Origin of the sequence: Escherichia sp. E2562, from assembly GCF_005781075.1 — a bacterium.
Taxonomy (GTDB): domain Bacteria; phylum Pseudomonadota; class Gammaproteobacteria; order Enterobacterales; family Enterobacteriaceae; genus Escherichia.
In genome coordinates this window covers 1-115,343 of record NZ_VATM01000015.1, presented here as the reverse complement: position 1 = coordinate 115,343, position 115,343 = coordinate 1, and the positions used below count along the sequence as shown (strand labels likewise).

114 protein-coding genes, 4 tRNA genes, 1 other RNA gene, 2 pseudogenes and 1 other annotated feature (1 of these 122 running past the window's edge) are annotated in these 115,343 nt (G+C 50.6%); of the genes and pseudogenes, 39 read left to right on the top strand and 82 right to left on the bottom strand.

Annotated features, from left to right (window positions below; translation table 11 throughout):
* Positions 1-1,799, top strand: the 3' portion of a protein-coding gene (locus FEK43_RS18485) for an FUSC family protein (protein WP_130208182.1). It extends 214 nt beyond the left edge of the window; the window shows 1,799 of its 2,013 coding nt (coding positions 215-2,013); the start codon falls outside the window, past its left edge; the stop codon is at positions 1,797-1,799.
* On the opposite strand, the gene sodC is transcribed toward FEK43_RS18485, so the two are convergent.
* The 3 genes from sodC to FEK43_RS18470 form a co-directional block, all read right to left on the bottom strand.
* Complete coding sequence (gene sodC / locus FEK43_RS18480; protein WP_130260584.1) at positions 1,800-2,321, bottom strand: superoxide dismutase [Cu-Zn] SodC; 522 nt, start codon at positions 2,319-2,321, stop codon at positions 1,800-1,802.
* Positions 2,322-2,400: 79 nt separating this feature from the next.
* On the bottom strand, positions 2,401-3,297 hold the full coding sequence (locus FEK43_RS18475; RefSeq protein WP_130208186.1) for an aldo/keto reductase family oxidoreductase: 897 nt from the start codon (positions 3,295-3,297) through the stop codon (positions 2,401-2,403).
* A 48-nt stretch (positions 3,298-3,345) separates the two neighbouring features.
* Positions 3,346-3,585: a DUF1289 domain-containing protein gene (locus tag FEK43_RS18470; RefSeq protein ID WP_024258169.1), complete on the bottom strand. Its 240-nt coding sequence runs from the start codon at positions 3,583-3,585 to the stop codon at positions 3,346-3,348.
* A gap of 130 nt (positions 3,586-3,715) precedes the next feature.
* Between FEK43_RS18470 and FEK43_RS18465 the strand changes: the two genes are divergently transcribed.
* The 5 genes from FEK43_RS18465 (at position 3,716) to FEK43_RS18445 (ending at position 11,399) form a co-directional block, all read left to right on the top strand.
* On the top strand, positions 3,716-4,315 hold the full coding sequence (locus FEK43_RS18465) for a TetR/AcrR family transcriptional regulator (protein WP_130208188.1): 600 nt from the start codon (positions 3,716-3,718) through the stop codon (positions 4,313-4,315).
* A gap of 51 nt (positions 4,316-4,366) precedes the next feature.
* Complete coding sequence (locus FEK43_RS18460) at positions 4,367-5,464, top strand: alkene reductase (protein ID WP_135406785.1); 1,098 nt, start codon at positions 4,367-4,369, stop codon at positions 5,462-5,464.
* Positions 5,465-5,544: 80 nt separating this feature from the next.
* Complete coding sequence (gloA, locus tag FEK43_RS18455; protein WP_001237796.1) at positions 5,545-5,952, top strand: lactoylglutathione lyase; 408 nt, start codon at positions 5,545-5,547, stop codon at positions 5,950-5,952.
* Between the two features lie 102 nt (positions 5,953-6,054).
* Positions 6,055-6,702: a ribonuclease T gene (gene rnt / locus FEK43_RS18450; protein ID WP_001282281.1), complete on the top strand. Its 648-nt coding sequence runs from the start codon at positions 6,055-6,057 to the stop codon at positions 6,700-6,702.
* A 92-nt stretch (positions 6,703-6,794) separates the two neighbouring features.
* Positions 6,795-11,399, top strand: coding sequence for an ATP-dependent helicase (locus tag FEK43_RS18445; RefSeq protein WP_135406788.1), 4,605 nt, complete (start codon positions 6,795-6,797; stop codon positions 11,397-11,399).
* A gap of 48 nt (positions 11,400-11,447) precedes the next feature.
* Here the strand turns inward: FEK43_RS18445 and grxD are convergent, their stop codons facing one another.
* Positions 11,448-11,795: a monothiol glutaredoxin 4 gene (gene grxD / locus FEK43_RS18440; protein WP_000108172.1), complete on the bottom strand. Its 348-nt coding sequence runs from the start codon at positions 11,793-11,795 to the stop codon at positions 11,448-11,450.
* Positions 11,796-12,129: 334 nt separating this feature from the next.
* Here grxD and mepH point away from each other — a divergent pair, with 334 nt between their 5' ends.
* Positions 12,130-12,960 (top strand): peptidoglycan DD-endopeptidase MepH, encoded by an 831-nt coding sequence (gene mepH, locus FEK43_RS18435; protein WP_130208194.1) that lies wholly within the window; start codon positions 12,130-12,132, stop codon positions 12,958-12,960.
* A 127-nt stretch (positions 12,961-13,087) separates the two neighbouring features.
* Positions 13,088-13,669 carry a superoxide dismutase [Fe] gene (gene sodB, locus FEK43_RS18430; protein ID WP_130208196.1) on the top strand — a complete coding sequence of 194 codons (582 nt, stop codon included), beginning with the start codon at positions 13,088-13,090 and terminating at the stop codon, positions 13,667-13,669.
* A gap of 145 nt (positions 13,670-13,814) precedes the next feature.
* Here the strand turns inward: sodB and FEK43_RS18425 are convergent, their stop codons facing one another.
* On the bottom strand, positions 13,815-14,984 hold the full coding sequence (locus tag FEK43_RS18425; RefSeq protein WP_130208198.1) for an MFS transporter: 1,170 nt from the start codon (positions 14,982-14,984) through the stop codon (positions 13,815-13,817).
* A gap of 165 nt (positions 14,985-15,149) precedes the next feature.
* Positions 15,150-15,239, bottom strand: a complete 90-nt coding sequence (cydH, locus tag FEK43_RS18420) for a cytochrome bd-I accessory subunit CydH (RefSeq protein ID WP_000102278.1) — start codon at positions 15,237-15,239, stop codon at positions 15,150-15,152.
* 298 nt (positions 15,240-15,537) lie between these two features.
* Between cydH and purR the strand changes: the two genes are divergently transcribed.
* Positions 15,538-16,563, top strand: a complete 1,026-nt coding sequence (gene purR / locus FEK43_RS18415) for an HTH-type transcriptional repressor PurR (RefSeq protein ID WP_000190978.1) — start codon at positions 15,538-15,540, stop codon at positions 16,561-16,563.
* Here purR and punR read toward each other — a convergent pair.
* A complete protein-coding gene (gene punR / locus FEK43_RS18410) occupies positions 16,560-17,492 on the bottom strand; it encodes a DNA-binding transcriptional activator PunR (protein ID WP_130208200.1) in 933 nt (310 codons plus the stop codon). The two genes, purR and punR, sit on opposite strands and share 4 nt — an antisense overlap.
* Before the next feature lie 112 nt (positions 17,493-17,604).
* On the opposite strand from punR, the gene punC reads away from it, so the two are divergent.
* Positions 17,605-18,816, top strand: coding sequence for a purine nucleoside transporter PunC (gene punC / locus FEK43_RS18405; RefSeq protein ID WP_130208202.1), 1,212 nt, complete (start codon positions 17,605-17,607; stop codon positions 18,814-18,816).
* 288 nt (positions 18,817-19,104) lie between these two features.
* On the top strand, positions 19,105-20,253 hold the full coding sequence (cfa, locus tag FEK43_RS18400; RefSeq protein WP_130208204.1) for a cyclopropane fatty acyl phospholipid synthase: 1,149 nt from the start codon (positions 19,105-19,107) through the stop codon (positions 20,251-20,253).
* A 51-nt stretch (positions 20,254-20,304) separates the two neighbouring features.
* Here cfa and FEK43_RS18395 read toward each other — a convergent pair whose 3' ends face one another.
* Positions 20,305-20,922: a riboflavin synthase gene (locus FEK43_RS18395; protein ID WP_064530047.1), complete on the bottom strand. Its 618-nt coding sequence runs from the start codon at positions 20,920-20,922 to the stop codon at positions 20,305-20,307.
* 215 nt (positions 20,923-21,137) lie between these two features.
* On the opposite strand from FEK43_RS18395, the gene mdtK reads away from it, so the two are divergent.
* Positions 21,138-22,511 (top strand): multidrug efflux MATE transporter MdtK, encoded by a 1,374-nt coding sequence (gene mdtK / locus FEK43_RS18390; RefSeq protein ID WP_131161196.1) that lies wholly within the window; start codon positions 21,138-21,140, stop codon positions 22,509-22,511.
* A 38-nt stretch (positions 22,512-22,549) separates the two neighbouring features.
* On the opposite strand, the gene FEK43_RS18385 is transcribed toward mdtK, so the two are convergent.
* A complete protein-coding gene (locus FEK43_RS18385; RefSeq protein ID WP_131161195.1) occupies positions 22,550-23,806 on the bottom strand; it encodes an AIDA repeat-containing protein in 1,257 nt (418 codons plus the stop codon).
* Positions 23,807-24,114: 308 nt separating this feature from the next.
* On the opposite strand from FEK43_RS18385, the gene FEK43_RS18380 reads away from it, so the two are divergent.
* The 4 genes from FEK43_RS18380 (at position 24,115) to FEK43_RS18365 (ending at position 26,421) form a co-directional block, all read left to right on the top strand.
* Positions 24,115-24,191, top strand: a tRNA-Val gene (locus FEK43_RS18380).
* Positions 24,192-24,195: 4 nt separating this feature from the next.
* Positions 24,196-24,272, top strand: a tRNA-Val gene (locus FEK43_RS18375).
* 113 nt (positions 24,273-24,385) lie between these two features.
* Entirely contained in the window at positions 24,386-24,691 is a 306-nt protein-coding gene (locus FEK43_RS18370; protein ID WP_130208210.1) for a monooxygenase, read from the top strand.
* A gap of 125 nt (positions 24,692-24,816) precedes the next feature.
* On the top strand, positions 24,817-26,421 hold the full coding sequence (locus FEK43_RS18365; protein ID WP_138158685.1) for an FAD-NAD(P)-binding protein: 1,605 nt from the start codon (positions 24,817-24,819) through the stop codon (positions 26,419-26,421).
* 10 nt (positions 26,422-26,431) lie between these two features.
* Here the strand turns inward: FEK43_RS18365 and ydhT are convergent, their stop codons facing one another.
* From ydhT to fumD, 7 genes are all read right to left on the bottom strand, one after another.
* Positions 26,432-27,244, bottom strand: coding sequence for a protein YdhT (ydhT, locus tag FEK43_RS18360; protein ID WP_135406792.1), 813 nt, complete (start codon positions 27,242-27,244; stop codon positions 26,432-26,434).
* A gap of 3 nt (positions 27,245-27,247) precedes the next feature.
* On the bottom strand, positions 27,248-28,033 hold the full coding sequence (phsC, locus tag FEK43_RS18355) for a thiosulfate reductase cytochrome B subunit (protein ID WP_131161192.1): 786 nt from the start codon (positions 28,031-28,033) through the stop codon (positions 27,248-27,250).
* Positions 28,030-28,698: a 4Fe-4S dicluster domain-containing protein gene (locus FEK43_RS18350; protein WP_130208218.1), complete on the bottom strand. Its 669-nt coding sequence runs from the start codon at positions 28,696-28,698 to the stop codon at positions 28,030-28,032. Before FEK43_RS18350 ends, phsC begins: the two co-directional genes overlap by 4 nt.
* 63 nt (positions 28,699-28,761) lie before the next feature.
* A complete protein-coding gene (locus FEK43_RS18345) occupies positions 28,762-29,412 on the bottom strand; it encodes a YdhW family putative oxidoreductase system protein (protein ID WP_130259827.1) in 651 nt (216 codons plus the stop codon).
* A 12-nt stretch (positions 29,413-29,424) separates the two neighbouring features.
* A complete protein-coding gene (locus FEK43_RS18340; protein WP_135406795.1) occupies positions 29,425-31,527 on the bottom strand; it encodes an aldehyde ferredoxin oxidoreductase in 2,103 nt (700 codons plus the stop codon).
* A 20-nt stretch (positions 31,528-31,547) separates the two neighbouring features.
* On the bottom strand, positions 31,548-32,174 hold the full coding sequence (locus FEK43_RS18335) for a ferredoxin-like protein (RefSeq protein ID WP_130208224.1): 627 nt from the start codon (positions 32,172-32,174) through the stop codon (positions 31,548-31,550).
* A 459-nt stretch (positions 32,175-32,633) separates the two neighbouring features.
* Positions 32,634-32,843, bottom strand: a complete 210-nt coding sequence (fumD, locus tag FEK43_RS18330; protein ID WP_000528337.1) for a fumarate hydratase FumD — start codon at positions 32,841-32,843, stop codon at positions 32,634-32,636.
* A gap of 350 nt (positions 32,844-33,193) precedes the next feature.
* Between fumD and FEK43_RS23360 the strand changes: the two are divergent.
* From FEK43_RS23360 to lpp, 3 genes and pseudogenes are all read left to right on the top strand, one after another.
* A pseudogene (locus tag FEK43_RS23360) lies at positions 33,194-33,387 on the top strand (hypothetical protein).
* A 7-nt stretch (positions 33,388-33,394) separates the two neighbouring features.
* A complete protein-coding gene (pykF, locus tag FEK43_RS18325; RefSeq protein WP_135406800.1) occupies positions 33,395-34,807 on the top strand; it encodes a pyruvate kinase PykF in 1,413 nt (470 codons plus the stop codon).
* A 310-nt stretch (positions 34,808-35,117) separates the two neighbouring features.
* Complete coding sequence (gene lpp / locus FEK43_RS18320; RefSeq protein ID WP_000648420.1) at positions 35,118-35,354, top strand: murein lipoprotein Lpp; 237 nt, start codon at positions 35,118-35,120, stop codon at positions 35,352-35,354.
* A gap of 63 nt (positions 35,355-35,417) precedes the next feature.
* Here lpp and ldtE read toward each other — a convergent pair whose 3' ends face one another.
* The 10 genes from ldtE to FEK43_RS18270 all read right to left on the bottom strand — a co-directional run bounded on the left by ldtE (position 35,418) and on the right by FEK43_RS18270 (position 46,387).
* Positions 35,418-36,422: a L,D-transpeptidase LdtE gene (gene ldtE, locus FEK43_RS18315; RefSeq protein WP_135406803.1), complete on the bottom strand. Its 1,005-nt coding sequence runs from the start codon at positions 36,420-36,422 to the stop codon at positions 35,418-35,420.
* Positions 36,423-36,570: 148 nt separating this feature from the next.
* Positions 36,571-36,987 (bottom strand): cysteine desulfuration protein SufE, encoded by a 417-nt coding sequence (gene sufE / locus FEK43_RS18310; RefSeq protein WP_130208228.1) that lies wholly within the window; start codon positions 36,985-36,987, stop codon positions 36,571-36,573.
* A gap of 12 nt (positions 36,988-36,999) precedes the next feature.
* Positions 37,000-38,220 carry a cysteine desulfurase SufS gene (gene sufS, locus FEK43_RS18305; RefSeq protein ID WP_130208230.1) on the bottom strand — a complete coding sequence of 407 codons (1,221 nt, stop codon included), beginning with the start codon at positions 38,218-38,220 and terminating at the stop codon, positions 37,000-37,002.
* Entirely contained in the window at positions 38,217-39,488 is a 1,272-nt protein-coding gene (sufD, locus tag FEK43_RS18300) for a Fe-S cluster assembly protein SufD (protein WP_135406806.1), read from the bottom strand. Before sufD ends, sufS begins: the two co-directional genes overlap by 4 nt.
* Entirely contained in the window at positions 39,463-40,209 is a 747-nt protein-coding gene (gene sufC, locus FEK43_RS18295; RefSeq protein WP_000948872.1) for a Fe-S cluster assembly ATPase SufC, read from the bottom strand. The genes sufD and sufC overlap by 26 nt, the downstream gene beginning before the upstream one ends.
* A gap of 9 nt (positions 40,210-40,218) precedes the next feature.
* Positions 40,219-41,706 (bottom strand): Fe-S cluster assembly protein SufB, encoded by a 1,488-nt coding sequence (gene sufB, locus FEK43_RS18290; protein ID WP_135406809.1) that lies wholly within the window; start codon positions 41,704-41,706, stop codon positions 40,219-40,221.
* An 8-nt stretch (positions 41,707-41,714) separates the two neighbouring features.
* On the bottom strand, positions 41,715-42,083 hold the full coding sequence (sufA, locus tag FEK43_RS18285; RefSeq protein WP_130208234.1) for a Fe-S cluster assembly scaffold SufA: 369 nt from the start codon (positions 42,081-42,083) through the stop codon (positions 41,715-41,717).
* 553 nt (positions 42,084-42,636) lie between these two features.
* Positions 42,637-42,825: a YdiH family protein gene (locus tag FEK43_RS18280; protein ID WP_088376204.1), complete on the bottom strand. Its 189-nt coding sequence runs from the start codon at positions 42,823-42,825 to the stop codon at positions 42,637-42,639.
* A 98-nt stretch (positions 42,826-42,923) separates the two neighbouring features.
* Complete coding sequence (gene menI, locus FEK43_RS18275) at positions 42,924-43,334, bottom strand: 1,4-dihydroxy-2-naphthoyl-CoA hydrolase (RefSeq protein ID WP_135406812.1); 411 nt, start codon at positions 43,332-43,334, stop codon at positions 42,924-42,926.
* A complete protein-coding gene (locus FEK43_RS18270) occupies positions 43,331-46,387 on the bottom strand; it encodes an FAD-binding and (Fe-S)-binding domain-containing protein (RefSeq protein ID WP_135406815.1) in 3,057 nt (1,018 codons plus the stop codon). Before FEK43_RS18270 ends, menI begins: the two co-directional genes overlap by 4 nt.
* Positions 46,388-46,775: 388 nt before the next feature.
* Here FEK43_RS18270 and ydiK point away from each other — a divergent pair, with 388 nt between their 5' ends.
* The 9 genes and pseudogenes from ydiK (at position 46,776) to FEK43_RS18225 (ending at position 56,051) form a co-directional block, all read left to right on the top strand.
* Positions 46,776-47,888, top strand: a complete 1,113-nt coding sequence (ydiK, locus tag FEK43_RS18265) for an AI-2E family transporter YdiK (protein WP_000248636.1) — start codon at positions 46,776-46,778, stop codon at positions 47,886-47,888.
* Between the two features lie 186 nt (positions 47,889-48,074).
* Positions 48,075-48,182: antisense sRNA RprA (gene rprA, locus FEK43_RS18260), an RNA gene on the top strand.
* A gap of 134 nt (positions 48,183-48,316) precedes the next feature.
* Entirely contained in the window at positions 48,317-48,673 is a 357-nt protein-coding gene (locus FEK43_RS18255) for a YdiL family protein (protein WP_130208240.1), read from the top strand.
* Positions 48,674-48,770: 97 nt separating this feature from the next.
* A complete protein-coding gene (locus FEK43_RS18250) occupies positions 48,771-49,985 on the top strand; it encodes an MFS transporter (protein ID WP_135406818.1) in 1,215 nt (404 codons plus the stop codon).
* 226 nt (positions 49,986-50,211) lie between these two features.
* Positions 50,212-51,478, top strand: a pseudogene (locus FEK43_RS18245) (MFS transporter).
* Between the two features lie 11 nt (positions 51,479-51,489).
* A complete protein-coding gene (gene ydiB, locus FEK43_RS18240) occupies positions 51,490-52,356 on the top strand; it encodes a quinate/shikimate dehydrogenase (RefSeq protein ID WP_130208246.1) in 867 nt (288 codons plus the stop codon).
* 30 nt (positions 52,357-52,386) lie between these two features.
* Entirely contained in the window at positions 52,387-53,145 is a 759-nt protein-coding gene (gene aroD, locus FEK43_RS18235; RefSeq protein ID WP_135406821.1) for a type I 3-dehydroquinate dehydratase, read from the top strand.
* 145 nt (positions 53,146-53,290) lie between these two features.
* Positions 53,291-54,886 (top strand): acyl CoA:acetate/3-ketoacid CoA transferase, encoded by a 1,596-nt coding sequence (locus FEK43_RS18230; RefSeq protein ID WP_135406824.1) that lies wholly within the window; start codon positions 53,291-53,293, stop codon positions 54,884-54,886.
* Between the two features lie 13 nt (positions 54,887-54,899).
* Positions 54,900-56,051, top strand: coding sequence for an acyl-CoA dehydrogenase (locus tag FEK43_RS18225; protein ID WP_000347861.1), 1,152 nt, complete (start codon positions 54,900-54,902; stop codon positions 56,049-56,051).
* 43 nt (positions 56,052-56,094) lie between these two features.
* On the opposite strand, the gene FEK43_RS18220 is transcribed toward FEK43_RS18225, so the two are convergent.
* Entirely contained in the window at positions 56,095-57,006 is a 912-nt protein-coding gene (locus FEK43_RS18220) for an AraC family transcriptional regulator (protein ID WP_130208252.1), read from the bottom strand.
* 315 nt (positions 57,007-57,321) lie between these two features.
* Between FEK43_RS18220 and FEK43_RS18215 the strand changes: the two genes are divergently transcribed.
* The 5 genes from FEK43_RS18215 to fadK are packed head-to-tail and all read left to right on the top strand — an operon-like array spanning position 57,322 to position 62,375.
* Positions 57,322-58,086, top strand: coding sequence for an electron transfer flavoprotein (locus tag FEK43_RS18215; protein ID WP_135406828.1), 765 nt, complete (start codon positions 57,322-57,324; stop codon positions 58,084-58,086).
* A 19-nt stretch (positions 58,087-58,105) separates the two neighbouring features.
* The gene (locus FEK43_RS18210; protein ID WP_135406832.1) at positions 58,106-59,044 is read left to right on the top strand and encodes an electron transfer flavoprotein subunit alpha; all 939 of its coding nucleotides are present in this window, start codon (positions 58,106-58,108) and stop codon (positions 59,042-59,044) included.
* Positions 59,045-59,098: 54 nt separating this feature from the next.
* Positions 59,099-60,388 (top strand): FAD-dependent oxidoreductase, encoded by a 1,290-nt coding sequence (locus FEK43_RS18205; protein ID WP_135406836.1) that lies wholly within the window; start codon positions 59,099-59,101, stop codon positions 60,386-60,388.
* Positions 60,385-60,678 (top strand): ferredoxin family protein, encoded by a 294-nt coding sequence (locus tag FEK43_RS18200; RefSeq protein ID WP_000081086.1) that lies wholly within the window; start codon positions 60,385-60,387, stop codon positions 60,676-60,678. Before FEK43_RS18205 ends, FEK43_RS18200 begins: the two co-directional genes overlap by 4 nt.
* Positions 60,679-60,734: 56 nt before the next feature.
* On the top strand, positions 60,735-62,375 hold the full coding sequence (gene fadK, locus FEK43_RS18195) for a medium-chain fatty-acid--CoA ligase (RefSeq protein WP_138158684.1): 1,641 nt from the start codon (positions 60,735-60,737) through the stop codon (positions 62,373-62,375).
* A gap of 50 nt (positions 62,376-62,425) precedes the next feature.
* Here the strand turns inward: fadK and FEK43_RS18190 are convergent, their stop codons facing one another.
* The 5 genes from FEK43_RS18190 to ppsA form a co-directional block, all read right to left on the bottom strand.
* Positions 62,426-63,169, bottom strand: a complete 744-nt coding sequence (locus FEK43_RS18190) for an SDR family oxidoreductase (protein WP_130218913.1) — start codon at positions 63,167-63,169, stop codon at positions 62,426-62,428.
* Between the two features lie 12 nt (positions 63,170-63,181).
* A complete protein-coding gene (locus tag FEK43_RS18185; protein ID WP_130218911.1) occupies positions 63,182-63,661 on the bottom strand; it encodes a YhcH/YjgK/YiaL family protein in 480 nt (159 codons plus the stop codon).
* Between the two features lie 10 nt (positions 63,662-63,671).
* Positions 63,672-64,631 carry a 2-hydroxyacid dehydrogenase gene (locus tag FEK43_RS18180; protein WP_135406839.1) on the bottom strand — a complete coding sequence of 320 codons (960 nt, stop codon included), beginning with the start codon at positions 64,629-64,631 and terminating at the stop codon, positions 63,672-63,674.
* A gap of 35 nt (positions 64,632-64,666) precedes the next feature.
* A complete protein-coding gene (locus tag FEK43_RS18175) occupies positions 64,667-66,067 on the bottom strand; it encodes an anion permease (RefSeq protein ID WP_001278076.1) in 1,401 nt (466 codons plus the stop codon).
* A 489-nt stretch (positions 66,068-66,556) separates the two neighbouring features.
* Positions 66,557-68,935, bottom strand: a complete 2,379-nt coding sequence (ppsA, locus tag FEK43_RS18170; RefSeq protein ID WP_135406842.1) for a phosphoenolpyruvate synthase — start codon at positions 68,933-68,935, stop codon at positions 66,557-66,559.
* A 332-nt stretch (positions 68,936-69,267) separates the two neighbouring features.
* Between ppsA and ppsR the strand changes: the two genes are divergently transcribed.
* The 3 genes from ppsR (at position 69,268) to hemP (ending at position 71,627) form a co-directional block, all read left to right on the top strand.
* Positions 69,268-70,101, top strand: coding sequence for a posphoenolpyruvate synthetase regulatory kinase/phosphorylase PpsR (ppsR, locus tag FEK43_RS18165; protein ID WP_000368046.1), 834 nt, complete (start codon positions 69,268-69,270; stop codon positions 70,099-70,101).
* Positions 70,102-70,257: 156 nt separating this feature from the next.
* Positions 70,258-71,304 (top strand): 3-deoxy-7-phosphoheptulonate synthase AroH, encoded by a 1,047-nt coding sequence (gene aroH, locus FEK43_RS18160; RefSeq protein ID WP_131161178.1) that lies wholly within the window; start codon positions 70,258-70,260, stop codon positions 71,302-71,304.
* Between the two features lie 131 nt (positions 71,305-71,435).
* On the top strand, positions 71,436-71,627 hold the full coding sequence (gene hemP, locus FEK43_RS18155) for a hemin uptake protein HemP (RefSeq protein ID WP_001270810.1): 192 nt from the start codon (positions 71,436-71,438) through the stop codon (positions 71,625-71,627).
* A gap of 3 nt (positions 71,628-71,630) precedes the next feature.
* Here hemP and selO read toward each other — a convergent pair whose 3' ends face one another.
* From selO to thrS, 14 genes are all read right to left on the bottom strand, one after another.
* Positions 71,631-73,067: a protein adenylyltransferase SelO gene (gene selO, locus FEK43_RS18150; protein WP_135406845.1), complete on the bottom strand. Its 1,437-nt coding sequence runs from the start codon at positions 73,065-73,067 to the stop codon at positions 71,631-71,633.
* 62 nt (positions 73,068-73,129) lie between these two features.
* Positions 73,130-73,843 carry an EAL domain-containing protein gene (locus tag FEK43_RS18145; protein ID WP_135407252.1) on the bottom strand — a complete coding sequence of 238 codons (714 nt, stop codon included), beginning with the start codon at positions 73,841-73,843 and terminating at the stop codon, positions 73,130-73,132.
* A gap of 246 nt (positions 73,844-74,089) precedes the next feature.
* Positions 74,090-74,554 (bottom strand): NlpC/P60 family protein, encoded by a 465-nt coding sequence (locus tag FEK43_RS18140; protein WP_130208276.1) that lies wholly within the window; start codon positions 74,552-74,554, stop codon positions 74,090-74,092.
* A 77-nt stretch (positions 74,555-74,631) separates the two neighbouring features.
* A complete protein-coding gene (btuD, locus tag FEK43_RS18135) occupies positions 74,632-75,381 on the bottom strand; it encodes a vitamin B12 ABC transporter ATP-binding protein BtuD (protein ID WP_130208278.1) in 750 nt (249 codons plus the stop codon).
* A complete protein-coding gene (gene btuE, locus FEK43_RS18130) occupies positions 75,381-75,932 on the bottom strand; it encodes a bifunctional thioredoxin/glutathione peroxidase (RefSeq protein ID WP_130208280.1) in 552 nt (183 codons plus the stop codon). The genes btuD and btuE overlap by 1 nt, the downstream gene beginning before the upstream one ends.
* Positions 75,933-75,995: 63 nt before the next feature.
* Entirely contained in the window at positions 75,996-76,976 is a 981-nt protein-coding gene (btuC, locus tag FEK43_RS18125) for a vitamin B12 ABC transporter permease BtuC (protein WP_135406851.1), read from the bottom strand.
* 100 nt (positions 76,977-77,076) lie between these two features.
* Positions 77,077-77,376: an integration host factor subunit alpha gene (gene ihfA, locus FEK43_RS18120; protein WP_002440155.1), complete on the bottom strand. Its 300-nt coding sequence runs from the start codon at positions 77,374-77,376 to the stop codon at positions 77,077-77,079.
* A gap of 4 nt (positions 77,377-77,380) precedes the next feature.
* Positions 77,381-79,768 carry a phenylalanine--tRNA ligase subunit beta gene (gene pheT, locus FEK43_RS18115; protein ID WP_130259846.1) on the bottom strand — a complete coding sequence of 796 codons (2,388 nt, stop codon included), beginning with the start codon at positions 79,766-79,768 and terminating at the stop codon, positions 77,381-77,383.
* Between the two features lie 14 nt (positions 79,769-79,782).
* A complete protein-coding gene (gene pheS, locus FEK43_RS18110; protein WP_000018588.1) occupies positions 79,783-80,766 on the bottom strand; it encodes a phenylalanine--tRNA ligase subunit alpha in 984 nt (327 codons plus the stop codon).
* A 209-nt stretch (positions 80,767-80,975) separates the two neighbouring features.
* Positions 80,976-81,100, bottom strand: a sequence feature (Phe leader region).
* On the bottom strand, positions 81,050-81,094 hold the full coding sequence (gene pheM / locus FEK43_RS22870) for a pheST operon leader peptide PheM (RefSeq protein ID WP_001386830.1): 45 nt from the start codon (positions 81,092-81,094) through the stop codon (positions 81,050-81,052). It overlaps the preceding feature by 45 nt.
* Before the next feature lie 116 nt (positions 81,101-81,216).
* A complete protein-coding gene (rplT, locus tag FEK43_RS18100; protein ID WP_000124850.1) occupies positions 81,217-81,573 on the bottom strand; it encodes a 50S ribosomal protein L20 in 357 nt (118 codons plus the stop codon).
* A 53-nt stretch (positions 81,574-81,626) separates the two neighbouring features.
* Entirely contained in the window at positions 81,627-81,824 is a 198-nt protein-coding gene (rpmI, locus tag FEK43_RS18095; protein WP_001124225.1) for a 50S ribosomal protein L35, read from the bottom strand.
* A 92-nt stretch (positions 81,825-81,916) separates the two neighbouring features.
* Positions 81,917-82,459, bottom strand: a complete 543-nt coding sequence (infC, locus tag FEK43_RS18090) for a translation initiation factor IF-3 (protein ID WP_001700733.1) — start codon at positions 82,457-82,459, stop codon at positions 81,917-81,919.
* A 3-nt stretch (positions 82,460-82,462) separates the two neighbouring features.
* A complete protein-coding gene (gene thrS, locus FEK43_RS18085) occupies positions 82,463-84,391 on the bottom strand; it encodes a threonine--tRNA ligase (protein ID WP_130208286.1) in 1,929 nt (642 codons plus the stop codon).
* A gap of 738 nt (positions 84,392-85,129) precedes the next feature.
* On the opposite strand from thrS, the gene FEK43_RS18080 reads away from it, so the two are divergent.
* On the top strand, positions 85,130-86,872 hold the full coding sequence (locus tag FEK43_RS18080) for a P-loop NTPase fold protein (RefSeq protein WP_138158680.1): 1,743 nt from the start codon (positions 85,130-85,132) through the stop codon (positions 86,870-86,872).
* A 481-nt stretch (positions 86,873-87,353) separates the two neighbouring features.
* Here FEK43_RS18080 and FEK43_RS18075 read toward each other — a convergent pair whose 3' ends face one another.
* From FEK43_RS18075 to FEK43_RS17955, 25 genes are all read right to left on the bottom strand, one after another.
* The gene (locus tag FEK43_RS18075; RefSeq protein WP_135406855.1) at positions 87,354-87,647 is read right to left on the bottom strand and encodes a hypothetical protein; all 294 of its coding nucleotides are present in this window, start codon (positions 87,645-87,647) and stop codon (positions 87,354-87,356) included.
* Positions 87,648-87,660: 13 nt separating this feature from the next.
* Positions 87,661-88,362 (bottom strand): tail fiber domain-containing protein, encoded by a 702-nt coding sequence (locus FEK43_RS18070; RefSeq protein ID WP_135406858.1) that lies wholly within the window; start codon positions 88,360-88,362, stop codon positions 87,661-87,663.
* Positions 88,363-88,371: 9 nt separating this feature from the next.
* Complete coding sequence (locus tag FEK43_RS18065; protein ID WP_135406861.1) at positions 88,372-88,653, bottom strand: hypothetical protein; 282 nt, start codon at positions 88,651-88,653, stop codon at positions 88,372-88,374.
* Positions 88,653-91,031 carry a prophage tail fiber N-terminal domain-containing protein gene (locus FEK43_RS18060; RefSeq protein ID WP_138158678.1) on the bottom strand — a complete coding sequence of 793 codons (2,379 nt, stop codon included), beginning with the start codon at positions 91,029-91,031 and terminating at the stop codon, positions 88,653-88,655. The genes FEK43_RS18065 and FEK43_RS18060 overlap by 1 nt, the downstream gene beginning before the upstream one ends.
* 64 nt (positions 91,032-91,095) lie before the next feature.
* The gene (locus FEK43_RS18055) at positions 91,096-91,695 is read right to left on the bottom strand and encodes an Ail/Lom family outer membrane beta-barrel protein (protein ID WP_135406864.1); all 600 of its coding nucleotides are present in this window, start codon (positions 91,693-91,695) and stop codon (positions 91,096-91,098) included.
* Between the two features lie 67 nt (positions 91,696-91,762).
* Positions 91,763-95,161, bottom strand: a complete 3,399-nt coding sequence (locus FEK43_RS18050) for a host specificity protein J (protein WP_138158676.1) — start codon at positions 95,159-95,161, stop codon at positions 91,763-91,765.
* A 60-nt stretch (positions 95,162-95,221) separates the two neighbouring features.
* The gene (locus tag FEK43_RS18045) at positions 95,222-95,869 is read right to left on the bottom strand and encodes a tail assembly protein (protein ID WP_135406868.1); all 648 of its coding nucleotides are present in this window, start codon (positions 95,867-95,869) and stop codon (positions 95,222-95,224) included.
* The gene (locus FEK43_RS18040; RefSeq protein ID WP_135406871.1) at positions 95,767-96,510 is read right to left on the bottom strand and encodes a C40 family peptidase; all 744 of its coding nucleotides are present in this window, start codon (positions 96,508-96,510) and stop codon (positions 95,767-95,769) included. Before FEK43_RS18040 ends, FEK43_RS18045 begins: the two co-directional genes overlap by 103 nt.
* Positions 96,511-96,515: 5 nt before the next feature.
* Positions 96,516-97,214, bottom strand: a complete 699-nt coding sequence (locus FEK43_RS18035) for a phage minor tail protein L (RefSeq protein WP_135406875.1) — start codon at positions 97,212-97,214, stop codon at positions 96,516-96,518.
* The gene (locus tag FEK43_RS18030) at positions 97,214-97,543 is read right to left on the bottom strand and encodes a phage tail protein (protein ID WP_130216524.1); all 330 of its coding nucleotides are present in this window, start codon (positions 97,541-97,543) and stop codon (positions 97,214-97,216) included. Before FEK43_RS18030 ends, FEK43_RS18035 begins: the two co-directional genes overlap by 1 nt.
* A complete protein-coding gene (locus FEK43_RS18025; RefSeq protein ID WP_135406879.1) occupies positions 97,540-100,119 on the bottom strand; it encodes a phage tail tape measure protein in 2,580 nt (859 codons plus the stop codon). Before FEK43_RS18025 ends, FEK43_RS18030 begins: the two co-directional genes overlap by 4 nt.
* Positions 100,112-100,546: a phage tail assembly protein T gene (locus FEK43_RS18020; protein ID WP_000459449.1), complete on the bottom strand. Its 435-nt coding sequence runs from the start codon at positions 100,544-100,546 to the stop codon at positions 100,112-100,114. The genes FEK43_RS18025 and FEK43_RS18020 overlap by 8 nt, the downstream gene beginning before the upstream one ends.
* Positions 100,528-100,941: a phage minor tail protein G gene (locus FEK43_RS18015; RefSeq protein WP_000479201.1), complete on the bottom strand. Its 414-nt coding sequence runs from the start codon at positions 100,939-100,941 to the stop codon at positions 100,528-100,530. The genes FEK43_RS18020 and FEK43_RS18015 overlap by 19 nt, the downstream gene beginning before the upstream one ends.
* A gap of 15 nt (positions 100,942-100,956) precedes the next feature.
* The gene (locus FEK43_RS18010) at positions 100,957-101,697 is read right to left on the bottom strand and encodes a phage tail protein (protein WP_135406881.1); all 741 of its coding nucleotides are present in this window, start codon (positions 101,695-101,697) and stop codon (positions 100,957-100,959) included.
* 7 nt (positions 101,698-101,704) lie between these two features.
* Complete coding sequence (locus FEK43_RS18005; RefSeq protein WP_000683145.1) at positions 101,705-102,100, bottom strand: phage minor tail U family protein; 396 nt, start codon at positions 102,098-102,100, stop codon at positions 101,705-101,707.
* Positions 102,097-102,675 carry a phage tail protein gene (locus tag FEK43_RS18000; protein WP_000975070.1) on the bottom strand — a complete coding sequence of 193 codons (579 nt, stop codon included), beginning with the start codon at positions 102,673-102,675 and terminating at the stop codon, positions 102,097-102,099. The genes FEK43_RS18005 and FEK43_RS18000 overlap by 4 nt, the downstream gene beginning before the upstream one ends.
* A gap of 11 nt (positions 102,676-102,686) precedes the next feature.
* A complete protein-coding gene (locus FEK43_RS17995) occupies positions 102,687-103,040 on the bottom strand; it encodes a head-tail joining protein (protein ID WP_000752979.1) in 354 nt (117 codons plus the stop codon).
* 11 nt (positions 103,041-103,051) lie between these two features.
* A complete protein-coding gene (locus FEK43_RS17990; protein ID WP_135406884.1) occupies positions 103,052-103,450 on the bottom strand; it encodes a DNA-packaging protein FI in 399 nt (132 codons plus the stop codon).
* A gap of 41 nt (positions 103,451-103,491) precedes the next feature.
* Positions 103,492-104,517: a major capsid protein gene (locus tag FEK43_RS17985; protein ID WP_135406887.1), complete on the bottom strand. Its 1,026-nt coding sequence runs from the start codon at positions 104,515-104,517 to the stop codon at positions 103,492-103,494.
* A gap of 55 nt (positions 104,518-104,572) precedes the next feature.
* Complete coding sequence (locus FEK43_RS17980) at positions 104,573-104,905, bottom strand: head decoration protein (protein ID WP_001345004.1); 333 nt, start codon at positions 104,903-104,905, stop codon at positions 104,573-104,575.
* A gap of 9 nt (positions 104,906-104,914) precedes the next feature.
* Positions 104,915-106,234: a S49 family peptidase gene (locus FEK43_RS17975; protein ID WP_135406891.1), complete on the bottom strand. Its 1,320-nt coding sequence runs from the start codon at positions 106,232-106,234 to the stop codon at positions 104,915-104,917.
* Positions 106,215-107,816, bottom strand: a complete 1,602-nt coding sequence (locus FEK43_RS17970; protein ID WP_089622465.1) for a phage portal protein — start codon at positions 107,814-107,816, stop codon at positions 106,215-106,217. Before FEK43_RS17970 ends, FEK43_RS17975 begins: the two co-directional genes overlap by 20 nt.
* Entirely contained in the window at positions 107,813-108,019 is a 207-nt protein-coding gene (locus FEK43_RS17965) for a gpW family protein (protein WP_000198153.1), read from the bottom strand. Before FEK43_RS17965 ends, FEK43_RS17970 begins: the two co-directional genes overlap by 4 nt.
* A complete protein-coding gene (locus FEK43_RS17960) occupies positions 108,016-109,941 on the bottom strand; it encodes a phage terminase large subunit family protein (RefSeq protein ID WP_039022778.1) in 1,926 nt (641 codons plus the stop codon). Before FEK43_RS17960 ends, FEK43_RS17965 begins: the two co-directional genes overlap by 4 nt.
* A complete protein-coding gene (locus tag FEK43_RS17955; RefSeq protein ID WP_000453592.1) occupies positions 109,916-110,461 on the bottom strand; it encodes a DNA-packaging protein in 546 nt (181 codons plus the stop codon). The genes FEK43_RS17960 and FEK43_RS17955 overlap by 26 nt, the downstream gene beginning before the upstream one ends.
* A 388-nt stretch (positions 110,462-110,849) precedes the next feature.
* Between FEK43_RS17955 and FEK43_RS17950 the strand changes: the two genes are divergently transcribed.
* A complete protein-coding gene (locus FEK43_RS17950) occupies positions 110,850-111,044 on the top strand; it encodes a YlcI/YnfO family protein (RefSeq protein ID WP_001415975.1) in 195 nt (64 codons plus the stop codon).
* A 359-nt stretch (positions 111,045-111,403) separates the two neighbouring features.
* A complete protein-coding gene (gene iss, locus FEK43_RS17945) occupies positions 111,404-111,697 on the top strand; it encodes an increased serum survival lipoprotein Iss (protein WP_000738423.1) in 294 nt (97 codons plus the stop codon).
* Positions 111,698-111,787: 90 nt separating this feature from the next.
* Here the strand turns inward: iss and rzoD are convergent, their stop codons facing one another.
* The 11 genes from rzoD to FEK43_RS17885 form a co-directional block, all read right to left on the bottom strand.
* On the bottom strand, positions 111,788-111,970 hold the full coding sequence (rzoD, locus tag FEK43_RS17940; protein ID WP_001228695.1) for a prophage lysis lipoprotein RzoD: 183 nt from the start codon (positions 111,968-111,970) through the stop codon (positions 111,788-111,790).
* A gap of 216 nt (positions 111,971-112,186) precedes the next feature.
* Positions 112,187-112,684 carry a lysozyme RrrD gene (gene rrrD, locus FEK43_RS17935; protein WP_097294341.1) on the bottom strand — a complete coding sequence of 166 codons (498 nt, stop codon included), beginning with the start codon at positions 112,682-112,684 and terminating at the stop codon, positions 112,187-112,189.
* On the bottom strand, positions 112,684-112,899 hold the full coding sequence (locus FEK43_RS17930) for a class II holin family protein (RefSeq protein WP_000839574.1): 216 nt from the start codon (positions 112,897-112,899) through the stop codon (positions 112,684-112,686). Before FEK43_RS17930 ends, rrrD begins: the two co-directional genes overlap by 1 nt.
* Before the next feature lie 118 nt (positions 112,900-113,017).
* Positions 113,018-113,093 (bottom strand) — tRNA-Thr (locus tag FEK43_RS17925).
* A gap of 5 nt (positions 113,094-113,098) precedes the next feature.
* Positions 113,099-113,173 (bottom strand) — tRNA-Asn (locus tag FEK43_RS17920).
* Positions 113,174-113,446: 273 nt separating this feature from the next.
* A complete protein-coding gene (locus FEK43_RS17910; RefSeq protein ID WP_096252404.1) occupies positions 113,447-114,070 on the bottom strand; it encodes an antitermination protein in 624 nt (207 codons plus the stop codon).
* Complete coding sequence (locus FEK43_RS17905) at positions 114,067-114,255, bottom strand: protein ninH (RefSeq protein ID WP_135406893.1); 189 nt, start codon at positions 114,253-114,255, stop codon at positions 114,067-114,069. The genes FEK43_RS17910 and FEK43_RS17905 overlap by 4 nt, the downstream gene beginning before the upstream one ends.
* Positions 114,252-114,614 carry a RusA family crossover junction endodeoxyribonuclease gene (locus FEK43_RS17900; protein WP_001008180.1) on the bottom strand — a complete coding sequence of 121 codons (363 nt, stop codon included), beginning with the start codon at positions 114,612-114,614 and terminating at the stop codon, positions 114,252-114,254. The genes FEK43_RS17905 and FEK43_RS17900 overlap by 4 nt, the downstream gene beginning before the upstream one ends.
* On the bottom strand, positions 114,611-114,901 hold the full coding sequence (locus FEK43_RS17895) for a DUF1364 domain-containing protein (RefSeq protein WP_000002243.1): 291 nt from the start codon (positions 114,899-114,901) through the stop codon (positions 114,611-114,613). Before FEK43_RS17895 ends, FEK43_RS17900 begins: the two co-directional genes overlap by 4 nt.
* Positions 114,901-115,170: a hypothetical protein gene (locus FEK43_RS17890; RefSeq protein WP_001279421.1), complete on the bottom strand. Its 270-nt coding sequence runs from the start codon at positions 115,168-115,170 to the stop codon at positions 114,901-114,903. Before FEK43_RS17890 ends, FEK43_RS17895 begins: the two co-directional genes overlap by 1 nt.
* Positions 115,163-115,333, bottom strand: a complete 171-nt coding sequence (locus FEK43_RS17885) for a protein NinF (RefSeq protein ID WP_000567005.1) — start codon at positions 115,331-115,333, stop codon at positions 115,163-115,165. Before FEK43_RS17885 ends, FEK43_RS17890 begins: the two co-directional genes overlap by 8 nt.
* Between the last annotated feature and the right edge of the window lie 10 nt (positions 115,334-115,343).

Genomic DNA, 115,343 nt, shown 5'->3' with positions numbered 1-115,343 from the left:
TCGCTGGCAGTTTGCTGGGGGCTATCGCGGCGCTAATCCTTGCCGGGCATACTCTTAACGAACCGTGGTTCTTCCTGTTGAGCATGTCGGCATGGCTTGGTTTTTGTACCTGGGCCTGCGCGCATTTCACGAATAACGTGGCCTATGCGTTTCAACTGGCGGGTTACACAGCTGCGATTATCGCCTTCCCGATGGTCAATATCACTGAAGCAAGCCAGTTGTGGGACATCGCCCAGGCGCGCGTTTGCGAAGTGATCGTCGGTATTCTCTGCGGTGGGATGATGATGATGATTCTGCCGAGCACTTCCGATGCCACTGCCCTTTTAACCGCATTGAAAAACATGCACGCCCGTTTACTGGAACATGCCAGTTTACTCTGGCAGCCTGAAACAACCGATGCCATTCGTACCGCACATGAAGGGGTGATTGGGCAGATACTGACCATGAATTTGCTGCGTATCCAGGCTTTCTGGAGCCACTATCGCTTCCGCCAGCAAAACGCGCGCCTCAATGCGTTACTCCACCAGCAGTTACGCATGACCAGCGTCATTTCGAGCTTGCGGCGTATGTTGCTCAACTGGCCATCACCCCCTGGTGCTATACGGGAAATTCTTGAACAGTTGCTAACGGCCCTCGCCAGCGGGCAAACGGATTTTTACACCGTCGCACGCATTATTGCCCCGTTACGCCCGACGAACTCAGCTGACTACCGGCACGTCGCCTTCTGGCAGCGACTACGTTATTTTTGCCGCCTTTATCTGCAAAGTAGTCAGGAATTACATCGTCTGCAAAGCGGCGTAGATGATCAAACCAGACTCCCTCGCGCGTCCGGGCTGGCACGTCATACCGATAATGCAGAAGCCATGTGGAGCGGGCTGCGGACATTTTGTACGTTGATGTTGATTGGTGCGTGGAGTATTGCCTCGCAATGGGATGCCGGAGCCAATGCCTTAACCCTGGCTGCGATTAGCTGCGTCCTTTATTCCGCCGTTGCAGCGCCGTTTAAGTCATTGACGCTGCTGATGCGCACACTGGTATTGCTGTCGTTCTTTAGCTTTGTGGTTAAATTTGGCCTGATGGTTCAAATTAGCGAGCTGTGGCAATTTTTGCTGTTTCTTTTCCCCCTGCTGGCAACGATGCAGCTACTCAAGATACAAATACCAAAACATGCCGCATTATGGGGGCAACTGATTGTTTTTATGGGCTCGTTTATCGCCGTTACCAACCCGCCGGTGTATGATTTTGCCGATTTTCTCAATGATAATCTGGCGAAAATCGTTGGCGTGGCGTTGGCGTGGTTAGCGTTTGCCATTCTGCGACCTGGGTCGGATGCCCGCAAAAGCCGTCGCCATATTCGCGCCCTGCGCCGGGATTTTGTCGATCAACTCAGCCGTCGCCCGATACATAGCGAGAACGAATTTGAATCTCTCACATATCATCACGTCAGTCAGTTGAGCAACAGCCAGGATGCGCTGGCGCGCCGCTGGTTATTACGTTGGGGGGTGGTGCTACTGAACTGTTCGCATGTTGTCTGGCAATTACGCGAGTGGGAGTCACGTTCTGATCCGTTATCACAAGTGCGGGATAACTGTATTTCGCTGTTGCGGGGAGTGATGAGTGAGCGTGGCGTTCAGCAAAAATCGCTGGCAGCCACGCTTGAAGAATTACAGCGGATTTGTGACAGCCTTGCCCGGCATCATCAGCCTGCCGCCCGTGAGCTGGCAGCGATTGTCTGGCGACTATACTGCTCGCTTTCGCAACTTGAGCAAGCACCGCCGCAAGGTACGCTGGCCTCTTAACTACTTAATAACACCACAGGCATAGCGTTCACCGCCACCGCCCAGCGGTTTAGGTTGATCGGACATATTATCGCCGCCAACGTGGATCATCAGCGCCTTGTCTTTGATTTCATCGAGTGATTTCAGACGAGGCGCAATAACGGCATCGGTCGCCTTGCCGTCATTATTGACCACCAGCGCAGGCAGATCGCCTAAATGTCCCGCACCTTCCGGCCCTTCATGCTTGTTGGTTTTTTGTGGATCAAGATGCCCGCCTGCAGATTCTGCCGCAGCCGCTTTGCCATCTTTCGTTGCTGGTTGACAGCTTCCGTTGGCATGAATATGAAAGCCATGTTCACCGGGGGGTAATGCTTTCAGATCGGGTGAAAACTCCAGACCTTTATCGGTTTCAGTAATAGTTACGCTACCTATTGACTGCCCAACCCCTTGCGACGTAACGAGGTTCATCTCGACTTTTTCACTGGCGGCTTGTGCGCCGGTCGCAACAACCAGCGCCAGGATAGCCAGACTAAAACGCTTCATAGGACCTCCGTTCATTGTGCATACCCGTTAAGTGTAAACCAGTGACACATATTTGAACGGCGGCTAATCCTAAAAGTGCTTACGGTACGTCGTAACCTAATGCAGCTTTACGGATACGGAACCACTGCTGACGCGTCATTTTCAGGGCTTCTGCCTCTACAGCAGCCCGTACGCGCTCAATTTTACCAGAGCCAATGATCGGCAACGGTTGCGACGGCAGACGTAATATCCAGGCATAAACAACCTGCTCAATCGTGGCGGCGTTTAATTCCTGGGCTATCACAGCAAGTTCATCCCGCAGCGGCTGGAAATAATCATCATTGAACAGACGCCCACCACCAAGGCACGACCACGCCATTGGACGAATACGCAGTTGTTGTAGCTGATCGAGCGTACCATCCAGCAGCAACGGCTGATGCACCGGGGATATTTCCACCTGATTGGTCGCAAGAGTAAACGGCAGGCGTGATTGCAACAGGGCAAATTGCGCAGGCGTGAAGTTGGATACGCCAAAATGGCGCACTTTGCCGCTCTGATGCAGATGTTTAAACGCATCCGCCACTTCATCGGCATCCATCAACGGGTCGGGACGGTGGATTAACAGCAAATCCAGATGATCGGTCGCGAGATTAATCAGCGACTGTTCGGCGCTTTTAATAATATGGTCGCGGTCAGTGATGTAATGACCAATGACATTTTCTTCACGAGCAGTCGTCGCGATGCCACATTTACTGACGATTTCCATCCGTTCACGCAGATGCGGCGCCAGCTTCAGCGCCTCGCCAAACGCCGCTTCGCACTGATAGCCGCCATATATATCAGCATGGTCCACGGTGGTAATGCCGAGATCCAGATGCTCCTCAATAAAGCTAACCAACTGACGGGCAGACATATTCCAGTCCATTAGTCGCCAGTAGCCCATCACAAAACGGGAAAACTCCGGGCCTTGCGGCGCAATAGTAATACGCTGAACCATAATCGCTTCCTCTTATCAGATATGAGAGGAGTATACGCAAGATTATGCTCAAAAGAGTGATGGTTGCTCCGGTTCATCTGATGACGTTGGTTTATTCGCGCGTAATTTGCGCATCAGCCGCTGCCGACAAAGGCGCAGCACCTCTTGTTTTTCGCCATCGCTCATATTATTCCAGTTAAAACGTTCATCCCGGCTTCGAAAACAGCCGCGACAAAATCCGCGTTCGTCAGACTGGCAAATTCCCCGGCACGGGCTCTGGACGGGAAAGAACTCTAATTGCTCCGCCACGCTAGTCTCCTGTCATTTCACTTCTGTTCATTGAAGACGTTAATGATTCACATCGCAACCTTTGTCCCGAAACGGATCTCAGATAAAAAGCGATTGCATTAGACCGACTGGTCTATTAGATTAACTCGCCATGAGCAAACATACTGAACACAATACCCGCGAACATATTCTGGCAACCGGTGAGGCACTCTGCTTACAGCGCGGTTTTGTTGGGATGGGACTTAGCGAACTGTTAAAAACGGCGGAAGTTCCGAAAGGTTCCTTCTACCACTATTTTCGGTCCAAAGAAGCCTTTGGCGTTGCGATGCTTGAACGCTATTTTGCGAATCATCTTCAGCGTCTGGAACAACATTTTAGTGCTGCTGAGGGCAGTTGCCGCGACCATTTACTGGCTTATTACCAGCAAACTATTAACCAGTTTTCTTTGCAGGGTAAAATCAGTGATTGTTTGACTGTAAAGTTATCGGCTGAAGTGTGTGATTTATCGGAAGATATGCGTATCGCAATGGACAAAGGCACACGCCAGGTTGTCACACTGCTGGCGGACACACTGGAGAGCGGTCGCCGTCAGGGCTGTATGTCGTTTGAAGGTGACGCACAAACACTGGCGGAAGTTTTGCATTCTCTTTGGTTGGGTGCAAGGCTCCAGGCCAAGATTTCCCGAAGTTCATCACCGCTGGAAAGCGCGATGGCTCACGCAAAAATTATGATCACAACGCCCGGACAATAGGGCGTTATTTTTTACTCAAATGCTAGACGACCGGTCTACTCAGGAGTCACCATGTCGTATGACAAGCTGTATACCCCGCTTAAAGTGGGCGCAATCACGGTAGCAAACCGTATCTTTATGGCCCCACTGACGCGTTTGCGCAATATAGAACCGGGTGACATCCCTACTCCGTTGATGGCGGAATACTATCGCCAGCGCGCCAGTGCGGGTTTGATCATCAGTGAAGCAACGCAAATTTCCGCCCAGGCAAAAGGCTATGCGGGTGCGCCGGGGCTCTACAGTGCCGAACAAATTGCCGCATGGCAAAAAATCACCTCGGGTGTTCATGCACAAGGCGGTCATATGGCCGTGCAATTCTGGCATACCGGGCGTGTATCACACAGCAGTTTGCAGCCTGGTGGTCAGGCTCCGGTAGCTCCATCAGCCATTAGTGCAGGGACCCGGACATCACTGCGTGATGAAAATGGTCGAGCGATTCGTGTCGAAACCTCCATGCCTCGTGCGCTGACACTGGAAGAAATCCCTGGCATCGTTAACGATTTTCGTCAGGCCATCGCCAATGACCGCGAAGCAGGTTTTGATCTGGTCGAACTGCATGGCGCACATGGTTATCTGCTACATCAGTTCCTCTCCCCCTCCTCTAACCATCGTACCGATCAGTATGGCGGCAGCGTGGAAAATCGCGCGCGATTGGTGCTGGAAGTGGTCGATGCCGGGATCAAAGAATGGGGAGCCGATCGCATTGGTATCCGTCTCTCACCGATCGGTACTTTTGCCAATCTCGACAATGGTCCAGATGAAGAAGCCGATGCGCTGTATCTGATTGAACAACTGGGTAAACGTGGTATTGCTTATCTGCATTTGTCCGAACCGGACTGGGCTGGCGGTGAACCGTATACCGATGCCTTCCGCGAAAAAGTGCGTTCCCGTTTCCACGGTCCGATTGTCGGTGCCGGGGCTTATTCAGCAGAAAAAGCAGAGATGCTCATCGAAAAAGGGTTAATTGACGCTGTGGCATTTGGTCGTAACTGGATTGCGAATCCAGACCTGGTCACTCGCTTGCAACGTAAAGCCGAACTTAATCCACCACGTCCTGAAAGTTTCTACGGTGGCGGCGCGGAAGGCTATACCGATTACCCTACGCTATAATCCAACATTGCGAGCGGCGTAAAGCCGCCGCTATACTAAAACAACATTTTGAATCTGTTAGCCATTTTGAGGATATAAAGATGCGTCTTCTTCATACCATGCTGCGCGTTGGCGATCTGCAACGCTCCATCGATTTTTATACCAAAGTGCTGGGCATGAAACTGCTGCGCACCAGCGAAAACCCGGAATACAAATACTCACTGGCGTTTGTTGGCTACGGCCCGGAAACCGAAGAAGCGGTAATTGAACTGACCTACAACTGGGGCGTGGATAAATACGAACTCGGCACTGCTTATGGTCATATCGCGCTTAGCGTTGATAACGCCGCTGAAGCGTGCGAAAAAATCCGTCAAAACGGGGGTAACGTGACCCGTGAAGCGGGTCCGGTAAAAGGCGGTACTACGGTTATCGCGTTTGTGGAAGATCCGGACGGTTACAAAATTGAATTAATCGAAGAGAAAGACGCCGGTCGCGGTCTGGGCAACTAATCTCCTGCCGGGCGCGAACTCATCGCGCCCGCATCTTTACTGCATCGACAAGTAATATTTGTCATAATGCGCGCTGCAATTTATCCGTATTAAGAGAATCAGATGTCCGATAACGCTCAACTTACCGGTCTGTGCGACCGTTTTCGTGGTTTTTATCCTGTTGTGATCGATGTTGAAACAGCCGGATTTAACGCCAAAACCGATGCGCTGCTTGAGATTGCCGCCATCACACTGAAAATGGATGAACAAGGCTGGCTGATGCCGGACACCACATTACATTTCCACGTCGAACCATTTGTCGGCGCAAATTTGCAGCCAGAGGCCCTCGCCTTCAACGGCATTGACCCGAACGATCCCGATCGCGGCGCGGTCAGCGAATACGAGGCGCTGCACGAAATTTTTAAAGTTGTACGTAAAGGCATTAAAGCGAGCGGCTGTAACCGGGCCATTATGGTGGCGCACAACGCCAATTTTGATCACAGCTTTATGATGGCCGCCGCAGAACGCGCCTCACTGAAACGTAACCCATTCCACCCTTTCGCCACTTTTGACACCGCGGCACTGGCCGGGCTGGCACTCGGACAAACCGTATTATCAAAAGCCTGCCAGACCGCGGGTATGGACTTCGACAGCACCCAGGCGCACTCCGCGCTGTACGACACCGAACGCACTGCTGTGCTGTTTTGTGAAATCGTCAATCGCTGGAAACGTCTGGGAGGCTGGCCGCTGCCTGCCGCCGAAGAGGTGTAATCGAGTCGATGCCTGATGACATGCAATGATTCAGGCATCTATAGTGAGGCTATTCCACGCATCATGCATGATATTCACGGGGAATAGCGTTAATGGCAGATAACCCAAACTCTTCATCGCCCCTGCCGGACGTGTTTTCACCGGCGACCCGCGACTGGTTTCTTCGCGCCTTTAAACAGCCGACCGCTGTCCAGTCGCAAACCTGGCATGTGGCGGCACGAGGCGAACATGCGCTGGTGATTGCACCGACTGGCTCAGGGAAAACGCTGGCAGCATTTCTCTACGCACTGGATCAGCTCATCCGCGAAGGTGGCGAGCATGCCAGCGAGGCGCATAAACGCAAAACCTCACGCATCCTCTACATTTCACCAATTAAAGCCTTAGGCACCGACGTTCAGCACAATTTGCAGATCCCGTTACAAGGCATTGCAGAGGAACGGCGGCGGCGCGGCGAAACGGAAGTCAATCTTCGCGTGGGCATCCGTACTGGCGATACGCCCGCGCAGGAACGCAGCAAACTGACCCGCAATCCGCCGGATATTCTGATAACCACGCCCGAATCACTCTATCTGATGCTGACCTCCCGCGCGCGCGAAACGCTACGCGGCGTCGAGACGGTAATTATTGATGAAGTCCACGCGGTAGCGGGCAGCAAACGCGGTGCGCATCTGGCGTTAAGCCTGGAACGGCTCGATGCGCTGCTACACACCTCAGCACAGAGAATTGGACTTTCCGCGACTGTACGCTCAGCCAGCGATGTGGCCGCATTTCTTGGTGGCGATCGTCCGGTTACTGTAGTCAACCCGCCCGCAATGCGCCATCCGCAGATACGGATTGTCGTACCGGTCGCCAATATGGATGATATCTCGTCGGTCGCCAGCAGCACCGGGGAAGACAGCCATGCGGGCAGAGAAGGCTCAATCTGGCCGTATATTGAAAGCGGCATTCTTGATGAAGTGTTGCGCCATCGCTCAACCATCGTCTTCACCAATTCTCGCGGCCTGGCGGAAAAACTGACGGCACGGCTGAATGAGCTTTACGCCGCACGATTACAGCGCTCCCCGGCCATCGCCATAGACGCCGCTCATTTCGAGTCTACCTCCGGCGCAACCTCTAACCGCGTACAAAGTAGCGACGTTTTCATTGCCCGCTCGCACCACGGTTCCGTCTCTAAAGAACAACGGGCGATAACCGAACAAGCACTGAAATCAGGCGAATTGCGCTGTGTGGTCGCGACTTCCAGTCTCGAACTGGGGATTGACATGGGCGCGGTGGATCTGGTGATTCAGGTGGCGACGCCGCTTTCTGTCGCCAGCGGACTACAGCGCATTGGTCGCGCCGGACATCAGGTTGGCGGTGTATCTAAAGGGCTGTTTTTCCCCCGTACCCGGCGTGATTTAGTCGATTCCGCCGTCATTGTCGAGTGTATGTTTGCAGGCAGGCTGGAAAACCTGACGCCACCACATAATCCACTCGACGTCCTTGCGCAGCAAACCGTTGCCGCCGCGGCGATGGATGCATTACAGGTAGACGAATGGTACTCCCGCGTACGCCGTGCCGCACCGTGGAAAGATCTGCCAAGACGCGTTTTTGACGCCACGCTGGATATGCTTTCCGGGCGCTATCCCTCAGGCGATTTTTCTGCTTTTCGACCAAAACTGGTCTGGAACAGGGAGACGGGGATATTGACCGCCCGACCTGGCGCTCAGCTGTTGGCTGTTACCAGCGGTGGCACCATTCCGGATCGTGGCATGTACAGTGTGTTATTACCCGAAGGTGAAGAACAGACAGGCTCGCGGCGGGTGGGCGAACTGGATGAAGAGATGGTGTATGAATCGCGAGTGAATGACATCATCACTCTCGGCGCTACCTCATGGCGGATCCAACAAATCACCCGCGATCAGGTCATTGTGACACCTGCACCAGGTCGCTCTGCCCGACTTCCCTTCTGGCGTGGCGAAGGTAATGGACGCCCCGCTGAATTGGGGGAAATGATCGGCGATTTTCTCCATTTGCTGGCAGATGGCGCGTTCTTTTCCGGAAATATCCCGCCGTGGCTGGCAGAAGAAAATACTCTCGCCAATATTCAGGGGCTGATTGACGAACAGCGTAACGCTACGGGCGTTGTCCCTGGAAGCCGCCACCTGGTTCTCGAACGCTGCCGTGATGAAATTGGCGACTGGCGCATTATTTTACACTCTCCCTATGGAAGACGAGTGCATGAACCGTGGGCGCTGGCGATTGCCGGACGACTGCATGCGCTATGGGGCGCTGATGCCTCGGTAGTCGCCAGCGATGACGGTATTGTCGCCCGCATTCCAGATACCGACGGCAAATTGCCTGACGCCGCGATATTTTTGTTTGAACCGGAAAAGTTGCTGCAAATTGTCCGCGAGGCGGTGGGCAACTCAGCACTTTTCGCCGCCCGTTTTCGCGAATGCGCCGCGCGGGCATTATTAATGCCTGGCCGAACACTGGGCCATCGCACCCCGCTCTGGCAACAACGGCTGCGTGCCAGCCAGTTACTGGAAATCGCCCAGGGATATCCGGATTTTCCTGTCATTCTCGAAACTCTGCGTGAATGCCTGCAGGATGTGTATGACCTTCCCGCGCTGGAACGTTTGATGCGTCGCCTGAACGGTGGCGAAATTCAAATATCCGATGTAACGACCGCTACGCCCTCGCCTTTCGCCGCCAGTTTATTGTTCGGTTATGTGGCGGAATTTATGTATCAGAGCGACGCCCCGCTGGCAGAACGGCGAGCTTCAGTGCTGTCTCTGGACAGCGAATTGTTGCGCAATCTACTCGGTCAGGTTGATCCTGGTGAGTTACTCGACCCGCAGGTCATTCGTCAGGTGGAAGAAGAGTTACAGCGACTGGCCCCTGGCAGAAAAGCGAAAGGTGAAGAAGGTCTTTTCGACCTGTTGCGCGAACTGGGGCCAATGACCGTTGAGGATCTGGCGCAACGGCATACAGGCCGCCGTGAAGAGATTGAGACATATGTAGAAAATCTTCTGGCGGAAAAAAGAATCTTTCCGGTGATCATGGCAGCTCAGGAGCGTCTGGCCTGTATGGACGACGCTGCTAAATTACGCGATGCTCTCGGAGTGCAACTGCCGGACTCGCTGCCTGATATTTACTTGCACCGTGTCAATTACCCGCTTCGCGATCTCTTTCTGCGCTATCTCCGGGCTCATGCTCTGGTCACGGCTGAACAACTGGCTCATGAGTTTAGCCTCGGTATTGCCATTGTCGAAGAGCAACTTCATCAATTGCGCGAACAGGGGCTGGTGATGAATTTGCAACAAGACATCTGGGTGAGCGATGAAGTTTTTCGTCGTTTGCGTTTACGTTCCCTGCAGGCTGCCAGAGAAGCTACGCGTCCGGTACCCGCCATTGCCTATGCACGATTGCTGCTGGAACATCAGGGCGTGCTCCCCGCCACCGATGGTAGCCCGGCGCTCTTTGCCTCAACATCGCCAGGCGTTTATGAAGGCGTGGATGGCGTCATGCGAGTTATCGAACAGCTTGCTGGTGTCGGTTTACCCGCCTCACTGTGGGAAAGCCAGATCCTGCCCGCCCGCGTACGCGATTACTCGCCAGAAATGCTCGATGAACTGCTGGCAACCGGTACGGTTATCTGGTCGGGGCAAAAAAAGCTCGGTGAGGATGACGGTCTGGTGGCACTGCATTTACGGGAATTTGCCGCCGAATCGTTCATTCCCGCAGAACAGGATCAGGCGAAACGTTCAGCGCTTCAGCTGGCAATTATCGCGGTTCTGACTGACGGGGGCGCCTGGTTTGCGCAACAAATCAGCCAACGAACAGGCGAGATAATCGGCGAGCCCGTAGAGCCTTCAGCCCTGCAAGAGGCGCTTTGGGAACTGGCCTGGCAAGGCGTCATCACCTGTGATATTTGGGCACCGTTGCGCGCCCTCACCCGAAGCAGTCCGACCACTCGCCGCAGTAGCCGGGCTCGTCGTGGACGTCCGGTTTATGCACCGTCAGCTATGCCGTCGGTATCTTACAACACACCAAAGCTGGCTGGACGCTGGTCGTTATTGCAGGTGGAGCCACTAAACGATACCGAAAGGATGCTGGCGCTGGCGGAAAATATGCTCGACCGCTACGGAATCATCAGCCGTCAGGCGGTGATTGCTGAACATATTCCTGGCGGATTTCCGTCGATGCAAACGCTTTGCCGCAGTATGGAAGATTCCGGGCGAATTATGCGGGGTCGATTTGTTGAAGGTTTGGGTGGTGCACAATTTGCTGATCGCCAGACCATTGACCGTCTGCGCGACCTGGCGCCCCATGCCACGCAGACGCGACAATATATGCCCGTGGCCCTTAGTGCCAACGATCCGGCCAATTTGTGGGGGAATCTACTATCCTGGCCTGCACATCCGGCGACGCTGGTTCCGACTCGTCGGGCAGGCGCGCTGGTGGTCATTTCTGGCGGCAAATTATTGATTTATCTGGTGCAAGGTGGCAAAAAAATGCTGGTCTGGCAGGAAAAAGATGAATTATTACCACCGGAGGTTTTCCTGGCACTAACCACCGCGTTGCGGCGAGAACCACGGCTACGGTTTACGTTGACAGAAGTGAATGACCAACCGGTCCGGCAAACGCCGATGTTTACGCTGCTGCGTGAGGCGGGATTTTCAAGTTCGCCACAAGGGCTGGATTGGGGATAAAAAGCACTGACGGATGCCTGTTAGCATCCGTCAGTATTGCGAAACGGATTATTCAGCATCCGGCTCTTCAGACTTGTATTTAGCAGCAGTTTCTTTGATCAGCTGCTGCAGTTCGCCACGCTGATACATTTCAATCACGATATCACAACCGCCTACCAGCTCGCCGTCAACCCACAGTTGCGGGAAAGTCGGCCAGTTCGCATATTTCGGCAGTTCCGCACGAATGTCCGGGTTCTGCAGGATATCAACGTAGGCAAAACGTTCGCCACAAGCGGCAAGCGCCTGGACTGCCTGGGCAGAGAAACCGCAGCTCGGCAGTTTCGGTGAACCTTTCATGTATAGCAGGATCGGGTTTTCAGCAATCTGGCGTTGGATTTTTTCGATAGTGGTGCTCATTGTCTTGCTTCCTCAAACTTCTTTACGGCAGTAATCTGACATTGTAGCGGGTCAGTGCGGCATCGGAAAATAACATTTTCATCATGCTTTTGCTATTTTATCCCTTTGCTCTATTTGTTGCATTTCAAATATTTGTTTCTACTCTGCCACGCTGCAAGCTGGCGTATTTGTGACCATTTTTAGCTTTCACTGCTGCTTTTTTTTGCGCTCGCCGACGAAACGTATTTTTTAACAATAAAAGCTATTAACTTTCCCTTCTTCTATGCATTAGAATCATCAAGTTTTGTAAATCAGACGCAGGCATGATAGACCTGCCTTAACAGAGGGACGCTCAGTGGCGCGGATAAACCGTATTTCGATCACGCTCTGTGCTTTACTTTTTACCACCCTGCCTTTAATGCCTATGGCCTATGCTTCCAAGCAAGCCAGGGAGAGTTCTGCTACCACTCATATCACCAAAAAAGCAGATAAAAAGAAAAGCACGGCAACCACCAAAAAGACCAATAATAAAGCCAGTCAGAAAACCGCCAAAAAAGTCGCCAGTAAAAGTACGACCAAAAGCAAAACCGCTTCTTCCGTTAAAAAATCCTCCATTACCGCTTCTAAAAACGCTAAAACTCGCAGCAAAAATGTTGTCACTAAAACGGCGTCTGCCAGCTTTACGGAAAAGTGCACCAAACGTAAGGGCAATAAGTCACATTGCGTGAAAGTCAAAAATGCCGCCCCTGGCACTATTGCCGATGCGCACAAAGCCAAAGTTCAGAAAGCCACTAAAGTGGCGATGAATAAACTGATGCAGCAAATTGGCAAGCCATATCGTTGGGGCGGGAGTTCACCGCGTACCGGTTTTGATTGCAGTGGACTGGTTTATTACGCTTATAAAGACCTGGTTAAGATCCGTATTCCGCGCACGGCCAACGAAATGTATCACCTGCGCGATGCGGCACCTATCGATCGCAGTGAACTGAAAAACGGCGACCTGGTCTTCTTCCGCACGCAAGGGCGTGGGACTGCCGATCACGTAGGCGTGTACGTTGGCAATGGTAAATTTATTCAGTCACCGCGCAGTGGTCAGGAAATTCAAATCACGTCGTTAAGTGAAGATTACTGGCAACGTCACTATGTTGGCGCTCGTCGGGTAATGACCCCAAAAACACTTCGCTAAAACTTTACCCTGTTGTTACGACAACAGGGTAAGTTCATCTTTTGTATCACCTTTTAATTTGCTACCCTATCCGTACTCACAATAAGGCTATTGTGCGTATACCAATGAATAATAAAGGAGAGTAGCAATGTCATTCGAATTACCTGCACTACCATATGCTAAAGACGCTCTGGTTCCGCACATTTCTGCGGAAACCATTGAGTATCACTACGGCAAACATCATCAGACTTATGTCACTAACCTGAACAACCTGATTAAAGGCACCGAGTTTGAAGGTAAATCACTGGAAGAGATTATTCGCAGCTCTGAAGGTGGCGTATTCAACAACGCAGCTCAGGTCTGGAACCACACTTTCTACTGGAACTGCCTGGCACCGAACGCCGGTGGCGAACCGACTGGCAAAGTCGCTGAAGCTATCGCCGCATCTTTCGGTAGCTTTGCCGATTTCAAAGCACAGTTTACTGACGCTGCGATCAAAAACTTTGGTTCTGGCTGGACCTGGCTGGTGAAAAACAGCGATGGCAAACTGGCTATCGTTTCTACCTCTAATGCTGGTACTCCGCTGACCACCGATGCGACCCCGCTGCTGACCGTTGATGTCTGGGAACACGCTTATTACATCGACTATCGCAATGCGCGTCCTGGCTATCTGGAGCACTTCTGGGCGCTGGTGAACTGGGAATTCGTAGCGAAAAATCTCGCTGCATAATAACTGATGGCAAATGCAACATTGCCTGATGCGCTACGCTTATCGGGTCTATCCGGATGAGGCGTTAACACCGCATCCGGCAAGATAAATCGCACTTTGCCTGCAAACTGTAACGCAGAAGGTATCCCCTTCTGCGTTTCGTTTATTAACTGTTGGCAACGCAAACTGCTTCAGGTTGTTTTCTGGCTGACATAAACACCAGCAACAATGCCAGTCCTGCGACAATTGCCCCCATCACCGGCACAAAACTGTACCCCAGACCACCCGAAATCACTGCGCCACCTGCCGCGGCACCCAGAGCATTGCCCAGGTTAAAGGCACCGATATTCACTGAGGAAGACAGCCCTGGCGCTTCGCTGGCAACTCGCATCACACGCATCTGTAACGGCGGTACCACCGCAAAGGTTGCTGCGCCCCACACCACCATGCTGATAGCCGCACCAAACTCATTACGCGCCAGGAACGGGATCGCCAGCATAATCACCATCAGCAGCAACAAAAAGCCTTTCAGCGTGCCGTTGACCGAACGATCTGCTAGTTTACCGCCTAAATAGTTACCGATAGAAAACCCAACGCCAATCAGCACCAGCATGGCTGTTACGAACACCGGCGTTGCGTGGGTGATACTTTGCAGTACTGGTGAAATATAGGTGTAGAGGGTAAACATTGCGCCAGCCCCTAGTACCGTCGTCAGCAAGGCTGATAACACCTGCGGACGCATCAATACCGCCAGCTCTTTTTTCACTTCCGGTCGCGCACCTGCGCCGCCTTTCGGTAACGAGAAGAACAGGCTAACCATTGAAATCACGCCCAGCCCCGCCGTTGCCAGAAACGACATCCGCCAGCCAATAGTTTCGCCAAGCCAGGTCGCCGCAGGAACACCGCCAATATTTGCCAGAGTTAAGCCCATAAACATAGTGGCGACGGCGCTGGCCTGTTTGTGTTTAGGCACAACGCTTGCGGCCACGACTGAACCCAAACCAAAGAATGCCCCGTGATTCAGACTGGTCAAAATGCGTGAAAGCATCAGCGTCATATAATCCGGCGCGATGGCGGAAAGCACGTTGCCAAGAGTGAAAATGGCCATCAGGAAAATAAGCGCACTGCGCCTGGCGCGATGAGACAGCAGTAATGTCATCAGCGGCGCGCCAACCATCACGCCAACCGCATAGGCGCTGATTAACATGCCCGCAGCAGGAATCGAGACATCCACACCGCGCGCAATGACGGGTAACAGGCCCATTGGCGAGAACTCCGTTGTCCCGATACCAAACGCGCCAACGGCCAGCGCCAACAACGGATAGTTAATTTTCATGCCTAATCTCCACCTCTTCGCGTCATTACACGATATTCATCAAAGTGGCGAAAGCATGACAGCAATCACAAAAAATTGAAAATAACAAAAAGAGAAAACACTTTTGCCATTTTGCTAACAAAAGGGAAGAGAGAGCGAGGGAGGATGCGCTCCCTCGAAGGGAAATCAGTGCAGCGCGGCAGTCAAACCTACGGCCACGATCAAACCGAGGACAATAATGGTTGTTACCAGTGAAAATTTAAGATCGGTACTCATCAAGTTTTCTCCTTTTTTATTACCCTACAAAAAGTGATATTACGCATTTTTACACACTGTGAAGAAAAAATCTCCCGCCATTTATAATGATAAGTGTTTTTACCACTTCCCCTTTTCATCAAGATCGGCCAAAATTCCACGCTTACACTATTTGCGTACTGGCCATTGACCCCTTCCTGACGCTCTGTGTCGTTTTTCCGGCGTACCGCAACACTTTTGTTGCGCGTAAGGTGTGTAAAGGCAAACGTTTACCTTGCGATTTTGCAGGAGCTGAAGTTAGGGTCTGGAGTGAAATGGAATGGCAACAATAAAAGATGTAGCGAAGCGAGCAAACGTTTCCACTACAACTGTGTCACACGTTATAAACAAAACTCGTTTCGTCGCTGAAGAAACGCGCAACGCCGTGTGGGCAGCGATTAAAGAATTACACTACTCCCCTAGCGCGGTAGCGCGTAGCCTGAAGGTTAACCATACCAAGTCTATCGGCTTGCTGGCGACCAGCAGCGAAGCAGCCTATTTCGCGGAGATCATCGAAGCGGTTGAAAAAAATTGCTTCCAGAAAGGTTACACGCTGATCCTCGGAAACGCGTGGAACAATCTTGAGAAACAGAGAGCCTATCTGTCGATGATGGCGCAAAAACGCGTCGATGGCCTGCTGGTCATGTGTTCTGAGTATCCAGAACCGTTGCTGGCGATGCTGGAAGAGTATCGCCATATCCCGATGGTGGTAATGGACTGGGGCGAAGCAAAAGCCGACTTTACCGATGCGGTCATCGATAACGCGTTTGAAGGCGGCTACATGGCCGGACGCTATCTGATTGAACGCGGTCATCGCGAAATCGGCGTTATCCCTGGTCCTCTGGAACGTAATACCGGCGCGGGTCGTCTGGCAGGGTTTATGAAGGCGATGGAAGAAGCGATGATCAAGGTGCCGGAAAACTGGATTGTGCAGGGTGACTTTGAACCTGAATCGGGTTATCGCGCCATGCAACAAATCCTGTCGCAGCCACACCGCCCTACTGCGGTCTTCTGTGGCGGCGATATCATGGCAATGGGTGCACTTTGCGCTGCTGATGAAATGGGTCTGCGCGTACCGCAGGATGTTTCGCTGATCGGTTATGATAATGTGCGCAACGCCCGCTACTTTACCCCGGCGCTGACCACTATCCATCAGCCAAAAGATTCGCTGGGCGAAACGGCGTTCAACATGCTGTTGGACCGTATCGTCAACAAACGCGAAGAACCGCAGTCTATCGAAGTTCATCCGCGGCTTATTGAACGCCGCTCCGTAGCTGACGGTCCGTTCCGCGACTATCGTCGTTAATTATCCGTTGCGGGAGTCTCTTCCGGCTCCCGCAGCCACTCCTTATTCAGCGTCTCACTATCGCCAAGATACTCCAGCAACCAGGTTAACGCTGGCGACATATCATTCTGCTGCCATGTCAGACAACATGCCGAATCAGGGAATGGATTTTCCAGTTCTAACGCCACCCATTTTCCCTCATTAAGCCACGGTTTGGCGAAATGCGTCGGCACCATGCCAATGCATAAACCGGCCGAGATACAGGTTGCCGATGATTCCCAGTCAGGTACGACAAGCCTTTTTTGGTTATCCAGCAGCCAGGTAATTCGTTTGGGTAACGTCCGCGACGTGTCTTCGCGCACCAGCGACGGCCAGTTGCGCAACGTGTCATCGCTGAGCGGCCCATTCATCGACGCAAGCGGATGGTGGCGGGCAACAACACAACTCCAGCTCAACATCCCCATATCACGGAAGGCGTAACGGCCCCCAACCGGAATCGCTCGTGTCGCGCCAATCGCCAGTTCCACGCGCCCATCGGAAAGCGCATCCCAGACGCCGTTGAACACTTCCTGAAAAACCAGAAGTTCGACGTCATCAAAATGGCGATAGAAATCAACAATCATCTGCCGCGTGCGTTCTGGCCTGACAATATTATCTACCGCGATAGCTAATTGACCGCGCCAGCCGTTCGCTATCTGCTGACATTGTTGGCGAGTGATCTGCATTTTTTTGACAACAGAGCGCCCTTCTTTGAGAAACCACGCCCCGGCAGCGGTCAGTTCCACGTCACGATGACGCCGTTCAAAAAGCGGCACCGCCAGCCACTCTTCCAGCTGACGCACGGTATAGCTGACCGCAGAAGGAACGCGATGCAACTCCTGGGCTGCAGCGCTGAAGCTGCCATTTCGCGCCACTGCATCAACCACTTCGAGAGAATACTCAGACCACATAGTTTGCCTGCAAAATTTTTGAAACCAGTCATCAAATATTACCGTTTCACAACAGGAATTTCACTCCCTACACTTTGCGACGGTGTTTAATTGAGGAATTTAGAGAATATACATGCAACCTGGGAAAAGATTTTTAGTCTGGCTGGCGGGTTTGAGCGTACTCGGTTTTCTGGCAACCGATATGTATCTGCCCGCTTTCGCCGCCATTCAGGCCGACCTGCAAACGCCTGCGTCTGCTGTCAGTGCCAGCCTTAGTCTGTTCCTTGCCGGTTTTGCCGCTGCCCAGCTCCTGTGGGGGCCGCTCTCCGATCGTTATGGTCGTAAACCTGTGTTATTGATCGGCCTGACAATTTTTGCGCTGGGTAGTCTGGGAATGTTATGGGTGGAAAACGCTGCCACGCTGCTGGTATTGCGTTTTGTGCAAGCTGTTGGTGTCTGTGCCGCGGCCGTTATCTGGCAGGCATTGGTGACGGATTACTATCCTTCACAAAAAGTTAACCGTATTTTTGCGACCATTATGCCTTTAGTGGGGCTTTCTCCGGCGCTTGCTCCGCTGTTAGGTAGCTGGCTGCTGGTCCATTTTTCCTGGCAGGCGATTTTCGCCACTCTGTTTGCCATTGCCGTAGTGCTGATTCTGCCCATTTTCTGGCTTAAACCCACCACGAAAGCACGCAATGATAGTCAGGATGGACTGACCTTTACCGATCTGCTGCGTTCAAAAACCTATCGCGGGAATGTGCTGATTTATGCGGCCTGTTCAGCCAGTTTCTTTGCCTGGCTAACCGGTTCACCGTTTATCCTCAGCGAAATGGGCTACAGTCCGGCAGTAATCGGATTAAGTTATGTTCCGCAAACCATCGCGTTTCTTATTGGTGGTTACGGCTGTCGCGCCGCATTGCAGAAATGGCAGGGTAAGCAGTTGTTACCGTGGCTGCTGGCGCTGTTTGCCGTCAGCGTGGTAGCAACCTGGGCTGCGGGCTTCATTAGCCATGTGTCGCTGGCCGAAATTCTGATCCCATTCTGTGTAATGGCCATTGCCAACGGGGCAATCTACCCGATTGTGGTCGCCCAGGCGCTACGCCCCTTCCCGCATGCGACTGGCCGCGCTGCTGCATTGCAGAATACCCTGCAATTGGGTCTGTGCTTCCTCGCAAGCCTGGGGGTTTCCTGGCTCATCAGCGTAAGCACGCCACTGTTCACCACCACCAGCGTGATGTTATCTACCGTGGTGCTGGTTGCCATCGGCTATAAGATGCAACATCAACCTGAATCTCACTGCCAGAATCATGGCGAGACGGAAGTCGCACATAGTGAATCACATTGATCTATAGCGATATCGTTATACTTAGGCTGCTAACAAAATTTTGTTGTATGATTGAGATTAGCAGCCTATACTGAGTTCCAGTTGTTAATATTACGATAAATATTATGTTTTTACGGGGACAGGAGCGTTCCCGGGTCACTATGGATGGTCATTTCGGCAAGGGTTCCTCCTTTCCTCTGTTCTACGTCGGATTATAGACTCGCGGTTTTCCTGCGAGATTTCTCACAAAGCCCAAAAAGCGTCTACGCTGTTTTAAGGTTCTGATCACCGACCAGTGATGGAGAAACTATGAGTTCATCGTGTATAGAAGAAGTCAGCGTACCGGATGACAACTGGTACCGTATCGCCAACGAATTACTTAGCCGTGCAGGCATCGCCATTAATGGCTCTGCCCCGGCAGATATTCGAGTTAAAAACCCCGATTTTTTTAAACGCGTTCTACAGGAAGGATCGTTGGGGTTAGGCGAAAGTTATATGGATGGCTGGTGGGAATGTGACCGACTGGATATGTTTTTTAGCAAAGTCTTACGCGCTGGGCTTGAAAACCAACTCCCCCATCATTTCAAAGACACACTACGCATTGCTGGCGCACGGCTCTTCAATCTGCAAAGTAAAAAGCGTGCCTGGATAGTAGGTAAAGAGCATTACGACCTTGGTAATGACCTGTTCAGCCGTATGCTGGATCCCTTCATGCAGTATTCCTGCGCTTACTGGAAAGATGCCTATAATCTGGAATCTGCCCAACAAGCGAAGCTCAAAATGATTTGTGAAAAATTGCAGTTAAAACCGGGCATGCGGGTTCTGGATATCGGCTGCGGTTGGGGCGGGCTGGCGCATTACATGGCGTCTAATTATGACGTAAGTGTGGTTGGTGTCACGATTTCTGCCGAACAACAGAAAATGGCCCAGGAACGCTGCGCAGGTCTGGATGTCACCATTTTGCTACAGGATTACCGTGACCTGAACGACCAGTTTGACCGTATTGTTTCGGTTGGTATGTTCGAGCACGTCGGACCGAAAAATTACGATACCTATTTTGAGGTGGTGGATCGTAATCTGAAGCCAGAAGGGATTTTCCTGCTACATACTATCGGCTCGAAAAAAACCGATCTGAATGTTGACCCGTGGATTAACAAATATATTTTCCCGAATGGTTGCCTGCCTTCTGTACGCCAGATTGCGCAATCCAGTGAACCACACTTTGTGATGGAAGACTGGCATAACTTTGGCGCTGACTATGACACTACGTTGATGGCCTGGTATGAACGATTCCTCGCCGCCTGGCCGGAAATTGCCGATAACTACAGTGAACGCTTTAAACGGATGTTTACGTATTATCTGAATGCTTGCGCTGGTGCCTTCCGCGCCCGTGATATCCAGCTCTGGCAAGTGGTGTTCTCACGTGGGGTCGAAAGCGGCCTTCGCGTGGCGCGTTAAGTATTATTTCATCGCCCCCATTTTGGGGGCGATGTCATTTCAAACGCAGCTTTATTTCTTTTCCCGTGCCGCCAACACACGTTCAACAGTATCTACCACGGCCTGAGTTTGAGGATCGATTTCGATATTGACGCGTGCACCGAGTTTTTTCTTACCGAGAGTGGTACGTTCCAGCGTTTCCGGAATTAAATGCACACAAAAGCGGGTCGCTGTCACTTCACCAACCGTCAGACTGATGCCATCAATACCAATAAACCCTTTATACAGGATATATTTCATTAACTGCTCATCCTGTACTTTGAACCAGATCTGGTGGTTATTTTCTGATGTTATTATTTTCGATACTTCTGCGGTGGTCATAATATGACCTGACATTAAATGTCCGCCGATTTCATCGCTGAATTTAGCAGCTCGTTCTACGTTTACCCAATCCCCAACGTTTAAATCGCCAAGGTTTGTTATTCGTAACGTTTCTTTCATCAGATCAAAACTGATACGGTTGCCGTTAATTTCCGTTACAGTCAGGCAGCAACCGTTATGCGCGACAGAAGCGCCTGTCTCCAGACCATCCAACATGTAATCAGGTAATTCCACTACATGGGTTCGAAAATTTGCTTTCTCGTCAATCGACACCAACTTCGCGGTGCCCTGCACTATCCCCGTAAACATACTTACAACTCCTGAAATCAGTTAGGACATTCTGTTCAGCACAATAGCAGGTGGGAAACGTCCTTACCAGTAAAGGGGGTTGAGTGGTTATTTTTTCACTGGAGAATTAATAAATCCTCGCTACAATAGACTGAATTTCCCCTGCTTCTTCTTTTTGCTGCCCATTCAGGCGGTTTTTTAGTCTCTCATATAACAACAATATAAAAGGTGTTCACGTGCAGAAATACATTAGTGAAGCGCGTCTGTTATTAGCATTAGCAATCCCGGTGATTCTCGCGCAAATCGCCCAAACAGCGATGGGTTTTGTCGATACCGTCATGGCGGGCGGCTATAGCGCCACCGACATGGCGGCAGTCGCCATTGGTACTTCTATCTGGCTCCCGGCGATTCTTTTCGGTCACGGACTGCTGCTGGCAATGACGCCAGTCATCGCGCAATTGAATGGTTCCGGTCGCCGTGAACGTATTGCGCATCAGGTGCGACAAGGTTTCTGGCTGGCCGGTTTCGTCTCCGTGCTTATTATGCTGGTGCTGTGGAATGCGGGGTATATCATCCGCTCCATGCAAAATATCGATCCGGCCCTCGCCGATAAAGCAGTGGGTTATCTGCGTGCACTATTGTGGGGGGCTCCGGGCTATCTGTTCTTCCAGGTCGCTCGTAACCAGTGTGAAGGTTTGGCAAAAACCAAGCCGGGCATGGTAATGGGCTTTATTGGCCTGCTGGTGAACATTCCTGTTAACTATATCTTCATTTACGGTCACTTCGGTATGCCTGAACTCGGTGGCGTCGGCTGTGGTGTGGCGACTGCGGCGGTGTACTGGGTAATGTTCCTTGCTATGGTTTCCTATATTAAGCATGCCCGTTCTATGCGCGATATCCGCAACGAAAAAGGCACCGCTAAACCAGATCCGGCGGTAATGAAAAGACTTGTGCAACTGGGTTTACCTATCGCGCTGGCCCTGTTCTTTGAAGTAACACTGTTTGCGGTGGTTGCGCTGTTGGTATCTCCGCTCGGTATTGTCGATGTGGCAGGCCACCAGATTGCCCTGAACTTTAGTTCGCTGATGTTCGTTCTTCCGATGTCGCTGGCAGCGGCTGTGACTATCCGTGTGGGTTATCGTCTGGGTCAGGGTTCCACGCAGGATGCGCAAACTGCTGCACGAACCGGGCTTATGGTTGGCGTCTGTATGGCAACGATGACGGCAATTTTTACAATCTCGCTGCGGGAGCAGATCGCTCTTCTGTATAACGATAATCCAGAAGTTGTGACACTGGCTGCACACCTGATGTTGCTGGCGGCGGTGTATCAGATTTCTGACTCGATACAGGTAATCGGTAGCGGGATTTTGCGTGGTTATAAAGATACGCGATCTATTTTTTACATTACCTTTATCGCGTATTGGGTGTTGGGCTTACCAAGTGGCTATATTCTGGCATTGACCAATCTGGTAGTTGAGCCGATGGGGCCGGCAGGTTTCTGGATAGGCTTTATTATCGGTCTGACTTCTGCTGCCATTATGATGATGCTACGTATGCGTTTCTTGCAACGTCTACCATCGGCTATCATTTTGCAACGTGCATCTCGATAAAAAAATGAGGCGCAATCCGCAAAGATTGCGCCTTAATTTTAGGCTGGCTGGAGCGTTGCGCCAATGCCATCTTCGTCCGGCTGCAATTTAAGTGCGCTGCAAATAGGCTGCCGACTGGCATCCGTTATCTCAACGTGAATATCACCGCTGACTTCCCCTTTCACACTGATGAATTCTGGAGAAATTTCTTTCGCACTGGTTTGCAGGCAAATCGTTCCTTCTCCTCGCAGACGTTTCACCTTCAACTGCACAGACGTTGCGGTTGACGTTATCAGCCACACTTTTCCACCATCGAGATTCAGGTTGCCAACATAGAAAGTGACATTGTCACCTTTAACCGTGCTGCCATCGAGGATCAACATGCCTTCCTGCTGGACCGTAATCGTTGATTGTTTCAGATCAGCGCCATAGCCAACAATCATAGAAGCGCCGTCCTGTAATGCAACGCTCCCCGTAAGTTCAACCGGAGCACAGTCTTCTTCTACTACGAATTTTTCATCCGCACTGGTGGGAGACATCACAATCACTGTCCCACTTTGTACCACTGCATTTTCCAGCGTACCGGCATGCACTTCAGCCCGCCCACCGGTTTTAACTGTCAGGTTTTTAGTCTTACCAGAACTGTAGAGTTGCAGACCGTCTGTCCCCAGGCGATAAACGGCGCCATTCTCAACGATGGTATGAATGTCTTCGCCGCCGAGATTATTCATGGTGCCACCCGCAATCAGCGTATCACTGGCTTTACCTGCCAGCATAAAAACGCCACCGTGGTTTATCTCACCATTGATGGCTTCTCCACCAGGGTAAACCAACAGTTCACCACCTTCATCGACAACAACTGCTGATGCTGTTCCGTTGACCAACAAACCACCATCCTGATCCAGAATGATTTTTTCCGCGCGATGGCCCTCCAGTACCCGCAGATTACCGCCATTCTCCAGCAATAAACCGCAGGCATAGCCCTGATCAACGCTAAATTCACCCTCGGGATGGCGGCCATTAACAGTCGCGAGCGTTGAGAGGCTAATCGCTCCACCATCTGACTGAACAATGTCAGTGGCTATTGCGCCGTCACCGACTGATAACGTGCCATTGTTGCTGTACTGTGTACATTTGGCGATTCCACCAGTTTCAACTTTCAGCCAGCCAGCGTCTGTGACCACGGTATTTTCTGCTCTTCCGCCTGCCTCAACAATCAACTCGCCATCAGTAAGTTGAGTCGCGCCGATAACGTCTCCAGCATGAACAATTTGCACTTTCCCGTCGCTAATCAAGTTTTTTGCATCAGATCCCATGACTTATTCCTATGCTGCATCTGTGTGCCTTTATCGCTACCTAAGTGTAAAGGCTACGAAGGATTTATCCACGATAGAATTGATATGGTGGCAAAGTCTCTGTTTTACATTGTGAGTCGAGGGATAATCGGCTGTATCAAATCTAAATATGGTCTCTGGCCAAAAATCGCCCTTGCAAATCAACAAAATATCGCCAATTTGCTTAAAAGCTCTGCAAACGATAGAAATAGCGCAGAAAATTACGATTTGCCTCTTGCCACCTTCACGCTCTGCCGCTAATATTCGTCCCCGTTGTCACCTACAACGTTGCGTTCATAGCTCAGTTGGTTAGAGCACCACCTTGACATGGTGGGGGTCGTTGGTTCGAGTCCAATTGAACGCACCATCCTGCGTCCGTAGCTCAGTTGGTTAGAGCACCACCTTGACATGGTGGGGGTCGGTGGTTCGAGTCCACTCGGACGCACCAGATTTTCTTAATCTGGTCTTCTCTTCCCTTTTGTTTCTCCTGCTTCTTCTCTGTATCCAATACGTTAAAAGATTTACACTATCCTCGTATGCGTTATCAGAAGGAGAATAGCTATGGCAACTTTATTACAACTTCATTTTGCTTTTAATGGCCCCTTTGGCGACGAAATGGCTGAGCAACTTAAACCGCTTGCCGAGTCGATTAATCAGGAACCCGGTTTTCTGTGGAAGGTGTGGACAGAAAGTGAAAAGAACCATGAAGCCGGTGGGATCTACCTTTTTACCGATGAAAAAAGCGCCCTGGCTTATCTGGACAAACATACTGCCCGCCTGAAAAATCTTGGTGTCGCAGAAGTTATTGCCAAAGTTTTCGATGTCAATGAGTCACTGAGTCAAATCAATCAGGCCAAACTGGCCTGACAGAAATTAATGAAGGGCGATACGCGCCCTTTTCGTCCCCGTCTGAAATTTCTCCTTTTCTAAATATTTCCACCACACTTATCTGGTAACACCAAATTCAAAAAAATGCATACAGGTAAGTAACAATGAAAAAAATTGCCATTGTGGGTGCCGGACCAACAGGGATCTACACTTTCCTCTCGCTTTTGCAGCAACAAACGCCACTCTCCATTTCTCTCTTCGAGCAAGCCGACGAGGCGGGTGTCGGTATGCCGTACAATGATGAAGAAAACTCTAAAATGATGCTGGCAAATATTGCCAGCATTGAAATACCGCCGATTTATTGTACTTATCTGGAATGGTTGCAAGAGCAAGAGGCCAGCCATCTGCAACGTTATGGCGTTAAAAAGGAAAGCTTGCACGATCGCCAGTTTTTGCCGAGGATTTTGTTAGGAGAATATTTCCGTGATCGCTTTTTACGGTTGGTAGAACAAGCTCGGCAGCAGCAATTTGAAATCAACGTTTATGAATCTTGCCAGGTGACTGATCTGCAAGTCACAGACTCTGGCGTGCTTATCTTCACAGATCGGGATTTGCCAGTTGAGACGTTTGATTTAGCCGTAATAGCCACCGGTCACGTCTGGCCTGACGAAGAACTGGCAAGCCGAACATATTTCCCCAGCCCGTGGTCAGGGTTAATGGAAGCGAAAATTGAAGCCTGTCGCGTGGGCATTATGGGAACATCCTTGAGCGGACTGGATGCCGCAATGGCGGTTGCTATCCAGCATGGTTCCTTTATTGAAAAAGATAATCAACGCATTCTGTTTCAGCGCGATAGCGACAGTGAAAAACTCAGTATTACATTGATGTCACGCACAGGCATTTTGCCAGAAGCCGATTTCTATTGCCCTATTCCCTACGAACCTCTACGCATTGTCACTGAACATTCCCTGAACGCGGAAATTGAAAAAGGTACACAGGGTCTTCTGGACCGGGTATTTAAACTTATATTGAAAGAGATTACTGCGGCTGATCCTGACTGGAGCCAACATATTGCGATAGAGGACCTGAATGTCGATACCTTCGCGCAGGCCTGGTTTGCTGACCGTAAACAGCATGACCCATTTGCCTGGGCAGAAAAAAACTTAGCAGAAGTCGAGCGAAATAAACGTGAAAAACATACCGTTCCCTGGCGTTATGTCATTCTTCGCCTGCATGAAGCCGTACAGGAAATTGTTCCGCATCTGAATGAGCACGACCATAAACGGTTCAGTAAAGGCCTTGCCAGAGTATTTATCGACAATTATGCAGCTATCCCTTCTGAATCTATAAAGCGCTTACTGGCTTTGCGCGAGGCGGGAATTATCCATATTCTCGCTCTCGGTGAGGAATACGATATGGAAATCGACAAAACGCACACAATGCTGAAAACAGCGGACAACAGCTACTCGTTTGACGTTTTTATTGATGCTCGTGGGCAACGCTCGCTCAAAGTGAAAGACATTCCTTTCCCTGGACTACGTGCACAGCTACAGAAAACAGGCGATGAAATCCCTGATATCGGTGAAGATTATACGCTACAGCAACCGGAAGAAGTTCGTGGTCGCGTGGCGTTCGGCGCGTTGCCCTGGCTAATGCACGATCGGCCTTTCGTTCAGGGGCTTACGGCTTGTGCTGAAATTGGCGAGGCTATGGCGCAGGCCGTCGTGAAGCCAGCATCCCGCGCACGCCGACGTCTGTCGGTTGATTAAGGTAAAAGAGTCAGCATTCCACAAATTGATGCTGCTCATTCAGACGATAGCGAACTCCGGCGCGAATATTATTTTCACCTTCAACGGCTACGGCAAAGCGCACTCTTTCGCCGTCATGATAAGCCAGCGCGGCGCTGCCTCCTGGCCCGAGAATAATTGAATCCACCACGCCCGTACTCACTACCGTTGAATTTTCACCACTGGCGATGATATGAACGTTATCGCCGCTGTTTGCAATCCTGGCGTTTGTGCCAAAGCTGGCGATTTGCACCAGATCGCCATTACTGGCGACATGACACCGTTCACCCAATGTACAAACGCGTACTCGCATTCCGGTATTCGCAATACGACTGCTGTCTCCGGCGCTGCTTATCCGCGAGGAATTACCGGTTACAGCAACACGAGCACGTTCACCTGAGCTACCGATATGGCTGTTAAAGCCGACACTGCCAATCCGCACGCTATAACCCATGCTGGCAATTTGCGCAGCATACCCCACGGTAGCGATTCTGGCGTTATCCTCACAACAGCCGACGCGTGCGTGATCGTCGGCCCGGGCGAACTGACTGCAAAAGGGTATCTCTACGGGGCCTTTGGCCAGTTTTTGCATTGAGGAAACTTCCTGACGGGCGAAATTTTCGTCTGCCAGCCATTTTTTCCAGGCGTACTCAACCAGACTTTCCGCCCAGTCAGTAAATCCTTCGCCAATCAGGGCGTGGTGAATATCGGCATAAATTCCACCTTGCGGAAAACGGCGCAGAAACCAGCGGTACATAACCGCGCCTACACGCCACTCTCGCAGATCAGCTCGTGTAATGATCATTCGTTAATGCCGGTGATAGCCATCGACCATACATTTAAAAGTTTCGTGCGGAGTACGCCCCGTGGTGCAAAGATAGAGATGGCCGAAGATAAAAAAGAGGCTTATAACTGCCAGAGCAAAATGCGCCTGCAATAACCAGTATCTTACGCCAGGGAACACGTCCCCCACGGTTTGCGGGTAAAGGCATAGCAGCCCCGTCAACAATAACAGCGGCAGCAATCCATACATCACACCAACATAAGCTGCCTGCTGCAATGGATTGAATTTAGACTGTGTTGTTGCAGGAAATGGATGATCTTCCCCTTGCATAATTCCAAGCAGATAAAACCGCGTTTGTTTAGCCGCTCGCCCCAGCCAGCCCTGACGACGGATAATGTAGTGATGACCATTACCCCCAACGGCATTAATGAGAACAAAGCCAAGCCAGCATGCCAGTAGCAGGAATCCACAAACCTCATGTACGGCAACCAGACTTTTGACTGCAGCAACGCCCACCAGCGCAAAGTGATTGATTAGCCCACTAGCCAGCAACAAAACAAAGAGTAACGCATTCGACCAGTGCCATAATCTCACCGCCTTGCTGTAGAGATAAACCTTCTCGCCATGACCAGTGGTGGATTTCTTTATACCACGAGCGCGAAGCAAAGCGTGAAGCCCCAACACTAACCACATCCCGACCAGCAACAGCCCGGCAATGACCAACCACACAGGCCAAAATTCGGGAGAAAACTGCGGTACATAGTTCGCCAACTGGTTATGAAATTGTTCAGCATTTTGCGACGGGTTCATACATTTTCCTTTTTAATCAAATGTTGACCGAACCGGCGATACAGATGCGGTTTCCCGGCACCAGGCAGCTGATATTGATAGTATTTATTTTCCTGTAACCATGCCTGAATTTCTGGGCTATCTTCGCGACCAAAGATCAACGCATGTTCCGGACAGGCGCTAACGCAGATGGGCGGAAAACCTTTTGCCAGCCGTGACTCAGCACAGAAATCACATTTATCCGCCACTTTGGTCAGTGGATTAAGGTAACGAACCTGATACGGGCATGCGCCGATGCAGTAGCTACAGCCAATGCATTGTGATTTTTCTACCCGCACTATCCCCTGTTCATCACGCCACGATGCCCCTGTGGGGCAAACGTCGATGCAAGGAGCATCTTCACAGTGCTGGCATGACTGGCGAAAAAAGTGATACAGCGTTTCGTTATTGTTATCGGTGACCGGGATATGCGCGATAGACAAACGACTTCCCTGTGCCGGTACATGGTTAGTTTTACGGCATGCTCTGGCGCAAATATTACAGCCATTGCACCGTGATTCATCGTGAATCATGGCATATCGAACTTCCTTTCCTTGTCTGGTGTTCGCTAACAAAGAAGGTGCTGAACCGGTAAAAAAGATTACCGTTCCCATCCCCAGAACAAATTTGCGTCGAGTGAAGGACATCTTATTATCCTCTAATGCTGTGGCTGCGACTGTCCACCCTATCCATGATATCTCCCTGAAACTTCAGGGATTCTGAAACTGCTCAACCTCGAACCATTCACATAAGCCATAAGCTTTGCCATAGCTCATAAAACGCTCGCTAAACAGGTACAACACAGCCGTCGATGACGTCACCTGACGTATATCGGCATACTCAGGAGCGATATCCATCGCGGCGAGCGCGGCTTCAATCTGCGCTTCCTGGTAGTAATATGGCGCTTGCGTCAGCATGGCGACCTTATAAGGCCGGGGATACGTCTGGCATTCGAAGCGAACGGCATGTGCAATGGCCCGACAGATGTCCTGCTCAACAACCTGCAAAGACATAGCGGCATAGTTTTCGCTCATGGTTTGCGTTGAGTAGTAATAATCATCTTTACTGCCCGTCATACAGGCGATATCTGCGAAGTCTGAACTCTGCCGTATGCTTTCCAGCAATGCAGAAAGATCCTCTTCAGCAACCGTATATGGCGGCGACAGGAACACGGCGCGTGCAACCAGTTGACCCGCCGTCGAATGCTGGCGGATAAACTCCGCCAGAATTTCAGCCGGTTCAGGCCCTGTAACCGCATCGTTCGCAGTGTCATCGGGCTGACGCATACTGTGCAGCCATTGACGCTTAGTCACGTCAATATCAGGCGCTTCCAGTTGTGTCATTTCCTCCTGCTGGCTCATTACGCCGGTTCCTTATGCTGGTAGCAGGTTATGTGTCGCCAGATCGGCGGCAATATCTTCCAGCCCGAGTCGATGAAGCGTTTCTCGCGTTGGACAACCAAGCAGTGGGTCCCAGCCCATTTCCTTGTAGAACAGCGTGAGTGACTGGTGCATATCATCGCGGTCCATTTTGTCAGTACCTTCACTGAAGACCGGAATCTGCGGATCTTTATCAAATACCCAGGAGCAGATCAGGTCATGCTCATTACGCATATCTTTGGTTTGCATCAGTTTTACCGTGTAGGCACGGTGTAACGTAAAGATACGCTCAGCAGCTAAATCTAATTTTTCCTGCGTCATATCTTCGCCAGTGATTGCTTTAAAGAATTTGGCTTCTAGCGCAAGGTCGCCACGATAATTGCGGCTTTTCAGTGGCGAAACGGTCATTGGCCAGACCCAGTTGCACAGGGTGACGGCGTTATGCAAACAAACCCGCAACAGCGACCATTTGGCATATTTAATTTTTGCGTCATTGATCGGCGTGTAGTTTTTGGTTTCATCGTAAGCATCTTCAGAGCCAAAAAGCTCTTTTGCCACTTCACGCTGCAGTTTCAACGGCAAACCGGAGCCGATAAAGTTGATGTGCGTATGCGTCATACAGTCACGGTTGAACATGCAGTTAACAATAGAACCGACCTGCGCCGATGCTTCATTGGCATGGTGAACCGGATAACCAAACGGCGACCAGAGTTTATTTTTTGCGTAGCCCCAGTACTCTTCCCCCAAATTCCAGCGTTCAGCAATGGCATACGAGCCATCAGCCAGGTGACTCAACTCACCCACGCGGTGCGCCAGACGATAGTAAAAATCTTTAATGAAATTAACGTCGCCAGCTTCCAGTTGATCCCAACGAATTTCCGCATACTCTTCAGCAGGCAGAACGCGCTTAAACACGCCTTTGCTGTAACAATAGGTAAAGTCGCGATGCAACTGCCCGTAGTTACACCACAGCCCGTAGTCATCGAACAGATTCAGACCGACCAGATTACCAATCACCCTGCCATCATCTTTATCTTCAAAATCTTTCGGCCCGTTCGGGAAGATGGTGGTGTGGACAAAGTTAGCGACACAGGTGTTGCCACCTGTACTGGGTACGCCAAACTCTTTAACCCGAGGAATGTTCATCTGGGTCATACAACGAATTGGACATGAGTGGCAGCCACTCATTTTGACGGTGTATTTCTCTGCTGCCGGACCTAAATCAAAGACAGATTTATAGGTGCGGAAACCGACCGTGTTTTGATTGCCAGGCGGGATTTCTCCTGTTTCAATCGGGCCGCCTTCCGCTGCGCCCCAAAACAGCCCTTTACGAGCTGTCCAGCGCGACTTGGGGTCAGAGTACTCTGCCCACGATTGCGGCGTACTTGGCACGACATGATTGTTATTAGCGCCAATAAGTTCGGTCATCATATAGTCATTGAGCCGTTTCATCTCCTGGCGATCGGCAATGTTGACTCCTTTTGTCCCTTCAACCGCAATCGCTTTCAGGTTTTTGGAGCCCATTATTGCGCCAGTTCCCGCGCCGCCACTGTGGTTACGACTATTCAGCATGCCAGAGAGAGGCACAAGATTTTCACCCGCCTGACCAATAGCCGCTACACAGGTTTCAGGGCTGGTTAAACGGCAAATTTCTTCCGTGGTTGCACGCGTCCCTTTTCCCCACAAGAAATCGGCTTTCTCCAGGCTAACTTTGTCATCTTTTATATTTAGCCAGACCGGTGATTTCGCTTTACCCTCGATAATAATGACGTCGTATCCGGCGAATTTCATTTGTGCAGCAAAAAAACCGCCCATATGGGCGTCGACGACTAAATTTCCTTTGGTAAATGTGGAAAGTGATGTGATATTTACGCGAGAACTACAGGGTGCACCAGACCCTGTCAACGGCCCCGTAGCAAAAACTAATTTATTTGCTTCATCGAAAGGTTTGGTGCCTGGAGGTACTTCGTCATACATAATTTTGTAACCAAAGCCCATACCACCGACAAAATCTTTAAACTTACTGGAATCTTCGAGGGTAATATTTCCTGTCGTAAGATTGACTCTTAATATATTACCAGTCCAACCGTTAGCCATGATTTTTTCCTTTGCAAGATTCACACAGTAATATCTTTCCACTCGATAATTTTTAACGCCCCTGTCGGGCAGGCGTTTGCGCATTCACCGCACAACACACATTTCGAGGATTTTTTAGTTTCAGTATTTACGGTGGCCATCATCCACGGACACGCAGTGGTACAGGCGCTACAACCAATGCAACGTTTATGATCGACGGTTATACATCCCTCTTCCTGCTGCCAGGTAATCGCGCCAATCGGGCAGACCTTCAGGCATTGAGGATCTTTACACTGGCGGCAGGTGTCGGCGGTATAATTCAGATCGCCGTATAAGCCGCCACCGGAACCTACGCCCTTGTCGCCAAAGAAATAATTACGATGGATTTTGATGCGGGAAAAAAAAGTACCAACGGCGCCATCGTTATAGTTGGTACAGGAGATTTCACAGCGGTGGCAGCCGGTGCAACGCGCACGCTGGGTAACTAACACTCCTTTGGGCGTGTTTATCAGCCCCACCGTGCCGCTATCGACATCTTCCTGTTTACAGCCCAAAAGTGACAATAACGCAGGGGCTATTGTTAAACCAGCAAGACCTTTTCCTGATATACGCAAGAACTCTAATCGCGTTAAGCCAATATCTAATAGTGGACGTTCAACCGGGTTCATTTATTTCGCATCCTCTTCGCAAACACAGTGCTGACAATTCAGCAGCCTTCTATTAAGCATTCAACTAATACGCTGCTGACTATGCCTCCAACACCAGATATTTTTGTCCTAACCCGATAGCGTATGAGACATGATTTAACGCAAGCAAACTAATCCTTTATGGTTAGGAGAAAAAATAATGTGATTATTCCTAGCCCTTAACATTGATCGTTATCAATTAAAAATGGAAAGCAGAAGATTAAAAGTGGAGTGATATTTGTTATCATTTGAAATGAATTTCATTTACTCTACAATAATTTGTGATATACATTCCAGAATATAGAAATAGTTAATTCGCTATAAAATTAAATACATATCGCAATTAATATAGTTGGCTTACATCAATTTATAAAAATAAACTTACATGTGACAATATAATAAAACAGAGGGGATAAGGCGTTACGCGCTATCCCCGAACAATTATTTCACCAGTGCATTAATGACTGTTTCCATCGCCTGCTTTTCTAATTCGCTGCGTTGGATACGTTTATTTGCTAATGCTGTACGCAGCACACCAGCGATGACGATGTGTTTTGGCTCCTGGCCCAGGTCACGCATCTCCAACACCACTTTCCCTACCACTCTGCACATTTCGCGGTACAGCTCATCATCTTTTGTCCGGTTGCCCATTATTAACACCCATTTATCATGCCAGTTATCAGCATATATCAATCTCATTACTTAAACAAAAAACAAACAAAATCAAACAAATAACTCGATAAATTATTATATTTGCATCTGTTGTGTAACGCGGGTATGCACTCTGTTTTTACTCCAGTCATCCTTCACATTCCAGCCATCGCCTTCCCGTTGCGCAAGCAGCGATGATTTTGCGTAATCTGCTATCGAGGACGTTAAATCTTTGATAACAGTTTATTGTGTATATGCATGAATGTTTTTGAAACGGTGTTTTTGTTTTCCTTTTTGATTAAATTCAGCGTATAATCCGCGCCAATTGACTCTTGAATGGTTTCAGCACTTTGGACTGTAGAACTCAACGACTCAAAAACAGCACTCACGTTGGGCTGAGACACAAGCACACATTCCTCTGCACGCTTTTTCGATGTCACCTATCCTTAGAGCGAGGCACCATCACTTTCGTAATACCGGATTCGCTTTCCGGCAGTGCGCCCAGAAAGCAAGTTTCTCCTATCCTTCTCAACTTAAAGACTAAGACTGTCATGAAAAAGACCAAAATTGTTTGCACCATCGGCCCAAAAACCGAATCTGAAGAGATGTTAGCTAAAATGCTGGACGCGGGCATGAACGTCATGCGTCTGAACTTCTCTCATGGTGACTATGCAGAACACGGTCAGCGCATTCAGAACCTGCGCAACGTGATGAGCAAAACTGGTAAAACTGCCGCTATCCTGCTCGATACCAAAGGTCCGGAAATCCGCACCATGAAACTGGAAGGCGGTAACGACGTTTCTCTGAAAGCAGGCCAGACCTTTACTTTCACCACTGACAAATCTGTTATCGGCAACAGCGAAATGGTTGCGGTAACTTATGAAGGTTTCACTACCGACCTGGCCGTCGGCAACACCGTACTGGTTGACGATGGTCTGATCGGTATGGAAGTTACCGCTATCGAAGGTAACAAAGTTATCTGTAAAGTACTGAACAACGGTGACCTGGGCGAGAACAAAGGTGTGAACCTGCCAGGCGTTTCCATCGCCCTGCCGGCACTGGCAGAAAAAGACAAACAGGACCTGATCTTCGGTTGCGAACAAGGTGTAGACTTTGTTGCTGCTTCCTTTATCCGTAAACGTTCTGACGTTGTCGAAATCCGTGAGCACCTAAAAGCGCACGGCGGCGAAAACATCCAAATCATCTCCAAAATCGAAAACCAGGAAGGCCTCAATAACTTCGACGAAATCCTCGAGGCATCTGATGGCATCATGGTTGCACGTGGCGACCTGGGTGTAGAAATTCCGGTTGAAGAAGTTATCTTCGCCCAGAAGATGATGATCGAAAAATGTATCCGTGCACGTAAAGTCGTTATCACTGCGACCCAGATGCTGGATTCTATGATCAAAAACCCACGTCCGACTCGCGCAGAAGCTGGTGACGTAGCCAACGCCATCCTCGACGGCACCGACGCAGTAATGCTGTCTGGTGAATCCGCAAAAGGTAAATATCCGCTGGAAGCTGTTTCTATCATGGCGACCATCTGTGAACGTACCGACCGCGTGATGAACAGCCGTCTCGAGTTCAACAACGACAACCGTAAACTGCGTATCACCGAAGCGGTTTGCCGTGGCGCAGTTGAAACTGCTGAAAAACTGGATGCTCCGCTGATCGTCGTAGCGACCCAGGGCGGTAAATCTGCTCGTGCAGTACGTAAATACTTCCCGGATGCAACCATTCTGGCGCTGACCACCAACGAAAAAACAGCTCATCAGCTGGTACTGAGCAAAGGCGTTGTACCGCAGCTGGTTAAAGAAATTACCTCTACTGATGATTTCTATCGTCTGGGTAAAGAACTGGCGCTGCAGAGCGGTCTGGCGCACAAAGGCGACGTCGTAGTCATGGTTTCTGGCGCGCTGGTACCGAGCGGTACGACTAACACCGCATCTGTTCACGTCCTGTAATATTGCTTTTGTGAATTAATTTGTATATCGAAGCGCCCTGATGGGCGCTTTTTTTATTTAATCGATAACCAGAAGCAATAAAAAATCAAATCGGATTTCACTATATAATCTCACTTTATCTAAGATGAATCCGATGGAACCATCCTGTTTTCTCTCATTTTTTTTATCTAAAACCAAGCGTTCGATGTTTCTTTGAGCGAACGATCAAAAATAAGTGCCTTCCCATCAAAAAAATATTCTCAACATAAAAAACTTTGTGTAATACTTGTAACGCTACATGGAGATTAACTCAATCTAGAGGGTATTAATAATGAAAGCTACTAAACTGGTACTGGGCGCGGTAATCCTGGGTTCTACTCTGCTGGCAGGTTGCTCCAGCAACGCTAAAATCGATCAGCTGTCTTCTGACGTTCAGACTCTGAACGCTAAAGTTGACCAGCTGAGCAACGACGTGAACGCAATGCGTTCCGACGTTCAGGCTGCTAAAGATGACGCAGCTCGTGCTAACCAGCGTCTGGACAACATGGCTACTAAATACCGCAAGTAATAGTACCTGTGAAGTGAAAAATGGCGCACATTGTGCGCCATTTTTTTTGCCTGCTCATTACGCCTATTGCGTCGCGCGTAACATATTTCCTTGCTCTGGTTCACCATTCTGCGCTGACTCTACTGCAGACGCATTGCTGGCTACTGGAGTTGCTCCACGGCTTACCGCAACCGGATACCCTGCCCGACGATACAATGCTTTATCGACTAACTTCTGATCTACAGCCTTATTGTCTTTAAATTGCGTGAAGCCTGCAGGCAGTGCGTACGGCATTGTCTGAACGTTCTGCTGTTCTTCTGCCGATAGCGGTCGATGCACTTCAACATAACGCATCCCGTTCGGTTCTACGGAGTATTTTACCGGTTCGTTGATCACTCTTACCGGCGTTCCCGTTCTCACACTGGAGAACAGTGCTTTAATGTCCGGCGCGTTCATACGCATACAGCCTGAACTGACGCGCAAACCGACGCTGTCCGGCGCACTGGTGCCATGAATGAGGTATTCGCCGTTGCCGTGCGCCAGGCGCAGTGCATAGCGTCCCAGAGGGTTATTCGGCCCGGCTGGAACAACTGGCGGTAATTTGATGCCTCGCTCCAGTGAACGCTGACGAATACCTGCCGTGGGCGTCCAGGTAGGATTGGGGATTTTCTGCCCTACCCGTGTTTCCATCACTGGCGTTTCCAGCCCCTGCAAGCCAATACCTATCGGGTAGACCTGCACGATATTTTCTCCCGGCGGATAATAATAAAGACGCAGTTCCGCAAGGTTCACAATTATCCCCTGGCGCGGTGCATCAGGTAATAACAGTTGCGAAGGAATGGTTATTGTCGTGCCTGGTTTTGGCACCGGAGCAATTGTGTTATTGGCTTCAAGGATCAACATTGCCGCAGTATCAAAACGACGGGCAATAGCCTGAAGGTTTTTATCCCCCTCTTGCACCGTATAGGTTTGATTTTGCCCAACCAGTCGGCTTCCGGTTGGTGGGAGCGGGTAATCTACCGCCCAGGCTGCCTGAATGGCGCTGAAAGCGCCGATAAGAGTCAGTGTTAGTAAAGACGCGCGTTTCATTGTAAACCTCCTGTATTTGCCGGTGGCTCACGCTGAAACGACGGATGGCGCTTATGTTTACCTGAAACCGAAACACTCCTGTGCAGGCCAGTGTAAACATCGACCACCCGGCAAAGTGAGCCTACCGGATGAAAGCTGTTCCTTTAGTTTAGCTAAGTGCAGCGGCTTTGGCGCGAATTGCGCGAATCATCGCTTCCAGACCTTGTGAACGAGATGGGGTGAGATGTTGGGTGAGCGCCATTTTTTCAAACCACGGACGCACATCGAAATTGACAATATCCTGCGGCGTCATTTGATCGTAGAGAATAAAAACGACCGCAATAAGCCCTTTCACAATGGCCGCATCGCTGTCGCCCTGCAATTCAATAATTCCCTGCGCATTCTGACGCATCACAATCCACACCTGACTCTGACAGCCCTGAATGCTATTTTGCGGACTTCTTTCTTCATCGCCTAATTCCGGCAGACGCTGTCCCAGTTCAATAATGTAGAGATATTTCTCTTCCCAGTTGGTACAGCGTAAAAAGTTACGCAGCAATTTTTCTTTATCCGGCAATACAGCCATAGAGCCTCCCTTTTACCCCAGTAGACGATGAATACGTTGCAATCCAGTTACCAGACGATCCACTTCTTCATGGGTGTTGTACATTGCCAGCGACGCCCGACACATCGCGGGGACGTTGTAATAGGCCATTAATGGCATTGCGCAGTGATGTCCGGTACGCACAGCAATACCGTAGTTATCAAGAAAACTGCCGACGTCATAGGCGTGGTGTTTACCGAGATTAAAGGCAATAACGCCAAGTCTGTCCGGCGGACCATAGAGCGTAAGATCCGGCACCGCAGCCAACTGCGACAATGCGTAATGCATCAGATTTTGTTCATACTCGGCAATGTTGTTAAGCCCCAGCGCCGAAACATACTCCAGCGCCGCGCCAAGGCCAATAATACCTCCCGTATTGGGCGTACCGGCTTCAAACCGCCATGGCGCTTTAGTCCAGGTAGTGCCTTCACTCAGGCTGACGGTGGCGATCATTGAACCGCCGCCTTCCCACGGCGGCATCTCCTGCAACAAGGCTTCTTTGACATAAAGCACGCCAATGCCGGTGGGACCATACAGTTTATGCCCGGAGAAAACGTAGAAATCGCAATCCAGTGCCTGAACATCCACCGGATGATGCATCACTGCCTGAGCGCCATCCACCAGCACTTTTGCGCCATGCTGGTGCGCAAGCGTGATCATCTCCGCCAGCGGATTTTCTGTCCCAAGCACGTTGGAGACATGAGTAATTGCCAGCAAACGAGTTTTCTCATCAAACAGCGTAGGCAGCGTATCCAGTTGCAGCGTACCGTCGGGATTGAGAGGGATCACACGCAGCTCTGCGCCAACGCGCGCGCAAAGCATTTGCCAGGGAACAATATTGGCATGATGTTCCATTTGACTAATGATGATATTGTCGCCTGATCTCACGTTGCTGTTGCCCCAGCTATTGGCGACCAGATTGATTCCTTCCGTCGTGCCGCGGACGAACACCAGCTCTTCCGCCGAACGGGCGTTGATAAACAACGATGCCCGCTTGCGCACGTTCTCCATTTTCTCGGTCGCCTGGGCGCTTAACGTATGAATACCGCGATGCACCGCGGCGTAGCCGTGACGATAAAACTCGGCCTCAGCGTCAATCACCTGGCTCGGTTTCTGCGCACTGGCGGCGCTGTCGAGATAAGCCAGTGGCAGACCGTTCACTTCACGCGAAAGCACCGGAAAATCGGCCCGCACTTTGTCGACGGAAAAAGTCATCTTGCACCTCCCGGCAGTCGTTGACCGATTCGGGCCAGCACCTGCTGTTTAAGCCCTTCATCACGCAGTGCTTCCGTCAGTTCGGCGGCAAAGGCGTAAATGATCATCTGCTGGGCATCCTGTTGATTGATCCCGCGCGAACGCAGATAGAACATCTGTTCGTTATCAATACGCCCTACCGTCGCACCGTGGCTGCATTTCACATCATCAGCATAGATTTCCAGCTGTGGTTTGGTATCCACTTCCGCCAGTTTACCCATCAGCAGATTATTGTTGGTCATCTGGCCGTCAGTCTTGATGGCATGCTGCGCGACGTTGATCAAACCGTTAAACACCGCGCGACCTTTGTCGCTGACGATAGTTTTGTGCAACTGGCGGCTATTACAAAAACCTTTATTGTGTTCCAGCCAGGTACGGGTATCACACACCTCGTTTTTCACCGGCATCGCCAGGCTATTGATCCGTAGCGTACTGTTTTCGCCATTGAGTTGCGTACTGGTGTTGTGCCGTAACACAGCGCCACCCAGCAGGAAACTGTGGCTAAATGCGGTGGCATCGTCAGCCAGCAACAAATCGTTATGGGCAAAGTGGTGACTGACCGGGTTTTCAAACGCCAGCTTGATATGCTGCAAGTGGGCGTTCGCTGCAACGTTGATAGTGAACCGTGCGCCGGTAAAATGGCGAGCATCATTAAGGCTGACAAAATGTTCAATCACCGTTGCTTCGGCACCTTCAGCCAGATCCAGATGATGCCGGTAATGGGCAGTGTTCACCTCTTCACCTGTCACGCCCTGGGTAATATGCATTAACAGCAATGGCTTTGCAGGCCGTTGACCGCGCTTGACGGCAATATGCGTAACGCTTTGCGCCAGACTTTCCGTCAAATGTAAAAAGACTTCTGCCTGAATGGCATCGGGCAATCCCTGACGGTTGTCGTTAACGCTTACATCATACCCGCTGCCTTCAGTTGCATCGCTAAGCGCTGGCATGTAACGTCCATCGACAAACACCAGCCGCACGGCGTCTAACGTTAACGCTAAGGCATCGCGTTGTTGCGGGGATATCTCACCCGCAATGCTGACGAACTGGCTATTGGTCAGCCCTTCCAGCGGCGTATATTTCCAGTGCTCATGTTTACGTGTCGGCAGGCCGGTACGCAGCAATTGTTGTAAATGCTGCTGTGCTTCTGGAGAACGTTTCGCCCCTTCAGCTTCAAACAAGTGATGCCACTGTTGCAGCGCGTTACTGCTGTTCGGTAAGCCAGCCATAACCCTGCTCCTCCAGTTGTTTGACCAACGTGAAATCACCGGATTTCACAATTCGCCCCTGATACAGAACATGGACGTAATCAGGCTTGATGTAGTCAAGAATGCGTTGGTAGTGCGTAACAATGATGAATGAACGCTTGCCGTCACGCAGCGAGTTCACGCCATCGGCGACCACTTTTAATGCGTCAATATCCAGCCCGGAGTCCGACTCATCAAGAATGCATAACTCCGGTTCCAGCACCGCCATTTGCAAAATATCGTTGCGCTTTTTCTCACCACCAGAAAAACCAACGTTTACCGAACGGGTTAGTAAATCTTCCGGCATCTTCAGAAGAGCAATTTTTTCTTCCATCAAATCCTGAAAATCAAAGCGGTCGAGCGTTTCCTGGCCGCGATAGCTGCGCACCGCATTAAGTGCCGTTTGCAGGAAAAACTGGTTACTGACGCCGGGAATTTCCACCGGATACTGGAAGGCCATAAAAATGCCTTCGCCTGCACGATCTTCCGGCGACAGCGCAAGTAAATCTTTGCCTTTAAACTCAACCGTGCCGCCCGTCACTTCATAATCTTCGCGCCCGGCAAGCGTTGCCGATAAGGTACTTTTGCCAGAACCGTTTGGCCCCATAATGGCGTGAACTTCGCCAGGACGAACGTCGAGGCTTAATCCACGCAGGATAGCTTTATCTTCCACGCTGACGTGTAAATCTTTAATACTTAACATGTTTATTCCTTATCCGACGCTGTGTTCAAGGCTGATGGCGAGGAGTTTTTGTGCTTCAACGGCAAATTCCAGCGGCAGTTCTGAGAACACGTCTTTGCAGAAACCGTTAACAATCATCGAGATGGCGTCTTCTTCGCTGATCCCGCGTTGCAGGCAGTAAAACAGTTGATCTTCACCAATACGTGATGTCGTTGCCTCGTGCTCCAGTTGTGCGCTGTTATTGCGACATTCGACATACGGGAAGGTATGCGCCCCACAATTAGCGCCAATCAGCATTGAGTCGCACTGAGTGAAATTGCGCGCATTGGTTGCCGTCGGCATGATTTTCACTAAGCCGCGATAACTGTTCTGACTATGTCCGGCAGAGATCCCTTTCGAGATAATGGTTGATTTGGTGTTTTTACCGATGTGGATCATCTTCGTGCCGGTATCCGCTTGCTGACGACCGCTGGTCAGCGCCACTGAGTAAAACTCACCAATGGAGTTATCGCCGCGCAGAATGCAGCTGGGATATTTCCACGTAATGGCTGAACCGGTTTCTGATTGCGTCCATGACATTTTGCTGTTTTCGCCTTCGCACAAAGCACGCTTGGTGACGAAATTGAGAATACCGCCGGTGTTGTTATCGCCAGGGAACCAGTTTTGTACCGTGGAATATTTCACCTCGGCGTTCTTATGGATGATGACCTCCACCACCGCAGCGTGTAGCTGATAGCTGTCACGCACCGGAGCGGAACAGCCTTCAATGTAGCTGACGTAGCTGTCTTCGTCGGCCACCAGAATGGTGCGCTCAAACTGCCCGGTTTTTTCCGCGTTAATGCGGAAATAGGTGGAGAGTTCCATCGGGCAGCGCACGCCTTTAGGCACATAAATAAACGTACCGTCAGAGGCCACTGCCGCATTAAGCGCGGCAAAGAAGTTGTCATTCCCCGGCACCACGGTGCCGAGATATTTACGCACCAGTTCCGGGTGATCGTGAATCGCCTCGCCAAAGGAACAGAAGATAATTCCCTGCTCCGCCAGCTTTTCGCGATAAGTGGTGGCAACCGAAACAGAGTCGAAAATGGCATCCACCGCCACCTCTTTGCCTTCCCGCACGGGAACGCCCAACTGCTCAAACGCCGCCTCCACCTCTTTACTTAAAAAGGCGTTCGCGCCAGTTTGCTGCACCGCGCCGGGTTCAGACGCACAGGTATCGTCACAATTACCGCACGACGGTGCCGAATAATAGCTGTAATCCTGATAATTCAGCTTGTCGTAGTGCGCTTTCAGCCAGTGTGGTTCTTCCATCTCCAGCCATGCGCGATAGGCGTTAAGACGAAACTCCAGCATCCACTCCGGCTCATTACGCTTCGCCGAAATTGCGCGCACCACCTCTTCGTTTATCCCCTTTGCCAGCTCATCGGTGGCTAACTGGGTGAAGAATCCTTCTTTATAATTCAGCGGGCCGCCGGTCCATGTTTTGACATCGTCAGTTGCTTCAGTATTACGAGACATAGTACCGCCTATACCCCAAAGCTTTCGCCACAGCCACATTCATTCTGGGCTTTCGGGTTGTGAAATTTGAATATCTGATTGAGTCCTTCGCGAACGAAATCGACTTCCGTGCCATCAATAAACGGCATCGCTTGCAGCGGGACGAACAGCTTCGCGCCGTCGAGTTCAAACTGCAGATCATCTTTCTCTGGCTCGCTGACGCTGTCGAGCACATAGCCAAAGCCCGCGCAGCCTGTTTGTTTGACGCCTAAACGCACGCCAACCATGCCCGACTGCTTCGCGACTAACTCACGTATATGCGCCGCGGCTGCGGGTGTTAACGTTAAGCCTTGCCAGGCGAAATCCTGTGGATTAAACGTTCCTGAATGCATGTCCATCGATTTACCTCACTTCATCGCTTTCAGCGGATAACAGCATGTTAGTGATAATGATTATCAGTTCAACCCAGCAAACGCAGGGGCTTTAGCGTAAAACATGCTTTTTGCCTGTATTTAATAAGCATAGACCCTGATGAGAGGGTTAACAGGCATGCTAAGAATTAGGTATCTCATTGTTAGATAATGATTATTATCGAGTGGGTGTTAAGGCTGTGATGGAAAAGAAAAAGTTGTATCGAAAATGACTATTTAAGAGATAGGTAAAAAAGTGGCGAGTTCTGAAATAAGAAAACCCTTAAGTCTGTGCATTACAGGCTTAAGGGTTTCTACCCCATCCGGCGCTTATCTCCGGCACTCAAAGTGGCTTAGCTCTTGAAGGGGCGATAAGAATAATCTCATAAGACTGCATCGCCGTTTTAACACAAACTGCGATTTGTATTATTTTTGAGCATAATCAGGCAGGTAACAACAGGAGGACGGTCAGAAAATAATCGCCAGACCTGGACAGATGTTAATCCAGGTCGATGGGCGTTCAGACTATGTTCAGTAGAGATTAATGCACGCCCAGACGCCAGGCGAAGTAGATTTCTTCTTTCAGCTCCGTAGAAGAGAGGGTAAGCAGGTCAGCAAATTCAAGTTCGAGTTGTTTCAGACGCTTGAGATATTGAGCGGGTGAAAGATTGCTTTGGTCACGGCGTAAAAATTCGATGGCCAGCTGGGTGGGATTAAGTTGAGTAGACATAGCATCCTCGCTTTAGACAAGACCTGCACAGTATACCACCGTTTACTGTGCAGATAATAACCAAAAGCAATATGCATCACACTTTTCTGGTGACAACGTCACAAAATGGCGGTCGTCAATCGTGATGAACAACACAAACGCCCTTTCTCATCGAAGATTTCGATCTGCCAGACCTGATGCCGTGAACCGAGATGCAGCGGTTTACAAACGCCGCGTACCCGCCCTTCTCGTGCTGAGCGAACATGGTTAGCATTGACTTCCAGGCCAACCACTTTTTGCCCGCCTTCGGTACATAAATAACCGGCAACGGAGCCGATACTCTCGGCCAATACTACGGACGCCCCGCCATGTAGCAGCCCAAAAGGCTGCTTTGTCCGCGAGTCTACCGGCATTGTTGCTTCCAGCGTTTCATCACCAATATGTTCAAAACGAATATCCAGCAGCCCCACCATGTTTCCTTCACCCATGGCATTCAGTGCTTCAAGGGTGATTTTACGTTTCCATATCATTTAATAATCTCCAGTAATGCCTGCACGGGATGGCGTACCCCCGTCCCTTCAACCCGTTTAACCTGGCTGCGGCAAGAATACCCGGTCGCCAGACAGCGATTACGCGGCAGACGCTGCATTGCCTGATGCCAGGATAACTCATAGATCCCGAGCGAGTGTTTATGGTTTTTCGCCTCATGTCCGTAAGTTCCTGCCATGCCGCAGCAACCCACGCTGACATTTTCCAGTTTCGCGCCAAAACGGGCAAATATCGCGGCCCATTGTGCTGGCGCGCCCGGCAGAGCAGTGACCTCAGTACAGTGACCAAAGAAATACCATGATTCACCGCTGACTGCTGTCACTGGCTGTGACTGAAGCGCGCTTGCCAGCCATTCATTCGCCAGTAAGACGTTAAACTCGCCACGCGCCTCGCCCAGAACCAGTTTATATTCATCGCGATAACAGAGCACCAGAGCCGGATCGACACCCACCATTGGCATCCCCAGTTTCGCCATGCGGTTAAGGAAATCCGCCGTCTTTTTCGCCGTCTTCGCAAACCGATTAAGAAAGCCTTTGATATGCTGCGCTTTACCATTCGGTGAGAATGGCAACAGCACCGGCTGGAAACCTAATTTTTCGACCAGACGAACAAAATCCGCCACCACGTGCGCATCGTAATAACTGGTGAAAGGATCCTGCACTACCAGCACCGTGCGTGCTTTCTGCTCTGAACTGAGCGCTTCAAGCTGTTCCAGCGTCATGTTTGCCGAGCGATGCCCCACCATTTGTTGTTGCAGCGACGGCACTGAAAGCAGCGGCAAATCGACCATACCGATGTGTTTTTCCGAGAGTTTTCGCACCAGCGGCTGGTTAATGAAGAAGTTAAAAGTCTTTGGCGCACGCGCCATCAGCGGTGCGTAACTTTCGACCGTTGCCACCAGATGATCGCGCAATGGGCGTAGATAACGCGTGTGATAGAGTTGCAAGAAACGAGAGCGAAACTCCGGTACGTCAATTTTGATCGGACACTGAGTCGAACACGCTTTACAGGCCAGGCAGCCCGACATTGCCTCTTTGACTTCGTGCGAGAAGTCATATTCGCCTTTATTTGCATGCCAGCTATTGCGCATACGGGCAATTAACGTGCGCAAGCTGACGCCAGACTCTGGTAGCTCTTGCTCCAGTTTTAGAGGATCAACGCCGCGATCCGCCAGCAAACGTAACCATTCACGCACCAGCGTTGCACGCCCTTTCGGTGAATGAATCCGGTTCTGAGTAATCTTCATTGACGGACACATCGGGCTGCGGGCATCAAAGTTGAAGCACAAACCGTTGCCATTACATTCCATAGCGCCGCGCCACTGCTGGCGTACCGCGATTGGGATTTGTCGGTCATACGTGCCACGCTTTACCGCGTCCACTTTCATCATTGGCGCGTCAATACCTTCTGGCGGGCAGATTTTCCCAGGGTTTAGTCGGTTATGCGGATCAAACGCCGCTTTAACCTTGCGTAACTCTGCGAAAAGCTCTTCACCGAAAAACGCCGGACTGTATTCGGCACGAAAACCTTTACCGTGCTCGCCCCACAACAAGCCACCGTATTTTGCAGTCAGCGCCACCACGTCATCAGAGATTTGCTTCATCAACATCTCTTGTTGCGGATCGCACATATCCAGTGCCGGACGGACGTGCAAAACACCAGCGTCGACGTGGCCAAACATGCCATAACTTAAACCGTGGCTGTCGAGCAGTGCGCGAAATTCAGCAATATAATCTGCCAGATGTTCCGGCGGCACGCAGGTATCTTCGGCAAATGGAATCGGTTTGGCTGCACCTTTGGCATTGCCGAGCAGGCCGACGGCTTTTTTGCGCATTGCATAAATACGTTCAACACCTGCCAGCTCACTGCACACCTGCCAGCCGATCACCCCTGCCTGCTGGCTGGCAATCAGTTCATCTAGCCGCGCACAGAGTGAATTTACCCGCTCGTCAATCAGCGCCTCATCATCTCCGGCAAATTCAACAATGTTCAGCCCGAGCATCTCTTTGTCAGGCACATTGGTAATCAGTTCGCTGACGGAATGCCAGACAATATCTTCCCGCGCCAGATTCAGCACTTTTGAGTCTACCGTCTCTACCGAAAGCGCACGCGCCTCAACCATAAACGGCGCATTACGCAGCGCGGAGTCAAAAGAATCATATTTGACGTTCACCAGACGGCGTACTTTAGGCAAGCGCGTAATATCCAGCCGCGCTTCGGTAATAAAGGCCAGCGTCCCTTCTGATCCGGTCAGAATGCGCGTCAGGTCAAACTCGGTCATTTCATCGTTAAAGACATGGCGCAGATCGTAACCGGTAAGAAAACGGTTAAGTTTGGGGAATTTGTCGATGATTAACTGGCGTTGCTGGCGGCAACGTTGATAGACAGTATTGTAGATCCGCCCGATAGCGGTATTGGTTTTACCCAATGTTTCAGCAAGTTCGACGGGTAAAGGTTGGGTATCGAGAATATAGCCCCCCAACAACACCGCCCGCACGCCCAACACGTGATCTGACGTTTTGCCATAGACCAGCGATCCCTGGCCGGAAGCATCAGTATTAATCATCCCGCCGAGCGTTGCCCGGTTACTGGTCGAAAGTTCTGGCGCAAAAAAGTAGCCAAATGGTTTCAGGTACTGATTCAGTTGATCTTTAATCACCCCAGCTTCAACGCGCACCCAGCCCTCTTCAGGGTTAATTTCGATGATGCGGTTCATATGGCGGGACATATCAACAATAATCCCCTGGTTGAGCGCCTGACCGTTAGTGCCAGTACCGCCGCCGCGGGGGGTAAAGATCAGCGATGAATAGCGTTCCTGCGCGGCCAGACGGGCAATTAACGCCACATCTGCGGTTGAACGCGGAAATACCACCGCATCGGGGAGAAGTTGGTAAATACTGTTGTCGGTCGACATTGTCAGACGATCGGCATAACTTGTCGCCGTATCGCCAGTAAAACCCTGTTGCTCCAGCTCTTGCAAAAAATTAAGCACCAGTTGAACGACGCCGGGTGCCTGGGAAATCTGTGGAATCATTATATTGACCCTTTCCTGCGGTCTGTGATGTAGGTCGATACACTGTTCTTTCAGGCTGCTGCAATAGCGCACTGAAAGGTGATGTTTGTTTACTCTATGGATTTCGAGTTGCAGGAAGGCAGCAAGCGAGTGAACTCCAGGAGCTTACAAAAGTAAGTGACTGGGGTGAACGAACGTAGCCGCAGCACATGCAACTTGAAATACGACGAGTAAATCGTTTGCGTGTTGCCTGAGTTGTTGTACCACATTTTTTTCTAACACGCCCATTAGAATTAAGGGCAGAATCGGCCTGTTAAAAACCGCTGAAATTGCTCATCATTATGCAGGTGAGTTTCGCGTGTTCACGTCGCGTCGACGATTTGACGCAAAAAAAAGGTGAAAAGTAGTTATGGTAAATGTTCGTCAGCCCAGGGATGTCGCACAAATTCTGCTTTCGGTGCTGTTTTTAGCCATCATGATTGTGGCATGTCTGTGGATCGTTCAACCCTTTATTCTCGGCTTCGCATGGGCCGGTACGGTGGTTATCGCCACCTGGCCGGTATTGTTACGTTTGCAAAAGATCATGTTTGGCCGCCGCTCTCTCGCCGTTCTGGTAATGACGTTGCTCCTGGTGATGGTGTTTATCATCCCTATCGCCTTACTGGTTAACAGTATCGTCGACGGCAGTGGCCCGTTAATTAAGGCCATCTCCAGTGGCGATATGACATTACCGGATTTAGCGTGGCTTAATACCATTCCAGTGATTGGCGCGAAGCTGTACGCAGGCTGGCACAATTTGCTGGATATGGGCGGCACGGCAATTATGGCGAAAGTCCGTCCTTATATTGGCACCACTACCACCTGGTTCGTCGGGCAAGCCGCGCATATCGGGCGCTTTATGGTGCATTGTGCCTTGATGCTGCTCTTCAGTGCCCTGTTGTACTGGCGCGGTGAACAGGTGGCGCAAGGCATCCGCCATTTTGCGACCCGTCTGGCGGGCGTTCGCGGTGATGCTGCTGTACTGCTGGCGGCACAAGCTATCCGCGCAGTGGCGCTGGGCGTTGTGGTGACTGCGTTAGTGCAGGCAGTGCTTGGCGGTATCGGTCTGGCCGTTTCTGGTGTGCCTTACGCAACGCTGCTAACGGTATTAATGATCCTCTCCTGCCTTGTTCAGCTAGGCCCGCTGCCAGTGTTGATTCCGGCGATTATCTGGCTCTACTGGACCGGCGATACCACCTGGGGAACGGTATTGTTAGTGTGGAGTGGTGTGGTTGGCACTCTGGATAACGTCATCCGCCCAATGCTAATTCGCATGGGCGCAGATTTACCGCTGATTCTGATCCTCTCCGGGGTTATTGGTGGTTTGATTGCTTTCGGTATGATCGGTCTGTTTATTGGTCCGGTACTACTGGCTGTTTCCTGGCGTCTGTTTGCCGCGTGGGTTGAAGAAGTCCCGCCGCCGACTGACCAGCCGGAGGAAATTCTCGAAGAGCTTGGCGAAATCGAGAAACCGAATAAGTAAATCACTTATCAGGCGGCTTTGCCGCCTGATTGTTAATCACAGCTAATTGATATTTCATTCCTCCAGTCCGTATTTTCCTGCTTACCGCCATTCAGCTGGTAGTTCCTGTCGCAAATCCTTTACAGTTTTTAAACTAATGAGACGAATCTGATCGACGCAAAAAGTCCGTATGCCTACTATTAGCACACGGTTATAAATCAACATATTGATTTATAAGCATGGAAATCCCCTGAGTGAAACAACGAATTGCTGTGTGTAGTCTTTGCCCATCTCCCACGATGGGCTTTTTTTTAACATTTTTTGCTTCATTACCCCGCCTCTCGTTCTTTCCAATAATGTTGCACAAGATACTGTGACTCTCTTCAAGCCGTAAGCAGGCTGATAATGTTATTTATATTTTATTCTTTTTTTCATGCAGCCATTACACGATGAACGCTTATGAACTCCAGGCACTACGCCATATTTTTGCTATGACCATTGATGAATGCGCGACCTGGATTGCCCTGACGGGCGACAGTGAAAGCTGGCAACAATGGGAGAAAGGCAAAACGGATATTCCTGACGAGATAGTTGAAAAACTTCTGGCAATGCGCCAGCAAAGAAAAAGGCATCTTCACGCCATCATAGAAAAAATAAACAACCGCATCGGCAACAACACCATGCGTTTTTTCCCCAATTTAATCGCATTTCAACATATCTACCCTGAAGGTAATTTTATTGACTGGAAGATTTACCAGTCTGTCGCAGCTGAATTATATGCGCACGATCTGGAACGCCTGTGTTGATATTTTAACGGGATACAACGGACGTCATGACAAAAATAATAAACGGATGCTGACATAACAACAGCAACTTTTTAAGCAATATTGCTAAGTAGATCTTATGAAAAATCCCTACCTCCCTACCGCGCTTGGGTTGTATCTCAATTACCTGGTGCATGGTATGGGTGTCATTTTGATGACTTTAAATATGGCCTCGCTGGAGACGCTCTGGCAGACCAATGCTGCGGGCGTCTCAATTGTCATCTCATCATTAGGCATTGGTCGATTAAGTGTCTTATTTTTTGCAGGATTACTATCCGATCGTTTTGGCCGACGTCCTTTTATCATCATGGGGATATGCTGCTATCTGATGTTCTTTTTCGGCATTCTGCATGCAAATAACATTATCATCGCGTATGTATTTGGTTTTCTCGCCGGTATGGCAAATAGTTTTCTTGATGCAGGCACCTACCCCAGCCTGATGGAAGCTTTTCCTCGCTCGCCTGGCACAGCCAATATTTTAATTAAAGCCTTTGTCTCCAGCGGACAATTTTTATTGCCGCTAATTATCAGCCTGTTAGTGTGGGCTGAACTGTGGTTCGGTTGGTCTTTTATGATTGCCGCAGCAATTATGATCGTTAACGGTCTGTTTTTATATCGCTGTACCTTTCCACCACATCCGGGACGTCGCTTACCTGAAGTAAAGAAACCCACCACCGCCGCGAAGCATCGTTGCTCAATTATCGATTTAGCCAGCTATACCTTATATGGCTATATCTCAATGGCAACCTTTTATCTGGTAAGTCAGTGGCTGGCACAATACGGACAATTTGTCGCAGGTATGTCTTACACCATGTCGATCAAATTACTCAGTATCTACACTGTAGGGTCGCTACTTTGTGTATTTATCACCGCGCCACTCATTAGCAAAGCGGTTCGTTCAACAACATTGTTGATGCTGTACACTTTTATCTCATTTATCGCCCTGCTCACCGTCTGCCTGCATCCCATATTTTATGTGGTGATAATATTTGCTTTCGTCATCGGTTTTACCTCCGCAGGTGGTGTTGTACAAATTGGCCTGACGTTAATGGCGGAACGTTTTCCCCATGCCAAAGGAAAAGCAACGGGGATCTATTACAGTGCGGGCAGCATTGCAACATTTACCATTCCGTTGATTACGGCTCATCTTTCGCAAAGAAGTATTGCCGATATTATGTGGTTCGATACCGCCATCGCTGCTATCGGCTTTTTACTGGCGCTGTTTATTGGCGTACGCAGTCGAAAAGAAGCACAACATCCATCATTAACGGAAAATGTCGCTACTGGTGCGTAATGCAATATTCTTATAAGGTCATGCAAGATATTACGGATAAATTATTCTTCCTGCGCTAATTAAGGAAAATCGCGATCAAAAACAAACTATCACATGCAACATTCCTGGAAACATAAACTTTATGCCATGTACCCAGAGAAAATCATCTTCAGTATAGTGATTATGAAAACCGTCGAAATACAACACTGACGGTAACAAAATTATCTTTCAGCAAGGAGCTGTGAAAATGTCTCAAAATAAGGCTTTCAGCACGCCATTTATCCTGGCTGTCCTTTGTGTATACTTCAGCTATTTCCTACATGGCATTAGTGTTATTACGCTTGCACAAAACATGTCATCTCTGGCAGAAAAGTTTTCTACCGATAACGCCGGTATCGCCTATTTAATTTCTGGTATCGGTCTGGGCCGTCTGATAAGTATTTTATTCTTCGGTGTAATCTCCGATAAATTTGGTCGACGAGCAGTAATATTCATGGCCGTTGCCATGTATATGCTGTTTTTCTTTGGTATTCCGGCCTGCCCAAGTTTAGCTCTCGCTTACGGTCTGGCAGTGTGCGTTGGTATCGCCAACTCAGCCCTGGATACCGGTGGATATCCGGCGTTGATGGAATGCTTCCCGAAAGCCTCGGGTTCAGCCGTAATATTGGTTAAGGCGATGATATCGTTCGGGCAAATGCTCTATCCGATGCTGGTGAGTTATATGCTGTTGAATAACATCTGGTACGGTTATGGGCTGATTATCCCAGGCATCGTATTTGTGCTGATCACGCTGATGCTATTGAAAAGTAAATTCCCAGGCCAGTTGGTGGATGCCAGCGTAGCTGGTGAACTACCGCAAATGAACAGTAAGCCGTTAGTCTGGCTGGAAGGTGTTTCATCGGTGTTGTTCGGTGTTGCCGCATTCTCGACCTTTTATGTAATTGTCGTGTGGATGCCCAAATATGCGATGGCGTTTGCCGGTATGTCGGAAGCTGAGGCATTAAAAACCATCTCTTATTACAGTATGGGTTCGCTGGTCTGTGTCTTTATTTTTGCCGCACTATTGAAAAAAATGGTGCGTCCCATCTGGGCTAACGTGTTTAACTCAGCACTGGCAACGGTAACCGCCGCTATCATTTATCTGTACCCTTCTCCACTGGTGTGTAATGCAGGGGCTTTTGTCATCGGTTTCTCTGCTGCTGGCGGTATTTTACAGCTTGGCGTTTCAGTCATGTCTGAGTTTTTCCCCAAAAGCAAAGCCAAAGTCACCAGTATTTATATGATGATGGGTGGTCTGGCCAACTTTGTTATTCCGTTGATTACCGGTTATCTGTCGAATATCGGCCTGCAATACATCATCGTTCTCGATTTTACTTTCGCGCTTCTGGCCCTGATTACCGCAATTATTGTTTTCATCCGCTATTACCGCGTTTTCATTATTCCTGAAAATGATGTCCGGTTTGGCGAACGCAATCTTAGCACCCCGGTTAAACACAATTAAGCAAAGAAATTAGAGGAGTTAATTATGGATGTTACCGCTAAATACGAATTGATTGGCCTGATGGCCTATCCTATCCGCCACAGTTTATCGCCTGAAATGCAAAACAAAGCCTTAGAAAAAGCGGGATTGCCATTTACCTATATGGCCTTTGAAGTGGATAACGATAGCTTTGCCGGAGCAATTGAAGGCTTAAAAGCCTTAAAAATGCGCGGAACCGGTGTGTCGATGCCTAACAAACAACTGGCGTGTGAATATGTTGATGAATTAACACCAGCGGCCAAACTGGTTGGCGCTATCAATACCATCGTCAATGATGACGGCTACCTGCGCGGCTATAACACCGACGGCACGGGCCATATTCGCGCCATTAAAGAGAGCGGTTTTGATATCAAAGGCAAAACGATGGTGCTGCTAGGTGCCGGTGGTGCCTCAACGGCGATTGGCGCGCAAGGCGCGATTGAAGGTTTAAAAGAGATTAAAATCTTCAACCGTCGGGATGAATTCTTCGACAAAGCCCTCGCCTTCGCACAACGGGTCAACGAAAACACCGATTGTGTCGTCACCGTGACCGATCTCGCCGATCAGCAAGCCTTTGCTGAAGCCCTGGCTTCCGCCGACATTTTAACCAACGGCACAAAAGTGGGTATGAAGCCTCTTGAAAATGAATCATTAGTTAACGATATCAGTTTGTTACATCCAGGACTGCTGGTCACTGAATGCGTGTATAACCCGCATATGACGAAGTTATTGCAGCAGGCGCAACAAGCAGGTTGCAAAACGATTGATGGATACGGCATGTTGTTGTGGCAAGGGGCTGAACAGTTCACGTTATGGACTGGCAAAGATTTCCCTCTGGAATACGTTAAACAGGTCATGGGGTTCGGCGCCTGACAGGCTGACCGCGTGCAGAAAGGGTAAAAAATGAAAACCGTAACTGTAAAAGATCTCGTCATTGGTACGGGCGCACCAAAAATCATCGTCTCGCTGATGGCGAAAGATATCGCCAGCGTGAAATCCGAAGCTCTCGCCTATCGTGAAGCGGACTTTGATATTCTGGAGTGGCGTGTGGACCACTTTGCCGACCTCTCCAGCGTGGAGTCTGTCATAGCCGCGGCAAAAATCCTCCGTGAGGTAATGCCAGAAAAACCGCTGCTGTTTACCTTCCGTAGCGCTAAAGAAGGCGGCGAACAGGCGATTTCTACCGAGGCTTATATTGCACTCAATCGTGCAGCCATCGACAGCGGTCTGGTCGATATGATCGATCTGGAGTTATTTACCGGCGACGATCAGGTTAAAGAAACCGTCGCCTATGCACATGCGCATGATGTGAAGGTTGTCATGTCCAACCATGACTTCCACAAAACGCCGGAAGCCGAAGAGATTATTGCCCGTTTGCGTAAAATGCAGTCCTTCGACGCTGATATTCCTAAAATTGCGTTGATGCCGCAAAGCACCAGTGATGTCCTGACGTTGCTTGCCGCTACCCTGGAGATGCAGGAGCAGTATGCCGATCGTCCAATCATCACGATGTCGATGGCAAAAACTGGCGTAATTTCCCGTTTGGCTGGTGAAGTATTTGGTTCAGCCGCAACGTTTGGTGCAGTAAAAAAAGCCTCTGCGCCTGGGCAAATATCGGTGAATGATTTGCGCACAGTATTAACTATTTTGCACCAGGCGTAATAAATAACGTACCGGCGGGAGTAACCTTCCCCGCCGTATTAAAAAAATATTTTTAAAGAGTATTTGATAAAAATATTCTGTGGGTATCTGTGCGCTATTTTTAATGCTTGCGCGGAGAAATCCACACCTGAATCAGGAAAAAATAATGAAACCTGTAAAACCACCTCGTATTAATGGACGAGTGCCGGTCCTGTCAGCACAGGAAGCGGTAAGTTATATTCCCGACGAAGCAACACTTTGTGTATTAGGTGCGGGTGGCGGTATTCTGGAAGCCACCACATTAATTACCGCTCTTGCTGACAAATATAAACAAACCCAGACACCGCGTAATTTAGCGATTATTAGTCCAACAGGGCTTGGCGATCGCGCCGATCGTGGTATTAGTCCGCTGGCGCAAGAAGGTCTGGTGAAATGGGCATTATGCGGCCATTGGGGACAATCACCGCGTATTTCTGAACTCGCAGAACAAAATAAAATTGTTGCCTATAACTATCCACAAGGTGTGCTCACTCAAACATTGCGCGCTGCTGCTGCCCACCAGCCAGGAATTATTAGCGATATTGGTATCGGAACGTTTGTCGACCCTCGCCAACAAGGCGGCAAACTGAATGAAGTGACTACAGAAGACCTGATTAAACTGGTCGAGTTTGATAATAAAGAATATCTCTATTACAAAGCGATCGCGCCAGATATTGCTTTTATTCGCGCTACAACCTGCGACAGCGAAGGCTACGCAACCTTTGAAGATGAAGTGATGTATCTCGACGCATTGGTTATTGCCCAGGCGGTGCACAATAACGGCGGTATCGTGATGATGCAGGTGCAGAAGATGGTTAAGAAAGCCACGCTGCATCCTAAAGCTGTCCGTATTCCAGGTTATCTTATCGATATTGTGGTGGTCGATCCGGACCAAACCCAACTGTATGGCGGTGCGCCAGTTAATCGTTTTATTTCTGGTGACTTCACACTGGATGACAGTACCCAACTTAGCTTGCCTCTTAATCAGCGTAAATTAGTCGCGCGGCGCGCATTGTTTGAAATGCGCAAAGGTGCCGTGGGTAATGTCGGTGTCGGTATTGCCGACGGTATTGGTCTGGTCGCCCGGGAAGAAGGTTGTGCTGATGACTTTATTCTGACGGTGGAAACAGGCCCAATTGGCGGTATTACTTCGCAAGGTATCGCCTTTGGCGCGAACGTGAATACCCGCGCCATTCTGGATATGACTTCCCAGTTCGATTTTTACCACGGCGGTGGTCTGGATGTCTGTTATTTGAGTTTTGCCGAAGTCGACCAGCACGGTAACGTCGGGGTGCATAAGTTCAATGGCAAAATCATGGGTACAGGTGGATTTATTGATATCAGTGCCACCTCGAAGAAAATCATTTTCTGCGGCACGTTAACTGCGGGCAGTTTAAAAACAGAAATTGCCGATGGTAAATTAAATATCGTCCAGGAAGGACGGGTAAATAAATTTATCCGTGAACTACCGGAAATTACTTTTAGCGGAAAAATCGCGCTCGAACGGGGACTGGATGTTCGTTACATCACCGAACGCGCTGTATTCACCCTGAAAGAAGACGGTTTGCATTTAATCGAAATTGCCCCTGGCGTCGATTTGCAAAAAGATATTCTCGACAAAATGGATTTCACCCCAGTTATTTCACCAGAACTGAGAATGATGGACGAAAGATTATTTATCGATGCGGCGATGGGTTTTGTCCTGCCTGAAGCGGCTCATTAACAGGAGTATCACGATGGATTTTTCTTTAACTGAAGAACAAGAACTGCTGCTGGCCAGTATTCGCGAACTGATTACGACTAACTTTCCGGAAGAGTATTTCCGCACCTGCGATCAAAACGGTACATATCCGCGTGAGTTTATGCGGGCGCTGGCAGATAACGGCATTTCTATGCTTGGCGTGCCGGAAGAGTTCGGCGGCATCCCTGCGGATTACGTCACCCAGATGCTGGCGCTGATGGAAGTGTCAAAATGCGGTGCTCCGGCGTTTTTGATTACCAACGGTCAGTGTATTCACAGCATGCGCCGTTTTGGTTCTGAGGAGCAGCTACGTAAAACGGCAGAAAGTACCCTGGAAACCGGCGACCCTGCCTATGCCCTGGCGTTGACGGAACCCGGTGCTGGCTCAGATAACAACAGCGCCACCACCACTTACACGCGTAAAAATGGCAAGGTTTACATCAACGGACAGAAAACCTTCATCACCGGTGCGAAAGAGTACCCGTATATGCTGGTGTTGGCGCGCGATCCAGAACCGAAAGATCCGAAAAAAGCCTTCACCCTGTGGTGGGTTGAGTCCAGTAAGCCCGGCATTAAGATCAATCCGCTGCATAAAATCGGCTGGCATATGCTTAGCACCTGCGAAGTTTATCTCGACAACGTGGAAGTTGAAGAGAGCGACATGGTAGGCGAAGAAGGAATGGGTTTCCTCAATGTGATGTACAACTTTGAGATGGAGCGCCTGATCAACGCCGCGCGCAGCACTGGCTTTGCCGAATGCGCATTCGAAGATGCCGCCCGCTATGCCAACCAGCGTATCGCTTTTGGTAAGCCAATTGGTCATAACCAGATGATCCAGGAAAAACTGGCGCTGATGGCGATTAAGATCGACAACATGCGCAACATGGTGTTGAAAGTGGCATGGCAAGCCGATCAGCATCAGTCACTGCGCACCAGCGCGGCGCTGGCAAAACTGTACTGCGCACGCACTGCAATGGAAGTCATTGATGATGCAATTCAAATCATGGGCGGGTTGGGCTACACCGATGAGGCACGCGTCTCCCGCTTCTGGCGTGATGTCCGCTGTGAACGGATTGGCGGTGGTACTGACGAGATTATGATTTACGTTGCAGGTCGGCAGATCCTGAAAGATTACCAGAATAAATAATCTTCAGGCGGCGCAGCTTCTGACAAAAACTGCGCCGTCAGATTTATCCGGCAAGACTTACAGGTTCAGAAAATTCAGATAAGATTTCTTGTTCAGCAAAACAATTTTTAAATTGTTTGCGGTAATCACTGGGAGAACAGCCAACATGGCGCAAAAACAGTTTGGCAAAATGATCGACATTTTCATAACCCACGCGCCAGGAGATTTCTGCCTGCGACAAATCGGTATTGGTCAGCAACCATTTCGCTTCCGTCATACGCCGTTGAATGACGTAGTTAATGGGAGAAATTCGATACTCTTTAGTAAATTCATGACAAATATAACTGACGCTGGCACGAAATTTTTTCGATAACTGTTCTAAAGTGATTTTTTCGCGGTAATTATTATTAAGATAAAAGAGAATATCTTTTATCAGGACATCTTTTTTAATATACCCCTGCTCCGAACGATAGGCATTTTTAAAGTTTTCGTAATAGAGAATCGCTAACGTATAGGAAAATGCATCCCACACTGAAGATGTGTTGCCATTTTTACTTTGCGGTAAAATCACACTTAATTCATTAAAAAGTGTTTTGATGACCTCTTTTCCCTGCCCTGCGGCAATTACCGGACAAGAATGCGGTTGCAGTAACTGATTTTCTTCTGCGCCCTGAAACTGAAAACCGTAAAGCGCACAGGTACAAGTCGTTGCCGGGTCGTTAGCATCTGAGGCCACCGCGTGCAGTCTGCCACGCTCTATCACCACAATGTCATCGGCATGTGCCACATAGAGCGAAGAATCAATGGTAAACCTTGCCACCCCTTTCTTAACATAAATCAGCTCGGTTTCATTATCATGAACGTGATGTCCCGACTCCCATTTAGGATCGTCACTAAACGCAAAGCGCGAAAGTCGTGGCGTTTTACCGGCGACAAACAGCGTTTCGCTGGCATTATCAAAACAGCGTTGATACATGACAACCTCCCTATTCCATGAGCAAGTAAAAACAATATATGCCGGATAAAATACGGCGTGTATTGCGGTTATACAACCGCATTTAGCGAGAGCTAAACAAGATTATTTACATTGAATGCAAGATAGTACGTAAACGATGGCATAATATTGCCACTTATTGTGCTTTTGTTTTAACGATCTCATTTTTTTTGCAAGATTGTTTGCAAGGAAAACAGATTGCTCCGTCGAAAACCCCGCCCTGCTATCGCACACTATTTTCAGACCATTTTTACCTTCCATCGGAGATGGTTCCGTATGCGACCCACAGGAGAAATCATGAAAATAATAACCTGCTTTAAGCTGGTGCCTGAAGAACAGGACATTGTTGTCACTCCCGAGTACACCCTCAATTTCGACAATGCCGATGCCAAAATTAGCCAGTTCGATCTCAATGCCATTGAAGCCGCAAGCCAGCTTGCAACGGATGATGATGAGATAGCCGCGCTGACCGTTGGCGGTTCATTGTTGCAGAACTCAAAAGTGCGTAAAGACGTGTTATCCCGCGGACCGCACTGTCTGTACATGGTGCAGGATGCCCAGCTTGAGCATGCACTGCCTCTCGATACCGCAAAGGCGCTGGCGGCAGCAGTTGAAAAAATCGGCTTCGATTTACTGATCTTTGGTGAAGGTTCCGGCGATCTTTATGCCCAGCAGGTTGGCTTGCTGGTCGGAGAAATTCTGCAACTTCCGGTGATTAATGCTGTGAGTGCTATTCAGCGTCAGGGCAATACACTGGTGATTGAACGCACGCTTGAAGATGAAGTTGAAGTGATCGAACTCTCTGTTCCAGCCGTGCTGTGCGTCACGTCAGATATTAACGTGCCACGCATTCCATCGATGAAAGCCATTCTCGGCGCGGGCAAAAAAACGGTACATCCGTGGCAGGCGAGTGATATCGGCTGGAGCCAGGCCACGCCGCTTGCTGAACTGATCGGCGTTCGCGTACCGCCGCAAACAGAACGCAAACACATCATTCTCGATAACGATTCGCCGGAAGCCATTGCCGAGCTGGCGGAACATCTGAAGAAAGCCCTGAACTAAAGCCTACGGAGAAGAAACGATGAGTCAATTAAACAACGTCTGGGTCTTTAGCGATAATCCTGAACGTTATGCCGAACTGTTTGGCGGCGCGCAGCAATGGGGCCAACAGGTGTATGCCATTGTACAAAATACCGACCAGGCACAGGCCGTTATGCCTTATGGTCCAAAATGTATTTATGTTCTTGAGCAAAACGATGCTCTGCAACGCACTGAAAATTACGCTGAAAGCATTGCTGCCCTGCTGAAAGATAACCCCCCCTCTATGTTGCTGTTGGCCGCAACGAAACGCGGTAAAGCGCTGGCAGCACGGTTAAGTGTGCAACTGAATGCGGCGCTGGTGAACGATGCCACGGCGGTGGATATTGTCGATGGTCACATTTGCGCCGAACACCGCATGTATGGTGGATTAGCGTTCGCCCAGGAAAAGATCAACAGCCCGCTGGCGATCATTACCCTTGCGCCCGGTGTTCAGGAACCTTGCACCAGTGACGCCTCGCATCAGTGTCCGATTGAGACTGTGCCTTACGTTGCTCCGCGTCATGAAATTCTTAGTCGCGAACGCCGTGCGAAAGCGGCAAGCAGCGTGGACCTGAGCAAAGCAAAACGCGTGGTCGGCGTCGGTCGTGGTCTGGCAGCACAGGATGACCTGAAAATGGTCCACGAACTGGCAGCGGCACTCAATGCTGAAGTCGGTTGTTCACGCCCGATTGCCGAAGGCGAGAACTGGATGGAGCGTGAACGTTATATCGGTGTCTCCGGCGTGTTGCTGAAATCCGACCTCTACCTGACGCTGGGGATCTCCGGGCAGATCCAACATATGGTTGGCGGCAATGGCGCAAAAGTGATTGTCGCCATCAATAAAGATAAAAATGCGCCAATCTTCAACTATGCCGACTACGGTCTGGTGGGCGATATCTACAAAGTCGTCCCTGCCCTGATTAGCCAGTTGAGTCGCTAATTCCCTTTCAACTACATCTCCCGCTGTAAACGCAGCGGGAAGGGAGCATAACGCATGTCGGATGACAAATTTGATGCCATTGTGGTCGGTGCGGGCGTTGCCGGTAGCGTTGCCGCATTGGTCATGGCGCGAGCCGGACTGGATGTCCTGGTGATAGAACGCGGCGACAGTGCCGGATGTAAAAATATGACCGGCGGGCGTCTTTATGCCCACACGCTTGAAGCGATCATTCCAGGCTTTGCTGCATCAGCGCCGGTAGAACGCAAAGTCACACGCGAGAAAATCTCCTTCTTAACCGAAGAGAGCGCCGTTACCCTCGATTTTCACCACGAGCAGCCAGATGTTCCTCAACACGCTTCTTATACCGTATTGCGCAATCGTCTCGACCCGTGGTTGATGGAACAAGCCGAACAGACGGGCGCGCAGTTTATCCCGGGCGTTCGCGTCGATGCGCTGGTTCGTGAAGGTAACAAGGTCACTGGCGTCCAGGCCGGGGATGATATTCTCGAAGCCAATGTGGTGATTCTGGCTGATGGCGTTAATTCAATGCTTGGCCGTTCGCTGGGAATGGTTCCCGCCTCCGATCCGCATCATTACGCTGTTGGCGTTAAAGAAGTCATTGGCCTCACGCCGGAGCAAATCAACGATCGCTTTAACGTCACTGACGATGAAGGTGCCGCCTGGCTGTTTGCCGGTTCCCCTTCTGACGGTCTGATGGGCGGCGGATTCATCTACACCAATCACGATTCCGTATCGTTGGGTCTGGTTTGTGGATTGGGTGATATCGCCCATGCGCAAAAAAGCGTGCCGCAAATGCTGGAGGATTTTAAACAGCACCCCGCCATTCGCCCACTGATTAGCGGTGGCAAACTGCTTGAATATTCCGCGCATATGGTGCCGGAAGGCGGTCTGGCAATGGTGCCGCAACTGGTTAACGATGGTGTGATGATCGTCGGTGACGCCGCAGGCTTCTGCCTCAATCTGGGCTTTACGGTTCGCGGAATGGATTTAGCCATCGCATCGGCCCAGGCGGCTGCCACAACGGTGATTGCCGCCAAAGAACGCGCGGATTTTTCTGCCACTAGTCTGGCGCAATACAAACGCGAGCTGGAACAAAGCTGTGTTATGCGCGATATGCAGCATTTTCGCAAGATCCCAGCGCTGATGGAAAACCCGCGCCTGTTTAGTCAGTATCCGCGCATGGTCGCCGATATCATGAACGATATGTTCACTATTGACGGCAAACCAAACCAGCCGGTACGAAAAATGATTCTCGGACATGCGAAGAAAATCGGGCTGATTAATCTGCTGAAAGATGGCATTAAGGGAGCAACCGCGCTATGAGCCAGAACGCTACGGTCAACGTTGACGTCAAATTAGGCGTCAACAAATTCCATGTTGATGAGGGCCACCCACATATCATTCTGGCGGCAAATCCCGACATCAATGAATTTCAAAAATTAATGAAAGCCTGCCCTGCCGGACTGTATAAGCAGGATGACGCGGGAAACATTCATTTTGATTCCGCCGGTTGTCTGGAGTGCGGCACCTGCCGGGTGCTGTGTGGCAACACTATTCTCGAACAATGGCAATACCCCGCAGGCACCTTCGGTATTGATTTCCGTTACGGCTAATTACGCTTCCCACAGGCCCGCACATCGGGCCTGACGTTCTGTTTCGAGAGTTCAAAATGAAAGTGACATTAACGTTTAACGCGCAGCGTCGTGCAGCCTATCGACAACAAGGATTGTGGGGCGATGCTTCGCTGGCCGACTACTGGCGGCAGACTGCATGCGCGATGCCAGACAAAATAGCCGTTGTCGATAATCATGGCGAATCGTACACCTATAGCGCACTCGATCACGCTGCGAACTGTCTGGCAAGCTGGTTACTGGCTAACGGTATTGAATCGGGCGATCGTATCGCTTTTCAATTGCCTGGCTGGTGTGAATTTACCGTTATCTATCTTGCCTGCCTGAAAACCGGTGCAGTTTCCGTGCCGTTGTTGCCTTCCTGGCGAGAAGCTGAACTGGTGTGGGTGCTCAATAAGTGTCAGGCAAAAATGTTTTTTGCACCGACATTGTTTAAACAAACGCGTCCGGTAGATTTAATCCTGCCACTGCAAAATCAGCTTCCACAACTACAACAGATCGTCGGCGTGGATAAGCTGGCCCCCGCCACCTCGTCTCTCTCGTTAAGTCAGATTATTGCGGACAATCCCCCGCTGGTCGCCGCAACATCGGTCCACGGCGATGAATTAGCGGCGGTGCTATTTACCTCCGGAACTGAGGGTATGCCAAAGGGCGTGATGCTAACGCATAATAATATTCTCGCCAGCGAGCGGGCTTATTGCGCGCGGCTGAATCTGACCTGGCTGGATGTCTTTATGATGCCTGCACCACTCGGTCACGCGACGGGGTTTCTGCATGGTGTAACAGCGCCGTTTTTGATTGGCGCCCGCAGCGTGTTGTTAGATATTTTTACCCCGGAAGCCTGTCTCTCGCTGCTTGAGCAACAACGTTGTACCTGTATGCTCGGCGCAACGCCGTTTGTTTATGACCTTTTAAATCTACTTGAGAAACAGCCTGCCGACCTTTCTGCGCTGCATTTCTTTCTTTGCGGCGGCACCACGATCCCCAAAAAAGTGGCGCGTGAATGCCAGCAACGCGGCATTAAATTATTAAGCGTTTATGGTTCCACGGAAAGCTCGCCACATGCAGTGGTGAATCTCGACGATCCTTTGTCGCGCTTTATGCACACCGATGGTTACGCTGCCGCTGGGGTGGAAATTAAAGTGGTCGATGATGCACGCAAGACCTTACCGCCAGGTTGCGAAGGTGAAGAGGCTTCGCGTGGCCCTAATGTGTTTATGGGTTATTTTGATGAACCTGAATTAACCGCTCGTGCGCTGGATGAAGAAGGCTGGTATTACAGTGGCGATCTCTGCCGCATGGATGAAGCTGGCTATATAAAAATTACCGGACGCAAGAAAGATATTATTGTTCGCGGCGGCGAAAATATTAGCAGCCGTGAGGTGGAAGATATTCTATTGCAGCATCCTAAAATTCACGATGCCTGTGTGGTTGCGATGCCCGATGAACGTTTAGGTGAACGTTCATGCGCTTATGTCGTGCTGAAAGCGCCGCATCATTCATTATCGCTGGAAGATGTAGTGGCATTTTTTAGCCGTAAACGGGTCGCGAAATATAAATACCCTGAACATATCGTGGTGATCGAAAAACTGCCGCGCACGGCCTCCGGTAAAATACAAAAATTTTTGTTACGCAAAGATATTCTTCAACGGCTGGAACAAACATGCGTTGAGGCATAATTCATAAATAATAAAGCACCTTATACGCAAGGTGCTTTATTCAATCCCGATTAACCACGTCCGACATATGGCATATTATTTGCCATAATCGTTATTTCCAGCACATTCGTGGTTACTGGCAACTGGGCCATCATCTGAATGGCTGCTGCAACATCAGCAACATTCATCATATCTTCCGCTTTAATAGCGCCATCTGCCTGATAAACGCCCTTACGCATCCGATTCGATAATGTCGTTTCCGCATTGCCGATATTAATTTGCCCGCAAGCGATATTAAATTTGCGACAATCAAGGGAAATGGCCTTGGTCAACCCGGTAACAGCATGTTTCGACGCCGTGTATGCCGCAGTATAAAGGCGCGGTGTCAGTGCGGAAATCGACGCATTGTTAATAATGCGTCCTCCCATTGGCTGCTGCGCTTTCATGATTTTAATCGCTTCTTTCGAACACAAAAATGTCGAGTGAATATTGGCGTTAAACACGCGTGTCCACTCAGTAAACTCAACCTCTTCAATACTTTTTGCCGGACTATTATTGCCCGCATTATTGAACAAGAGATCCAGTCGACCAAAACGAACCTTAATCTCGGCAAATAGTGCAACGACAGCGGACTCATCCGTGACATCAGCAACCAGAGGAATAAAGCGTTCCTTGGCTAAACCTTGTGCACATTGCTGTAAGGTTTCTTCGTTACGCGCGGCAACAATAACAGTATATCCAATGTCATAGAGTGCCTTTGCTGCCGCGTAGCCGATACCTTTACTTCCCCCTGTCACCAGGGCAATTTTTGTCATAGCCAGCTCCGCCTATAATAAACTCATGTCGATTTTCACGACTGTTTTTTTGATTTTCTCCACGTTATCGACTTTATAACATGCCCGATGTACCTCTTCCGGGAAGACCACCACAAACTGTCCTGGTGTCAACGTGATTATCCGATCATTAATACGTTCATCAGCATAAAAAATAACGTCACGGTCGCCGAGGTGGCTTTCTACAACCGAGTTTTCTCCATCATCAAAATCCACACAAATCCGCTCTTCTCCGGCAATTAAGAAATGGACATCAAGATATTTACGATGAACTTCTGGTCGGCATTCATGTAGTGGTTTAGTCATCGGTTCAACCACGGTATAAAATATTGAGTCATCCTGAATAAAAACCTTTTCCCCCACAGGAACACTATTCAGCTCATGCTGTGAAAGATACTCAATGACACGAGCAATGACAGGATGAAATGTCCGCTTTTGTTGTTCACTAAGATACGCGATATCACCATAAATCATATTTCCCGCCTTATTGAGTAACAGGGGTAATAACTGGCTGTCCGCTAAAGAAAGCCTGTAAGTTATCAAAAACCAAATCTGCCATTGCATTAAACGTTTCGCTCGTACCACTGGCGATATGTGGCGTCAGGACAACGTTATCCAGCGACATTAATTGTTCTGGCACATGTGGTTCGTTGGCATAAACGTCCAGTGCCGCACCAGCAATGATGTTATTTTGCAGAGCATCAATCAGATCGGTTTCGTTCACCACTGATCCCCGGGAAATACTGATCAAATGTCCGGTTTTCCCCAGAGCCTGCAGCACAGTTTTGTCGATAACGCCGCGTGTACTTACCCCGCCTGGCAGCGTCAGAACGAGGAAGTCCACCGCTTGCGCCAGAGAAACCAGCGAATCATGCGCCGTCCATTCAGGTTTGTTATGCGGTTTTGGGTCGAAATAGTGAATTTCCATTTCAAATGCTGCTGCACGGCGGGCTACAGCATTACCAATGTTCCCCAGACCAACAATTCCGCAACGTTTACCACTCACTTTCGTCGCCATCGGGAAACGCCCTTCGTTTGGCCAACGACCGCCACGAACATAACGATCGGCAATGTTAATACGTCGGGCAACATTGAGTAACAACGCCATGCCAATGTCTGCAACACAGTCATTAAGCACGCCAGGTGTGTTGGTGACGATAACGCCATGCTCCCTGGCTGCCACGATATCAATAGGGTCATAGCCCACACCATTGCTGGCAATAATCTTCAGATTCGGAAATTTTTCAATTAGCGCCCGAGAAGCTCCCATTACCGGATTACCACTGGTCACCAGCGCCTTAATATCCGGCGCGATCTGCGTGTAAAAAGCGTCTGTGTCGGTCAGTTCCCACAGGCGATATGCGGTGAAGGTAGATTCAACTTTAGCCATTAAGCGGTCGCTTAATTTGCCGACGATCGCTACCTGAATATCTTTTAAGTTCATACACTATTCCTTGATTGATGTTTGCCGCAGGCCACTTACCACAGGCCAAGAATTTTCCACCACACCGCCCCCAGTCCGAACCAGATGACAATGTTCAACAACATGACGATAAAGCCCAGCCGCCACCATTCTCGTTGCGAGACATAGCCAGCGCCGTAATAGATCACTGCGGGTCCATTGCCATAATGCGAAATGCCGCTCATCAGGTTAGTGACGAACGCCAGTGACAGAGCCGCCATCATCGGCGGTGCGCCAGCAGCAACCGAGACGCTGCCAAAAGCGGCATACATCGCCACTACATGCGGCGTACTTCCGGCAAAGAAATAGTGGGAATAGCAGTAAACTATCAGCAAAACCGTCAGTGTTATTTCCCAGGGAATGCCGGTGAACAGAGCCGAGGTTGTGACGGCGAACCATTTGAACAGGCCAAGCTGATTGAGCTTATCTGCCATACAAATCATGACGCCCAGCCAGACCAGAATGTCCCAGGCCCCCTTCTCTGACTGCACATCCTGCCAGGTGATAATCCGGGTCATCAACATTAAACAGACGCCGGAAAGCGCGACAGCGGTCGCATCCAGACCAGTCCATTTCGATGTACTCCAGGCCAATAATGAAAGCAGGAAAATGCCAATCGTCACGCGCTCATCTCGGGTTACCGGCCCCATTTTGATAAGTTCTTCCTGTGCCAACGCTTTGGCTTCTGGCGTCTTTTTGATCTCTGGCGGGTAGAGTTTGTAAATGACCAACGGCATAGTGATAAAAGCGATAATGCCCGGCACCAGTGCGCTTAGCGTCCACATCCCCCATGAGATATCGACAAATAAGGTGCTGGCCGCCAGAGATACAATGAGTGCATTTGGCGCGCTGGCCGTCATAAACATCGAGGATGAGAGACAGTTGGAATGGAACACCGTCTGCATCAGATAAGCGCCAATTTTACGCGGCCCTTGATCCGGTTCAGATCCAAAGCTGTTAGAGACACTGCGAACAATCGGGAACAAAATTCCCCCTGCTCGCGCTGTGTTTGATGGCGTTGCGGGCGCGATAATCATATCGCTTAGCGCCAATGTATAACCCAGACGTAACGAGCTGCCGCCAAATCCGCGAATCAGCAAATAGGCGATACGCCGCCCCAACCCCGTTTTGATGAATCCTTTCGCGTACAGGAATGCGGCGACAATAAGCCATACCGTGGTGCTGCTGAAACCTTTTAAGGCTTCGCTGGTTTTCATCATGCCGGTCAGCATAATAAAACTGATGGCTATTAACGCGATAGCGCCTACCGGCAACGGTTGCAGAATAAACGCCACCACAGTGGTGATGAATATGGCCAGAATGTGCCAGGTTAAGGGTGTTAATCCGTCAGGGACGGGGGAAAACCATATAGCGAGTGCGACAATCGCACAAATCAGGACTTTCAAATAGCAACTCATATGCAATCCCTGTAGCTGTTTCCCTCCGCTCGCGGAGGGAATTTATCCTGTTTTCTGTACAGCCAGACAAATCAGAAAATCGGTTTTAGTTCGAATAAATTCTCTGAATTACATAATCTGCGCTTATGTCTGAATAACGGTGCGGTAATTTTTCATATCCATATCCCTTTTTATGCTGTGGTTGAAGACAGTATAAAAACGGGACTCGCCAGTGACTTCGTGCAATCCAACGAACTCTGGACGAAAAAATTACGCATATGCTTAAGGAAATTGACGAGTGGTCACATTCGGCTTTGAGAAAAAACAGTATCGAGAATTATTCTGTGGAGAGGATCGCAAACGAATTAAAATCAGAAAGAACACCAGCCAATTATTCAGATGATGCCCGGAAGCTTTTTATATTGCACGAGCGCGTTTGCCCGAAGTAGGTTGATAAAAGGTGGGGATATAGAAATGGACCCGGCGACTGAACGCCGCCGGGTATTTATTTTATTTCTTCAGTTCAGCCAGGCTTAACCAGGTTTGCACCACGGTGTCCGGGTTCAGAGACAGGCTATCGATCCCCTCTTCCATCAGCCATGCAGCAAAGTCTTCGTGGTCAGACGGTCCCTGACCGCAAATGCCGACATATTTGCCCTGTTTCTTCGCAGCACGGATCGCCATCGACAGCAGTGCTTTCACGGCGTCGTTGCGCTCATCGAACAGTTCAGACACCACGCCGGAGTCGCGGTCCAGACCGAGCGCCAGCTGTGTCATGTCGTTTGAGCCGATAGAGAAACCGTCGAAATATTCGAGGAACTGTTCAGCCAGCAAGGCGTTGGACGGAATTTCGCACATCATGATGATTTTCAGCCCGTTCTCACCACGTTTCAGCCCCTGACGTGCCAGCTCTTCAACCACTGCTTTCGCCTGGTCTACGGTACGCACGAACGGGATCATGATCTCTACGTTGGTCAGTCCCATGTCGTTGCGCACACGTTTCACCGCTTCACACTCCAGTGCGAAGCAGTCGCGGAAGCTGTCAGAAACGTAGCGGCCCGCGCCACGGAAGCCCAGCATCGGGTTTTCTTCATGCGGCTCGTAACGCTCACCACCCACCAGATTGGCGTATTCATTGGATTTAAAATCAGAAAGACGGACAATCACGCGTTTCGGATAAAACGCGGCGCCCAGCGTCGCGATCCCTTCGGTCAGACGGCCAACGTAAAATTCGCGCGGAGAATCGAAGCCTTTCATCATCTCGCGAATTTCATTTTGTAACTGTGGTTCCTGGTCATCAAACTCAAGCAGTGCGCGGGGGTGAACGCCAATCATGCGGTTGATGATAAATTCCAGACGCGCAAGGCCCACGCCTTCGTTCGGCAGGCAGGCAAAGTCAAACGCCCGATCCGGGTTACCAACGTTCATCATCACTTTCAGTGGCAGGTCCGGCATGGTTTCCACGTTGGAGCTTTTCACGCTGAATTCAAGCAACTCAGCATAGACGTAACCAGTATCGCCTTCGGCACAAGAAACGGTGACGTTCTCACCGTCTTTCATCCGTTCGGTCGCATCACCGCAGCCCACTACCGCCGGAATACCCAGTTCACGAGCGATAATTGCCGCGTGACAGGTACGACCGCCACGGTTGGTGACGATGGCAGACGCTTTCTTCATGATCGGTTCCCAGTCCGGGTCGGTCATGTCAGTAACCAGCACGTCGCCAGGTTCGATGCGGTTCATTTCGCTGATGTCATGAATGACTTTCACCGGACCCGCGCCGATGCGATGACCGATAGCGCGGCCTTCGGCGATAATCTTGCCCTGTGAATGCAACGTATAACGTTCCATCACCTGACCGCGAGAACGTACAGTTTCTGGACGCGCCTGCACGATAAACAATTTGCCGGTGTGGCCATCTTTCGCCCACTCAATATCCATCGGGCGACCGTAGTGTTTCTCAATTTGTACGGCCTGTTTTGCCAGTTCCTGCACTTCTTCGTTGGTCAGCGAGAAGATGTCACGCTGTTCCTGCGGTACGTCTTCGATTTTAACCTGCTTGCCGTGTTCCTGGGTCGGCGCGTAGACCATGCGGATTTTTTTCGACCCCATGGTGCGGCGCACGATAGCCGGGCGATTCGCTGCCAGTGTCGGTTTATGCACGTAAAACTCATCCGGGTTAACCGCGCCCTGCACGACCATTTCACCCAGGCCCCATGCGGAAGTGATAAACACCACCTGGTCAAAGCCGGATTCGGTATCAATGGAGAACATCACCCCAGAAGATGCGAGGTCGGAGCGCACCATCCGCTGAACACCGGCGGAGAGTGCCACGCCACGGTGATCGTAACCCTGATGCACACGATAAGAGATGGCGCGATCGTTAAACAGAGAAGCAAAGACATGTTTCACTGCCACGAGAACGGCGTCAAAACCCTGAACGTTGAGGAAGGTTTCCTGCTGACCGGCAAAAGAGGCGTCCGGCATATCTTCTGCGGTGGCGGAGGAACGCACCGCAAAAGAGGCATTTTCGTCATCGGCGGAAAGCTGTGCATAGGCTTCGCGGATGGCGTTTTCCAGCTCAGGCTGGAAGGGAGTGTCGATAATCCACTGGCGGATTTGCGCGCCCGCTTTCGCAAGCTGGGTAACATCGTCAATATCCGTTTTATCCAGCAGTTCATAGATGCGCTGGTTTACGCCGCTTTGGTCCAGAAACTGGTTAAACGCGTCGGCGGTTGTGGCGAAACCATTCGGAACGGAAACGCCCATTCCGGAAAGGTTAGTAATCATTTCACCCAGGGAGGCATTTTTGCCCCCAACCCTGTCTACATCATTCATGCCGAGTTGGTTATACCAAAGCACCAGCGGTGACGAGCCATTGTTGGACATCGAACAATCCTTTTGTGATAAATGAACGGTTTGAGAAACACATTTCTGCGTATTTATCTTTGCATATTTAACCGGATGAAAAAAACGGTGAATCGTTCAAGCAAATATATTTTTTTACTTTTTAAGACTGATCCCAGCGTTGCGCAAATCCGCTATCTTCAGTAATTTCCACATAAACCATCGGTATAAACGAAAGCGTAAAAATGAAATACTGTTTTCATAAAATATAAAATTGAAGGTTCATTTTATAAACCAGGCATAACCTTCTACGCTTCTGTACGTTTTTAATTTATGCTTTCATAGAATTATGTCTGCATCACGGGAAGAACAAAATGGATAATGCTGTTGATCGCCACGTTTTTTATATTTCTGATGGTACGGCTATAACTGCGGAGGTATTAGGACACGCAGTGATGTCACAATTTCCCGTTACTATCAGCAGCATTACGCTGCCGTTTGTCGAAAATGAGAGCCGTGCTCGGGCGGTGAAGGATCAGATTGACGCAATTTATCACCAGACAGGTGTGCGCCCGCTGGTTTTTTACTCCATTGTGCTACCGGAAATCCGCGCCATCATTTTGCAAAGCGAAGGTTTTTGCCAGGATATCGTTCAGGCGCTGGTTGCCCCGCTACAACAAGAGATGAAACTGGATCCAACGCCGATTGCTCATCGTACCCATGGCCTTAACCCTAATAATCTCAATAAATATGATGCGCGCATTGCGGCGATTGATTACACCCTCGCCCATGACGACGGCATTTCGTTGCGCAATCTGGACCAGGCTCAGGTGATCCTGCTCGGCGTTTCTCGTTGTGGTAAAACCCCCACCAGCCTGTATCTGGCGATGCAGTTTGGTATCCGCGCGGCAAACTATCCCTTTATTGCCGATGACATGGATAATCTGGTGCTGCCCGCGTCGCTCAAACCGCTTCAGCATAAATTGTTCGGACTGACTATCGACCCTGAGCGTCTGGCGGCGATTCGCGAAGAGCGTCGGGAGAACAGTCGCTATGCCTCGCTTCGCCAGTGCAGGATGGAGGTTGCGGAAGTGGAAGCGTTGTACCGTAAAAATCAGATCCCGTGGATTAACAGTACCAATTATTCGGTAGAAGAGATTGCCACCAAGATCCTCGATATCATGGGCCTAAGCCGCCGAATGTACTAGAGAACTAGTGCATTAGCCTATTTTTTTGTTATCATGCTAACCACCCGGCGAGGTGTGACACACCTCGCACTTGAAATCAGCTGCGATTGGTTTATCGTGATGCGCATCACTTCCCGGTAGTCCTGCCGTTGAAGCAACAAATTTCTGAGACTTGTAATGAACAGAACTGACGAACTCCGTACTGCGCGTATCGAGAGCCTGGTAACGCCCGCCGAACTCGCGCTACGGTATCCCGTAACGCCTGGCGTCGCCAACCATGTCATTGATTCCCGCCGCAGAATTGAAAAAATACTGAACGGTGAAGACAAGCGGCTATTGGTCATTATTGGACCCTGCTCGATCCACGATCTGACCGCTGCCATGGAGTATGCCACCCGTCTGCAGGCGTTGCGCAACCAGTACCAGTCACGACTGGAAATTGTAATGCGCACCTATTTTGAAAAACCGCGTACCGTTGTTGGCTGGAAAGGACTCATCTCCGATCCGGATTTAAACGGCAGCTATCGCGTTAATCACGGCCTTGAAATGGCACGTAAGTTGCTGTTGCAGGTAAATGAACTGGGCGTTCCCACCGCGACCGAGTTCCTCGATATGGTGACCGGTCAGTTTATTGCTGACTTAATTAGCTGGGGCGCAATTGGCGCACGTACCACCGAGAGCCAAATCCACCGTGAAATGGCGTCAGCGCTCTCCTGTCCGGTAGGTTTTAAAAATGGTACCGATGGCAACACGCGGATTGCCGTGGATGCTATCCGCGCAGCCCGTGCCAGCCATATGTTCCTCTCGCCAGACAAAAACGGTCAGATGACCATCTATCAGACCAGCGGCAACCCATACGGCCATATTATTATGCGTGGCGGCAAAAAACCGAACTACCATGCCGATGATATCGCTGCAGCCTGCGATACGCTTCACGAGTTTGATTTACCTGAACATCTGGTGGTTGATTTCAGCCACGGTAACTGCCAGAAGCAGCACCGCCGTCAGTTAGAAGTCTGTGAAGATGTTTGCCAGCAAATCCGCAATGGCTCCACGGCAATTGCCGGAATTATGGCAGAAAGTTTCCTGCGCGAAGGTACACAAAAAATCGTCAGCGGTCAGCCGCTCACCTACGGTCAGTCGATTACCGATCCTTGTTTAGGTTGGGAAGATACTGAACGCCTGGTCGAAAAACTCGCCTCTGCGGTAGATTCCCGCTTCTGAATGCGTGCCCATTCCTGACGGAATGGGCATTTCTGCGCAACTTGTTGTCTTCTCAACAAATTACTGCTTGCTCTGGTTTGCCATAATATTGATAATAAGAATCATTGTTATATCAATTATTATTAATTTTTATGCGTTATACGGATAGCAGAAAACTCACGCCTGAAACGGATGCCAATCACAAGACCGCTTCCCCGCAGCCCATTCGGCGAATTACCAGCCAGACACTGTTAGGTCCTGATGGCAAACTGATTATCGATCATGACGGGCAAGAATATCTGCTCCGTAAAACTCAGGCTGGCAAGCTGCTGTTGACCAAGTAGCCTTTAACTCGAGCAGCTGACTTCAAGCCGTTTACCCCAGTCAGGTGGACGACTGACATAGTCATCATCCCTGTCGCTGAAAGGATTTCGCAACGCTTCATGCAGACGTTGTAATTCTGTCATATCGCCCTTTTCTGCCGCCTCAATAGCGCGTTGTGCCAGCCAGTTTCGCAATACCAGCGCAGGATTGACGCTCTGCATCAGTTGCTGACGTTCACTATCGGCAACTCCGTCTTGTTGCAAGCGCGCCCGATAACGCGTAAACCAGTCATCAAACGCCGCGCGGTCAATAAACTCATCGCGCAGCGGTGAAGCCGCACTGTGCTGCTCGGTCAGGCTTAACATGCGGAATGTGCGAGTATAATCACTGCGCTCTTGCGCCATCAGACTGAACAATTCATTCAGTAGCGCATTATCCTCTTTTTGCTCCGTCATAAAGCCCAGCTTCTGCCGCATACGTTTTCCATAATGCGTCAACAAAACCTGTTGATAGCTTTCCAGTGCCTCGTTTAACGCGTCGACAGTGATAAACGGCGACAATGTCTGCGCCAGACGCTGTAAATTCCACAACGCAACGGCAGGTTGATTATCAAAGCTGTAACGTCCCTGATGATCAGAGTGATTACAAATAAAGCCCGGTTCATAATCATCGAGGAAAGCAAATGGACCATAATCCAGCGTCAGCCCGAGAATCGACATGTTATCCGTGTTCATCACCCCGTGAGCAAAACCGACTGTCTGCCAGCTGGCGATTAACGAAGCCGTACGTGCGACAATATCGGTAAACCAGAGGCGGTATTTATCCTCTTCATCCTGAAGATGCGGCCAGTAATAGCGAATGGCGAAGTCAGCCAGCTGGCGAACTTTTTCCGGTTCCCGACGATAGTAAAAGTGTTCAAAGTGGCCAAATCGCAAATGACTCTGCGCTACGCGCATCAGCATCGCTCCTGATTCGACCGTCTCCCGGTAAACCGGCGTATCGCTGGTAACAATGCTTAAGGCGCGTGTCGTCGGAATGCCAAGGTGATGCATTGCCTCACTGGCAAGACTTTCGCGAATTGTTGAACGTAAAACCGCACGTCCGTCGCCCATCCGCGAATAAGGCGTCAGCCCCGCACCTTTCAGATGCCAGTCCATGGTGGTGCCGTCGGCAAACTGTTGCTCGCCGAGTAAAATACCGCGCCCGTCGCCAAGCTGCCCCGCCCAGACACCAAACTGGTGGCCACTGTAGACCTGGGCCAGTGGCGACATGCCTGGCAGTAAAGTTTCGCCGCCCCAGACACCCGCGCCACTTTCAAACAGCGACGATGGAACACCCAGCGTATTAGCCAGTTCGGCGTTATACCAAATCAACCGGGCATTATTTAAAGGCGTAGGGGAAAGCGATGTATATGTTGCCGGCAATTCATCACGCCAGCGGGTAATAAAAGACAGGGTCATAGATCCTCCTGTTTGATAGTGTAGACGGTTACTCTCGTCTTAAACACCATCAAACAAGAGGGTTATCGCTGGACCAGCGTTGTTATCTGGCTTACGGGAACTGCGGGCCACAAGCATCCCTGAAAAGCATGGAAACCAAACGGCACCATCTGCGCCAACATCTCCGGTGTATTAATACCAGCAGCAATAATACAATTGCAACAAGGTGAAATTTGCGCATGGAGCGCACGAATAAAAGGCGCGAAAGATTTATGGACTATTTGTTGCTGAATAAAACCTTTATCCAGCATGACGCGAGTGAAAAGCCCATCAAAAACAGCCTTCATTGTACTGTTGCCCGCACCCAAATTTCCCAAAACCAATGGAAAAATTTGCGATAAGTGCAAAAGTTCATAATTATCTTTTCCCTCATTAAGATGAGGATAATTTTCATTAATCATCAATTCAGCAAAGGGAATTTTTAATAGTTTGCTTGCGTAATTATCCCTATCTAATAATAACTTTGCTACTTGTGGCGTTAAATTAATCCAGGCAAAGAGTTTATGTTGAATGAAAAAATGTTGGCATGATTTTAGTAATTCCAACTTTTCGGCAAATAATTGCCAATGCTGCTCCTCTGAAAGTTGTGCAATAACCCGTGTCGTCGGGATGCGAACCGTACCGTCGTCACTGGAGAAATGGGTTATTAACTCAACCCCAACAAGATTTTGTTGGCTGTCTCTTATCGGTAGAAAATAGTAATCAGAATGATAAAGATTCTCCAGTAAGACCCTCATGGTAACAGCCCCTCTCTTCGGATTTTTTTCAACATCCAGATAAAAAGTTTGAGGCCATAAGGCATAACAAATACAGAGGGAATAACTTTCATTTGTTCCATGTTAACCACTTTTTCAGGGGTCCTTTTTTTAGATTATCCTGAGTATAAACGAATATTCCATTTGCGGTATTTTTGTCTGCAAAATACTACTGTATTCAGGAGTTAACAGACGGTGCGGTATCAGCACCGTCCATTTATTGAGATACTAGATTCGTCTCGCCTGCCAGAAATTTTTCTGCCAGTAGACATTATCGAGGGAAGAACGCATCACCCCCTTGCTGGTAGAGGCGTGAATGAATTGATTGTTGGTATCGTAAATACCCACGTGTAAACCATTTTGCCCGGAACCTGTTTTGAAAAAGACCAGATCGCCTGGCAGCAATTCTTCTTTATCAATTTGGGTACCGATAGCGGCCTGTTGTTTTGTTTCGCGTGGCAACTGTAAGTCGAAACGGTCACGCATCGTCACAACCACGAAACCAGAACAGTCCACTCCACGTCGAGTCATGCCGCCATAACGATACGGCGTACCATGCCAGCTCTGTAGTTGATCGTTCAAACCGGCAATGACAGTAATGGAGTCAGAAAGCCTGGCGTTTGGCGGCGGCGCTTTATGATGGCTACACCCGGCCAGAAACAGTGCTGTAATTAAAATTAGGCAGAAACGCATTCCGTACGAATCCTCTGTTTTTTATTCTTGCATTAATTTAGCGTCGAAATTAACCGTTTTTCAAGATGCTAATGAAATCAGGTGGTCGAAATCAGCATTCGGTGACCTTCAATGTCCAGACGACGGAAGCTCATGCCATAAGCCTGGGCCAGATTCGGCGGCGTTAGTACTTCATCTCTCCGCCCACTGGCAAGCAGTTTTCCTTGTTTAAGTAACCACGCCCGATGCGCGTGACGCAATGTGTGGTTAAGATCGTGACTGCTCATCACAATCGCCACGCCTTGCTGACAGAGCGCGCTCAAAATTTTATCTAACGCGCTTTGCTGGGCAACATCAAGGCTGTTCATGGGTTCATCAAGGAGAAGCAATTGACCTGCCGGATTCGCTTGCGGCGTGATTTGTAGCACCACAGCAGCAAGACGGACACGTTGCCATTCACCACCGGATAGTTGATTGGTGCTTCGACCGAGTTTGTCATCAAGGGCCAACGCCCCTGCGACATCATTTAGCAGATCGGTTCGCGTTTTATCGTGCTGGTGCATGGTCAGGTAATGCCAGACTGGCATAGCAAACGGCGGCGTCTGTTGTTGTGCAAGATAGGCGCGATGCAGGGCGAGTTTTGTTGCGGGCCAGGTATCCAGTGGTTTACCTGCAAACTGAATGCTTCCCTGACCACTGGTCATCCCCGCCATTCGCGCCAGCAAGGTGCTCTTGCCCGCGCCGTTCGGACCCACCAGATGCAGGATCTCCCCTGCCCGGACCTCGCCAGAAAGCGGCCCCAGGCGGGTTGATTCCGCTACATCCTGTAACTGCATCACAATAGACATTATTTTGCCAACGCCAGTTTAATGCTTTCCATTACAATAGGATCTTCCGGCGTCATATCCGGGGAAAAACGCTGGATGACCTTTCCGTCTCTACCCACCAGAAACTTTTCAAAATTCCACAAAATATCATCAGGGTACAGTGGCGCACGGCCTTTGCTGGCCATTCGCGCGTAGAAACCGCTCTCTTCCGGTGCCACCGCCGTCGGCGCTGCGGCAATCAATTTTTGATATAGCGGATGACGACCTTCGCCATTGACCTCAATTTTACTGAACATTGGGAACGTCACGCCCCAGGTGGTGGTGCAATAAGTTTTAATTTCTTCATCACTACCTGGTTCTTGTTCAAGGAACTGGTTGCACGGAAATCCCAGCACGACGAAACCACGATCGGCCCAGGCTTTCTGGATGTTCTCCAACTGTTCATATTGCGGCGTTAAGCCACACTTTGAAGCGACATTGACAATCAGCAGCACATTACCGGCATATTTCTCCAGCGTGGTCACTTCCCCGTCAATCGTCTTCACTACGGTGGTCAGAATGGGATCTTGCATCGTGTCTCCTGGAAAAGGTCAGTAAAAAATCTTAGCTTTTAATCATAGACCGTCTTTATGCGGCTAACGCCCTGCTTTTAACAATAACCAGATAAACACCGGCGCCCCCAGGGTGGCGGTGACCACACCAATCGGTAACTCTGCGGAAGCCAGCGCCAGTCGAGCAACAATATCGGCAAGCAGCAACGCAGTAGCACCTGCCAGCGCGCAGCCGGGAAGTAATACCCGGTGATCGGTTAATCCGCACAGCCGCAGAATATGCGGGATAACCAGGCCAATAAACCCAATAGCGCCAGCCAACGCCACACTGACACCGACCATCCAACCGGTAGCCGCGACCAGCACATTGCGCCAGAGCCACAGTGGTAACCCCAGTTGTCGCGCCGAGATTTCACCCAGCGCTAACATATTCATTGGGCGGGACTGACAGCAAATCCACAACAACACCGGAATCAAGGCCACCATCAGCCAACTTTGTCGCCAGTCTACACCCCCAAAGCCGCCCATCATCCAGTACATCAGTTGGCGTAAATCAACAGACGTGGAAAAGTAGATGGCCCACGTCATTAACGCGCTACAGATGATACCCAGTGCAACACCAGCCAGCAGTAATCGGCTGGTTGAAAGATGACGGCGGGCAAAACGCAAGAGAATTAAGGTGATAATAAGCGCGCCAGCAATCGCACACAGCCCCAGCGCCCAGTTCGGTAACTGCCCTTGCCCAAGCAATACAGCGGCGATAAGCCCCACTCCAGCACCGTTAGAGACGCCAAGCAGCCCCGGCTCCGCGAGAGGGTTTTCAAACAGCGCCTGCATGACCGCGCCTGATAACGCCAGCGCCGCGCCAACCAGCAATACAACCAGGGTACGTGGCAGACGAATTTGCCAGACGAACAGTTCGCCACGAGGAGTGAACCAGTCGGCAGGTGAAATCCATTGTTCACCAGCGCAAAGGCTTAAGAGAAGCGCCAGCAGCATCAAAACTGACAGGCATAATAACCAGCGAATATTTTGTCGCTGTTGTTGGCGGGCAAGTGTCAGCATGGTATCCGTTCTGCTGAAGTGTCATTCCGTTGATTTTACGGTGACTCTTCGACAGTGAAAAGAAAAAAGGCCGCAGAGCGGCCTTTTTAGTTAGATCAGATTACTCGTCTTTGGGTGTGGCGTTTTCGACCCGGCTTTTTAACTTCTGCCCGGGTCTGAAGGTCACCACGCGCCGTGCTGTAATGGGAATATCCTCGCCCGTTTTCGGGTTACGTCCCGGGCGTTGATTCTTATCACGCAGATCGAAGTTACCAAAACCAGAGAGTTTCACCTGCTCGCCGTTTTCCAGAGCGCGACGGATCTCTTCGAAAAACAGTTCAACCAGTTCTTTGGCATCCCGCTTGCTAAGCCCAAGCTTATCAAACAGATATTCTGACATTTCAGCTTTTGTAAGCGCCATAGGTTCAATCCCTCAATGATGCCTGGAATCGCTCTTTTAATGCCTCTACACATTTGGCGACGGTAGCGGCAATCTCCTCTTCTTCGAGTGTACGGCTGGTATCTTGCAGGATCAGGCTTATGGCGAGGCTCTTATACCCCTCCGCAACACCCTTACCGCGGTACACGTCAAACAAGTTTACGCCAACTACCTGATTTACGCCAACTTTCTTACATTCGGATAAAATATCCGCTGCGGGAACGTTTTCTGCAACCACAACCGCGATGTCACGACGGTTCGCCGGGAAGCGCGAAATCTCGCGCGCTTGAGGCACCACGCGGTCTGCGAGCTTGTTCCACTCCAGTTCAAACACCAGAGTGCGACCGTTAAGATCCAGTTTACGTTCCAGTTCAGGATGAACAACCCCAACAAAACCAATACGTTCACCTTTCAGATAAATCGCTGCGGATTGTCCCGGATGCAGTGCCGGATTCGCTTCTGCACGGAACTCAACATCAGCCAGTTTACCGGTCAGGTCGAGAACGGATTCAAGATCGCCTTTCAAATCATAGAAATCAACAGTCTCTTTTGCCAGGTTCCAGTGCTCTTCGTAACGGTTACCGCAAATCACACCGGCTAACATCAGATCCTGACGAATGCCCAATGGCGCCTGCGTATCTGGCACGAAGCGCAGACCGCTTTCAAAAATGCGCACACGGTTTTGCTGACGGTTCTGGTTGTACACTACAGTTGCCAGCAGACCGGTCCACAGAGAAAGACGCATTGCCGACATTTCAACGGAAATCGGGCTTGGCAGCAGTAAGGCTTCAACGCCCGGGTGGATCATCTGTTGCACTTTCGGATCAACGAAGCTATAGGTGATCACTTCCTGATAGCCTTTGTCGTTGAGCAGCGTTTTCACGCGCTTGAGTGACAAATCGGCTTCACGGTGAGTCCCCATAATCAGGCTCGCCTGCACCGGTTCATCCGGGATGTTGTTGTAGCCGTAAACACGCGCCACTTCTTCGACCAGATCTTCTTCAATCTCCATGTCGAAACGCCAGCTCGGTGCAACAGCCTGCCACTCGTCCTTGCCTTCGGTAACTTCACAGCCGAGACGACGCAGAATGTCAGTCACCTGTGCATCGGCAATATGATGGCCGATCAGACGATCCAATTTGCTACGACGCAGAGTGATGGTCGCACGCTTCGGCAACGTTGCTTCGTTAGTGATATCGATAACCGGGCCAGCTTCACCGCCGCAGATATCGATCAGCAGACGGGTCGCACGTTCCATTGCTTTGTGCTGCAGTGCCGGATCAACACCACGCTCATAACGGTGAGAAGCATCAGTATGCAGGCCATGACGACGAGCACGACCGGTGATAGACAGCGGGCTGAAGAACGCGCATTCCAGCAGGACGTTTTGCGTTTCGTCATTCACTCCAGAGTGTTCGCCACCGAAGATACCGCCCATCGCCAGCGCCTTGTTGTGGTCGGCGATGACCAGGGTGTCAGCGTTCAGCTTCGCTTCGGTACCGTCGAGCAGTACCAGCGTTTCGCCCTCTTTCGCCATCCGCACCACAATGCCGCCTTCAATGCGATCTTTGTCGAAAGCGTGCATCGGCTGACCCAGTTCGAGCAGCACGTAGTTGGTGACGTCAACCACTGCATCGATAGAACGAATCCCGCAACGACGCAGTTTTTCTTTCATCCACAGCGGAGTTGGCGCTTTAACGTTAATGCCTTTTACTACGCGGCCAAGATAACGCGGGCAGGCTTCCGGCGCTTCTACCGCAATCGGCAGCGTGTCATCGATGGTTGCACCAACCGGGACAATTTCCGGTTCAACCAGCGGAAGCTGGTTCAGCACGGCAACATCACGCGCTACGCCGATAATGCCTAAGCAGTCTGCACGGTTTGGCGTCACACTGATTTCGATGGTGTTGTCATCAAGTTTCAGGTATTCACGGATGTCGGTGCCAATTGGCGCATCCGCAGGCAGTTCGATAATACCGTTATGATCGTCAGAAATACCCAGCTCAGAGAAGGAGCACAGCATCCCTTCAGACGGTTCACCGCGCAGTTTCGCGGCTTTAATTTTGAAATCGCCCGGCAGTACAGCACCAATAGTTGCTACCGCCACACGCAGGCCCTGACGACAGTTTGGCGCGCCGCAGACGATGTCCAGCAGGCGATCGCCACCGACATTGACTTTGGTCACTCGCAGTTTGTCAGCATTCGGATGCTGCGCACATTCAACCACTTCACCAACGACCACGCCGTGGAAGCTACCGGCAACCGGTTCTACACCGTCAACTTCCAGGCCCGCCATCGTGATTTGATTCGCCAGCGCATCACTATCGATCGCCGGGTTCACCCATTCGCGTAACCACAGTTCACTGAATTTCATAATCTATTCCTGCCTTATTTAAACTGTTTGAGGAAACGCAGATCGTTTTCGAAGAATGAACGCAGGTCGGTGACGCCGTAACGCAACATGGTCAGACGCTCCATCCCCATACCGAAGGCGAAACCGGAGTAAACTTCCGGATCGATGCCAACATTACGCAGCACGTTCGGATGCACCATCCCGCAGCCCAGTACTTCCAGCCATTTACCGTTTTTACCCATGACGTCCACTTCTGCAGAAGGTTCGGTGAACGGGAAGTAGGAAGGACGGAAGCGAATCTGCAAATCTTCTTCAAAGAAGTTACGCAGGAAGTCGTGCAGCGTGCCTTTCAGGTTGGTAAAGCTGATGTTGGTATCAACAATCAGACCTTCCATCTGATGGAACATCGGCGTGTGAGTCTGGTCGTAGTCGTTACGGTAAACGCGGCCAGGCGCGATAATACGAATCGGCGGCTGCTGGGCTTTCATGGTGCGGATCTGTACGCCAGAGGTCTGGGTACGCAGCAGGCGGGTAGCGTCAAACCAGAAAGTGTCGTGGTCAGCGCGCGCCGGGTGGTGACCAGGAATGTTCAGAGCATCGAAGTTATGATAATCGTCTTCGATTTCCGGCCCGGTTGCCACGGTGAAGCCAAGCTCACCGAAGAAACTTTCGATACGGTCGATAGTGCGGGTAACCGGGTGCAGGCCACCGTTTTCGATACGACGACCAGGGAGGGAAACATCGATAGTTTCCGCAGCCAGACGCGCATTCAGCGCTGCGCTTTCCAGTTCAGCTTTACGCGCATTCAGCGCCTGCTGAACTTGCTCTTTCGCTTCGTTGATAACCGCACCAGCTGCCGGACGCTCTTCTGGCGGCAGCTCACGCAGGGTCGTCATCTGAAGGGTTAAGTGCCCTTTTTTACCCAAATATTCGACGCGCACATTGTCTAACGCGGCAACATCTGACGCCTGGCTAATGGCCGCCTTCGCACTGGCAACCAGTTCTGCGAGATGTGACATGGTTTTCCTCATTGTGTCAGTGGTGACACTGGTTCGTTGGACTTAGAGCCTATCCCATCAGGCTATTTTACTTGCCATTTTGGTCCCGGGCAGTGCTCGAAATCCTCACGTACTTAAGTACGCTCCGGTTTCTCCGCGCTGGCCGTGTCCAGACTGGCTGCGACAATTACGCCTGATGAGACAGGCTTTTTATTTTTCAAAACGCGCATACGAAAAAAGCCTCCACTGGGAGGCTTTCAGGCGCTGTTTTCCGTTTCTCTTCTCACGCGCTAGCCTCCTGGAGTCAGGTGCTAAAGTAAAAAAAGAAGCGGAAAATAGCAGCATTCATTGCTTGCGTTACCTTTTGGTACTTTTCAAAAGACCTTTATTGAAAAGGCTACGGCGATAAAAGTCAATGTTTTGATGGTGTTGAAACGAAAAGAGGGAGACTAGCTCCCTCTTTCAACTGGCTTATGCCAGAGCTGCTTTCGCTTTTTCAACCAGAGCGGTGAACGCTACTTTGTCGAATACTGCGATATCAGCCAGGATCTTACGGTCGATTTCAACAGAGGCTTTTTTCAGACCATTGATGAATTTGCTGTAAGAAATACCGTTCTGACGTGCTGCTGCGTTGATACGCGCAATCCACAGTTGACGGAACTGACGCTTACGTTGACGACGGTCACGGTAAGCATACTGACCAGCTTTGATAACAGCCTGGAAGGCAACGCGGTATACGCGAGAACGCGCACCGTAGTAGCCTTTAGCTTGTTTCAAAATTTTCTTGTGACGTGCGCGTGCAATAACACCACGTTTTACGCGAGCCATATGTGCTCTCCTGTATCTATATTCTAATTAAAAAGTTAAAAAACGTTAACGGTTTATGCGTACGGCAGGCACGCGATTACCAGGCCCAGATCGCCTTTGGAAACCATGGCTTTCGGACGCAGGTGACGTTTACGTTTGGTCGCTTTTTTGGTCAGAATGTGACGCAGGTTAGCGTGCTTGTGCTTAAAACCACCTTTACCGGTTTTTTTGAAGCGCTTAGCAGCACCGCGTACGGTCTTAATTTTTGGCATTTTAATAACTTCCACTTCGCATTGTTGATAAACAGAAACAAAGGCGAATCACCCTGTGAGCCGAGGCCCACAGGAATGATTACTTGATGGCCTTACTGTTTCTTCTTAGGAGCGAGCACCATGATCATCTGGCGGCCTTCGATCTTCGTTGGGAAGGATTCGACCACTGCCAGTTCTTGCAAATCGTCTTTCACGCGATTAAGCACTTCCATACCGATTTGCTGGTGCGCCATCTCACGACCGCGGAAACGCAGCGTGATTTTGGCTTTATCACCCTCTTCGAGAAAGCGAATCAGGCTGCGGAGTTTTACCTGATAGTCGCCTTCATCTGTACCAGGACGGAATTTAATTTCCTTAACCTGGATAACTTTTTGCTTTTTCTTCTGTTCCTTAGAAGACTTGCTCTTTTCATAGAGGAATTTGCCGTAATCCATTATACGACAAACCGGCGGCTCGGCGTTAGGGCTGATCTCGACTAAGTCTACTCCGGCTTCTTCAGCTTTCTCCAGAGCTTCTCTCAGACTCACAATACCAAGCTGCTCGCCTTCCAAACCTGTTAAGCGAACTTCCTGGGCGCGAATTTCGCCATTGATACGGTTAGGACGCGCCGTTTGAACTCGTTTTCCGCCTTTAATACCTTATTCCTCCAATTGTTTAAGACTGCGGCTGCGAATCTCTTGTTGCAGCTTCTCGATCACTTCATTTACGTCCATGCTTCCCAGGTCTTTACCACGGCGGGTGCGAACGGCAACTTTGCCAGATTCCACCTCTTTATCACCACAGACCAGCATATATGGGACGCGACGCAAAGTGTGCTCGCGGATTTTAAAGCCAATCTTCTCATTTCTCAAGTCTGCTTTAACACGAATGCCCGCATTTGATAGTTTTTGCGTCAATTCGTTAACGTATTCAGACTGTGAATCCGTAATGTTCATGATAACAACCTGAACCGGCGCAAGCCAGGTCGGGAAGAAACCAGCGAACTCTTCGGTCAGGATACCGATGAAACGTTCCATCGACCCAAGAATTGCACGGTGAATCATTACCGGAACCTTACGCTCGTTGTCTTCGCCTACATAGGAAGCGCTCAGACGAGACGGTAAGGAGAAGTCCAGCTGTACTGTACCGCACTGCCATGCACGATCGAGGCAGTCATACAGGGTAAATTCAATTTTCGGACCGTAGAACGCGCCTTCACCCAGTTGATACTCAAACGGGATGTTGTTTTCTTCCAGCGCAACTGCCAGGTCCGCCTCAGCACGATCCCACATTTCGTCACTGCCAATACGTTTTTCAGGACGAGTGGAAAGCTTGACCACGATCTTCTCGAAGCCAAAAGTGCTGTACATATCATAGACTAAACGGATACATCCGTTAACTTCATCGCGAATTTGTTCTTCAGTACAGAAGATATGCGCGTCATCCTGGGTAAAACCACGCACGCGCATCAGGCCGTGCAGGGATCCTGACGGCTCGTTACGGTGGCAGCTACCGAACTCGGCCATACGCAGCGGCAGATCGCGATACGACTTCAGCCCCTGGTTAAAGATTTGTACGTGACCCGGACAGTTCATCGGCTTAATGCAGTATTCACGGTTCTCAGAAGAGGTGGTGAACATTGCATCTTTATAGTTTTCCCAGTGACCGGTTTTTTCCCACAGGACGCGGTCCATCATAAACGGGCCTTTAACTTCCTGATACTGGTACTCTTTCAGTTTAGAGCGAACGAACACTTCCAGTTCACGGAAGATGGTCCAGCCGTCATTGTGCCAGAACACCATACCCGGCGCTTCTTCCTGCATATGGTACAGGTCGAGCTGTTTACCGATTTTACGGTGGTCGCGTTTAGCGGCTTCTTCCAGACGCTGCAGATACGCGTTGAGGGCTTTTTTATCTGCCCACGCAGTACCATAAATACGTTGCAACATTTTGTTGTTGCTGTCGCCGCGCCAGTAGGCCCCTGCCGTTTTCATCAGTTTGAAATGGTGGCAGAAACGCATATTCGGTACGTGCGGACCGCGGCACATATCGACATATTCTTCGTGGAAATAGAGGCCAGGCTGGTCATCATGGGCGATGTTTTCGTCCAGGATGGAGACTTTATAGCTCTCGCCGCGTTTAACGAACGTTTCACGCGCTTCGTGCCAGCTGACTTTCTTCTTAATGACGTCGTAGTTTTTCTCAGCAAGCTCATGCATCCGCTTCTCGAGTGCTTCGACATCTTCCTGGGTTAACGTGCGGTCAAGATCAACGTCGTAATAGAAACCGTTGTCAATAACCGGGCCGATTGCCATTTTGGTATGCGGCCAAAGTTGTTTAATTGCGTGCCCTAACAGGTGCGCGCAGGAGTGACGAATGATCTCCAGACCTTCTTCGTCTTTAGCGGTAATGATCGCCAGTTTAGCGTCGTTTTCAATCAAATCGCACGCATCTACCAGTTCGCCATTAACGCGCCCTGCGATACAGGCTTTCGCCAGACCTGGACCAATGTCCAGCGCAACATCCATGGGGCTTACAGCGTGGTCGTAATGGCGTTGGCTGCCATCAGGAAGAGTAATAACAGGCATGTTATATCCTTATTTGCAGTGGTGACCCACACGAAAGATCACATACAAAGAGAAAATTTGTTTGTTTTCAATTCATTGCGCATCCATCTAGCCAACAGTCGCTAAATTGGTACACAATTTGGTACACAAATGAAAAATCGACACAGCAAGTTTTTCACCCAGTAAAATCATGGTAACACTAAAAAAGTAGTGATTGCACTATCTCTGTTTGACATTGACTAACATTGTCATCGCTTCAATGAGGTACATCGTCTAACTAGGCTGTTTTAGTTGATAATTGTGATTTTATATCGCTGATTGTTGGTACAAACGGAAAAGGAATGAGACAAAAAATAACACTATTTATTCATCGAATTAATGGTAACCACAAATTAATACAGATGCACACCATCCGAACCTAAAGAAAGATAAGCGGAAGGTTTCTTGATAGTGACGCCAGCAACTGACAATAATCTAGTTAATTCTCACGACTAGCGACTACTAGCACTGTCGGCATATAAAGCTCACTAGGGTATGAGGTCAGATGATGGAGAAAAGAGGCTGAGGTGATAGTTGCCGATGATACAATACCGACAAGTAAGTATATCTGGCACGATGTGTCGCGCACTGTACGGATGATTAAAAATCAAGTAGGGAGCCTTGTGTCTGCTGTTTGAGATGGATTATCATTTTTTATAAGATTACAGGAAAATTATTTTCATATACTGTTTTATTTTTAACAGCGAGCCAGAAAACTTGATGAAATACTCTAACAGCAATCTTATTATAAAAATAATACATCTACTTTCACAAAAAAGAGATGGTCTGATTTTGCTTGATGGGAACTGGGGTACAGGAAAGACTCACTTTATCAGAAAAAAATTTCCCAAGTACTATGATAAAAACATTTTCTATTATATTTCTTTACTAGGTATTAAATCCTTATCAGATTTCAAAGCTAAAATTATAGATTGTTACTACCTGCAAGATATACAAACATTTAAATCCGGGCTCGAAAGTCTATCAGGAATAGGTAGCATTGCCAGCGGCTCACCTGCAAGTGCCAATATTATTAACAGCATGTTTAATTCTATTGGTGCAAGTGTTAGAGAAAACATTTTATCAAAACTGGATGGTATTTTTATATTGGATGATATAGAGAGAATATCCGAAACATCATTAGTTAGTGAAATTTTGACATATTGCCATTCTCTTTATATGTCCGAGATGAACTCAAATTTAGACTTTATTATTATTACCAATACATCAACTGAGTCTGGTTTAAAAATAGAACACAAGGAAAAACTCATTGCAGAAACACTTCATTATAATCCGCATCCAGAGGAAATATTGGATATAGATATAATAAATGGAAAGCTTTCCCAATTCCCACAGGAAGATAAAATTCTCTTTGAGGATATAGTAAAAAATAACAACATAGTTAACATCCGTATTTTGATGCGTATTTTGGACACAGCTACGCCATTATATGAATACGTTAAATCATATCCTCATCTTTCTTGGAGAATACCATCAACAATTCTTTTAAACTCAATATGCTCTTTCTTCATTTTATTATTTTTGCATAATCACTCTCTTGAGGAGCTTCTCAAGGATCAAGATCCAACATTTTTATTAAACACCGAGGAATCAAGTGATAGTGAGAGAGTGCTATGGTTAGCATTGAATAATTACAAAATAAAACCTGAGATTAAAAGGTATTATAGCGGACAAGCTTCATTAAATGACATATTGGATGTTTTGTTTTATGAAGCAAAACCGCTTACTATGAGAGAAATTGCAATATCAGTACGTCCAGAATTACATGAGATAAATGAAAAGGAACTTTCAAATACACTTGTCGACTTAATTTGCCGTAAGATTGATTGTAATTTCTATGAATGGATAAAAGCGTTTCAGAATTATGAGTATTTAACCACACATAAATACCTACCAAAATCACCAATTATAACTCTAAAGTTTGTCACTTCGATTCTGAACGGATTCACTGACAATGAAGTTGCAGAATGCTTTGAGCTATACTCACTTGATAGAAAAAATAGCTTAAATAGTGGTTTTGAAGATAGCAAATTGCTGTACTCAATTTCATTTTACCGTTATAAAAGCACGATCAAAATGCGTGAGCTCAACACTATTAGGTTGCAATTAGAATTGAATGGCTGGGCATCATTCAATGCTAACCAATTAACCACTTTAGATCCATTCGGAAATTATAAGCCGCTTGAAGTGCTTGGTGTATCATTTGTAACAAAATGCGTTTTAAAGAATTGGGCAGTTAATGATATTGAGCAATTTAGTTCTTTCTTGCGTAGCAACTATCAAATCAGCAACATAAAACAATTCGCCACTAATGAAAAAAACAAACTTATTTATCTTAGTCAAAAACTTGATATTTTTTGCCTTTCCTATAAAGAAAGCTTTAAATTTGGAGCCATATACGATCTAAACAGAACAGTTAAAATTGCCATTAACAAATTATGAGAACATCCACTTTACCAAAAAATCATTTTTTTGGTGGGGTAATACCTGGCGATTAACAAATCTGAAAACAAAGCTCTAATACAGCGGCGAAAGCATGATTTACTTGTGTATATTTAGTTCAAGACGTGCTTCGCCGTGCATCTCTCACTATTTCCCTCCAGAGCAACATTAAAATACTTCATATAATATAGATATAAGTATCATCTAGCCAAAAACCATTTGAATCCACATGCATTCCAGCTTTTATTGATACTCTATCTGATATATCATCCCACCAATTCAGCCATTAATGCTATGACAGGAATTCTAGTTATTCATCATTTTGAGCTGATGATGTAATAACGCAACTTATTAATATCTAATGTTTTTTCACTCACCCCTATTACTTCTGTGGCGCTTGCAAAAAATCATTCAGTCTGAAGCAGGTAATTAATCTCGCCACTTACTATCAGTTTCGGGAAAGTACACTAAACATGCTTTTTCACCCAAGATTAACTAACCGCCAGACCAGCAGACACGCCACCACCGGCACAGCAAAATCCATCAGGCTTGCCACATCCCATGCACGTGGATCAAAACCGCCCCACCACGGCATATTCATACGCTTGCCATGCCCGAACATTTCAATCCAGCGATATTCTGCCTGGGTGTGTTCGCGCGCAATGAAGAACGTACAACCAGCTATCGCCCCGTAAGCCCAGTTTCCGGTAAAAAGGCCAATCAGCACCTGCGCAGCCACAGCACAAAGCGCATGAAGGAAAGGTGTTATATCCATTACTCCTCCTTTATCAGATATCACTTCGGGAAGTTGATAACAACTTTAATTCTGACTCAAGTTCATCAACTCTTTCAGTCAGTTTCTGGATATGGTGAATCAGTGGAACAACCAGACGTTCGTACATTACACCTTCGGCAACAAGGCCATTGCTGGAAATAGCTTCCGGAGCATCATTCTCGTTAGCTGGTCGCCAGTGTACAAACTGAGGGGCAATTTCTCCAACTTCCTCGGCAATCAACCCGTAGAATCCCCAGTCACGCCTGTCATTTTCGCATTGCGACCTGTACCACACAGGGCGCATCTTGAAAATGAGATCGGCGTGCTCTGAATCTATCGTCTCTACTGAATGTTTATAGCGGATAGACGATGTTGACCGCAGCACAGACGAAATTGCGGGGTCAGGATTAAGATAAAGGTTTGCCGCCGCTGTAGTCGTGCCCAATCCCCACAAATAAAACGCTTCACGACCAGTCAGCGGGTAAAAATCTCCACCATAACGACCACTTTCCAGATCGTTCACTTCCACTTTGTTTTTCAGCTTATTATCAACTTCAGTTTTTGTGTATCTGGAGCTGATATCCTGCTTTGCACTGGTCATCTCAGTCTGAAGCGTTGATACTTTTCCGTTAATTGAGGAAATATCTTCCTTAGCTTTACTGACATCTCCCTTTAGCGTGGTAATGTCTCCCGGAATTACTGTCGATGTAGCCATTTTTCTTCCTCACATCCAGCCACGAAGTTGATGCTCAACAGCAACCACGTATTCATCGAATATTGACGGTGTTTTCACATCATTAATGATGCGCACGTTTACAAAATATCCGTCTTCCTTAACACATACCGGTTCGCCATCTTCATTCAGTTCTCCGGTTTCTTTGTACACGTTACCTATCACGTCAATAAGAATATCATCCTGCATCGACTCGTCATCATAATAGCCAGTGCTATCCATAAAGGCCGAAAAGTCGGCCTTGTCTGCAAATTTGAGTGTTAAATCTTTCATTAGATTGACTCCCCCATCTGAGCATCAGTCAATGCCTTGTGCCATATTCTGAAATTCCTGATATGACCAAATAAATGACGTAATCCGGCTGTAGTCTGGCCTCCAATACGGATAATTGCGGTGCTCTGAATATAGGACCATGTGGTTTTTGTTTCGCTGGATATACGCCCGTTACTTACTGCGCATGTAGACTGATCAGACTTTACACGCATCCCCATAACCATTTTTTCAAGTGATGCTTTTTCGTTTATCCGTCTGTTAGACCCACCAATATCGCAATAAGGAAATCCGTCGTAATCTGCTGAAGAACCGAAGCCAAGAATAATAGCCGCTCCGGTTTGATGACCGCCGGTATCAAAAACACGCGGTGCTGCATTTGGCGTTTTATACCAGTTCTTATGTACCTCACAAAGAACCGTAAAAGGAAGATTATAAAGATTATTCTTAATTGGGACTGTAACTATATCGCTTGCCCGTGTTACCGGTGCAGCCCCCGTAACAATAAAAGATGATGCGCCTGTACCAGCCTCAATCTGGGGAGTGGTTACATCGAGACAATCCCCTGATGCCACCATCTGACCTGTATCCGGAGAATACTGGACGAAACCACCAACCGTATTTTCTGTTGTATCTGCTTTTAATGTAGCCTCAAAAAATATCCAGCCAGTTGCATCATCCTTAACAGACCTTGCTGTAACACGGCTTGTCTGACCCGTCTTGCTAATTATGCGGGTGGTAAGGTTCAGGCTTGCTGTTCCTATTGATGTCCTTACTTCCCCATCATAATGTTCAAATAAAATACGAACGGCGATATTATCAACTTCACTTTTTACCCGGCAGGATATAGTTACATACTTTTCGTCACCTGAAGTATCAACCCCACCGGTACTTGAATACAGCCCTATAATGGTATGCGCTTTACTTGTGCCAACAATCGAATCCTGTACGACAAACCGGCCATAATTAAAACCGAAACTATCTGTGCCTGTTTCTGTAACGTCCAGTGAAGTTGACTTATTCCACTTCGAAGGGTCTGTACTGTTCGGGAAGAAGTTCGTTCTTTGCCCCTCAATAAGCAGGCCATCACGTTCAAACCGTGGCTCGTCAATGGCAGCCTCTGTCAGCACACCAGATTTATTAATGTAAGTTGCTTTCGATGCGCGTTTAAACTTTACAATCTTGTCGCCAGGCATTGTTATTTCATCGTCGCCAATAACAATTTTTTTATATGATGGCGAAAAGCCCGTAATCATATCCAATGAATCGTTAAACGGTATCCACACATCGGGAAGCGGCTGCAAAACTTGTTTATACGGCTCCGCAGCCTGGCTTGCATACTCTCTGGCTGCGTCTTCACTTGCTTTTGCAGCCGTCTGGCTTGCAGCGGATGCTTTCGCCGAGTTAGCCGCCGCAGTCTCGCTCGCCTTTGCGTTGGTTTCACTGGTTTTTGCAGCTTTTTGACTGTTGGCAGATGCAGTGGCAGAAGTAGCCGCCGCACTTGCAGAACCGGCTGCGGCACTTTCGCTTTGGGCCGCTGCATCCTGACTGTTTTTCGCCGCAGTTTCGCTGGCTTTGGCATTCGTTTCGCTTATTTTCGCTGCCGTCTGGCTGGACTTTGCGTTAGTTTCACTCGTCTTCGCAGCTTTCTGGCTGTTAGCCGCAGCAGTTGCTGATCCAGCTGCTGAAGTCGCAGAACCGGCTGCAGCACTCTCGCTTTCGGCTGCTGCATCCTGACTGCTTTTCGCCGCAGTTTCACTGGCTTTGGCATTCGTTTCGCTTATTTTCGCTGCCGTCTGGCTGGACTTTGCGTTAGTTTCGCTCGTCTTTGCGGCTGTCTCACTGTTTTTCGCGTTGGTTTCTGATTTTTTGGCAGCTGTCGCGGAGTTTGCCGATGCAGTCTGCGAGGACGCTGCCGCCTGTGCGCTGTTAGCTGCATTCGTTTCTGAGGTTTTCGCCGCGTTCTTCGATGATGCCGCTGCAGTTTCGGATTTCTTTGCCGCCGCTGCGCTCTGAGAGGCGGCTTCGGCGTTGCGTGCCGCTTCTTCCACCATTGCCTCAAAACGACGCAATGCCTCCGGCATGACATCATCTTCCGTCATGGCACCGAGAAAATCATTCAGCGTACCTGGTCTGGAACCTTCATAGACGGTAATGGTCCCGGCATGTGAAGGCGGAAAACCTTCAACCAGCAGGGTGACGCTGTACTGACCATACTCAACATCCATGCTGTAACGCCCGGCTTCATCCGGATTTTCAGAGGCCACCGTGTTCACCAGTACCGTGGTGCTGTTACGCTTTGCCTTCAGTTGAATAGTGCAGTTCTGTATTGGTTTTCCCGCACCATCTTTCAGCACACCTGAGATTTTTACTGCTGCCATATCCACTCCACAAAAAAGCCCGCCTGAACCGGCGGGCTGTCATAACACTGTGTTACCTGGCTAATCAGAATTTATAACCGACACCCACGATAAAACCGTCAGTGCGCCAGTCGCCACTGCCGGAGCCTTCATAAGCAAGGTCAATGGCCACGGATTCGGTCGGGTTAAACTGCACGCCAGCCCCCCACGCCAGAGACGTGTTGCTGTGGCGACCGTCATCACTTCCGGTCAGCACATCGTGCGTTTTCCCCTTGTTATCAGTTACGCGGAGATAATCCCCGGAGAAAGTCGACACACGGCTGTAAGCCACACCCGCCATCGCATAAGCACTGAACCATTCATTCACGCGCACAGATGGCCCCGCCATCATGCTGAACCAGCGGTTACGCACTGAATCTTCATGCCAGCGGGTATCGCTGTAACGGGTAAGCTGGCGATTCTTGTCTCCTGCATAGCTGAATGACGTCACCAGCCCCAGCGTGTCCGTAAATTCATAACGGTATTTCACGTTAATGCCCTTCAGGTCATCGTTGCCGGGCATATCTGTATGGGACTGAAGATACCCGGCGCTTAGTGTGGACTGATGCTCTGCTGCACTCGCTGGCGTACCAGCGGCGACCAGCCAGACTACTGCAGACAGAATAACAGCACATAATTTACGCATAATTACCTCTCGCTTTTCTGCAATAAAAAAGGCGCCATTTCTGGCGCCCGTATTTGGGTTATAAAATTCAACTGATACTGATACCGGCTGTTGATTTCTTCATCACGACAACAAGAAGGTCGCTGATACTGGTCGTTGGCGTCCAGTTATTAGCACCATATGAAGAAACATTGAAAGTCAGGGTGACATGACCGTGTCCGGCAGGCATATCAATGACGGATGAAAATACCCTGCTGACATCCGTCGCGGGTTGCTGAAAGATTTCCTGTCCGTTCTTCAGCACCTGCAGCTTACAGGTTGAATACCAGTATGACTGTTGGTTGTTGCTGTTGAAGTTTTCATGCTTACCACCGCGAAACAGAACAGGTGGGATTACTATCTGACGGTCAAAAGCCTGATCATCGTACACAGTGACCGTTATTGTACCGCTGGCATAACTGCCATTTCTCGGAAAGGCTTTTCCCACCGTTTTGACAATATCACCTTCAATCTGGTTGGCAGACAGTTTTCCCAGAATCAGACAGTTCTGGTTAATCGTGACATTATTGAGCGTCCCGGAGTTCGCATTCACGTTACCGCTGATATCGGCATTTTTCGCCGTCAGCCGCCCGTCCGGTGTCAGGGAAAATACCGGAGGATTGCCGCCGCTGGTAATGGTGGGAGCCGTCAGATACTTCAGGAACACTTCGTTCATGAATATCTGGTTGCCCTGCGCCACAAACATCGGCGTTTCATTCCCGTTTGCCGGGTCAATAAACGCGATACGGTTAGCGGCAACCAGGAACTGGCTCAGTTTGCCTTCCTCCGTATCCTCCATGCTGAGGCCAAGCCCCGCGACATAATGCCTGCCGTCTTCGGTCTGCTCAATTTTGACGCCCCACATGGCATTCCATTTATCGTTGGCGTCTTTCCACTCTTTCGAAAACTCCTCCAGTTTGCTGGCGTTATCCTCCGTCAGCTCGACTTTTTCCAGCAGCTCCTTGCCGAGATGGGATTCGGTTATCTGGCCTTTGAAAAAATCCAGGTAACCTTCCGCATCATCGCTCGCCCGACCGACAGCCTCCACGAATGTCGATTTGCCGACGGTGTTCACACTGCGAACGTAAAAATAATAATCATGGCCCGGTTTGATATTGATACTGGCGGCTATCCAGTACAGCGCCGTGCCAAGATAGCGGGCTGTGGTTTCAACCTGCCTGATATCCGCAATCCGCTTTTCCGAGAACCAGAACTCAAACTGTACCGTCGGATCATAAACGGCAAGATGCGGCGTGGCGGTTATCTGAAAATAGCCCGGCGTCAGCTCAATCCGCGACGGCGCTGCCGGTGCGGCAATCCGGAACGATACCGATGCCGGATCGCCCTGCTGCCCCCAGGCATTTGCCGCCCGGACTGTCAGCCTGTAGTTTCCCAGCGCCAGTTGCGTGAAGCGGTATGTGGTTTCCGTCGTCCGGGCCGTGCTGACCAGCCGCTCACTGCCGTCATCCGCTGCCACGGTCAGGCGAAGCATAAAGCTCACACCCTTCACCACCTTCGGCGTATCCCAGCGCGCCAGCACCTGGTATTCCCCGCTGTCTGCGGTGACTTCTGCGGTCAGGTGCTGCACCGCTGGCGGCGTGACACCATTCACCGTGCCGCTCTGGTCGCCGTCAAAGTGCGCCCCGTTATCCACGATGGCCTCTTTCTCCGGCACATGCTGCACAGCGGTGATGGCATACGTGCCGTCGTCATTCTCACGGATACTCACACAACGGAACAGGCGCTGGCGCAGCGTCGGCAGCTTCAGCCCCCACACGCTGTACTCGGCAACGCCGTCAGGAACCCGGCTCACTTTCACCTTCACGCCGTCGGTGACGGACTGGACCTCCACGCTGACCGGATTCCCCTGCCCGTCAACCAGGCTTATCAGCGTGGTGCCGGAGGATGGCAGCGTGATTTCTCGGTCGAGCGTCAGCGTCCGGGTCTGGCTGTTCACCGCCAGCACACGCCCGCCGATGCTGATCCCCGCATAGTCATCATCACAGATTTCAATGACATCACCCGGTACATGGCGAAGCCCTTCTGCGCCCACGCTGAAGTCCACGGTCTGCGTTTCCAGCAGCTCCGTTTTAATCAGCCACAGCCCGGCGCGGTGTGCCTGCCCCCGGCTGGTACAGCCAAAGGCATCCATCTTCGTGACGTTGCGACCGTAACGGAGAATGGCCTGCGTATCTTCAACAAGCTCTGTCGCCGTCTCCCAGCCGTTATTCGGGTCAATCCAGTTCACCTCAATGGCATTATGGCGGTCCTTCAGGGCGCTGAAGCTGTAGCGGAACGGCGCGCCATCATCCGGCATCACCACATTACTGCGGTTATAGGTCCACACCTTATCCGACGGTCGGTCCTGCACGAACGTCAGCGTCTGCCCGTTCCATACCGGCATACAGCGCATCGCCGAGCAGAAATCACTGAGAACATCCCACGCCTTACGCTGTGTGGTCAGGTAGGCATTACAGGTGATGCGCGGCTCCGTGCCGCCAAAACCGTCCGGCACCGACTGGTCGCAATACTGGCCGATGACATACAGCGCCCATTTATCCACATCTGCCGCACCAAGACGTTTACCCATGCCGTAGCGCGGGTGGGTCAGCATATCCCACAGACACCAGGCCATGTTGTTGCTGTATGCTGGCTTAAACGTTCCGTCCCAGATACCGCTGTATTGCCGCGTCTGCGGGTTATAGTTCGACGGCACCTGCAGAATGCGCCCGCGAAGATGATAATTACGGCTCACCTGCTGGCTGCCGAACTGTTCCGAGTCCACCTGCACGCCGACCAGTGCCGTGTTCGGGTAGCACAGTTTCACATCGATGATTTCGGTGTATGACGACCAGAGCGTTTTGTTCTGCAGCTGGTCTGTGGTGCTGTCCGGCGTCATCCTGCGCATCCGGATATTAAACGGGCGCGGCGGCAGGTTACCCACCACCACCGAGGCCAGATACTGCGAGGTAGTTTTGCCCTTAATGGTGATGTCTTTTTCCGTCACCCAGCCACCGTTACGCTGTATCTGAACCAGCAGGCGGACTTCCGACGGATTCCGGTCTCCCTTTGAGGTGGTTTCCACCAGTGCCTGCACACCGAAGGTAAAGCGCAGACGGTCGATGTTTGCCGACGTGATGGTCCGGGTGATCGGCGTGTCATATTTTACTTCCGTACCCAGCACCGTCTCGGATCCGGAGGATTCAAAACCCTCCGGCGGTGTCTGCTCCTGCTCACCTGCCCGGAACACCACCGTGACACCGGCGATGTTGGTATTCCCTTCACTGTCCAGCACCGGCGTACTGTTCAGCAGCACGCTTTTTAATCCATCCACCGGACCTTCTATCGGCCCTTCGCTGATGGCATCGATCACACTCAGTAACTGCGTGGATTTCAGGTTGTCCTTCGCTTCGCGCGGGGTATGCCCCTTACTGCTGCCTTTACCCATTCGTCATGCTCCATAAACGACAAAACCGCCCGGAGGCGGTTTCACATAAAACATTTTGCATCAGCGACCAATCACCACAACCTGACCACCGTCCCCTTCGTCTGCCGTGCTGATCTCCTGAGAAACCACCCGCGACCCCACACGCATTTCACCGTACAGAACAGGCAAAACATTGCCCTGAGCAACCATGTTATCCAGTGAGGAGAAATAGGTGTTCTGTTTGCCGTTATCTGTACTGGCTGCCGTGGGCGTCCTGGCTTTCGGTGCCAGCATCTGCGCCACACCTCCCAGGATCATACTGGCCCCTGCCGCATACATGCCCGATACAGCCGCGGCACCCAGCCAGCCCACAGGGTTCCACCATGCCACCGCAATCAGCGCCGCCCCCAGCACTGCCTGAAAAACACCGCCACTTTTGGCACCAGCCAGACGCGGTACGATGTGGATCACGGCACCATTTGCCAGCGGCTCATTAAGACGGGCAGATAATTCATTTTCGCCTGCATCACGCCCGGCAATGCGCACCTGATACCAGCCCTCATTCAGTTTCTGACGAAACGCCGGGAGCTGTGTGGCCAGCGCCCGGATGGCTTCGGCCCCCGTTTTCACACGAAGGTCGATGCGACGGCCAAATCGTTGCAAATCCCCGTAAAGGCAGATGCGTGCCATGCCCGGTGACGCCAGAGGGAGTGTGTGCGTCGCTGCCATCTATCGGTATACCTCTCTCGTTTGCTCAGTTGTTCAGGAATATGGTGCAGCAGTTCGCCGTCGCCGCAGTAAATGGCGGCATGATTCGGCACCGATGAACCAAAACAGCACAGCAGCACATCGCCCGGCTGCGCCGCTGACAACGGCACCTGATACAGCCCCGTTGCCTCCAGATTATCCAGATAGAGATTCTGGCCGTTACGCCACCAGTCATCCTCGCGATGAAAATCCGGCATCTCTATCCCCGCCAGATGGTAAGCATCCCGGAACAGCGTGTAACAGTCCGTCACCCCGTGCTCAAAGCGCCGCCCGGTAAGATGCGGCACACAGCGGAACTTATGAATCGCCCCCCGGCAGACCAGCCACCACGGCAAATCACTCTGCACCTGCAGCCGCCGGTCAGCCTCACTCAGCCAGGGCAGACCTCCGGGATGACTGTGGACCAGCGCCACAATCTCACCCTGCATTTCTGCCTGCAGCCAGTCCTCCGGCGACATCCGGAAATACTCCTCCGGCTCACCGGAGATATTCACGCAGGGAAAATATCTTTCCCCCTCCGGCGTTCTCACCACGAAGCCGCACGACTCCGCTGGCGCACATCGCCGGGCGTGCGCCAGAATCGCTGATTCTGTCTCTGTCATGGGATTTACTGCGAAAGTTTGTTAATGGAAAGGAAGCCGCCAAAGTTGCCGACGTTATTGCGAAACTTGCAGCCACTCAGGCATTTGCTGCATTTATCCTTCGTGATATCGGACGTCGGCTGGTCATATTCATCCGCGACCGCCGGACCGCTATAACCGCACTCATCACCGCGATAGGTCCAGGTGCAGGTGTTGGCCAGCATGATACGTCCCGGAAAAACAGCGCCGTCCGTTTCCGTCGGCGTGGACAGTACAAAGGAGGCACTCACCGCGCTCAGTTCGCTGCACTGCTCAATGCGCCAGCGGCTGATCACCTCCTGCTCCGGATCGGCGTCGCTGTTTCCGTTGACGAAGTTCACCGCATCCAGAAAACGGGCATAAACCTTACGCCTGACCACCGTTCCGCAGACCAGACTCTGCAGTTCTTCCGCCATCCCGGTGACCATGCCGTGCAGGTTAGAGACCGTCAGTGTCGGACGGGCAGCACTGCCCTTGCCGTTCAGTTCAAATCCCGTCCCCTGAATGGGGTATGCCTGATACTGCCGCCCCTGCCAGGTGACCGGCTCACCTTTTTCGTTCTGCTCATTACAGAAAAAATAACGTTCACCACCGACCTCTGTCAGATCGATTTCCCAGAGCACCACGCTGGCAGACTGCTCCGCACGGGTGCATTCATTCAGTGTTTCCTGTCGGATATCCTGCATCAGTTCACCACCTGTTCAAACTCTGCGCTGAACTCAACACGCAACATACTGACCCGCGACGACCATTTTGCGCAGGTCACCTTTATCTGCCGGTAGCCATAAGGCGGCGTCCACAGAAAGGCCTTCCAGCCCCCGTGCTCAGCCAGAAACGACTCCAGCGCCGCGGCCTCCCAACGGGGAACAGAAAGCGTCACGCTGTACGTTTTCAGGTCGACATTCAGCCCGGCAGGCGCTCGCTGGGAATAGCCATCACCAAAGCGCACCTTCCTGACGGAAGGGGCCGAAGCCACATCCATACCGGGTTTCACTTTCCAGCGGAAGGTTTTCATCGTCCACCTCCGGAGAACAGGCCACCATCACGCATCTGTGTCTGAATTTCATCACGGGCACCCTTGCGGGCCATGTCATACACCGCCTTCAGAGCAGCCGGACCTATCTGACCGTTCGTGCCGTCGTTATTAATCACCACATGGTTATTCTGCTCAAACTTCCCGGACGCCTGCGACCGGCTGTCCGCCAGGCTGCCCGGTGTACCGACATAACCACCGGTGGCATAGCCGCGCATCAGCCGGTAGAGATTCCCCACGCCAATCCGGCTGGTTGCCTCCTTCGTGAAGACAAATTCACCACGGTGAACAATCCCCGCTGGCTCATATTTGCCGCCGGTTCCCGTAAATCCTCCGGTCGCAAAATGGAATTTCGCCGCAGCTGCCTGAATGGCTGTACCACCTGACGCTGATGCGCCACTACTGGCAGCACCGCCAATGGCGCTGCCGATACTCCCGACAATCCCCACCATTGCCTGCTTAAGCAGAATTTCTGTCATCATGGACAGCACGGAACGGGTGAAGCTGCGCCAGTTCTGTTCACTGCCGGTCAGCATCGCCGCCATATTCTGTGCAATACCATCAAAGGTCTGCGTGGCTGCACTTTTAACCTGCGACATACTGTCCGTGGCGCTCTCTTCCCACTCACTCCAGCCTGACCTGAGGCCTGCCATCCAGCTCCCGCGAAGCTGGTCTTCAGCCGCCCAGGTCTTTTTCTGCTCTGACATGACGCTATTCAGCGCCAGCGGATTATCGCCATACTGTTCCTTCAGGCGCTGTTCCGTGGCGTCCCGCGCTGCCTGCCGGTCAGTCAGCCCCCGGTTTTTCGCCTCAATGGCTGCCCGTTTTGCCCGTTGCTGCTGTGCGAATTTATCCGCCTGCTGCGCCAGCGCGTTCAGGCGCTCCTGATACGTGACCTTGTCACCAAGTGCAGCCAGCTGGCGTTTGTACTCCAGCGTCTCATCTTTATGCGCCAGCAGGGATTTCTCCTGTGCGGACAGCTGGCGACGTTGTGCCGCCTCCTCCAGTACCGCGAACTGACTTTCTGCCTTCCACATATCCCGGCGCTGCTGGCTGATTTTCTCATTCGCTCCGGCATGCTTCTCCAGTGTCCGGAGTTCTGCCTGAAGCGTCAGCAGGGCAGCATGAGCACTGTCTTCCTGACGATCGCCCGCAGACACTTTCACGCCGGACTGCTTCGGCTTTTTCAGCGTCGCTTCATAGTCCTTTTTCGCCGCCGCCATCAGCGTGTTGTAATCTGCCTGCAGGATTTTTCCGTCTTTCAGTGCCTTATTCAGTTCCTCCTGGCGGGCGGTATATTTCTCCAGCGGTGTCTGCAGGCGTTCGTAAGCCTTCTGCGCCTCTTCGGTATATTTCAGCCGTGATGCCTCAGACTCGGCCCGATCTTTTGCTGCCATCTCACTGGCCTTTTCAAGATCTGCCTGCAACGTGGCGGCTGAAAGCCCAAGTCGCGCATTCTCTCTCTTCTCCCATGCCCCCCGAAGATTGGCAAGAAATGCTGACGTTTTACCGCGCCGGTGGCTCCGGCTCTGATACCACTGCCATTTTTTATCCGCTTCATCAAAAGCTTTTTCAGCTTTGGCGAGCATATCAGCAGAGGAGTCCGGGCGGCCAATATCCAGCACCGCATCCCACATGGATTTGAATGCCTGTGCAGTCCTGTCTGCCCAGGTCTCCAGCGTACCCATGTTATCTTTCAGTTTACGGGTCTGGTCATCAAACCCTTTCGTTGCGGCCTCGTTCGCCGCCTGCAATGCCCCGGCTTCATCGCCGGAACGCTGCAACTGAGCAACATATGCAATCTGCTCCGCCGTCACGTTATGGAACTGGCGCGCCATCGCCGTCAGCCCCGACGTCGGGTCAGTGGTCAGCTTCCCGAAGGCTTCAGCGACCTTGTCCACCTCCACGCCGGATGCAGAGGAGAAACGCGCCACACTCTGGCTGATGGACGCAATCTGAGCCTCGCCGCTTACCCCCGCCTTAACCAGTGCGCTGAGTGACTCGCTTGTCTGGTTAAACGTCAGCCCTGCGGCCTGCCCGGCTCTGGACAGGACCAGCATACGATCTGCCGTCAGTCCCGCCTGATTACCGGAAAGGACCAGCGTTTTATTGAAATCGGACAGGGTTGAGTCACCCTGATACCAGGCATACGCCAGCGCACCGGTCGCCACCGCCAGCGAAGTGATACCAACCATCGGCAGGGTGATCGCACCGGCAAGCCCCCTGAACATGGGGATCATCCCGCCGAAGGAGTCCTTCACCTGACCACCCTGTTGCAGCAGGATCAGCCACGGATTCTGCCCCCCTGCAAGCTGTGTGGCCACGTCGGTGAACTGCGCAGGCAGCATACGCATGGCGGCTTTATACTGCCCGACGGAAATCCCCGCTTTCTGTGCAGCCAGCGCCTGCCGGTTCATTGACTGTTCAACGACTGCCGCTGTTTTTTTCGCATCAGTTTCCGTACCGGAAAAATGACGCCTGACTCTGGCCATCTGCTCGTCAAATCTGGCCGCATCCAGACTTAAATCAACGACCAGATCGCCTACCGGTTCAGCCATACCGGACTCCTCCTGCGATCCCTTCTGATACTGTCATCAGCATTACGTCATCCTCCGTCATGTCCGCCACATCCGGGGAGGCGGGGATAACTTCATTCCCGTCCGGACCAAAACGAACACCTCCGGCAAGCCCTGCCGCTTTCTGCATCAGCACATCACCTTCAGGCTCTTCGTCAGCCTCACACCGGTTCAGCAGACTGAAATCCAGCGGATGCATATCCGGATCGCTGAAAAACAGGCTGAGCACGGTGTACGTCAGCCCGGAAAAGTGCATATCCAGCAGAACATCATGAAAATAATGGGTACTGTAAAAGCGGTGCCAGTCGGCATACTCCGTGGATGACATCCCGGCAAGCATGGCGCGCCAGTCGGGTCGCCCCATCTCACGCGCCAGTTTCAGGGCAAAACTCAGCTCACCGTCGAACACTTTCCCGCAGAAACAGGCTCTGCAGGCCCGGCGTCATCTGCCTGTTCAGGGGCATTATTCACCACAAACTCATACATACCGGACAGCCGGTACACCACGTTTTCAGCATGAGAAATTGCCTCTGTGGGCCAGGTGGTAAGCACTTCCTGCTCAATCTGTTTAACGGCTTCATTCATGGACGGCATCTGCGTCTTCTTCGGATGGTTATGCCACAGAGACATCGCCACCACAAAAGCGCCGGTTCTGATGACGTCTTCCACAGTAAACTTCCGGTTGCTGTCGGATTCTGCCTGCTGTTTCATCAGGGCGAGATGCTCAATACGCTGCAGGGCTGACAGTTCAGAAAGCGTGACGGTCACGCCGTTATATTCAAATGATTCGGTTTTCAGGAACATCGCTGACTCTCCGGATTAACTGGCGGTGACGGTGATTTCTGCAACAGCAGCAAGTTCACCATTACCGGATACGACCGGAATGTTGACCTTGCCTGCAGCAACGCCGTTCACGGTGATGGTCATACCACTGACCGACACGGTGGCTTTTGTTTTATCCGAAGACACCGCACGGAAGCTCTTGTCGGTTACGCCTTCCGGCTGGAATGCCACGGTCAGCGTGGTGCTCTGCCCTTTCACTACAGAAGCACTGGCTGGCGTTACCGTCATGCCGGTTGCCGCCGTCACCGTACTGCGATCTTCAGCCATCGACGGGCGTCCCACATTGGTGACCTTCACCGTGCGGGTGATCACTTCCTTCGCCGTCACCGCCTTACCGATACTGCTGACCCAGCCACGGAACACATCGACCGTGCCGTTCGGGAAGCGGATTTTATAGGCACGGGTATCACCTTCATTAAACCACGCCAGCAGCGCCTGCTGCCCCTGCTCTCCGGGCATCCACGCCAGCGTGAAGCTGGTATCTCCGGCAGATTTCTGCCCCTGCCCGGTCGCAGTCCAGTCTGCATCTTCATCATCGAGATAGCTGTCGTCATAGGACTCAGCGGTCAGTTCGCCGGGCGTCAGGTCTTTAACTTTTGCCAGACGCGACCAGTCAACGTCTGAAAGCGGGTTCGCATAAGGGTCACCGTTCCCCTTATAAACCCACAGTGTGGTCCCGGCACCTTTTACCGGCATTGTTGGATTTGGTACAGGCATAGCGTCCTCACATTTCATAGGTAATGACATAAGTCAGATCGGCTGAACTCCACAGGCCCGCATCATCGTCGCGCCGGTAGTCATAGCCACTGGCCACCATACTGGTGATCAAATCTGACAGTGCCGGGATATCGCTCATCACCGGATAAATCCGGGACTCCATCCACGAATCCAGCTCTGAATCCGGCACCTGAGCAGGCAGGAAAACTTCAATATGCAGCTCCGCCTGCCAGGTATCGCTGTCCAGCTCTTCGCCCGTGTATTCAGCGCCGGTGAGATAAACGGCAATTGCCGGAAAATCTTCCTCATCAAAAACAGCGGGGCGACCATCAAAAAGCGTCGCCCCGGTGTCATGCTTCTCCAGTGCATCCAGTACGGCTGCACGGAGTTCAGTATGTTTCATCGCTTTATTACCATTCTCAGTTGATGCTGCAGCGCATAGCCCAGCTCTTTCGGAAGACGTTCACGCCGTATCCGTTCAATATTCTGTTTAAACGCCGTGGTAAGCGGCACCGCCATCGGGATTTTCACCACATCAATGGGGTAACGGTTTTTCCCGGCCACACGCTGCATGACATGCCACCGGCCATTTTTCAGTTGCTGAATAAACGCGCCGGGAATACGACGGTTACCCACCACAAGCACGCTGCCGCCACCTTTCAGGGATGAACGCTGCCCCTTTTTACGACGCCTGCGGCGGGACAGGACAACCCGCGCATTACCCAGCTTGATTACGGGCAAATCCCCCCGGTTAACTTTGATTCTGGCCTGCGGATTTTTGACCGTGGCCCTTTTCAGCCTGGCCCTTTCCTTTACCAGTTTCCGGCGTACCTTTGTCTCACGGGCAACCTGTGACGCAGACTGCGATATCGCGGATGAAGCAACGCGGTTAATAGCCATTGCGGCGGCACCAGGCACCGCCGTTTTGCTGATACGGCTGAGGTTTTCAACGGCCTGCTCAAGACCTTTTATGGCCATACATCCCCCTTTCAGCGGCGACGGTTAACGGCAGGCGGTACGCCCCGTCCAAGCCAGAGATGACAGCTTCCGCCATCATCCGGCGAAACCCGGTCTACCCAGAAATTTTCCTCACCGATGGTCAGCGTGTCTCCACGCCGCAGCTGCCGCACCTCATCAGTCCGGACAAACAGGGACGGGCTGGAGCCTTCAACGCGCACGCCCTGTCCGGCATAGCTGATATTTTCAGGGTCATCAAAAACACCACGTATTACTGCGCCGGACTGCTCACCGGATGTAATGGTGGCTGACGTTCCCATGTACCCGCGTATCGTTTCATCGGCGCGGGCAATGGCAGCATCGAACAGGTTATCGAAATCAGCCACAGCGCCTCCCGTTATTGCATTCTGGCCAGGCCGCGCTCTGTCATTTCGGCTGCCACACCGGCAGAGACACGAAACGCCGTTCCCGGCAGCACAAATGCCACAGTTTCATCCCGCGTGGCGTGAAGTGCATCGGTGTGCAGCGTCACCAGTGCCACGACCGTGACCAGATCAGCCGCATCCTGAATCACGGTATCCGGCTGCGCTGATACAGCCTCATTTTCATGCCCGGTCAGCACATTTTCCGGGCTGAGAGGGGTGTCCTGACCGGCAATATCACCCGTGTCATCAAGCTCTTCTTCCAGCTCTGCCACACGGAGCGCCAGTTCTTCTTTCGTCCCCGTCAGGCTGACATCACGGTTCAGTTGCTCACCCAACGACCGGAGACGGGCAATCAGTTCATCTTTCGTCATGGACTCCTCCACAGAGAGAAAATGGCCCCGAAGGGCCACGATTACGCCAGTTGTACGGACACGAACGCATCAGGGTCAGCCAGCAGCATCAGCGGTGCTGACTGAATCATGGTGAACTCACGCGCCGGATCGCCGGTGGTCACCCAGTTTTTCGGGTAGCGGGCAGAGGCGTTAATGCCTTCGCGCTGTGCGTCCGCATCCTGAATGCAGCCATAGGTGCGCAGACCGCGTGCCTGAGTGTTCCCCAGCACCATCGTGTTGTCCGGCAGGAAGTTCTTTTTGACGTCGTTTTCCACGTACTGTCCGGAATACACGACGATCGCCACATCGCCATACATCCCCTTATAGGACACCGCTTCGCCCAGGTCTTTTACCGCTGTCTCCAGCTCGGAATTAGAGCCGCGACGGGTATCCAGCTTCTCCTTGACGGCTTTGAAGGAACGGAACAGCGCCCAGCCTTTCGGATCGAACACGATGATATTCACCACACCGCTGGCGTTCAGCGCGTAGGCCTCGATATCGTCGGTCGGGTCATACGTGGACTTGTCACGCTTGCTCCACTCCGTGCCGCCGGACTGCGTGATGTTATTCGCCGCACTGCGGCCCATATCCACCTCAACCGGATCAAAGGCTTCACCGGTCATGGTGTATTTGCCCTTAAGCACGGCAGAAACTGCCTGCATCTCTTCGACCTGGGCAATGGCCAGCTCTTCATCACGCATGTTCTGCATGATGATGCGACGGCGGCGGTAAGCCGGGTCCGCCAGATTCTGCGGATCTTCATCCGGCAGGCGACGCAGGGTCATCTGCGGATTCACCTCATGCTTCGGCTTGACATATCCCGGCGTAAATTCAGAGGTGGAGCCGCCACGGGAACGGATAACCTCACCGGAAACAATCGGCGAAACGTACAGCGCCATGTTTACCAGTCCCGGAATTTGTGAGAGATAGACTTTCTCCGTGGTGAAGGGATAGCTCTCACGGAAAAAGAGACGCAGAAACAGTGGATCAAACTTAAATTTCTGCTCATTTGCCGCCAGCAGTTGGGCGGTTGTGTACATCGACATAAAAAAATCCCGTAAAAAAAGCCGCACAGGCGGCCTTTAGTGATGAAGGGTAAAGTTAAACGATGCTGATTGCCGTTCCGGCAAACGCGGTCCGTTTTTTCGTCTCGTCGCTGGCAGCCTCCGGCCAGAGCACATCCTCATAACGGAACGTGCCGGACTTGTAGAACGTCAGCGTGGTGCTGGTCTGGTCAGCAGCAACCGCCAGAATGCCAACGGCAGCACCGTCGGTGGTGCCATCCCACGCAACCAGCTTACGGGTGGCGGTGTCCAGCATCAGCGGGGTCATTGCAGGCGCTTTCGCACTCAATCCGCCGGGCGCGGTTGCGGTATGAGCCGGGTCACTGTTGCCCAGCGGCTGGTAATGGGTAAAGGTTTCTTTGCTCGTCATAAACATCCCTTACACTGGTGTGTTCAGCAAATCGTTAACGGCATCAGATGCCGGGTTACCTGCAGCCAGCGGTGCCGGTGCCCCCTGCATCAGACGATCCAGCGCAGTGTCACTGCGCGCCTGTGCACTCTGTGGTGCTGCGGCCAGAATGCGGCGGGCCGTTTCCACGGTCATACCGGGGGTTTCTGCCAGCACGCGGGCCTGTTCTTCGCGTCCGTGAGCATCCTCACAGTTGAGGATCCCCATAATGCGGCTATTTTCTGCCGCAACCGCTGCGGTGATCTGCGCGTTCACGTCCGGCTGCGCCGCGCTGGCGTTTTCGCCCTCCGTCGCTTGCACCACGGTGGTGATGTCAGCCTGCGAAGCAGTGGCTGAAACAGTTGTTGATTGAGTCTCTTTGGTCATTCGCCCTCCTGAGAGACGGGATTTACGTGCATCCAGTGCATCACGCATGACGGTGATCGCATCGGTGCTGTTAACAAGTTCATCAGCCAGTCCGGCATCAATGGCCTCCTGACCGCTGTACACTGCAGCCTCGGTATCCAGCACAGCCTGCACGGACAGGCCGGTATATGCCGACACCTTCTGCGCAAACATCTGGCGGGTTGCGTCCATCCGGGACTGCAGTGTCTCCCGGACGTCATCCGGAAGATGGCTGTAGGGGTTGCCATCCACCTTATGGCTGCCGCTGTAAATCAGCGTGATTTCCACACCCTGTTTCTCCAGCGCAGCACCGTAATTACTGTGAGCCATCATGACGCCGATGGAGCCTGTCCGGGCGGTCTGCGTGACCAGACGCCGGGAGGCGGCACTGGCAAGCAACTGACCTGCACTGCAGTTCATGTCGTTGGCAAGCGCCCATACCGGTTTTATGTCACGCACACGGGCGATGATGTCAGCGCAGTCAAATGCCCCCGCCACCATCCCGCCGGGCGTGTCCATATCGAGCAGAATGCCGTCCACCATCGGATCGCTGGCAGCCTGTTGCAGACGGGCGATAATGCCGTTGTAACCGGTCATCCCCGAGTACGGCTGCAGCGCCCGCGTCCGGCTGACCAGCGTGCCGGACACCGGCAGCACGGCGATGCCGTTCATGACCTGATAACTGCGGGCCTGTCGTGGTCCGTCATCATCACCGGATAATGCCAGCGTCGCGAGTGCCTCCTGGGCAGTCAGGCTGTCGCCGGACACCGCATCCGTCAGGCGGCTGATCCCAAGCTGGCCTGCAAGCGCACAAAAGAAAACCCGCGCATAGGCGGGTTCAAGCATCAGCGGCTCATTAAAGGCCATGCTGGCAATATGCGGGAGATTACGCAGCTCTGCTGTCACTCTTCTCCTCCTCTGTTGATTGTCGCAGCCCGGATTCAAATGCTGCAGCCGCCCAGGCGGGCGGTTTAAGACCAGCCGCGCGGCGCTCCATCGTTTCACGGACCTGCTGGGCAAAAATTTCCTGATAGTCGTCGCCGCGTTTTGCGCACTCTTTCTCGTAGGTGCTCAGTCCGGCTTCTATCAGCATCACCGCTTCCTGTACTTCTTTCAGACCATCGATGGCCATACGACCGGAGCCTATCCAGTCGCAGTTCCCCCAGGCACTGCGGGCTTCCTGAAAACTGAAGCGCGCTTTTGAAGGTAACGTCACCACGCGGCGAACGATGGCCTCTTCCAGCCAGCACAGAAACATCTGGCTCGCCTGACGGGATGCGACGAATTTTCGCCGCCCCATAAAGTGCGCCCACGACTCGTTCGCGCTGGCCCGTGCCGTGGAGTAGCTCATCTGGGCGTAATTCCGGGAAAGCTGCTCATACGAGACACCCAGCCCGGCTGCGATATACCGCAGCAGTGACTGCTCAAAAACGGAGTAGCCGTTATCCGTGTCCTGAGCCGTCTGCAGGTTCAGTGAGTCACCCGGCATCAGGTGTGGCACTTTTGCGCCTCCCAGCCGGACCGGCGCGGCGGCGTAATACGCGGCAATTTCACCAATCCAGCCGGTCAGCCTTTCCCGCTGCTCCTGACTGTTCGCGCCCAGAATAAAATCCATCGCTGACTGCGTATCCAGCTCACTTTCAATGGTGGCGGCATACATCGCCTTCACAATGGCGCTCTGCAGCTGCGTGTTCTGCAGCGTGTCGAGCATCTTCATCTGCTCCATCACGCTGTAAAACACATTTGCACCGCGAGTCTGCCCGTCCTCCACGGGTTCAAAAACGTGAATGAACGAGGCGCGCCCGCCGGGTAACTCACGGGGTATCCATGTCCATTTCTGCGGCATCCAGCCAGGATACCCGTCCTCGCTGACGTAATATCCCAGCGCCGCGCCGCTGTCATTAATCTGCACACCGGCACGGCAGTTCCGGCTGTCGCCGGTATTGTTCGGGTTGCTGATGCGCTTCGGGCTGACCATCCGGAACTGTGTCCGGAACAGCCGCGACGAACTGGTATCCCAGGTGGCCTGAACGAACAGTTCACCGTTAAAGGCGTGCATGGCCACACCTTCCCGAATCATCATGGTAAACGTGCGTTTTCGCTCAACGTCAATGCAGCAGCAGTCATCCTCGGCAAACTCTTTCCATGCCGCTTCAACCTCGCGGGAAAAGGCACGGGCTTCTTCCTCCCCGATGCCCAGATAGCGCCAGCTTGGGCGATGACTGAGCCGGAAAAAAGACCCGACGATATGATCCTGATGCAGCTGGATGGCGTTGGCGGCATAGCCGTTATTGCGTACCAGATCGTCTGCGCGGGCATTGCCACGGGTAAAGTTGGGCAGCAGGGCTGCATCCACACTTTCACTCGGTGGGTTCCACGCCCGCAACTGCCCACCAAATCCGCTGCCACCGCCGTGATAACCGGCATATTCACGCAGCGATGTCATGCCGTCCGGCCCCAGAAGGGTGGGAATGGTGGACATTTTCATACATAAAATCCTGCAGGTCCCCTGCGTCGCTGTGTCATGCCGGTCTGCACTTCCAGCTCAGCAATGTATTTTTTCAGGTCAGACACGGAAGTGGTCGTAAACTCCACTCGCCGTCCGTCTTTCTGTACCGTTGCCACCCGTTTTCCTGTCATCAGGTCATGCAGTGCCGCACGGGCAGCGGCAAGTTCTTCCTGTCGCGTCATTCATCCTCTCCGGATAAGGCACGGGCGTATTCTGCCAGTGTTTTCTTGTTGGTTGCTGCACCATCCTCTTCCTGCAGGCTCGCCAGCAGTGCGCTGAGATCCAGCTGCCAGCGGGAAATACTGATGCGCAGCGCCGCCAGCGCATAAACGAAGCAGTCGAGTGCCTCATTGCGTCGCTTTTTACTGTCCCACAGTATTTTTTTCCTGCCATCCACCCATTTTTCGACCTGCTCTTCAGCCGTCAGCTGCTGCGCTTCGGTCAGATCAAAAATATCCGGGTTATTCGGGAAGTGAACGGCACCGGGAAGCGGTTCATCCCCTTCCGGCGTCAGTGTGAAGCGGTTATAAATCTGCTCTTTCGCGGTATCCGTACCGATTTCGGTAAGGTAAACCCCGTTTTTGTTTCGCTTACGAGGCATGCTGGCCACCGGCTTACCGTAGACGGATGCCCCTTTAATGGGGATCACCCGGAACAGCCCATGCTTTTTCGAGCGTTCATACACAATGGTCGGGTCAATCCCGCCAGTATCCCAGCAGATACGGGATATCGACATTTCTGCACCATTCCGGCGGGTATAGGTTTTATTGATGGCCTCATCCACACGCAGCAGCGTCTGTTCATCGTCGTGGCGACCCATAATAATCTGCCGGTCAATCAGCCAACTTTCCTCACCCGGCCCCCATCCCCATACGCGCATTTCGTAGCGGTCCAGCTGGGAGTCGATACCGGCGGTCAGGTAAGCCACACGGTCAGGAACGGGCGCTGAATAATGCTCTTTCCGCTCTGCCATCACTTCAGCATCCGGACGTTCGCCGATTTTCGCTTCCCACGTCTCACCGAGCGTGGTGTTCACGAAGGTTTTACGTTTTCCCGTATCCCCTTTCGTCTTCATCCAGTCTTTTACAATCTGCACCCAGGTGGTGAACGGGCTGTACGCCGTCCAGATGTGAAAGGTCACACTGTCAGGCGGTTCAATCTCTTCACCGGATGACGAAAACCAGAGAATGCCATCACGGGTCCAGATCCCGGTCTTTTCGCAGATATAACGGGCATCAGTAAAGTCCAGCTCCTGCTGACGGATGACGCAGGCATTATGCTCACAGAGATAAAACACGCTGGAGGGATCATCCGGCATCCATTTGAGGCCAAACGGCGTCTCTTTGTCGCCAAATTTAAGGTACTGCTCCTTCCCGCAGTGCGGGCAGGCAACATGAAAACGCATAAAATGCGGGGATTCACTGGCTGCACGCTCAATCTGGCAGGTGCCTCTCACTTTGGGCGTGGAGCCACGGATGGACTTTGGCCAGACCGAGCCTTCAATACGCTTATCGCCCAGGAACGTCGGAGAGCCTTCCTGTTCAATATCCTCATCAAAGGCAGCAAGTTCATCATAACCCGCCACATCCACTGACTTTTCACGGTAGTTTTTTGCCGCTTTACCGCCCAGGCACCAGAAGCCACGACCATTGGTGAAACGCTTCATGGTGAGCGTGTTATCCCGGTGCTTTTTGCCATACCACGGGGCCAGCGCCAGCAGCGAAGGAATATCACGGATGGTCGGCTCAACGTGAGTTTTCATAAAGTTCTCGGCATCACCATCCGTCGGCAACCAGATAAGGGTGTTGCGCTGCTTATGCTCTATGAAGTAGGCATAAACACCCAGCAGCATTTTGGAATAACCAACACGGGCAGACTTCACCACATTCACCTCGCGGATGTAGTCACTGCCCATCGCATTCATGATGGCCCGCTGAAAGGGCAGTGTTTCCCAGCGCCCTTCCTGGTATGCGGATTCTTTTGGGAGATAGTAATTAGCATCCGCCCATTCAACGGCGGTCTGTGGCTCCGGCCTGAACAGTGAGCGAAGCCCGGCGCGGACAAAATGCCGCAGCCTGTTAACCTGACTGTTCGATATATTCACTCAGCAACCCCGGTATCAGTTCATCCAGCGCGGCTGCTTTGTTCATGGCTTTGATGATATCCCGTTTCAGGAAATCAACATGTCGGTTTTCCAGTTCCGGAAAACGCCGCTGCACCGACAGGGGGATCCCGTCGAGAATACTGGCAATTTCACCTGCGATCCGCGACAACACGAAAGTACAGAATGCGGTTTCCACCACTTCAGCGGAGTCTCTGGCATTCTTCAGTTCCTGTGCGTCGGCCTGCGCACGCGTAAGTCGATGGCGTTCGTACTCAATAGTCCCTGGCTGGAGATCTGCCTCGCTGGACTGCCGCAGTTCTTCAACCTCCCGGCGCAGCTTTTCGTTCTCAATTTCAGCATCCCTTTCGGCATACCATTTTATAACGGCGGCAGAGTCATAAAGCACCTCATTACCCTTGCCACCGCCTCGCAGAACGGGCATTCCCTGTTCCTGCCAGTTCTGAATGGTACGGATACTCGCACCGAAAATGTCAGCCAGCTGCTTTTTGTTGACTTCCATTGTTCATTCCACGGCCAAAAACAGAGAAAGGAAACGACAAAGGCCCAAAAGTTCGTTTTCAGCACCTGTCGTTTCCTTTCTTTTCAGGGGGTATTTTAAATAAAAACATTAAGTTACGACGAAGAAGAACGGAAACGCCTTAAACCGGAAAATTTTCATAAATAGCGAAAACCCGCGAGGTCGCCGCCCCGTAACCTGTCGGATCGCCGGAAAGGACCCGCAAAATGATAATAATTATCATCTACATGTCACAACGTGCATCTACGCCATCAAACCACGTCAAATAATCAATTATGACGCAGGTATCGTATTAATTGATCTGCATCAACTTAACGTAAAAACAACTTCAGACAATACAAATCAGCGACACTGAATACGGGGCAACCTCATGTCAACTAAGAACAGAACCCGCAGAACAACAACCCGCAACATCCGCTTTCCTAACCAAATGATTGAACAAATTAACATCGCTCTTGAGCAAAAAGGGTCTGGGAATTTCTCAGCCTGGGTCATTGAAGCCTGCCGTCGGAGACTAACGTCAGAAAAGAGAGCATATACATCAATCCAAAGTGATGATGAATAAACATCCCGGTTTCTTCCACCATCGCACCGGAAAAGCGACTATGAGGGTAACCCTGCGTCTGTCAGCACAGTAAAACCCGGTGTGCATCGTTTTTGATTATTCCCGCACACTCACGCAGAAGGAATTCCCCGTCGGGCTACGGTCATGGTTAATGCGGGAATACGGCGACGATACAGCGCAGCTAAAAGGGTAATGGACAGAAAGAGCGGTTTATTTCATTCCACAGGATTCTGAGTGCCCCCCTCCTCCAATAGGCTGAGCATCCACCTATATAGTTTTAATTTTCATCAATCCATTTAACTATCGTTTAATTGTTGTCACATAGGATTCTGCCGTTTTTAACAATGCAGGATAATAAGATGAAAAAAATGTTGTTTTCTGCCGCTCTGGCAATGCTTATTACAGGATGTGCTCAACAGACGTTTACTGTTGGAAACAAACCGACAGCAGTAACACCAAAGGAAACCATCACCCATCACTTCTTCGTTTCGGGAATTGGACAGGAGAAAACTGTTGATGCAGCCAAAATTTGTGGCGGCGCAGAAAATGTTGTTAAAACAGAAACCCAGCAAACATTCGTAAATGGATTGCTCGGTTTTATTACTTTAGGCATTTATACTCCGCTGGAAGCGCGTGTGTATTGCTCACAATAATTGCATGAGTTGCCCATCGATATGGGCAGCTCTATCTGCACTGCTCATTAATATACTTCTGGGTTCCTTCCAGTTGTTTTTGCATAGTGATCAGCCTCTCTCTGAGGGTGAAATAATCCCGTTCAGCGGTGTCTGCCAGTCGGGGGGAGGCTGCATTATCCACGCCGGAGGCGGTGGTGGCTTCACGCACTGACTGACAGACTGCTTTGATGTGCAACCGACGACGACCAGCGGCAACATCATCACGCAGAGCATCATTTTCAGCTTTCGCATTAGCTAACTCCTTCGTGTATTTTTCATCCAGTGCAGCAACATCACGCTGGCGCATCTGCATGTCAGTAATTGCCGCGTTCGCCAGCTTCAGTTCTCTGGCATTTTTGTCGCGCTGGGCTTTGTAGGTAATGGCGTTATCACGGTAATGATTAACAGCCCATGACAGGCAGACGATGATGCAGATAACCAGAGCGGAGATAATCGCGGTTACTCTGTTCATTGCTGACCCCACAAACAGATTTCACGCTCAATCTCACGACGAGTCATGAGACCTTTCCATTGCTTACCGCCAGCGTATGTCCAGCGACGTAGCTGGTCACATGCGCCTTTGATATCGCCCTGGTTTATTTTGCGAAGAAGCGTCGATGTTCTGAAATTGCCTGCACCCACGTTGTAAACGAACGAGTAAAGAGCGCCGCGCGTTGTTTCCGGTATATCGACTTTGATGTACGGGTTAATTTGTCTGGCGACTGTGGCAAGGTCTTTATTCAGGAGGGCTTTGCATTCTGCTTCGGTATACGTTTTACCGGGAATGATGTCTTTTCCTGTATGCCCGTAACATACAGTCCATACACCAACTATGTCTTTGTAAGGATTATGTCTCACACCTTCCAGACCATCGTTACCACTTGGGCCAGTGATTAACACAGATGCTATGGCAATAGCCCCGCCACCAATAGCAGCAGCAACGGCTTTTCGTAATGATGGAGGCATTATTCACCTCTCGCAGCCTTTCGTCTGTCTTCTCTGATTTTGAAATACAGATTTGTCAGATAAGTGAGAAAACCCAACACAAGGCTTCCAAGCACTCCAATCGCTGCCCACTGTGACGGACTGACCTGATCCAACCACTGCAAAAACCAGTATCCTGCACTACCAGCAGATGTTCCGTAGGCAATGCCAGTTGAGATTTTGTCCATTGATTTCATAGCAACGCCTCCGCCAGTAACGGATTGCGTAGTTCTTATATTGGGAAGGGGAAAAAAGAAGGCCGCAGCGTAACTATCACTGATGAATTCAGGATAGCCAGTGGCTACGGCTCAGTTATGGTGCTGGTTAACGGACTTGAACCGCTACCCATTCGCTTACAAGGCGACTGCTCTACCATTAGAGCTAAACCAGCATGTTTGGCGGGACAGCGTGGACTCGAACCACGATAAGAAGGTTAACAGCCTTCCGTAATGACCTTTATACGACTGACCCAAATAAAAAATCCCGAAACCGTTATGCAGGCTCTAACTATTACCTGCGAACTGTTTCGGGATTGCATTTGCAGACCTCTCAGCCTGCGATGGTTGGAGTTCCAGACGATACGTCGAAGTGACCAACTAGGCGGAATCGGTAGTAAGCGCCGCCTCTTTTTATCTCACTACCACAACGAGCGAATTAACCCATCGTTGGGTCAAATTTACCCAACCTTATTCAAAAAGTCAACATCATGCCGTTAATATGTTGCCATCCGTGGCAATCATGCTGCTAACGCGTGACCGCATTCAAAATGTTGTCTGCAATTGACTCTTCCTTGTGGCATTGCATCACCAGGGCGTCATACAGCGGCTTAACAGTGCGTGACCAGGTGGGTTGGGTAAGGTTTGGGATTAGCATCGTTACAGCGCGATATGCTGCGCTTGCAGGCATCCTTGAATAACCGACGCCTTTACATCTTCCGCACTCTTTCTCAACAACTCTCCCCCACTGCTCTGTTTTTGCTATATCAACCGCACGGCCTGTACCGTGGCAATCTCTGCATCTTGCGCCCGGCGTCGCGGCACTACGGCAATAATCCGCATAAGCGAATGTTGCGAGCACTTGCAGTACCTTTGCCTTAGTATTTCCTTCGAGCTTTGCCACACCACGGTATTTCCCCGATACCTTGTGTGCAAATTGCATCAGATAGTTGATAGCCTTTTGTTTGTCGTTCTGGCTGAGTTCGTGCTTACCACAGAATGCAGCCATTCCGAATCCGGCTTGTGATTGCGCCATCCCCATAGCAGCCATCACATCAGTACCGGAAAGAGAGTCGGAAGCCGTGGCCCGTGGTGAGTCGCTCATCATCGGGCTTTTTGGCGAATGAAATTTAGCTACGCTTTCGAGTCTCATCGTCTTCCCTTTTTGCCTGGCGTTACCATCAGGACGCCGTTAACTATTGCGTGACGCTCGCCTTTGCTGTCTCGGTCGTACTTGAGCACTGTTCCTCTTGCGCAGGAAAGCATCCTCGCCACTTCGGTCTGATTGCCTCGTGTTTGGATAAGAGGCTCTGGTATCGTTTGAATTGTGGCGTTCATACGTTCTCCAGTTCGGTGATTTTTATTCCAAGCCTTCCGCCTGGAACTTTCACGCCACGAATTACGCGAATGTCATCGAATTGCTCGTCGTCTTCCGCAAATCCGGCGTGGATAAGGGAGTCGAGTAAACCTTTCAGGATGTTGTCGAGGTCGCGGCGGCGGGAGTCTGGAACGTCTGCGATGACTTTGATGCGGAGTCGTGATTTGGTGAAAATGTCTAACTTGAGTTGGCGGATGATTTGCTGTACGTCTTTTCGGTATTTCTGGCCTTTATCGCTTATGTAATATTGGCTTCCTCGTCTTCGCCAGTAGGTATTCAGAGACGGCGGGTATGGAAGCACAAACTGATATTCGTTCATGGCTTAATCTTCCCCTCCTTCAGTAGTATCGCCTGCGTCCTGATCACGCCTTCGAGGTGGTAAAGTCTGGCGTCTTTGTTGTCGAGATTATGGGTGCGTCGGTCGATTTCATCGTGACACGCGCTACAAGCCCATGCGCCGATCAGGTCGTCAGGTTTCATTCCCGTTCCGCAAATTCCAGCCATCCGGTAATGTGCCAGAACTGTAGTTTCAGGGTTGCCATTGCATACGCCGTAAATACGTACCTGGCATTCTCTGCCGCGTGCTTCTTTGCGTAGGTTAGCCATTATGGTTCACTCCAGTAATTCTCAATTGCAGCTGCCATTCTCTGCATCCACTCTGCCAGCTTTAACGCGGCTTCTCTTTCAGAACCACATTTAGGGAAATCCTTCATTTCCATGCTGGCCTTATATGTTCTGAATGCCAGGTCTCCGGTAATAACCAACTCCTGATCAAGCACCGAGCGTTTATTCCGGTGTTGAACGTAATAGACAGATTCAGTCCGCATTTCTTCTCTGTCTTTTTTGAAGGAAATAAGCTCAGAGAAATCACTCATCGTCTTCTTCCTCGTACATTGAGCTATTCGGATCGCTCATCAGTTCTGCGCAGCAATCGGAGCACACGTGAACTTCCAGCACATGAAGCTTCTGACCGCAGTTAGCGCACGTTAAAGCCCGCTCGACGCTTTCTTGTTCGTAACTTCGATTTTGGTCAATCACCTTGTTTTCC

Bases quoted from the DNA above. Each gene is read 5' to 3' on its own strand.
- sodC (WP_130260584.1), bottom strand. From the start codon at position 2,321: ATGAAGCGTTTTAGTCTGGCTATCCTGGCGCTGGTTGTTGCGACCGGC.
- FEK43_RS18475 (WP_130208186.1), bottom strand. From the start codon at position 3,297: ATGGTTCAGCGTATTACTATTGCGCCGCAAGGCCCGGAGTTTTCCCGT.
- FEK43_RS18465 (WP_130208188.1), top strand. From the start codon at position 3,716: ATGAGCAAACATACTGAACACAATACCCGCGAACATATTCTGGCAACC.
- FEK43_RS18460 (WP_135406785.1), top strand. From the start codon at position 4,367: ATGTCGTATGACAAGCTGTATACCCCGCTTAAAGTGGGCGCAATCACG.
- gloA (WP_001237796.1), top strand. From the start codon at position 5,545: ATGCGTCTTCTTCATACCATGCTGCGCGTTGGCGATCTGCAACGCTCC.
- rnt (WP_001282281.1), top strand. From the start codon at position 6,055: ATGTCCGATAACGCTCAACTTACCGGTCTGTGCGACCGTTTTCGTGGT.
- FEK43_RS18445 (WP_135406788.1), top strand. From the start codon at position 6,795: ATGGCAGATAACCCAAACTCTTCATCGCCCCTGCCGGACGTGTTTTCA.
- grxD (WP_000108172.1), bottom strand. From the start codon at position 11,795: ATGAGCACCACTATCGAAAAAATCCAACGCCAGATTGCTGAAAACCCG.
- sodB (WP_130208196.1), top strand. From the start codon at position 13,088: ATGTCATTCGAATTACCTGCACTACCATATGCTAAAGACGCTCTGGTT.
- FEK43_RS18425 (WP_130208198.1), bottom strand. From the start codon at position 14,984: ATGAAAATTAACTATCCGTTGTTGGCGCTGGCCGTTGGCGCGTTTGGT.
- cydH (WP_000102278.1), bottom strand. From the start codon at position 15,239: ATGAGTACCGATCTTAAATTTTCACTGGTAACAACCATTATTGTCCTC.
- purR (WP_000190978.1), top strand. From the start codon at position 15,538: ATGGCAACAATAAAAGATGTAGCGAAGCGAGCAAACGTTTCCACTACA.
- punR (WP_130208200.1), bottom strand. From the start codon at position 17,492: ATGTGGTCTGAGTATTCTCTCGAAGTGGTTGATGCAGTGGCGCGAAAT.
- punC (WP_130208202.1), top strand. From the start codon at position 17,605: ATGCAACCTGGGAAAAGATTTTTAGTCTGGCTGGCGGGTTTGAGCGTA.
- cfa (WP_130208204.1), top strand. From the start codon at position 19,105: ATGAGTTCATCGTGTATAGAAGAAGTCAGCGTACCGGATGACAACTGG.
- FEK43_RS18395 (WP_064530047.1), bottom strand. From the start codon at position 20,922: ATGTTTACGGGGATAGTGCAGGGCACCGCGAAGTTGGTGTCGATTGAC.
- FEK43_RS18385 (WP_131161195.1), bottom strand. From the start codon at position 23,806: ATGGGATCTGATGCAAAAAACTTGATTAGCGACGGGAAAGTGCAAATT.
- FEK43_RS18370 (WP_130208210.1), top strand. From the start codon at position 24,386: ATGGCAACTTTATTACAACTTCATTTTGCTTTTAATGGCCCCTTTGGC.
- FEK43_RS18365 (WP_138158685.1), top strand. From the start codon at position 24,817: ATGAAAAAAATTGCCATTGTGGGTGCCGGACCAACAGGGATCTACACT.
- ydhT (WP_135406792.1), bottom strand. From the start codon at position 27,244: ATGATCATTACACGAGCTGATCTGCGAGAGTGGCGTGTAGGCGCGGTT.
- phsC (WP_131161192.1), bottom strand. From the start codon at position 28,033: ATGAACCCGTCGCAAAATGCTGAACAATTTCATAACCAGTTGGCGAAC.
- FEK43_RS18350 (WP_130208218.1), bottom strand. From the start codon at position 28,698: ATGTCCTTCACTCGACGCAAATTTGTTCTGGGGATGGGAACGGTAATC.
- FEK43_RS18345 (WP_130259827.1), bottom strand. From the start codon at position 29,412: ATGAGCCAGCAGGAGGAAATGACACAACTGGAAGCGCCTGATATTGAC.
- FEK43_RS18340 (WP_135406795.1), bottom strand. From the start codon at position 31,527: ATGGCTAACGGTTGGACTGGTAATATATTAAGAGTCAATCTTACGACA.
- FEK43_RS18335 (WP_130208224.1), bottom strand. From the start codon at position 32,174: ATGAACCCGGTTGAACGTCCACTATTAGATATTGGCTTAACGCGATTA.
- fumD (WP_000528337.1), bottom strand. From the start codon at position 32,843: ATGGGCAACCGGACAAAAGATGATGAGCTGTACCGCGAAATGTGCAGA.
- pykF (WP_135406800.1), top strand. From the start codon at position 33,395: ATGAAAAAGACCAAAATTGTTTGCACCATCGGCCCAAAAACCGAATCT.
- lpp (WP_000648420.1), top strand. From the start codon at position 35,118: ATGAAAGCTACTAAACTGGTACTGGGCGCGGTAATCCTGGGTTCTACT.
- ldtE (WP_135406803.1), bottom strand. From the start codon at position 36,422: ATGAAACGCGCGTCTTTACTAACACTGACTCTTATCGGCGCTTTCAGC.
- sufE (WP_130208228.1), bottom strand. From the start codon at position 36,987: ATGGCTGTATTGCCGGATAAAGAAAAATTGCTGCGTAACTTTTTACGC.
- sufS (WP_130208230.1), bottom strand. From the start codon at position 38,220: ATGACTTTTTCCGTCGACAAAGTGCGGGCCGATTTTCCGGTGCTTTCG.
- sufD (WP_135406806.1), bottom strand. From the start codon at position 39,488: ATGGCTGGCTTACCGAACAGCAGTAACGCGCTGCAACAGTGGCATCAC.
- sufC (WP_000948872.1), bottom strand. From the start codon at position 40,209: ATGTTAAGTATTAAAGATTTACACGTCAGCGTGGAAGATAAAGCTATC.
- sufB (WP_135406809.1), bottom strand. From the start codon at position 41,706: ATGTCTCGTAATACTGAAGCAACTGACGATGTCAAAACATGGACCGGC.
- sufA (WP_130208234.1), bottom strand. From the start codon at position 42,083: ATGGACATGCATTCAGGAACGTTTAATCCACAGGATTTCGCCTGGCAA.
- FEK43_RS18280 (WP_088376204.1), bottom strand. From the start codon at position 42,825: ATGTCTACTCAACTTAATCCCACCCAGCTGGCCATCGAATTTTTACGC.
- menI (WP_135406812.1), bottom strand. From the start codon at position 43,334: ATGATATGGAAACGTAAAATCACCCTTGAAGCACTGAATGCCATGGGT.
- FEK43_RS18270 (WP_135406815.1), bottom strand. From the start codon at position 46,387: ATGATTCCACAGATTTCCCAGGCACCCGGCGTCGTTCAACTGGTGCTT.
- ydiK (WP_000248636.1), top strand. From the start codon at position 46,776: ATGGTAAATGTTCGTCAGCCCAGGGATGTCGCACAAATTCTGCTTTCG.
- FEK43_RS18255 (WP_130208240.1), top strand. From the start codon at position 48,317: ATGAACGCTTATGAACTCCAGGCACTACGCCATATTTTTGCTATGACC.
- FEK43_RS18250 (WP_135406818.1), top strand. From the start codon at position 48,771: ATGAAAAATCCCTACCTCCCTACCGCGCTTGGGTTGTATCTCAATTAC.
- ydiB (WP_130208246.1), top strand. From the start codon at position 51,490: ATGGATGTTACCGCTAAATACGAATTGATTGGCCTGATGGCCTATCCT.
- aroD (WP_135406821.1), top strand. From the start codon at position 52,387: ATGAAAACCGTAACTGTAAAAGATCTCGTCATTGGTACGGGCGCACCA.
- FEK43_RS18230 (WP_135406824.1), top strand. From the start codon at position 53,291: ATGAAACCTGTAAAACCACCTCGTATTAATGGACGAGTGCCGGTCCTG.
- FEK43_RS18225 (WP_000347861.1), top strand. From the start codon at position 54,900: ATGGATTTTTCTTTAACTGAAGAACAAGAACTGCTGCTGGCCAGTATT.
- FEK43_RS18220 (WP_130208252.1), bottom strand. From the start codon at position 57,006: ATGTATCAACGCTGTTTTGATAATGCCAGCGAAACGCTGTTTGTCGCC.
- FEK43_RS18215 (WP_135406828.1), top strand. From the start codon at position 57,322: ATGAAAATAATAACCTGCTTTAAGCTGGTGCCTGAAGAACAGGACATT.
- FEK43_RS18210 (WP_135406832.1), top strand. From the start codon at position 58,106: ATGAGTCAATTAAACAACGTCTGGGTCTTTAGCGATAATCCTGAACGT.
- FEK43_RS18205 (WP_135406836.1), top strand. From the start codon at position 59,099: ATGTCGGATGACAAATTTGATGCCATTGTGGTCGGTGCGGGCGTTGCC.
- FEK43_RS18200 (WP_000081086.1), top strand. From the start codon at position 60,385: ATGAGCCAGAACGCTACGGTCAACGTTGACGTCAAATTAGGCGTCAAC.
- fadK (WP_138158684.1), top strand. From the start codon at position 60,735: ATGAAAGTGACATTAACGTTTAACGCGCAGCGTCGTGCAGCCTATCGA.
- FEK43_RS18190 (WP_130218913.1), bottom strand. From the start codon at position 63,169: ATGACAAAAATTGCCCTGGTGACAGGGGGAAGTAAAGGTATCGGCTAC.
- FEK43_RS18185 (WP_130218911.1), bottom strand. From the start codon at position 63,661: ATGATTTATGGTGATATCGCGTATCTTAGTGAACAACAAAAGCGGACA.
- FEK43_RS18180 (WP_135406839.1), bottom strand. From the start codon at position 64,631: ATGAACTTAAAAGATATTCAGGTAGCGATCGTCGGCAAATTAAGCGAC.
- FEK43_RS18175 (WP_001278076.1), bottom strand. From the start codon at position 66,067: ATGAGTTGCTATTTGAAAGTCCTGATTTGTGCGATTGTCGCACTCGCT.
- ppsA (WP_135406842.1), bottom strand. From the start codon at position 68,935: ATGTCCAACAATGGCTCGTCACCGCTGGTGCTTTGGTATAACCAACTC.
- ppsR (WP_000368046.1), top strand. From the start codon at position 69,268: ATGGATAATGCTGTTGATCGCCACGTTTTTTATATTTCTGATGGTACG.
- aroH (WP_131161178.1), top strand. From the start codon at position 70,258: ATGAACAGAACTGACGAACTCCGTACTGCGCGTATCGAGAGCCTGGTA.
- hemP (WP_001270810.1), top strand. From the start codon at position 71,436: ATGCGTTATACGGATAGCAGAAAACTCACGCCTGAAACGGATGCCAAT.
- selO (WP_135406845.1), bottom strand. From the start codon at position 73,067: ATGACCCTGTCTTTTATTACCCGCTGGCGTGATGAATTGCCGGCAACA.
- FEK43_RS18145 (WP_135407252.1), bottom strand. From the start codon at position 73,843: ATGAGGGTCTTACTGGAGAATCTTTATCATTCTGATTACTATTTTCTA.
- FEK43_RS18140 (WP_130208276.1), bottom strand. From the start codon at position 74,554: ATGCGTTTCTGCCTAATTTTAATTACAGCACTGTTTCTGGCCGGGTGT.
- btuD (WP_130208278.1), bottom strand. From the start codon at position 75,381: ATGTCTATTGTGATGCAGTTACAGGATGTAGCGGAATCAACCCGCCTG.
- btuE (WP_130208280.1), bottom strand. From the start codon at position 75,932: ATGCAAGATCCCATTCTGACCACCGTAGTGAAGACGATTGACGGGGAA.
- btuC (WP_135406851.1), bottom strand. From the start codon at position 76,976: ATGCTGACACTTGCCCGCCAACAACAGCGACAAAATATTCGCTGGTTA.
- ihfA (WP_002440155.1), bottom strand. From the start codon at position 77,376: ATGGCGCTTACAAAAGCTGAAATGTCAGAATATCTGTTTGATAAGCTT.
- pheT (WP_130259846.1), bottom strand. From the start codon at position 79,768: ATGAAATTCAGTGAACTGTGGTTACGCGAATGGGTGAACCCGGCGATC.
- pheS (WP_000018588.1), bottom strand. From the start codon at position 80,766: ATGTCACATCTCGCAGAACTGGTTGCCAGTGCGAAGGCGGCCATTAGC.
- rplT (WP_000124850.1), bottom strand. From the start codon at position 81,573: ATGGCTCGCGTAAAACGTGGTGTTATTGCACGCGCACGTCACAAGAAA.
- rpmI (WP_001124225.1), bottom strand. From the start codon at position 81,824: ATGCCAAAAATTAAGACCGTACGCGGTGCTGCTAAGCGCTTCAAAAAA.
- thrS (WP_130208286.1), bottom strand. From the start codon at position 84,391: ATGCCTGTTATTACTCTTCCTGATGGCAGCCAACGCCATTACGACCAC.
- FEK43_RS18080 (WP_138158680.1), top strand. From the start codon at position 85,130: ATGAAATACTCTAACAGCAATCTTATTATAAAAATAATACATCTACTT.
- FEK43_RS18075 (WP_135406855.1), bottom strand. From the start codon at position 87,647: ATGGATATAACACCTTTCCTTCATGCGCTTTGTGCTGTGGCTGCGCAG.
- FEK43_RS18070 (WP_135406858.1), bottom strand. From the start codon at position 88,362: ATGGCTACATCGACAGTAATTCCGGGAGACATTACCACGCTAAAGGGA.
- FEK43_RS18065 (WP_135406861.1), bottom strand. From the start codon at position 88,653: ATGAAAGATTTAACACTCAAATTTGCAGACAAGGCCGACTTTTCGGCC.
- FEK43_RS18060 (WP_138158678.1), bottom strand. From the start codon at position 91,031: ATGGCAGCAGTAAAAATCTCAGGTGTGCTGAAAGATGGTGCGGGAAAA.
- FEK43_RS18055 (WP_135406864.1), bottom strand. From the start codon at position 91,695: ATGCGTAAATTATGTGCTGTTATTCTGTCTGCAGTAGTCTGGCTGGTC.
- FEK43_RS18050 (WP_138158676.1), bottom strand. From the start codon at position 95,161: ATGGGTAAAGGCAGCAGTAAGGGGCATACCCCGCGCGAAGCGAAGGAC.
- FEK43_RS18045 (WP_135406868.1), bottom strand. From the start codon at position 95,869: ATGGCAGCGACGCACACACTCCCTCTGGCGTCACCGGGCATGGCACGC.
- FEK43_RS18040 (WP_135406871.1), bottom strand. From the start codon at position 96,510: ATGACAGAGACAGAATCAGCGATTCTGGCGCACGCCCGGCGATGTGCG.
- FEK43_RS18035 (WP_135406875.1), bottom strand. From the start codon at position 97,214: ATGCAGGATATCCGACAGGAAACACTGAATGAATGCACCCGTGCGGAG.
- FEK43_RS18030 (WP_130216524.1), bottom strand. From the start codon at position 97,543: ATGAAAACCTTCCGCTGGAAAGTGAAACCCGGTATGGATGTGGCTTCG.
- FEK43_RS18025 (WP_135406879.1), bottom strand. From the start codon at position 100,119: ATGGCTGAACCGGTAGGCGATCTGGTCGTTGATTTAAGTCTGGATGCG.
- FEK43_RS18015 (WP_000479201.1), bottom strand. From the start codon at position 100,941: ATGTTCCTGAAAACCGAATCATTTGAATATAACGGCGTGACCGTCACG.
- FEK43_RS18010 (WP_135406881.1), bottom strand. From the start codon at position 101,697: ATGCCTGTACCAAATCCAACAATGCCGGTAAAAGGTGCCGGGACCACA.
- FEK43_RS18005 (WP_000683145.1), bottom strand. From the start codon at position 102,100: ATGAAACATACTGAACTCCGTGCAGCCGTACTGGATGCACTGGAGAAG.
- FEK43_RS18000 (WP_000975070.1), bottom strand. From the start codon at position 102,675: ATGGCCATAAAAGGTCTTGAGCAGGCCGTTGAAAACCTCAGCCGTATC.
- FEK43_RS17990 (WP_135406884.1), bottom strand. From the start codon at position 103,450: ATGACGAAAGATGAACTGATTGCCCGTCTCCGGTCGTTGGGTGAGCAA.
- FEK43_RS17985 (WP_135406887.1), bottom strand. From the start codon at position 104,517: ATGTCGATGTACACAACCGCCCAACTGCTGGCGGCAAATGAGCAGAAA.
- FEK43_RS17980 (WP_001345004.1), bottom strand. From the start codon at position 104,905: ATGACGAGCAAAGAAACCTTTACCCATTACCAGCCGCTGGGCAACAGT.
- FEK43_RS17970 (WP_089622465.1), bottom strand. From the start codon at position 107,816: ATGAAAATGTCCACCATTCCCACCCTTCTGGGGCCGGACGGCATGACA.
- FEK43_RS17965 (WP_000198153.1), bottom strand. From the start codon at position 108,019: ATGACGCGACAGGAAGAACTTGCCGCTGCCCGTGCGGCACTGCATGAC.
- FEK43_RS17955 (WP_000453592.1), bottom strand. From the start codon at position 110,461: ATGGAAGTCAACAAAAAGCAGCTGGCTGACATTTTCGGTGCGAGTATC.
- FEK43_RS17950 (WP_001415975.1), top strand. From the start codon at position 110,850: ATGTCAACTAAGAACAGAACCCGCAGAACAACAACCCGCAACATCCGC.
- iss (WP_000738423.1), top strand. From the start codon at position 111,404: ATGAAAAAAATGTTGTTTTCTGCCGCTCTGGCAATGCTTATTACAGGA.
- rzoD (WP_001228695.1), bottom strand. From the start codon at position 111,970: ATGCGAAAGCTGAAAATGATGCTCTGCGTGATGATGTTGCCGCTGGTC.
- rrrD (WP_097294341.1), bottom strand. From the start codon at position 112,684: ATGCCTCCATCATTACGAAAAGCCGTTGCTGCTGCTATTGGTGGCGGG.
- FEK43_RS17930 (WP_000839574.1), bottom strand. From the start codon at position 112,899: ATGAAATCAATGGACAAAATCTCAACTGGCATTGCCTACGGAACATCT.
- FEK43_RS17910 (WP_096252404.1), bottom strand. From the start codon at position 114,070: ATGAGACTCGAAAGCGTAGCTAAATTTCATTCGCCAAAAAGCCCGATG.
- FEK43_RS17905 (WP_135406893.1), bottom strand. From the start codon at position 114,255: ATGAACGCCACAATTCAAACGATACCAGAGCCTCTTATCCAAACACGA.
- FEK43_RS17900 (WP_001008180.1), bottom strand. From the start codon at position 114,614: ATGAACGAATATCAGTTTGTGCTTCCATACCCGCCGTCTCTGAATACC.
- FEK43_RS17895 (WP_000002243.1), bottom strand. From the start codon at position 114,901: ATGGCTAACCTACGCAAAGAAGCACGCGGCAGAGAATGCCAGGTACGT.
- FEK43_RS17890 (WP_001279421.1), bottom strand. From the start codon at position 115,170: ATGAGTGATTTCTCTGAGCTTATTTCCTTCAAAAAAGACAGAGAAGAA.